Raw genomic sequence first — 107,288 nt, forward strand, 5'->3', positions numbered from 1 at the left:
CATTGCGGGTGCCGGCCGGTGCGAGCGCTCGTGTTGCTTGGCTATATGCGGCCCAATACGACCAAGATGACGACGATGACGACGATGAGCCCAAGCCCGCCGCTCGGCCCGTAACCCCACCCGCGGCTGTACGGCCAGGCCGGGAATGCGCCGATCAGCAGCAAGATGAGAATGACGAGCAAGATGGTGCCTAACATGTTGCCCTCCCTTTTCGTATGATTGAACGGGCGGCGCCAGCCGCTTCCGCCCAGAGCCGCAACATATATGCCGGGCAGGTTCTGAGGTGCGCGCGCCCTAGCCGCGGCGGGGGTTCGGCGTTCGTGCGCAGGGCATTGGCAGCGCCGGACGTTGGGCGACATTACAAACGCGATACGCCGAGACGACGTATCGCATCGTGCCGCCCCCTCCTACGGCCGCACCGCGCCGACCGCCATGGAGGGCGGCGCATGTGCAAATGCAAAGAGAGGTCAAGAGAGCCCCGCCGTTAATCGGCGAGTTCGAGATCCGCAATGACGGCCGCCAGAAAGCGAGCCGCTTCGCCGCCCGTGACGACGCGGTGATCGAACGTCAAGCTGAGCGGCAAGATCGCATGCACGGCCGGCTTTCCCTGGCACGCCACGACGGTATCGTGCACGCGCCCGGCGCCGAGTATGGCCACGGTGGGGGGCACGACGATGGGCGCCGCATATTTCCCTGCGATCATCCCGAAGTTGGACAGCGTGATCGTATTGCCGCGCATTTCCTCCGGCGGGATCTTGCGCGCCCTCACGTCCGCGCGCATCCGATCGAGGCCCGCGCGCAAGTCGGCCGCGTCGCGGTGCGCAACGTCGCGCAGCACGGGCACGAAGAGCCCGTCGGGCAGATCGACCGCAATGCCTACGTCGATTTTCGCCAGCACGCGCCGTCTCGCGCTGCGCCCGTCGAACCACGAATTGAGTCCGGGCTGCGCGCGACAGCCCGCCACGAGTGCGCGAATCAATCGCACCGTCACGTCGGCGCCGGGCCCCCAAGCATCGATGTCGGCATCGTCGATGACGGTGGCGGCCGCCACTTCGCTTTGCGCTTGCGCCATGTTTTGCGCCATCGCGCGCCGCACACCGCGCAGCGCCTCGGGCGGGCCCAGTTCGGCCAGCAGCTTCGCCGTTCGTTCGACGTCGCTCGAGGTCACGACCCCGTCCGGCCCGGTAGGCATGACCATCGTCACGTCGATGTCGAGCTTGCGGGCCAGCGCGCGCACGGCGGGCGTCGCCTTCACGGCCGTCGCGCCGACTCGCACGCCCGTGGGCGCGGCGAAGCTCGGCGCCGCTTCATGCACGACCTGTTCGCTCGTTTCCATCCGTCCGACGACGGTGCCGGTATCCGTCCGGCCCGCGTCCCCTTCGAACCCGACGAGCGCGGCGCCCAAATGGACGATGTCGCCTTTATTGCCGTACAGCTTCGCAATGCGTCCCGTCTGGGGCGACGGAATATCGACGATCGCCTTTGCCGTTTCGACCGATACGAGAGGTTGATCCGCGGTCACCGGATCGCCGGCCTTCACGTGCCATTCGACGATCTCCGCTTCTTGCAGGCCTTCGCCCAGATCGGGCAGCTTGAAGATGTTCATGTCGACGCCTCGAGCGTTTTTCTCACGGCGCTCACGATGCGCGTGACGCTCGGCATGTACTGTGCCTCCAGCCGGAACAGCGGGACGACGACGTCGTACCCCGTCACGCGCTCGATGGGCGCGAGCAGCGAATAAAGTCCACGCTCGGCGATCGCCGCCGCAATCTCCGCGCCGAGGCCGCAGGTGCGGGGCGCCTCGTGCACGATGACGCAACGGCCCGTCTTGGCGACGGAGGCCAAGATCGTGTCGATGTCGAGCGGCTTGAGCGTGGCCACGTCGATGACCTCGGCGGCGATACCGTCCGCGGCCAATTGATCGGCAGCCCTGAGCACTTCCTGAAGCATGGCGCCCCACGCGACGAGCGTGACGTCGCTGCCTTCACGCAACACGAAGCAGGTGTCGAGCGGCAGTGCCTCGCCGTTGTCCTCGACGCTTTGCTTGAACAAGCGATACAGGCGCGTCGGCTCGAGAAAGACCACCGGGTCAGGGTCGCGGATCGCCGCCAGCAGCAGTCCATAGGCGCGCGCGGGCGACGAAGGCATGACGACGCGCAGGCCCGGCATGTGCGCAAACAGCGCTTCGGGACTCTCCGAGTGGTGCTCGGGTGCATGAATGCCGGCACCGCACGGCGAGCGAATCACGAGCGGGCAACTGAGCCGGCCCCGCGTGCGATGCCGCAGGCGTGCCGCGTGGTTGAGCATTTGATCGACGATCGGATAGATGAAACCCGTGAACTGAATTTCGGCGATCGGATGAAGACCCATCGCCGCCATGCCGATCGCCGTTCCCGCGATCCCGGTTTCCGCGAGCGGCGTATCGAGCACGCGCTGCGCGCCGAAGCGCGCTTGCAAGCCCAGCGTCGCGCGAAACACACCGCCGTTCGCACCGATGTCTTCGCCTAGCAGCACGGCCGCCGGATCGTGCTCGAGCGCGTGCGCCAGCGCGAGATTGACGGCCTCGACGAGCGCGACGTCAGCCATGTCCGTGCTCCGTATCGTGGGCGTGATCGTCGTGGTTCGAGAAGTGCGTAGCGCTCTGCAATTGCTCGTTCATCGTCTGCGGAAGGGACGCATAGAGATGATCGAACATCGCGGAAACGTCGGGTTGCGGCACGGACAGGTAGGCCTGCACGGCCGCTTCGACTTTTCGTTGGCAGTCCCGGCCGAGATCGTCTTCTCGCGATTTGTCCCATATGCCGAGAGAAAGCAAGTATTTGCGTAGACGCACGATCGGTTCGGCAAGCCATGCCTGAGCGACGAGTTCGGGATCGCGATAGCGCGTCGCATCGTCGGCCGTCGTGTGATCGCCGAGGCGGTAGCTCAACGCTTCGATCAGCGTAGGGCCGTCGCCGCGCCGCGCCTTGGCCAGTGCGGCGAGCGCGGCCGCATGAACGGCTATGACGTCGTTGCCGTCGACCTGTTGCCCTTCGATCCCGGCCGCGATCGCTTTTTGCGCGAGCGTTTGCGCCGCCGTTTGGCGCGCGCGCGGCACTGAGATCGCCCACTGATTGTTGTTGACGACGATGACGAGCGGCGCCTGCCAGACCCCGGCCATGTTCATCGCTTCATAGAAGTCGCCTTTCGAGGTGCCGCCGTCACCGACGATCGCCACCGCCGCACGCGCTTCGCCGCGAAGGCGGAACGCGTAGGCGGCACCCGCGGCATGGCAAAGCTGCGTGCCGATCGGAACGCAATTCGGAAAATCATGCGGTGCCGCGCCGAAGCAACTGCCGCGCTCGTCGCCGCCCCAGTAGAGCAGGCTTTCCGTCATCGTGACGCCGCGCAGCAATTGCGCGGCGTGGTCGCGATAGGAGGGGAACAGGGCATCCTCGGGCCGCATGGCCGATGCGAGCCCCACACCGATCGCCTCTTGCCCGACCGAAGACGCAAAGGTGCCGAGCTTGCCCGTGCGCTGCAGTGCAACGGCCTTTGCATCGAACGCGCGCGTGAGCACCATCGCGCGATAGAACGCCGATAAGGTTTCCGCGTCTTCGGCGAAGGCGGGAAGCGGCTGTGTCGGTACGCCGTCAGCATCGAGAAATCGCGTGTACTCGATTCGAAAGCCGGCGACCGTCGTCATGATCGAATGTCCTGAATGAGCGCCGCCCAATCGGGCGCTATCTTTCTTCTCCCTCAAACGTTAGTACGTTTGCGACCGAAAACAAGACAGGGTCATCGCCATGCGCGGGCATCGATACGCACGCACGCGCGCACCGGCTGCTGTGCGCCCGGCATCATGCGTCGGCTGCCATGCCTTGCAAACGGGCGTTGCCGGCATCGCGCGCGGCGGCGCTCGTGGCGTAAGTTTCGTCCGATACGAGCGAGCGTTTGACTTCCCGAGCCGCGAAATCCACGAGCGTGAGGACCCATACGTAGCCGCCTTGATGCTCGGCGGTTTGAACGAACGCGGTGACATCGCCGTTGGCTGCTTCTTTCATCGCTTTCTCCCGACGAGGCCCGCGCGAGCGCGAACGACGCACGTGCGGCTAGGCGCGGCGCCCCGAGAATAAGTGGACGGCGGTCATTCCGCCGAGGAAAGCGCACGGCACGAAGGGCAGAGCGCCGGGCGCTCAATCGATTGTAGCCACGACGATGCAAAGCGCGAGCCGTTCTTTGAGGACCGGATCGAATGGAAGCGCGGCGGGGCTAGGCACGTTCGCACGCCTGCTACGGTGCGAGCAAATCCTACGCCTCGGGTGTCGATGAACTCGGAGGTACGCCGAGCAATTGCAGCGCCCCGCCGGCCACGGCCGCGAACACCGGGCCGGCGACGGCACCGCCGTAATAGGACCGGCTCGATGGGTCGTCGATCATCACGGCCACGATGAGGCGTGGTGCGTCGATGGGGGCGATGCCGACGAAGAGCGAGCGGTACTTGTTCTTCGCGTACCCCGTTCCGGCATGCTTCCAAGCGGTGCCTGTCTTGCCGCCCACGCGGTAGCCTTCGACACGGGCCGCGCCGCCCGTGCCGCCCGCGAGCGTGACGGCTTCCAGCATCGTGCGCAGCGCAGCCGCGCTCGATTCGGTCGTCACCCGTAGCGAGGCGGCATTGACCGGTGCCGCCGCGGCGGCATCGTCTTGCGCGATTAGCGCCACCGGCCGCAGCGTCCCGTCTCCGGCAAGCGCCGTGTAAGCTTGTGCGATCTGCAACAGCGACGTGGACAAGCCGTAGCCGTAGCCCATCGTCGCGTGCTCGACGGGGCGCCAGCGCTGCCACGGCCTCAGCTTTCCGGCGGCGACACCTGGAAACGGCAACGGCGGCGCAAGCCCGATGCCGTATTGGCGATAAGCCGTCCATAGCGTTTCCGGCGGCAGCGTCAAAGCGATTTTGGCGAGCGCGATGTTGCTCGACGTGGCGAGTGCCTGCGCCACGCTGACCGTGCCGTGGTTGGAGGTATCGTGGATCGTGTTCGGTCCGATTTTGTACCGGCCGGGCGCCGTCTCGATGAGCGTATCGGGATGGACTTTCCCGGCATCGAGTGCGGTGGCGATCGCGAGCGGCTTGATCGTCGAGCCCGGTTCGAACGTATCGACGACGGCGCGATTGCGCATCGTGCTTGCGGTGAGTCCGGCGCGAGCGTTCGGATCGAACGATGGCGCATTCGCCAGCGCAAGAATTTCGCCCGACGCCGCGTCGAGCACGACGACGCTGCCCGCCTGTGCGCGGTGGCGTTCGAGCGCCGCCTTCAGTTGGGCGAATGCGAGCTGTTGGATGCGCCGATCGATCGTGAGCCGCACGGTTTGTCCGTGATGCGCGGGCACGAGCGGGCGCAGATCCGAGACGATGCGTCCTAGCCGGTCGCGGATGACTTCGCGTTCGCCGGGTTCGCCGGTCAGCAATTGATCGGCTGCCAACTCGATCCCTTCTTGCCCAACGTCGTCTGCGTCGGTCAACCCGACGACATGCGCGGCCGATTCGCCTTCGGGATAGAAGCGCTTCGACGAAGGCACCTGGGTGATGCCTGCCAAGCCGAGATCGGCGATGCGTCCGGCAGCTTGCGCATCGACATGGCGTTTCAACAGGACATGACTGCGCCCCGAATCGAGCCGCTCGCGCAAGCGAGCGGGGGGCAGCGCGAGTGCGTTCGCCAGTTGTTCGATGGCTGAACGTTCCATCCGCTCGGGCTCGGCCCAGATCTCGTAGGTCGTCAGGCTCACCGCCAGCAAGGCACCGTGTCGATCGACGATGGGCCCGCGTTTGGCTTCGAGCGCCAGCATTTGCCTGTGCCGCTTTTCGCCCTGAGCGACGTGGAATTCGTGTTCGACGATTTGCACCCAGCCGGCGCGGGCAACCAATGCGGCGAACGCGAGCGTGATGACGGCCATGACGCACGATGACCGTTTCGGATGCCAGCGAGGGGCGATCAGATCGTCGTTCGCAAGCGAGCGAGACGAATACGGCGTGGTGCGTTTCCGGTTCGATGCGGGCATGGGGCGGCGCCGTGAGATGAAGCGCCAGAGGGCGCGGACGCCGTATTGTAATTAAATTGTAAGTTTGTCGAAACCCGCGCGATCGAATGCGGTGCCCGCAGCCGCTGCTGCGGGGCGTCTTCGCTGAAATGCGGGAGCGCGGCCGGCGCCGAGTACGGGCGTCGGCCGCGGCGGGTCGCACGAGTCATACGGCTCGTGCGCCTCCTATGCCGGCAGCGAGAATCCCGAGATCGCCTCGCGCAGCACGCCCGCCTGATCCTTCAGCGACTGCGCGGCCGCGGCCGCCTGCTCGACGAGCGCCGCGTTTTGCTGCGTCACTTTATCCATCTCGCCGACGGCGCGATTCACTTGCTCGATGCCCGCGCTCTGTTCGCGCGATGCGTGGCTGATTTCTTCGAGAATCTCATTGACGCGGCGCACCGATTGGACGATCTCACCCATCGTCGAACCGGCGTTCGAGACGAGGGCCGCGCCTTGGTCGACCGTATTCGTCGACGTTTCGATCAACGCTTTGATCTCCTTGGCCGCCGTGGCCGATCGTTGCGCCAGGCTGCGCACTTCCGAGGCGACGACGGCGAAGCCACGCCCTTGCTCGCCCGCGCGCGCCGCTTCCACCGCGGCATTGAGTGCCAGGATGTTGGTTTGGAAGGCGATGCCGTCGATGACGCCGATGATGTCGCCGATCTTTTGCGAGCTCGACGTGATCTCGTGCATCGTGCGCACGACGTCGTCCACGACGCTGCTGCCGCGCGTGGCGACGCCGGCTGCCTGCTCCGCGAGCTTCGCGGCTTGCGAGGCGCTTTCCGCATTCATCTTCACGTTCGTCGTCATTTCGTCCATGCTCGACGCCGTTTCGACGAGCGCGGCCGCCTGCTGCTCCGTGCGCTGCGACAGATCGGTATTGCCGGCCGCGATTTCGCTCGCACCGACGTTGATGTTCTCGGTGCCGGTGCGCACGCGCATGACGGCGTGCGCCAAGCCCGATTGCATCTGCGCGAGCACGGCCATGAGGCTCGAGTCGTCGCCATGCGTGACCGGAATGCGCGCGGTGAGATCGCCCTGGGCGATCCGGCGAGCCGTGTCGACTGCCACTTCGAGATCGCCGCCGAGCCCTCGGCGCACGCTGCGCAGCACGAGCACCATCGCCGCGGTCGCGACGATGCCGAGCGTGCCGATGATGATCACCCAGCGAATCAGATTCGAAATGAATGCCGCGTTGACGTCGTCCATGTACATGCCGGTGACGATGTCCCAATCCCACGGTGCGAACCGCAGGGCGTACGACAGCTTCGACACGGGGACTTCGCTGCCCGGCTTGGACCACAAGTAATGGACGAACCCGCCCTTGTCCTGCTGCGCTGCCTTGACGATGTCGAGGAACAGGTGATTGCCGGCCGGATCGGCAAAATTGGAGAGGTTCTTGCCGATGAGCTCAGGTTTGATCGGATGCATGAGCATGACGGCTTGCGAGTCGTTGATCGAGAAGTAGCCGTCTTTGCCGTAGCGCAGCACCGCAATGGCGGCCAGCGCTTGTTTCTTCGCGTCGTCCTCGCTCATCGCGTGTTGTTGCGACGCGTCGTAATAATGCTGGGCGACGCTGTTCGCTTGCTGCACGAGCGCTACGAGCTCGCCCTTACGATCGTCGATCATCGAAGTGCGGTTTTGCCAGACGCCGGCGATGCCGATCATGATGAGTCCAGCCCAGAGCACCGCGATCATCGAGCCAAGCTTTTTGTTGAGGGTCATTTTTCCCATTGCGTCGTCGCTCTCGAGAAGTCCTTCGGTCGGCGGCTTCGTATGACGAATGCTTTGGACAAAGCCGCATGTGACCGGTCTATCGACTCGTCGAATCGAGCGGCGCAGAGGGAGAAACCCTGATTGCGAATCGTTCGCCGCTGCACTGCCTGCCGTACATCGTTCATCGGCAGTCGTGCAATGAACCGCGAGGGAGGGCGCTTTATCGTTGCGATGGGTTCTTATCGGGCGGGCCTTCGGGACGTTGCGGTTCGTCGTTGTGATGGCCCGGTGCGGGCGGGATGACCGGCTCGCCCTCGGGATCGCGCGTGGGGTCGGCGACGGGGTCGGGAATCGGCGCGGTATGCATGCGAAAGTTCATGGTTTTGCGTATCCGTAACAAGTGGTGATCACATCGGAGACGGCGTCTAGACTCGTTACTTTTATACGCCATCCATGGGCGCGGCGGGCGCCATTTCTGCGCGCCGGCGAAGGCGGGGACGCGAGGCGCGGGGCGCAGGCGGCCGGCATCGGCCGTGCCGGGGGAAGAATCGAAAGGATCTCGGAGATCTACGGTTGACGATGGAGGTCCGCGTAGGTGTCCACATCGGCCAGCACCCCCGGATCGTCCACATCGATCGCGGTGACGTTGGCCGCTTCGAGTATGCGGCGCGCGCCGACGTCGCCATCTAGGGAAGACAGCGCTTCGCGGTGCATGGCGCCGAAGCCGACGGGATGGCCGCGCTGCCCGCGATAAACGGGCGCGACGATCGATGCGCCCGAATCGATGCGCCGTGCGATCTGCTCGATCGTCGCGGATGCGATCCACGGCATGTCGGCCAGTGCGATGATCCAACCTTCCGCCTCGTGCGTCGCGCGAATGCCGGCAGCCAAGCTCGCGCCCATGCCGCGCTCTGCGTCCGTGGAAAAGACGACGTCGCAGCCGGCGTCGTTCAGTGCGCGCGCCAGCGCCTCGGCGCCGGGGCGCACGACCGCGGTGACGTGCGGCAGGACCGCCAGCAACGCGCGTGCGGCGGCGCACGCGACCGGGGTGCCGTCGGGCAGCGGCGCCAAGAGCTTGTCTTGAACGCCCGTGGAATCGAAGCGTGTACCGCGTCCCGCCGCAAGCAGCAGCGCCGTGGTGGAAGAGGCGTAGGTCATGGCGGCAGCTTACACGACGGCCGGTTGCAGCAGCTTGTCGAGCGTGATGGGCAGGTCGCGCACCCGAACGCCGGTGGCATGATGGATGGCATTCGCGATCGCCGCGGGCACGCCCGTGATGCCGATTTCTCCGATGCCTCGCGCACCGAGTGCGTTGATGTAGGGATCGGGCACATCGAGCACGCTGACGTCGATCGTCCCGATGTCGGCGTTGACCGGTACGTGATATTCGGCCAGATTCGCGTTGACGAATCGGCCGTAGCGCGGATCGAGTTCGCTCGCTTCCTCGAGGGCCGCGCCCACACCCCAGACGATGCCGCCCATCAGTTGGCTTTTGCCGGTCTTCTCGTTGAGCAGCCGGCCCACATCGTAGACCGCGACGATGCGTGGGACGCGAATCGTCCCCAGCGCCGCATCGACGTGCACTTCGACGAACACGGCCCCGAACGAATGAAACGCGTATCGCTGCGCTTCGCTTCCGCGCTTGGCGGTGGCCTGCCCCTCGATCGGCCGGCCGCCGGCGCGGGCGATGATCGCTGCCGCGGGATCGCGGCGCGACGGATCGTGGCGCGCAACGACCCACCCGTCGGCAACGGTCGCGTCCGCCACCGCCATCCCGTGCAGCGGCGAGCCGGCATCCGCACAAGCCATTTCGATCAAGCGCGCACGCGCGGCACTCGCCGCTTCTCTGACCGCGGGCGCGACGCTCGCGACCGATTGCGATCCTCCGGAGACTGGTGCGTGCGGCAATGACGAATCGCCGAGCGCGAAGCTCACGCGCTCGAGCGGAAACCCGAGCGCATCGGCGGCGACTTGCGTCATGACGGTATAGGTGCCGGTGCCGAGGTCTTGCGTGCCCGATCCGACGACTGCGCTCCCGTCCGGCAAGATGCGAGCGAATGCGGCTGCCTCGCTTCGGTGAGCCGGGTACGTTGCGGTGGCCATGCCCATGCCGATCAGCGTAGAGCCGCTCAGCATCGATCGCGGCGCGTGCGTGCGCTTGGACCAGCCGAAGCGCTCGGCCCCGATTCGATAACATTCGCGCAGTTGCTTGCTCGACCAGGGCTTGCGCTCTTGCGGGTCGATCTCGGCATAATTCTTCAGCCTCAATGCGAGCGGGTCCATCTTCAATGTCGCGGCGAGTTCGTCCATCGCCGATTCGAGCGCGAACGAACCCGTCGTTTCGCCGGGGGCGCGCATGAAGGTCGGCGTGCCGACGTTCAACGGGACGAGCCGGTGCGTCGTTGCGAGATTCGGCACTTCGTAGAGCATGCGCGTCAAGACACCCGACGTTTCGGTCCAGTCTTCGAACGTCGACGTATTCGAATAGGTCTCGTGGCGCATCGCCGTGAGCGTGCCGTCCTGGCGCGCCGCCAGCACGAGATGCTGTTCGGTGTGGGGGCGGCCGCCGACGGAGCCGAACATCTGCGGCCGCGTCAAGGCGAGCCGAACGGGCCGGCCGACTTCCCGGGCGGCCATCGCGCAGAGCACGACGTGCGACCAGACCGAGCCCTTGCAACCGAAGCCGCCGCCGACGAACGGCGAGATGATGTGCACGTCGTCCTGCGGCATGCCTAGGAACGTCGCGACGGCCTTGCGGGCATTGCCTACGCCTTGGGTCGTGTCGTAGAGCGTCAGGCGAGGCCCTTCCCACGATGCCATGATCGCGTGAGGCTCCATCGGATTGTGATGCTCCATCGGCGTCGTATAGACAGCATCGATGCGTGCGCTTGCTTCGCGCAGGCCATGTTCGACGTTGCCGCGTTCCGTATCGGGCTTGCCGCCGATCATCGACGCCGGCGGATGGCCGTGCGTCTTCGCCGCGGCAAAATCGAGCGAGGCAGAGGCAGGCGCATACCCGACGCGCAACTGCGCGGCCGCATCGACCGCACGCTCGAGCGTATCGGCGACGACGACGGCGATGGGCTCGTTGTCGTATCGCACTTCATCGTCCTGCAGCAGCGAGAGCCGACGCTGTGCGGGCGGCGCGACTTCGGGGCGTCCGCCGTTCGGCAAGCGCGGCGCGTTGCGCGAGGTCATCACGAGCAGCACGCCTGGCATCGCATCGGCACGCGTCGTGTCGATCGAGGCGACACGCCCGCAAGCGATCGTGCTCGTGACGAGCACCGCATGCGCGAGCTGCGCGGCCGGAAATTCGGCGGCATAACGCGCGCCGCCGGTGACTTTGAGGACACCGTCCGTGCGATCGAGCGGTTGGCCGACTGTATTCATGCGGGCGCTCCCGTGACGCCGGCGCTTTCGCGTCCGGCGGCGACATTGACGCTGCGCACGATGGCGCGTTCGGCGAGCGTGACTTTGTAACGGTTGTCGCGCAACGGCCGAGCATCGTGCATCTGTGCCGCGGCGGCTTCATGCAATGCGGCGTCGCTGAGCGGCTGCCCGGCGAGCCTGTCTTCGGCAATGCTCGCGCGCCACGGCTTGTGCGCCACCCCGCCGAGCGCGATCCGTATGCCCTTGATCGTGTCCCCCTGCAACTCGAGCGCCGCGGCGACCGAGACGAGCGTGAACGCATAGCTCGCCCGGTCCCGCACCTTCAGGTAGCTCGTATGGGTGAACAGCGTCGAGGCGGGCAAATCGACCGAGGTGATGATCTCGCCGGGGTGCAATGTCGTATCGATATCGGGGCGATCGCCCGGCAGACGATGGAATTGCCCGATGGGGATGCCGCGGGCTCCGCCGGGTCCTCTCACTTGAACGGTGGCGTCGAGTGCGGCGAGGGCCACGCTCATGTCGGACGGGTTCACGGCGATGCAGGACTCGCTCGCGCCGAAGATGGCGTGCGTGCGATGGTAGCCGTCCAGCGCCGCGCATCCGCTGCCGGGCGCGCGTTTGTTGCAGGCCGAAAATGCCGTGTCGTAGAAGTACGGGCAACGGGTGCGCTGCATGAGGTTGCCGCCGACGGTCGCCATGTTGCGCAATTGCGCCGAGGCGCCGGCAACGAGCGCCTGCGTGAGCAGCGGATACCGCTCTCTGACGAGGGCATGATTGGCCGCGTCGCTGTTGCGCATCAGCGCGCCGATGCGAATGCCGCCGTCGGGCAGCGTCGTGACGGCATCGAGGCCGTCGTCGCTCAGATGCGTGATGTCGACGAGTTTGATCGGCCGCTCGATCCCGCCTTTCATTAAATCGAGCAGGTTCGTGCCGCCGCCGATGAACGCGACGCCGGGTTCGCGTGCCGCACGCAGCGCGCCCGCGATATCGGTTGCGCGTTCGTACGCGATTGCTTGCATGACTGCGCTCCTTTGGCTGTCAACCGCGTTCGTAGACGACGCGCACCGCCGCGACGATGTTCGGATAGGCGCCGCAGCGGCAGATATTGCCGCTCATCCGCTCGCGAATCTCATCCTGGGTCAGGTCCGGCGGCCGAGCGCGGACATCTTGCGTGACGGTGCTTGCGGTGCCCGCCTTGAATTCGTCGAGCAAGGCGGTGGCCGAACACAGCTGACCCGGCGTGCAGTAGCCGCATTGGAAAGCGTCGTGCTCGATGAACGCGCGCTGAATGGGGCTCAGCGTATCGTGCTGCGCCAGTCCTTCGACCGTCGTGACCGACTCTCCGTCGTGCATGACGGCCAGCGTCAAGCATGAATTGATCCGTCGGCCGCCCACGAGCACGGTGCATGCACCGCATTGCCCGCGATCGCAGCCCTTCTTCGTGCCGGTCAGGCCTGCATATTCGCGCAACGCATCGAGCAGCGTCACGCGCGGCTCCAACTGAAGGACGTGGGGGCGGCCGTTGATCGTGAGCCGCACGGGGCGAGCGGGCGGCGCCGGGCGCAAGGGCGGAAGCGAGGACGAGGGCTCGGTCATCGGGGATTCCTCGGCAGGCAAGGGCGGCGCCGCGCCGATCGTTGCAGCCGCGGCGGCGGATTGCAGAAAACGGCGCCGAGCGAGATTCGGCGCGTGCGGAACATCGTTGGGAGCGTCGGGCTTGGACATGACGATGAACGGAGCTCCGTAAAGGCGGCAGTCTGCGGGCGGCAGCCGGCGGCAATCGAATGCGATTCAATTCATCAAGAACCTGATCAAGAACCGCGCGAATGCAAACCGCATGGTGGCGAGCAAGTGCGATGCCTGCGCGGGCAGGCTCGCGTGTGACTCCGAACGGTGACATACGAGCGGGCGCGCGCCGCCGACCGTCGACTACGGAGTACGCGCGGGGGATGCATCGCGCGATGCATCGCGCGTCAGAGGAGTGTTATAGCAGGTCAGCGAAAATCTGCCGGCTGGAGCACCGGAATGGGGCGGGGCAAGGGCGGTCAATCGATGCCGTGGAACACCGCATCGTCCGGTCCGAGGTAGGCGGGCGGGCGCCACGCCGCATCGCGCATCGAATGCTGAACGAGGTGATCGACGCCCAGCAGCACGGCGAAGATGGCCATTCGAACGGGAATGCCGTTATCGGTTTGGCGGAAGATCGCAAGGCGCGGATCGTGATTGAGGTCGGTGCTCAGATCGTTCGCGCCGGGGCGGCTGTCGCGCGGAAGCGGATGCATGATGAGCGTATCGCGCCCGCAGGCGGCATCGACGAGCGCCTGGTTGATTTGGAAGTCGGGCGTGTAGCCTTCGAACGATTCGTCGGTGAAGCGCTCTTTTTGAATGCGCGTGGCGTAGACGACATCGGCGCCGCGCAGGCCGGCGGCGAGGTCGCTCGACTGTTCGACGACATGGCCGTTGCGCGAGATCTGATCGACGATGTATGCAGGCATCTCGAGCGTGGGCGGGCAAATCAGCGTGAATTTGATGCCGCGATACAGCGCGAGCAGTTTCACGAGCGAATGCACGGTGCGGCCGTATTTCAGATCGCCGACGAGCGCGATATGGGCGCCGTCGACGATCTTTCCGAGCCGCGAAAATTCGCGCTGAATCGTATAGAGATCGAGCAGCGCTTGGCTCGGATGCTCCCCGGGCCCGTCGCCGCCGTTGATGACGGGCAGATTCGTCGCGCGGGCGAATTCGGCCACGGAACCTTGCTCGGGATGCCGAACGACGAGCGCATCGACATAGCCGCTCATGACGCGGCTCGTATCGTAGATCGATTCGCCTTTGGCCATCGACGAGAACGTGAAGCCCGTCGTATCGCAGACCGATCCGCCGAGCCGGCAGAACGCCGCACCGAACGATACGCGCGTGCGCGTGCTGGCTTCGAAGAAAAGATTGCCGAGCACGGCGCCCTCGAGCACGCGCGAAATCTTCTGCCGCCGCGCGATCGGCTGCATGACGTCGGCCACGCGAAACAGCGCCTCCACCGATTCGCGCGAAAACTGATCGACCGACAGCAATTGCGCCTTCCCTTCGAACAGAATGCGGCTGGCTAGCGAAGAGGAATCTACGCGTTGCGTATATCCTTCGTCGCGCGCGCTGTTCACGACGATCTCGGAGACGAAGCGGCCGACGATTTCCGGCATCGAACGCGATTCTTGCGAATCGTCGGGCAAAAGCCAGGTGTCGAGCGCCCGGCGGCTCACGCCGATGCGGTTCGCGAACGCTTCGCGCGTCATGTTCATGTGGCGCATGGCGTCGCGCAGGAAGGCTTGCTGGGGGACGGTCATCGGCGGGCCTCGTCGTAAAATATGCGCGCTGCGTATAGTACGTCGCCGCGCCGGGAAGTCAAGGAATACTCGGAAAAAGTACCGGAAAAGTGTTGGCGAGACCTGTACTGACCCTGTACACTGCGCCGAATGGAAACGCGCCCCGTTTATCTTCCCTCGGTCATCGCTCTCTCGCGTCTGCACGGTCTGTGTAGCCGCGTAACTGCGCTCGCCGTTTCCAAAGCGAAAAAACAGCCGCACGTCTGACCGGTGCGCTGTGCCGTCGGACGCGACGGGACAGCATCAACACCGCTTCTTCTGGTTACTTCTGCCTTCCCGGCGCTTCCCTCGGATCTGATTCGGTCCTGTTTGAGGTGAAGCAATGTCGATTTTTTCCGGTATTTGGATTCCGCTCGTGACGCCGTTCCAGGCGGGCGCGGTCGATCATCGCGCGCTTGCCGCGCTCGTTGCCCGCTATCGCGGTGCCGGCGTGGCGGGATTCGCCGCGCTCGGCACGACGGGCGAGCCCGCGTCGCTGACGGATGACGAACAAGATGCGGTACTGGCAACGATCGTGCGAGCGGCGGAGGGGTTGCCGGTCATCGCGGGCGTCGCCGGCAATCAGGTCGCTGCCGTGCGCGAGCGCGTATTGCGGCTCGGCGAGCAGCCGATCGACGGCGTGATGATTACCGCGCCGTACTACATTCGGCCGCAGCAGTCCGGCATCGTCGATTATTTTTCGACGCTGGCGGATGCCAGCGCGAAGCCCATCGTCATCTACGACATTCCATACCGGACTGGCGTGCGGATCGAACTCGACACGCTGCTCACGCTCGCCGCTCATCCTCGCATACAGGCGATCAAGGATTGCGCGGGCTCGCCCGAAACGACGTTGGCGCTGATTCTCGACGGACGGCTTCAGGTGCTGACCGGCAACGACGATGCGATGTTCGCGTCGATGTGCATGGGCGGCGCGGGCGCGATCGCCGCGACGGCTCACTTGCGCACGGAGCGTTTCGTCGAGATGCACCGCGCATTGGCGCGCGGTGCGCTCGAGGAAGGCCGCGCAATCCATCACGAATTGGTGCCGCTGCTGCGGGCGTTGGTGTCCGAGCCGAATCCCGCGCCGGTGAAGGCTGCGCTGGCGATCGAAGGCCGCATCGCCAACGAGTTGCGTGCGCCGATGATGCGCGCGAGCGATGAGCTCACTCGCGAATTGGCGGCGTTGCTCGCAGCTTGAGCGAGGGGGCGGGCGAGGGTGGCGCATCGGCTCCGGTCGTCGGCGCGAAGCCTTCGTCCAGCCAGCCGGCGATGCCGCCGATCATGATTTTCACGGGACGCCCCCATTTCGCCCGGCGGATTGCGCCGCGCGTCGCGCCGTATCAGCGCCGCTCTGCGCCCGCCGCAACCGCCGCCAGCGCATGCGCGATCCTTTCGATCACGCTGTCCCAATCTCCGAGCGTCGGCTGCCGAAACAGCCGTGCGCTCGGATACCACGGCGTATCTTCTCGCTCGAGCATCCAGCGCCAGCAGGTATCGAGCCGGTTCAAGATCCAGACAGGCTTGTTCATCGCTCCGGCCAAATGCGCCGTGGACGTATCAACCGAAATCACGAGATCGAGATTGTCGACGAGCGCCGCCGTGTCGGCGAAATCGGTGAGTTCCTCGGTCCAGTCGATCACGTGCCGGCTTGCCTCATGATGCTCGCGCATCGCGGTCAACTGCCGAGCCGCCTTCTCGCCTTTTTGCAGACTGAAGCATTGCACGCCGGGCACTTGCATGATCGGCGCGAAGCGATCGACGCTGAGCGAGCGGCGCGCGTCGTTCTTTCTCAACTCGGGGACATGAGGGCGATGACCGCCGGCCCACACCAAGCCGACCTTGAGCGTGTGTCGAGGCACCGCCGACTCGATGCGGGCACGCCACCGCACCGAGGCTTGCGCATCGGCGAACAGATACGGCGTATCGGCGGGAATCGTCGATGCAACGGTGCGCAGCGCGAGCGGCAAGCTCAAAAGCGGGCAATGAAAATCGAACGCGGGCAGCGGCTCGCCGCTCGCAACGAGTTCGTCGACGCCTTCCAGTCCAGCAAGCAAGCGTTCGAGTTCGGGCTGGACTTCAAGCACGACGCGCGCGCCTCGCTTCGCGACGAGCGCTGCATACCGGCAGAACTGCAGCGTGTCGCCGAGACCTTGCTCGGCGTGAAGCAGAATCGTCTTCCCTTCGACCGGGGCATCGCCGAGCCACAGCGGTGCATCGAACCGGCGCTGGCTCGGCGCGATCCGCTTGCGGCGCCAGCGCCACTCGTATTCGGCGAAGCCGGCGGCGAGATCGCCCATTTGCAGCAGGCAGAGCGCTCGATTCCAGTGCGTCTCGGCCGAATCGGGCGACAGTGCCAGCGCGCGCTCGTAGCAGGCGAGCGCATCGGCATGCCGATTCTGATCGACGAACGTAAGGCCTAGATTGTTCCAGGCGTCCGCGAAGTCCGGCGATGCGGCCAACGCGCGTTCGTAGCTGGCCTGCGCATCGGCGGGACGATTGAGGTCGGACAGCGCGTTGGCGCGATTGCTCCACGCTTCGGCGTAATTTGGGCGCAAGGCAAGTGCACGATCGCAACTGGCGACGGCGTCCTCGGGCAGGCCGAGATCACGCAATGCGCAACTGCGGTTGCTCCACGCCTCGGGAAAGTCGGGCTTCGCGGCCAGCACTTTTTCGAAGCTGGCGAGCGCCTCGTCGGCCCGGTCCAAGCCCGCAAGCGCAACCCCGCGATTGTTCTGAGCATCGACGAAACCGCTCTTCAGCGCGAGCGCGCGGTTGGCCGCGGCGAGTGCCGCGTCGTGACGGCCGAGCGGATTGAGGGCGAACGCCAGGTTCGAATGCACGGGCGCTTGCCGAGCGTCGATCTCGAGCGCCCGCATGAGAAACGTGACGCCTTCCTCGTAGCGGCGCTGCTGCAGCGCCAACGCGCCCAGCAACTGCAGGGCGTCGAAGTGGCGCGGACGTAGCGCGAGAATCTCACGATAAGTCGTTTCCGCTTCGGCAAATGCGCCGTTTTGCTGAAGCTCGATGGCTTCGCGAAGCAGATTATCGATATGGCGCGGGTTGCCGGGCTTGCTCATGGGCCCCGATTATAGCGACCGGACGTCCGCTGTCGGCGTTCGTCCGAACGCGTCGGAAAGCAGATACTCGACGAACTTGCTTGCCGCTTCCTCGGGCGACGTCAATTGCCCCGAACGCTTCATTTCGGCGAAGCGCTCGCGCAACGGGAATCGCGTCTCGTCGACGGCGCGGATTTGCCCTTGCATTTCGGTATCCACGACGCCCGGCGCAACGCTTGCCACGCGCATGCCTCGTTCGGTATCGAGCGCGGCAGCACGCGCGTGGTGATCGAGTGCCGCTTTCGTCGCGCAGTAGATGTTCCATCCCGGGTACGGATTGCGCGCGGCGCCGCTCGAAACATGGGCGATGCGCCGATCGGCGATGCCGGACGTGGCGTTCGAAAACGCGCCGGCCAGCATCAGCGGGGCCGCGACGTTCAATGCGACGGCCGCTGCGACCTCGGCGGGCGGCTGCACCGCGCTCGGGCCCACGGGACCGAGCGTTCCCGCATTGTTGACGAGCAGCGCACGTTCGGCGCCGCGCAAGAATCGCGCGAGCGTATCGCCGGCCAGCCATTGCGCGAGCTTGCCGCTATTGGAGAGATCGAGCTCGACCTCTTCGAAGCGGCCTGCCGGTGCAGCGGCATCGACCGCCGCCGCTCGACGCGACCGCGAGACGCCGAGCACGTCGATGCCGCGGGCGCGCAGCGCATCGACGAGCGCGGCGCCGAGGCCGCGCGTGTGCCCCGTGACGATCGCCTTGGTGATGGGATGAGAGGTGGCGGCCATGTCAGCGTCGCAGCGAGCGTCAAGCGGTTTCGAGCGTCGGATAATCGACGTAACCCTCGGGGCCCGGGGCGTAATACGTTTCCGGGTTCGGTTTGTTCAGCGGTGCATCGAGCTTGAAGCGCGCCGGCAAATCGGGGTTCGCGATGAAGAGTTGCCCCCATGCGACGGCGTCGGCTTCGCTCGCGTCGAGCGTTTGCTGCGCCGTCTCCTTCGTGAATTTTTCGTTCGCGATGTAGACGCCGCCGAACGCTTGCTTCAGCGACGGCCCGAGGCGGTTCTCGCCCAGCGATTCGCGCGCGGCGATGAACGCGATGCGGCGCTTGCCTAGCTCGCGCGCCACGTAGCCGAACGTTTCGGCCGGGTTCGAATCGCCCATCGTGTGAGCATCGCCGCGCGGTGCAAGGTGAACGCCGACGCGTGCGGCGCCCCATACGGCGATGCACTCGTCGACGACTTCGAGCAAGAGGCGTGCGCGGTTCTGGAGCGAACCGCCGTATGCGTCGGTGCGCCGATTCGTGCTGTCTTGCAGGAATTGGTCGAGCAGATAACCGTTCGCACCGTGCACCTCGACACCGTCGAACCCGGCGGCCTTCGCGTTTTCCGCCCCTTTGCGGAAGGCGGCGACGACACCGCGGATTTCGTCGAGGTCGAGCGCGCGCGGCGTGACGAACGGCCGCTGCGGTCGCACGAGGCTCACATGGCCTCCCGGCGCGATCGGGCTCGGCGCGACAGGTAGTTCGCCGTTCAGGAAGATCGGATCCGAGACGCGCCCGACGTGCCACAACTGCAAGAAAATGCGGCCGCCCGCGGCATGCACGGCGTCGGTCACGATCTTCCATCCGGCCACTTGCTCATCGGACCAAATCCCGGGCGTGGCCGCATAACCTACCCCCTGCGGCGTCACGGACGTCGCTTCGCTGAGAATCAGCCCGGCCGATGCGCGATCGGCATAGTACTGGGCCATCAATGCGTTCGGCAGGCGCGCGTCGCCGGCACGTTGCCGTGTGAGGGGAGCCATGATGATGCGGTTGGGCAGTGTCAAATCACCGATGACGAGCGGGTCGAACAGAGTGGGCATGGCAAGTTTTCCTCATGTGCGCGGCACGCCAAGATGCGTGCCGCCGTCTATGCGAACGTGAATGGGTATCCAACGGACTGCGCGCGAACGCTCAGCGGCGCATATGCCCTAGAGTTCGGCGCGCAGCGATTCGAGAAACGCTTGAATGACGGGTTCGTTTCGCTTGAAAAAGCTCCACTGGCCGATCTTCTTCACCGTCACGAGCCCCGCGCTTTGCAGCGTGGCGAGGTGAGCCGACACCGTCGACTGCGACAAGCCGCAGCGCGCGTTGATCTGCCCGACGCATACGCCGCAATCGAGCGGCAGCTCCTGCTCGGCAAAGTAGGCACCGGGCTCCTTGAGCCACGCGAGAATCTCGCGCCGCACGGGATTGGCCAATGCCTTATGGATGGCGTCGATATCTATCGTCATTGCAAGCCGTTCGGACGATCGGCCTTCGCGCGGCATGCGTCGAAGCAAACATCGATCGTCGTTGGTAGAATCTTATATCGCTTTTTAGCGATGTACGTAGAAACCTCGTTGACTAAGGGGGCGATAGCGTCTCGCACGCGGTTGGCGAAAGACGAGTATGCTGCCCCGGTCATGCAACCGGTGCTCCCTGGCTTGTACTTGCCTGTACTTGCTCGTACGGCGGGAAGCGCTTTTTCGCGGAAAGTAGGGGACTCATAGATGGCAAACGGCACTTACACGGATACGCAACTTCTGATCGACGGCGAATGGTGCGACGCGGCCAGCGGCAAGACGATCGACGTCGTCAATCCCGCCACCGGCGAGGCGATCGGCAAGGTCGCGCACGCGGGCATCGCGGATCTCGACCGCGCGTTGGCCGCCGCGCAGCGCGGCTTCGAAACCTGGCGCAAGGTCAGCGCCTACGAGCGCGCGGCGACGATGCGCAAGGCGGCCGCGCTCGTGCGCGAGCGCGCCGCGACGATCGCGCAGTGGATGACGCAGGAGCAAGGCAAGCCCCTCGCGGAAGCCCGCGTGGAAGTGCTCTCCGCCGCGGACATCATCGAATGGTTTGCCGACGAAGGCCGGCGCGTCTACGGGCGGATCGTGCCGCCGCGCAATCTCGGCGCCCAGCAGATGGTCGTGCGCGAGCCGGTCGGCCCCGTCGCGGCGTTCACGCCGTGGAACTTCCCCGTCAACCAAGTCGTACGCAAGCTCAGCGCCGCGTTGGCGACAGGCTGCTCGTTCCTCGTGAAGGCGCCCGAGGAAACCCCCGCCTCGCCGGCCGCGTTGTTGCGCGCGTTCGCCGATGCCGGCGTGCCGGCGGGCGTGATCGGTCTCGTGTTCGGCAACCCAGCCGAAATCTCCTCTTACCTGATCGCCCACCCCGTGATCCGCAAGGTGACGTTCACGGGTTCGACGCCGGTCGGCAAGCAATTGGCCGCGCTCGCCGGCCAGCACATGAAGCGTGCGACGATGGAGCTGGGCGGCCACGCGCCGGTGATCGTGGCCGAGGATGCCGACGTCGAACTCGCGGTGAAGGCCGCCGGCGGTGCCAAATTCCGCAACGCGGGCCAGGTCTGCATTTCGCCCACGCGCTTCCTCGTTCACAACAGCATTCGCGATGCGTTCACGCGCGCGCTCGTCAAGCATGCTGAAGGACTGAAGGTGGGCAACGGCCTCGAAGAGGGCACCACGCTCGGCGCGCTCGCGAATCCGCGCCGGCTCGCGGCGATGGCGTCGGTCGTCGAAAACGCGCGTGCGACGGGTGCGCGCATCGAGACCGGCGGCGAGCGGGTCGGCTCACAAGGCAACTTCTTCGCGCCGACGGTGCTCTCCAACGTGCCGCTCGATGCCGACGTCTTCAACAACGAGCCGTTCGGGCCCGTTGCCGCGATTCGCGGGTTCGACTCGCTCGACGAGGCAATCACCGAGGCGAACCGGCTTCCCTACGGGCTCGCCGGTTACGCCTTCACGAAGTCGTTCGCGAACGTGCATTTGCTGACGCAGCGCCTCGAAGTCGGCATGCTCTGGATCAACCAGCCGGCCACGCCCTGGCCGGAGATGCCGTTCGGCGGGGTGAAGGATTCGGGCTATGGCTCCGAAGGCGGCCCCGAGGCGCTCGAGCCGTATCTCGTGTCGAAATCGGTGACGGTCGCCGCCGTCTGACGTTGCACCGCGGCGGTTCGGTGCCGATGGCGACGGCGTCCCGGGGCTTTCAGGGCGCCGCCGTCGTTGGTCGTGCAGAAAAACCGCGTCGCGGCGGATTGATTGAGCGCAATCCGCTATTTGTTTTATGAAGTCGTCATAAAATAGCCGGAATTCGCTCCGGATCAAGCGGCAAAATATCGTTTCCTGACTCAACAAGCGATATCGAGGTTGCCGTGATCTCCGCCGACTTGCTCATTGCCTTCATCGTGGCGCTCATCGTCGTCTATGCGATTCCCGGCCCCGACATGGCGTTGACCCTCCAAACGAGCATTGCCCAAGGCCCGCGCAGGGGGCTCACGGCGGCGGGCGGGCTGGCCGTATCGCGTGCGACGCACGTAACGCTCTCGGCTTGCGGCGTGGCCGCGCTGCTCAAGGCCGCGCCGTGGCTCTATGAGATCGTCCGCTACGGCGGCGCCGCCTACCTCGGCTATATCGCGATCCAGATTTTCCGCTCGCCCGTCTTCACGGTGCAGGCGGATGGCCGGGAAGCGGCTTCGGCCGGCGGGCGAGGGGCCTTGAGGCCCGTCTTCCTCAAAGGACTATTGACCAATCTGCTGAACCCCAAGGCGCTGCTGTTCTGCTCCGTTCTGCTGCCGCAGTTCATCCGGCCGGCCGCCGGCCCCGTGGCGCTTCAGGTCACGGAACTCGGCGTCGTCCTCGTGATCGTCGGGGCGTGCTTCGACGCGCTTTATGCACTGGGTGCGGCGCGCATCTCGACTATCCTGCGCAAGTATCCGCTCGCGCAAACGCTGCAGCGCTGGACTTTCTCCGCCGCGTTGATCGGCTTCGCGCTGCGTCTGTCGTTCGATTGAAAACGCGCAGCGCCGTCGGCAGCGAACCGGCGCCAAAGCCGAGGCAGCGGCGCTTGTGGCAGCTGCCGCCGTAACGTCTGATTCCCTTACGACATCTTGCCCAGGTAATCGAACTTGCCGAGTTCCACGCCGTTGTGACGCAAAATCGCATAGGCCGTCGTTACGTGGAAGAAGAAGTTCGGCAACGCGAAATGCAGTAGATAGACCTGTCCCACGAATTCGTGCTTGCCGCTGCGCACGGTGAGCGTCACCGTGCGCGATTCGCTGCCTTCGAGCTTGGCGGCATCGAACTCCTGCAGGTAAGCGATCGTCTTGTCGATGCGGGCGTACAGCTCGTCGAACGTCGTTTCGACGTCCTCATAGGGCGGCGGCTCCACGCCGGCCAGCCGTGCGATGCAAAACTTCGCCGCATCGGATGCGATCTGCACTTGCCGAGTGAGCGGGTGCATGTCGGGATAAAGCCGGCTGGACAGCAGAACCGACGGTTCGATGTTTTTCGTCAACGCATGATCGTGCGCCTTTTGCAGCACCGCGCGCAGGTTCGTGAGGCCGCGCGTGAAAACGGGCACGGAAGCATCGTAAGTAGACAGGGACATGTGCGGACTTCCTTCCATGTGTGGTATTTGACTTTTCCGACGGTTGATCGGAATGATGGGCTTGGCGCCGGGCCGAACGGCTCGCTTGCCGGCGCGGGCCATGATATGCCGATGCGGCGATGTTTGCTGGCGGGTGCACGCGCGGTGCGTCGCGCGCGTCGGCCGTCCTTGCCTTCTTGTCTTCTTGTTTCCTCGGTGCCTTGGCCGAGCGGCCGACGTTGCGTGGCGCCCCCCCGCGCGCCGCGGCCGATGCACTACACTTTGAACGTTGTCCGAGGAATGCACGGCATCCATGGCGTCGCTCGCCGGTGGCCGTCGCTGTTGCGACCGCGTCGCCGCAGCGAGCCGAAAGGAACTGCAAGGTTCGGGCGCGTGTCGGAGCTTTTCCGCATGTTCATTGTGTGAGGAGCGTCTTGATGACCCAAGCGAGACAGCAACTGGCGGGCAGTGAGCGCGTAGCCGTCAAGGATTCCAAGTGCCTCGGGCCGATCGACCCGAACGAAACGCTGCGTGTTGTCGTCACGTTGCGCCGGCGCGCCGAGCGCGAACTCGAGGATTTCACGGAGCGCGTCGCGCGGGGGCAGCAGGCCGAGCCGCTTTCCCGCGAAGCGTTCGCACAACGGTTCGGCGTCGCGCCGGAAGATTTCGCCAAACTCGAGGCGTTTGCGCGCGAGTACGAACTGCGCATCGAACGGCAAGATTCGAGCGCCGCCAAGGCTGTCTTGACCGGCACGGCTCGGCATCTGCAGGCGGCGTTCGGCGTCGAGCTTTCCCACTACGAACACCCCACGCTGGGCCGGTTTCGCGGGCGCACCGGAGCGATCACCATTCCGGCCGAGATCGCGGGCATCGTGACAGCCGTGCTCGGGCTAGACGATCGGCCGCAAGCGCGGACGCATTTCCGGCTACGCACGGGCAGCGGGGACGGTCCGATCTTCGCTCGCGCCGCGCCTGCCCAAGCATTCACGCCCGTGGAACTCGCTCGGCTGTACGATTTCCCGGCCGGAGACGGCAACGGCCAATGCATCGGCTTGATCGAGCTGGGCGGGGGCTATGCGCGATCGGATCTATCGGCTTACTTCCGCAGCTTGGGGGTGCCCGCGCCCCAGGTCGTCTCCGTTCCCGTCGACGGCGCCGGCAATGCCCCCTCGGGCGATCCGAGCGGCCCGGACGGTGAGGTGACGCTCGACGTCGAAATTGCCGGCGCGATCGCCCCGAAAGCGAAGATCGCCGTGTACTTCGCGCCGAACAGCGACGCCGGTTTCGTCGACGCCGTTTCGCACGCGCTGCACGATGCCGCGAATAAGCCCTCGGTCCTGTCGATCAGTTGGGGCGGCCCCGAAAACGCATGGACGGACCAGGCGATAGCGAGCTTCAACGATACCTTGCGCTCGGCGGTGGCACTCGGGGTGACGATCTGCGCGGCGGCGGGGGACAGCGGCTCGAGCGACGGCAGCGCGGATGGCGCCGACCACGTCGATTTCCCAGCCTCGAGCCCTTACGTGCTGGCATGCGGCGGCACGCGCGTCACCGCGGGCGGGAGCGGTGCGATTGCGAACGAGGTCGTCTGGAACGACGGCGCGGGCGGCGGCGCGACGGGCGGCGGCGTGAGTGCTCGATTCGCGCTGCCCGCTTGGCAGGAAGGGCTGGCGGCGGCGCGCGTCGACGGGCCGCCCGTTGCGCTGGCCAAGCGCGGCGTGCCGGACGTGGCCGCCGATGCCTCACCCACTTCCGGTTACGACGTGCTGATCGACGGGCAGTCGGTGCCTGTTGGCGGCACGAGCGCCGTGGCGCCGCTGTTTGCGGGCTTGATTGCCCGCATCAACGCGCTATCGGGCAAGCCGGCGGGATTCGTGAATCAGAAGCTCTACCAGGCACCGAGCGCGTTCAACGATGTTACATCGGGTGACAACGGCACCTACGCGGCTAGTGCGGGATGGGATGCCTGCACGGGGCTCGGCAGCCCCAACGGGCGCAGCGTTGCAGCGGCGCTGGGCGTTTCCGCGGCGGCAAGTGAATCGGCCGCGCCGAAGTCCGACGATCGTTCTCGCCGGCAGCTTCCGTAGTAAGGGGCCGGTGCTCGTAGGCCAAAGCGAGAGCGCGAACGACAACGAGAACGGCAATGGTTCGACGCCGGCATGCTTCGAGGCATGCCGGCGCTTTAGCAGCAGTTCGTCAACGCAGCCGTGCGCGTGCTCGAACGCGCCGGCCATAACTGATGGAGCGATTACGATGAATTCCGATACCGGCAGCCCGCAATCGTCTCACAATGCTCATGCGCCGTCGCCGGGCAGGGCTTCGATGCCGCACGTCTTCCTGAACCGGCACGGCGATCAGCCGTTTCACGATGACGTCGCCTACGGCAACGGGCTCGACGATTTCGTGACCGATACGAGCGAAGCCGCGGCCGTCACGCATCACACGACCACGATCGGCGGGCGGAAGATCGAATACACGGCAACGGCGGGCCATCTCGTGACGGTGGACGAATCGAGCTCCAAGCCGAATGCGAAGATCTTCTATGTCGCTTTCACCGAAGACAATCAAAAGGAAGAAGCGCGGCCCGTCACGTTCTTCTATAACGGCGGCCCCGGTTCATCTTCCGTCTTCGTGCTGCTCGGCTCGTTCGCGCCCAAGCGCATCAAGACGTCGATGCCGAGCTTCACGCCGCCGGCGCCTTATTCGCTCGAAGACAACCCGGACAGCTTGCTCGACAAGAGCGACCTCGTTTTCATCAATCCGGTCGGAACGGGGTACTCCGCCGCGGTCGCGCCGAATAGGAATCGCGATTTCTGGGGTGTCGATCAAGACGCCCGCTCGATCAAGCAATTCATCAAGCGCTTTCTGACGAAGAACGATCGCTGGAATTCGCCGAAGTATCTGTTCGGCGAATCGTACGGCACCGCGCGCAGCTGCGTGCTGGCGTACATGCTGCACGAAGACGGGATCGATCTGAACGGCGTGACGCTGCAGTCGTCGATCCTCGATTACACGCAAGCGGGCAATCCTGTCGGCGCGCTCCCCACGGCGGCTGCCGATGCCTGGTACCACAAGCGTCTCGGCGTCGCGCCGACGCCGACCGATCTGGGCGCGTTCGTCGAGGAGGTCGCGCAGTTCGCGCGTACCGACTACCTCGCCGCGCTGCGCAAGTTTCCGCAAACGGACGATGCCGTCGTCGAAAAGCTCTCGCAGTACACGGGCATCGACAAGACGACGCTGCTCGCTTGGAGTCTCGATATCGCCGGCTACGACAGCCGCGGCAATTCACTGTTCCTCACGACGCTGCTCAAGTCGAAAGGGGTCGCGCTCGGTGCCTATGACGGGCGCGTCACGGCGATCGACACGGGCATCGCCGGGCAGATCGACCCCAACTCGGGCGGCAACGATCCGACGATGACGGCTGTGACGGGCGTCTATACGACGATGTGGAACGAGTACCTCAATGAGCAACTGAAGTACACGTCGACTTCCTCGTTCACGGACTTGAACGATCAGGCCTTCCGGAACTGGGACTTCGGCCACGTCGATCCCACGGGGGCGCAGAAGGGCAAGGACGCGCAGGGGAACGTCATCCTGTACACGGCGGGCGACTTGGCGGCGGTCATGGCGCTCAACATCGATCTGAAGGTCTTGTCCGCCAATGGGTTCTATGATTTCGTGACGCCGTTCTATCAAACGGTGCTCGACTTGCAGCAGATGCCGTTGATCGAGCAATCGGTGCGCAACAATTTGTCGGCGCGCTTTTATCCGTCCGGTCACATGGTGTATCTCGATGGCGGATCGCGCACGGCACTGAAAGCCGATCTCGCGAAGATGTACGACACCGTCGGCAGCGATGCACCGGCGATGGCCCGTGTCCGAATGTTGCAGCAGCGGCATCGCGCGTAATGGATCGTGCATGGCCGATACCCCAATGCACACCGGCGACGAATCGAGCGTGACGTAGTACCGGCGCGCGGAAGCGGGGCAATCCGAGGCGGCAATGTCGAGAGGCATGCCGCCTTTTCATTTGCGCAATTGCTACGCAAACGGGGCGGCGGCGGTTCCATTTATCGCAAATTAAATGGAGCGAAGAGAAACGTCGATCAGGCACGAGTATTGCTTTTGCTGTGCCCGCCATACCTCAGGGTCATGGCAGCCTTGGCGCGCAATGCGCCGTCATTCATGCTGCGGCAACGAGCCGCGGCATGAGCGACGGAACTGCTGCGCCTGTGACAAACCGTTAGGAGGATCGAGTCCGTGGCGACGTATAAGGAATTGCTAGCAAGGAAACAAGAGCTTGACGCCGAGATCGAAGAGGCGCGCAGAGCCGAGGCGCAAGCCGCTTTGGCAACGGTACGCGAAACCGTCGCCGCATTCGGGTTCACGCCGGACGATATCTTCGGCACCCGTCGCAAAGCGCGCGCTGCTTCGAATGGCGCACCGCGTTTCCGTCACCCCGATACCGGTGAAACTTGGGGCGGGCGAGGGCCCCGGCCTCGGTGGTTGAAGGGCAAAGACCCGGAGCAGTTCCGGGTAAGCGAGTAGTGGTCCGCGGCTGATCCATCGCTCGACGGACGGTAAATTTGCGCCTCGTTTCTCGTAAGTTTTTCCGGCCAATGGTCGGCCGGCCATAAAACGTCAAGACATCGAGCCGGGCCGTCCCGTCTCATTCCATCATGCTCGTCAACGATGACGCTCGCCGGGTCAGGTTTCTCGCCGGCCATCCGCGCCGACATCGCACGAACATCATCAGTTGGCCTGCGCGAGCGTAATGCCGCGCACGGCCTCGATCGCGTGCCGATACGCGGCGTCGAAATGCACGGCGAACCGAGCAAAGCCGTCGCGCTCGTCTTTCGACGCCGCGGCTTCGATCTCCGCGCAAAGCTCGCCGAGCGGCAGCGCGCCGATCGAGCGCGAGGACGACTTCAACTTGTGCGCGATGGCCGCGGCTTCTTTCGCATGGCCCTGAGTCAGGTGCTCGCGCAGCGCGTCGGCGAGGGCGGCCGAGCATTCGGCATACTCGATGAGCAGCGCTTGAATGGTTTCCGTATCGTCCCCGACGATGCCCTTCAGCACGTTGACGTCGACGACCGATTCGACGGCGTTGCCTTCGGCATCGGCATTGTCGTCGTCTCGGCGCGCATGGCCGTCTTCGGCGAGCGGATTCGGTGCGGTCGGCTCGAGCGCTTGCGGCGTGCCGCCTCGCCGCGACGTGGTCCATTGCGCGAGCGCTTGTTCGAGCTGATCGAGCTTGAGCGGCTTCGTGAGGTAATCGTCGATGCCGAGCGACTTGGCGCGATTGGCTTCCCCGGTAATGGCATTGGCCGTCAGGGCGACGATCGGCACACGCGTGCGCGCTTCGTCCGCTTCTTCGGCGCGTATGGCTTGAGCCAGCTCGTAGCCGTCGCGCCGAGGCATGTGCAAATCGGTCAGCACGAGCGTGTAAGGTTTCGTGCGCCACATATCGAGCGCTTGCTCGCCGTCGACGGCCAGATCGGCCGCGTAGCCTAGCAGCCCCAATTGCCGCGAGATGACGCGCCGGTTGATCTCGTCGTCTTCCGCAACGAGCAGCGTGATGCCGTCGTCGGCGGGCGTTCGCGGCGCTTGCGCCGCCTCGTTGGGCGAGGCGGCGAGTGCCGCGGCGTCCGTGCAGCCTGCGGCGAGCGCGACGGCATCGACGAGAACGCGCCGGCGCAGCGCTTGCGCGCAGATCGAAACGGTGTTGCCGGTGCGCGTCATCATCGCGAGGCTGCGCGACGCCTCGATCAGCACGTCCCCGGTCACGGCAGCGCCGTCGCGTGCAGCAGCGCGAGCGAGCGCGTCCGCCGGCCAGCGGGCGTCGTGCACGAGCACGCGGCGGCCGTCAGCGTGCATCAGGGCTTGCTGAGCATCGTCGGCCGTGGCGGCAATCTCCACCGATGCGCCGGAGCGGCGCAGATAGTCGGCGATGTCGTCGCAACGCCAGTCGGGCGATGCGACCACTACGCACGCGAGCCCCGACAGGTCGGTCAGCTTACGCTGCTCGGCGCCTTCGACGGGATGAAGCGGCAACTCCACCGTGAACGTCGAGCCCGAGCCCGGCTCGCTTTTGACCGACATCTGCCCGCCCATCAGCCCGACGAGGCGGCGGCAAATCGCGAGCCCCAAGCCCGTGCCGCCGAAGCGCCGCGTGGTCGATGCCTCTGCCTGACTGAACGGCTGAAATAGTTTGGCGAGCGTTTCGGCGGTCATGCCGATACCGTTGTCGCTGATCTCGAAGCGAACCTGCGGCACCGGCTCCTCCACGAGCACGGCCCGCAGCGCGACATGCCCTTGAACGCCGCTGCGTCCCGACGAAAACTTGATTGCGTTGCCGACGAGGTTGTAGAGGATTTCGCGCAGGCGCGTATCGTCGAACATCGCGCTGGCCGGCAGCAGCGGCGATACATAGGTGCGCAGCGCGACGCCGCGCGCATCCGCGACGGTCGCGAGCGACGACGCGAGGCTGTCGACGACGTCTTCGATCGCCGTCGGCACGGAGTCGATCTGCAGCTTGCCCGCCTCGATTTTCGAAAAATCGAGGATATCGTCGATGATCTTCAGCAGCGCCGACGCACAATCGCGAATCGTGCAGACCATTTCCTTTTGATCGGGCGACAGTGACGAACGCGTCAACACCTCGGTCATGCCGATGACGCCGTTCATCGGCGTGCGAATCTCGTGGCTCATGGTGGCGAGGAACGCGCTTTTCGCGCGCGATCCCGCTTCCGCGTCCGAGCGTGCCTGCTCGAGCTGAGCGCCCTTGGCGATCTCTCGCTCGTGCGCGGCGGCGAGATTGCCGAGCAACGTCTTCGTGCGCCGTTCCGTGGCCACGATCAAGATCGTCAGCAAGATGGCGGCCCCTAGCAGCAAGAGGCTGCGCGTGCGCCAGGCGACGAGATATTCGCTCGTGGAATAGCCGACGGCCACCGCGAGCGGATAGTCGTTCATGGTGCGGTAGCTGATGATCGTGTCGCGGCCGTCGATGAACGAGGGCATCCGTAAATTGCCCGAACGGGCGTTCGCCAGCGCGCGCCGGAGCGGCGAGCCCGGCGGCAGCGTCGCGCCGACGGTTTGGTCGCGGCCCGAGCGCAGGGCGCGAATGATGTAGTCGTGCGTGCCGACCACCGCAACGACGCCGTTCTTGCCGATACGCAGGCCGTTGTAGAGTTCCGTGAAATACGAGGGGTCCACCGATACGACGACGACGCCGAGAAACCGGCCGTCGGCCGAACTGATGCGCTGCGAAAGTTGCAGCGACGTCTTGCCGCTGGCGCGGCCGACGACCGGGCGGCCGATCATGAGCTCCGTGCTCGGATTGTGGATATGGATCCGAAAGTGCTCGCGGTCGGACAAGTTGATCGGCGCGAAGCCCGGTATGGTGGACGCGCGCAAATAGCCTTGGGAATCGATGACGGCGACTTGGACGAATACGTCGAGCTTGAGCAGCCCCGAGGCCACGTAATAGGCGAGCGGAATCGATACGCCGTCGTTCTGCACTTGCCACGAGACGAGCGCGGCGACTTGCTCGGCTTCGCGCATGACGCGCACGGTGTGGGCGGACAGTGCGTCGGCGAGCGCCGTGGCGCCTGCGCGGGCGCTGCGCATCTCGGCGTTCGCGTCCCAGATCACCAATGCGCCGAGCGCGAACCAGACGGCCGCGATCAGCAGCAGCGTTTGCACTTTGACGTGCGCGAAGCGCCGGCGCAGCGACTTCGACGATGGGTCGATGGCCCGGGCGTGCGCGTGCGGGGTTTCCGAGGTGTCGAGAGGACCGTCCATGTCCGATGTTCCGTAACCGTGGAAGCGGGAATCAGGGAACGGGCATTGGCGCCCGAATGACGGTTATTACGGCGCCGGCGCGGAAAACTTCATACTGATTGATACGGGAGTGCGAGTTTCATCGTTGATATCGATCAAACGAAAGCGACTCCGATTCGCGCGGATATTGCTGGGCAATTAGGGACATGGCACCCTGATCCAGGGACATATGCCGAGGGACAGGAGCCTTGATCGTCAACCTGCCTCCGGTTTTGAACGCGCAGTTCAGGGCGGTGAGCCGGAACCCCGGCCTCAAGGCCGGTTGTGGACGGTTGCTGACGCGATGGGACGAGCTGGAATCCTCCCCATCACGATGCCCGGATGCTACCCGGATGCGCGGTGCGTCTCCGGGGCCGACCGGACTCAGGCATGCCCAGCCTGGAGCGTACCCATTGCTGTCGGATCGGGGGAATCCAGAACGATTTCGAGGCGATAGCCGTGACCGTAGACGGGTGCCAGCCGTACGCCGTTGTCTGGCCTCAGCTGCAATTTCGAGCGTACGCGCGACATGTGCGTATCGAGCGTTCGAGAAATGGCGCTCTGCGGCTGGCCCCAGAGCGTGCCGCCGATGTGCTCGCGCGAGAGCACGCGGCCGGCATGCTGGAACAACAGCAGGACGAGATCGAATTCGCGTCCCGTCAACTCGATCGACGCGTCGCCCAAGAAGCAGGTGCGGCTGACCGGATCGATGCGATAGCGGCCTACTTCGATGATCGATTGCGCACCGGGCCCCGAATCGGGGTACGCGCGACGGCTCAGCGCATCGATGCGAGCGAGCAGTTCGGTCGTGCGAATCGGCTTGATCATGTAGTCGTCGGCGCCGGCGGCCAGCGCCGTTACGACGTCTGCTTCGAGCGAGCGGCTCGTCATGAACAGGATCGGTACGCGCTCGCTCAAGTTGGCGCGCGCCCATATCGTGACCTGATGGCCGGTTACCCCCGGTAGGCTCCAGTCGAGCAGGATCAAGTCGAACCGATCCCGTTTCAAACGACGGATCAGCTGGCTGCCGTCGCGAAACAAGTCGCACTCGTGACCCGCCGAACGCAGTATTTCGCCGATGTGTTCGGCGAGCACTTCATCGTCTTCCAAATAGCCGATTTTCATTGCTTTCAGGTCTCGCACACTCGCGTCTCATATGCTGGGACACGTCGCGGTGATATGTCCGACAAGCACTTTTATTCGCTCGGATTGTACAGCGATTGCCCAAAGAATAGTCTGCGGCGCGTTCGTCGAAAAATAAGCCGTTGACATTTGTTTGCAATCGTTTCTCTGGTTGGCCGCAACCATCGTCCGGCTGCCGTCCGGCCGTTTTCCCGATACTTCCTGCCCGAAAGCCCAACGGGAAGCAGGCCTCGCGGCATCTTGCAATGCACGATCACGCGAAATTCGTTTAAGCTCCCGCTTCGGCATTGCCGAACCGGTTCGCGTAGCGAGTCCGGTGGCCGGAGACCTGGCCCCTTGCCGAGACGGCGCGCGACCGACCTCGCTATTGCGTCTGCCCGGATAAATAAATCATGCGGTCATAGATGTGAACGATGCATAACTCATATGCCGTCCCCACGGCGTCACCAGCGCGATTGCTTGGTTTCCGAGCAGCGCGGCGCCAAAAGCGGGAGCGCGGCCGTGCAAACGCCGTGTTCTCCGCCCTCGTCGCGGCCGTTGCCCTGTTCGGTGCTCCGTCCGCGGGCGCGCAAACGAAATTCGTTGCGCGCGCAACGGCCACCTACATCACGGTGGCAGGCGATACGCTCTACGAAGTCGCGCAGCGCTATTTGACCGACGCCGCGAGCTGGCGCGTGCTGGCCGTGCTCAATCACGTGAGCGCGCCACGCCGCTTGCCGCCGGGGACGGCGCTGCGCTTGCCGCTCGCCTTGCTGCGGCGCGATTCGATGCCGGTGAGCATCGTGGCATTGAGCGGGCTCGTGACCGCGCGTGCGCACGGCCGCTCGGCCGATGCCGGCGCGTCGCCCTCCGTGCCGCTGCTCCTCGGGCGCATTCTCGGCGAGGACGATACGGTCAGCACGGGTGCCGACGGCTTCGCCACGCTCGAGCTCGATGACGGTTCGTACGTCAGCATCGCGCCGAACAGCCGCGTCGTGTTGTCGATCCTGCGCAAGATGGCGCTCACGGGGATCGAAGATCACGTCATCGAATTGCAGCATGGGGAAGTCAGCAATGAAGTGACGCACGCGAAGCAGCAGGGCGATCGCTTCGAGGTGCGCACGCCGTCGATCGTCGCAGGGGTGAGAGGCACGCGCTTCCGTGTCAACGAACTGCCGTCGATGACGGCCGTCGAGGTCCTCGACGGCACCGTGGCAGTCGGTGCTTCCGCGAAAACGCGGAAAGACGACGGGAAAGACAAAGCCAATGCCAAAGCGGCCAAAGCGGCCGACGCGAGTTCGCCGTCGCAATTCGTCGGCGCGGGCCACGGCAGTGCGACGCCGAACGGCGGTGCCGTCGGCGTGCCCCAGGCGCTGTTGCCGCCGCCGCGGCTCGCCCATCCCGGTAAGGTGCAAGACGGCAAGCTCGTCCGGTTCGACCTGGAACCGGCGCCGGGTGCAGCCGGCTATCGCGTCCAGATCGCGCGCGACGCCGACCTGCTCGATCTGATCCGCGATGCGCGCGTAGAGTCGCCTAGCGCGACGTTCTCCGATGTGCCGGACGGCACGTATTTCGTGCGCGTTTCGTCGATCGACGCGAGCGGGCTCGAAGGGATTCCGCGCGTCTATGCATTCGAACGCCGCGCGAACGAACTGAGCGCGACGGCGGCAAGCGAGGGCCCGCACGAATACCGCTTCGCCTGGCGCATCTCCCGAACGGCTCCCGACACCCGCTTCCGGCTGGTGCTGTCGAGCCGCCAGGACCTTCGCGACCCGATCGTCGATGCGGTCGACCTGACCGAGCCCTCGCTCGTCGTCTCCGACTTGCCGGCTGGCGAATATCACTGGCGCGTGGTGTCCGAGCAATACGATCATGGCCGGTTCTACGAGACCGTCGGACCCGTGCGCACGTTCACGCTGGCGAAGTGATGAACCAGCCGATGAGCCCCGACGAGTTGCGCGCCGTGCGGCAGCGGGCGCGCCCAAGGTGGCGGCTCGCGCCGAGCGTCTGGCAGCGTTTCATATGGGAGTGGCTGGGCATCGGATGCTTCGGCGTGGCCGTGATCTTCTTTTGCGTCTTCCACGGCATCGCCACGAATTTCAACCGGCTCGTCTACGATCGGATGCTGACGCTGCGTTCGCAGCCGCTTGCGCCCGAAATCGCGGTCGTGCGCATCGACGACGACAGCGTGTCCGAGCTCGGGCGTTGGCCCTGGCCGCGCACGCTGCAGGCTCGCCTGATCGACGCCGTGGCGAAGGAAGGTGCCGCGGCGATCGTCTACGACGTCCTGCTGACGGAGCCGTCGGAGGGCGACGACGCGCTCGCGCAAGCGCTGCGCGCGGCACCTACCTACCTGCCGCTCTTCGTCGATTCGGGCGAGCGCCGGGACATCGTTCAGCCCGTGCCGCAATTGGCCGCCGCCGCCGCGGGCATCGGCCATATCGATGTCGAACCCGATTCGGACGGGATCGTGCGGGGCGTCGAGCTGCAAGAGCGCACGGACGACGCGAGCGTGCCCTATCTCGTCGTGCCTTTGTTCGACGACATTCGCAGCGGAAAAGTCGCGCTTGCCGACGGGCGATATCGCGCCGGCTCGCCGAGCGCTCCGCCTACGGCCGCATCGGCGCGCCCCTCGAGCGGCGCCGCCGCTTCGCGCGTGCTGATTCCGTTCTCCGGCCACGTGCCGGACGACGTGCAGATCTCGGCTCACGACTTGCTGAACGGTAAGATGCCGCCCGGCGCCTTGCGCGGAAAGGTGGTGTTCGTCGGACTGACCGCGTCGGGGCTGTTGACCCATTTGGCGACGCCGATCACCGGAACGTGGGGCCCGACGGCCGATATGCTGCTCCACGCGAACGCGCTCAGCGCGCTCTTGATGGGGCGGGAGATTCATCCCGTGCGCGGTTGGTGGCTGTTCGCCGCATCGTGCGCTCCGCTCGCGGCGCTGCTCGCGGGCCTGCTGTTCTTGTCGCCGTGGCGCACGTTGCTGCTCACGATGGGGCTCGGCATCTTTCCCCTGGTGCTGAGCGCGGTGTTGCTCGATGCCGCCAGCATCTGGCTGTCGCCGGTGCCGGCGGTGCTCGCCGTGGCGATCGTCTATCCGCTATGGAGCTGGCGCCGGCTCGAAATGACGATGTCGCGGCTGCAGGGCGAGTTGCAGCGGCTAGCGGACGACGGCGACGACTTGCAGATCATCCCGGCTCGCTCGCGCGAGGTCCGGGGCGATGCGCTCGAGCGGCACATTGCGCTCGTCGAGCAGGCGGCCGATCGAATGCAGGATATGAAGCGGTTCGTCTGGGATTGCCTGAACAGCCTGCCCGAGCCGATATTGGTTGCGGATAGGCAAGGCCTCGTCTGCGTCGCGAACAAGGCCGCGCACGGATGTTTCGCTCGCCTGAGCGCTCGAACGCCGGAAGGCCGGCGATTGACCGACGTGCTCGGGGACATGACGTTCATCAAGGCCATCGCGTCCGAGGATGCTTCCGAGGTACAGCTACGCTCGCGCTGGCCCGAAGTGCTCGATCCGACGGACCCGAACGGCGAGCGGATCCTCAAGCATGGAATCGAAGTGCGCGATCGCGCTGAACGCGATTACCTTCTGCGCTATGCACGCTGCCGCAACGCGCGCGGAGAAGCATCGGGATACTGGGTCGTCGGCCTCGCCGAGGTGACGGCGCTGCATGCCGCGGAGCAAGCCCGGGAGGATGCGCTGAGGCTGCTGTCGCACGACATGCGTTCGCCGCACGCGTCCGTGTTGGCGTTGATCGAAGAGGAGATGGCGGTGACGCGCTCCGACCGTCTGCGCACCCTGCTCGGACACATCGAGCGCTATACGCGGCGCGCACTGACGCTCGCCGACGACTTCGTGCAACTGACGCGCGCGGAGTCGCAGGCTTATGTCTTCGAGCCGATCAATCTCGCCGACGTCGTGCTCGATGCGAGCGACGAAATCTGGCCTCAGGCCAGAGCGAAGGGTATCTTCGTCGAGACGCATTTCGAGGGCGACACTCATTGGGTTCATGCTGATCGATCCCTGATGACGCGAGCAATGACGAACCTGCTCAACAATGCGGTCAAGTACAGTCCTAGCGAGACGGTGGTTCGCGTGTCGGTGGCGAGTGCCGAGAACGAACGGGTTCAATGCCGGATCGTCGATCAGGGCTACGGGATGACCGAAGACGCGCTGGCGCACCTGTTCGAGCGCTTTCGCCGTTTCAGGGCACCGGGGCAGCCGCACTCGCAAGGCGCCGGTCTCGGCATGGCGCTCGTGAAGACCGTCGTGACGCGCCATGAGGGCGACGTGGCGGTGACGAGCGAGCCGGGCCGCGGAACGACCGTGACGGTGTCGGTGCCGCGTTGGGATGGCGCGGCCTGAAGAAAACCCATTCCATTCATTTGATTTGACTTGACGAGCCTCCGAATGAAAACGACCTTGCTGCTTGCCGCTTTCGCGGCTGCATTGACAGGGTGCACGGGAATCCAAACGGCCGTGCGCACAAGTGCGGGACACGCGTTCGGCAGCGGGGTGCGCACGTATGCGCTGGCAAGCGATGCCGCCATCCCGGCGGCGCCGGGAGACGAGGACGCGCGGTACGCCGCGGCGGTCGAGCACCGCTTGGCCGCGCTCGGCTTCATGGCGGCGCCCGAGTTGGGCGCCCGGTATCGCGTCGTGCTGTCGCACGAGACGCGCCCCGCGTCCGTCGGCGTCGGCTATTCGCGGTGCGCCGACGGCTTCCCATGTGGTGCGCCCGTGTTGCCGCCCGGCTTCGAGTGGCCGGGCCGGGCATACGTGCATTCGCTGACGCTGCGGTTCTTCGATCGTGCGGACGGCCGCGAGGCGTACAAGGTCAGCGTGACGAAGCGCGATCGAGACCCCGGCGCGGTGCGCGACATCGACGCCCTCGTCGCGAGCGCATTGGCGCAACTGCCGTTTGGCGCCGAGGGCGCTCATCCAGGCCAAACCGATTGGAAAGTCACGCTGCGCCAGGCTGCGACCGATGCCGCCCCGAGCGTGGCGAGGGTCGCTCCGCTCGAGCCGTGACGCTCCCGCACCCGTGCTGCGGCGTGACTCGTGTTGAACGCCGTTCTTCCGTAGAATGCGCGATGCGCGCCCCGCGTGCGCCTGCGGTTGCCGTGCCGTGACGACATACCGGGTCGATCGCAACGAAGGCAGTGCAAGGAGACAAAAATGAATACGACAATGAGCAATACCGTGGCCGTCGGCGATCCTCCTGAAGCCGCACGTCGAGTCACCGGCTGGTACGCAGCGCTTTTGCGCGCGATGTTCGCGTTGCTTCCGGCTTACCTGATCGCATATCTGTACTACTTCCAAGATCCGCATCTACTGTTCGAAAGCCACGGATTTCACGAGATCGCCATCGCGGCTGCCACGCTCGAAGGCCTGTTCGTCAGCTACGTGACCTGGCAGTGCTATCGCCTGTCGGGCGAACCGATCTTGCGCTGGATGACGCTCGGCTTCATCGGCTTCGTACTGATCTACATGCTGCACGGGGCGTTCACGCCGCTCGCGCATCATCACATGTGGCTCTTTTTACTGTACGGGCCGGCCTCGCGGTTGGCGATGTCGGTCTTGCTTTTCATCGGGCTGCTGGCCTACGCCTCGGGGGCCGATTCGGTCGAGCGGCGCACCGACCGTTGGCTCTGGGGAATGTGGTTCGTCGGGTTTGCCGCGATCGATCTGCTCGTTGCCGTGCTCGCGAATTCGTCGATTCCCGGGCTGTTGGCCGCGCGCTCGCTCGAAACCGGTGCGATGCTGATTTCGCTGCTGAACGTCGCATGCCTGGTTGCGCGCCGAATCCGCTCGCCGCTGATGCAGATCTTCGGGATATCGGTCATGGCGTTCGCGCTGTCGTCGCTCGCGTTCCTGCTCGGCAAGCCGTGGAATCACATGTGGTGGCTGGCTCACGCGATCTTCGCGGGCGGCTTCTTCCTGCTCAGCTATGGCATCGTGCAAGCGTTCCATACGACACGCTCGTTTTCCACGATCTATAGCCAGGAAGAATTGATGGCGCAGTTGCGGCAGGAAATGGCTCGCACCGAAAGCGCGCTGCAAGACTTGCAGCGCAGCAATCAAAAGCTCGAATCGCTGGCTGCCGCCGATCCGCTGACGGGCGCGTCGAACCGGCGCACGTTCGTCGAGCGCCTAGAGGCCGAAGTCGGCGCGGCCAAGCGAGGCGGCTCACCGTTCTCGCTGCTGGCCATCGACGTCGACAATTTGCAACGCGTCAACGAGCGATTCAGCGAGCAGACGGGCGACCGCATTTTGCACGACGTCGCCCAGGTGTGCATGGAGGCCATGCGTCCTTATCACGGCCTGGCCCGCGTCGACGGCGGCGAGTTCATGGCCGTGCTGCCCGGCGTGGCGCTCGATGCCGCGCTGATGATCGGCGAGCGTATCCGGGCATCGATTCAGTCGCTGCAGTTCGAGGGCGGCCAGGAGCGCGTCACGGTCACGGCCAGCGTCGGCATCGCCCAATACGGGGCCGACGGCGCGACGGCCGACGCCGTCATGCGCGCGGCCGGAGAGCGCTTGCGCAGAGCGAAGACGCACGGACGCAATTGCGTCATCGCCGTCTGATGCCGTCGCCGATCGCATCGGTGTCGTTGGCTCCGCACTCGCCGTGACGCCGGTTCGGGCAGGCGTGCGGCGTTGCGGTTCGGCTCGAGGATTCGGGGGCGCTTAAGGCTGCGTTAAGCCGTGCCGTGACATGCTCGGCACGCTTGAACCACCTTCTTGCTGAACGAGCGAATCATGCGCCTCCTGTTGGTCGAAGACGATCGAATGATCGCGGAGCCCGTGCTCGACACGATGCGTCGGGCGGGCTACGCGATCGATTGGGCCCAGGACGGCCGCGCCGCGGAGCTCTCGCTCGGCAACGACGTCTACGACTTGGTATTGCTCGATCTAGGCTTGCCGAAGAAGGACGGCATGGCGGTGCTGCGCGCCTATCGAGACTCGGGCGGGGCAGCGCCCGTCATCATCCTGACCGCGCGCGATGCGGTCGACGAGCGCGTGCGCGGTCTCGACACCGGTGCCGACGACTACCTGGTCAAGCCGTTCGATCTCGACGAGTTGGCGGCGCGCGTGCGCGCTTTGCTGCGCCGCCGCACGGGGCAGAAGCAACCGGTGTACACGCATGGCGAGCTCGCACTCGATCCCGCGGCGCACGAGGTGACGAAAAACGGCGCACTGGTGGCGCTCGTGCCGCGGGAGTTCACGCTGCTGCGCGCGCTGATCGAATCCCCCACACGCGTGCATACGAAGGCGGAGCTCGAGGAAAAGCTGTACGGGTGGGGCGAGGAGATCGGCAGCAACGCCGTCGAAGTGCACGTACACAGCTTGCGGCGCAAGCTCGGTGCCGAGCAGATCGTCACCGTGCGCGGCGTCGGCTATCGATTGAGGCGCGTGGAATGAGGTCGATTCGGCGTTGGCTGCTCGGCTGGCTGATTTTCGGTTTTGCCGCGGCGTCGAGCATTGCGGGCTACGCGATCTTTCGGACGGCGCACGAGGAAGCGAGCGAATTGTTCGATTACGAACTGCACGCCGTTGCGATGTCGTTGCCGCCGAACTTGGCGGCAACGGGCGCATTGGCGCAAGGGCCGGCCATGCACGATCTATCCGACGATCGGATCGCGATCGAAGTGTGGGACGGCCAGGGGCGGCGGGTCTATCGTTCGGAGCAGGCTCCGGATATAGAACGGCTGGCCGAGGGCTTTCGAACGATCGAGCGTGGGGAAAAGCACTGGCGCGTGTTCGGCCTGCGCGAACCCGGGCGCTTCGTCCAGGTCGCCCAGCCCGTATCGGTGCGAGAGTCGCTCGCACTGCGCTTGGCGTTTCGCACGCTATGGCCGCTCGGGGTTCTATTGCCGCTGGCCGTGGGGCTCGTGCTGATCGTCGTCACGCGCGCGCTCGCCCCGATCCGCGCATTGTCGCGCGGTCTCTCCACGCGTTCGCTCGATGCGCTGCAGCCGGTGCGCCTAGCGGGCCCCGTGCCGGTCGAGATTCTGCCGCTCGTCGAAGCGTTGAACGACTTGCTCGCGCGGCTCAATGCCGCCTCCAGCGCTCAGCGGACGTTCGTGGCCGATGCGGCTCACGAACTGCGCTCGCCGTTGACCGCATTGAAGCTCCAGTTGCAAGCCGCCGAGCGTGACGGCACGCTCCGGGGCGAAGGGGTGACGCTATCGCGCATTGAACAGCGGCTCGATCGCATCATTCGCCTCGTGCAGCAGTTGCTTGCGCTCGCGCGAGAGGACGCGGCGCCCGTCGGCTCGGATTTGGCATCCGTCCCGTTGCGCCGGATCGCGGAACAAGCCGTCAGCGATTTTTCGCTGCAGGCGGAAGAAAAATCGATCGATCTCGGCCTGGAGGTCGCGCAGCCGGCCGGCGAAAGCGACGCCTTCGAGGTGTTGGGCGAGCCGCATGCGTTGTCGGTACTCCTGAACAATTTGCTCGACAACGCGATCAAGCACACGCCGAACGGCGGCCGCGTCGATGTCGTGCTGCGCCGCGACCGGAAAAGCGTGTCCGTCCAGGTGAGAGATACGGGCGCCGGCATCCCCGAAGAAGAGCTCGCGCGCGTGTGCGATCGGTTCTATCGCGGCACGGAGACACAAGGGGAGGGCAGCGGCCTCGGGCTGGCCATCGCCACGCGCGTGGCGAGGCGCCATCGTGCCGAAGTGACGTTGACCAACAATGACGACGGACACGGGCTCACGGTAACGGTGGCGCCCTTCCGCCCCGCGAGCGCTGAGAGCGTCCGCGTTCAGTACCGGTGATCGCGGTCCCGGCCGCGATCGTTCGTCCTCAGGCGCAGAGCTTCGCGCTCGCTAGACGATTCAAGCTGACCCCTTGCTCGGCGGCTTGTATCACCAGGGCACGGTGGGCTTGGGGAGGAATTCGAACCTTGAACTCGCCGCTATACGAGCGATCGGCAATCGGCTCCGGCACCTTTTCGCCGCTCGCCACCATCTCTCGCACGACGTCGACGACGAGCCGCCGAATACCGGACAGCGCGCCCTCGGGCGTTGCATCCAGCCACGAGAGCGAAGGGAATTCCGCGCAGAGGCCGACGTGCTCCCCGTCCTCGGGGGACCACGTTACACGATACGTGAAGTGGTCTTTGATCATTGCTTGCGCTCCTTCAGTCTTTCAATCGCCTCGAGAACCTGCCGAACTTGATACGGTTTGGCCTTGCCTCGATCGTTCTGTATGTTCACGCGGGGATCCCCTTGCCATGGGGTCTTGAAGACGGCGTGACTAGAGCCCGACCGCCGCGCTTGCCCAAAATACGCCTCGCAAACTTTGTATAAATCACTGAACCGCACATTCGCTGGTTCACACCGCATCTGCGCGATGACCTTTCGTTCGGCCGGCATTCGGTCAGAATGGTGCCAATAGTGACACCATATGTCAAGAGTTGAAAACCCCTTGAGCATGCCTTCGGGCGCAGACAATCGATGCGTGCGCGCGGGTTTTCGGACCGTTTTACAACGCGGCGATCAGCGCCTGCGAGAACGCGGGCCTGGCCGATGAAGCGCTCGGGAACAAGTGCATCGACTCATCGAAGAAGCGATCGTGGGACGGCACGGGGATGATGCGGTGAAGCGCGCCGTCCTGGCTGAGTTGGATCGCCACGGGCCGGCAAGCCATGCCGTGTCCGTCCGCGATCCCGGCGTGTTGATGCCCGTATCGGCCCGTTCCGCGGGGAGCCAGGGGAACGTGCCGCATCGCACGGGCGTCGTGGCCTAGGGCGAGGTCATTTTACTTCCGCCCCGCGAGTACCCGCGTTCAATACCGGTGATCGCGGTCCCGGCCGTGATCTTCGTGAGCGCGATCGGCGTGAAAGTCACGGTCGTGGTGCGGATCATGGAAATGAGGGTGGCGGCGCATCCACTCGTCGTGCTCCCAATAGCGATGGCCGTCCCAGTAACGATCTCCGTGCCAGCCTAGCGAAATGCTGACGTCCACCGGCATCAAGCGCGCCTGCGCGTAATCCGGGTGCATCGGGGCGGGTGCGTACTGCGCGAACGCGCTGCTTGCCCCGAGCAACGCGGTGCCGGCAGCGAGGGCGATGAGGATCGAACGAAGTTTGTTGTTGGCGAATTTCATGAGGGTTCTCCTGCTCGAATGCAATGCGGCATCGGCATGAATCGAATTGCAATCCTTGTCGCTTCCGTAAGGCCCACGTTAGCAGCCCCCTTTTTTAATTGTCGTGAGCACTTGTAACCAAAAAATAGTCTTGCGTCTGATGAAAAAATCGCGCTGAGCAGCGTGGTTTCGCGCGAAGCCCCGCGCTTCATCGCATACCGCCGCCAAGCTCGGTTGGCGCATACTCTTGGGTACGAGTGCGGGCCAATGCGGTTCGCCCATTCAGACACGGAGCGTGAAAACGATGGATGTGGTGCGTAGCATGAAGATCTTCATTGCGGTGGCGGAAGCAGGAAGCTTCACGGCCGCTGCATTGGAGCTCGATGCGACGACCGGATATGTTTCGCGGATGGTGTCGGAGCTCGAGTCGCGTCTGCGCACGCGGCTACTCAATCGCACGACGCGCCGCATCGCGCTGACGCAAGCGGGCGAGCGTTATCTCAATCGGTGCCGCGATATCCTCGCGTCGATCGAGGCGGCCGAAAGCGAGGCGTCGCAGGCCCATGCGACGCCTTCGGGCACGTTGCGCGTGCATGCAATGGCGAGCATCGGCCAGAACTACGTCGTGCCCGCCGCCGCCGCGTATCAGCGGCTCTATCCCGACGTCGCCGTCGATCTGACGCTGTCGCAGGACGTGCCCGACTTGCTCGAGGACGGCTACGACGTCGTGCTGCGCGTGTCGCCCGGCCGGTTGCCCGATTCCAACTACATTTCCCACGCGCTCGGGACGGTCCGCGGCATCTTGTGCGCCGCGCCGGCGTATCTCGCGGCGCACGGCACACCGGTTACGGTCGAAGACCTTGAACGGCACGCGCGTCTGCAGGTGGCCTTGTCGGTGTTCCCCTCCGATCGTTGGCGGCTGATCGGCCCGGACGGGGAACGCGACGTGCCGTTGCCCGTGCATCGATTCAAGGTGAACGTGCCCGACGCGATGGCGGTCGCGCTGCATGAGGGAATGGGAATCGGTGCGTTGCCCACGCTGGCGGCACGCGCCTCGCTGCGCGCCGGAACGCTCGTCAGAGTATTGCCGCAGTACCACCTGCAAGCGCTCGACATCTATGCGATCTACGCGTCGCGAGAATACGTCGACGCCAAAATCCGAACGTGGGTGCAATGCGTGCGGGCTTCGATCGCCGAAGCATTGGCTGAAGACGCCCGGCTCGCGGGCGTCTACGCCGAGCGGCGCACGATGCAAAGCGATGCCGCGGCGACGAGCGAAATGCCGGCTGCGAGCAGGGGTTGATCGAACGAATGCGTTCGTGCAATGAGCCGATCCGACAATAGCGGCCCGAGGATTTGCCCGAGCCCGTAGGCCGCCGTCAACGCCGCCATGAGGTTGAACTTCACGGCATGTGCGACGCGTTTCGCGGCGGGCATGACGATCGTGACTGTCCCGACGAACGTACCGCCGACGAGCACCGCGCTGGCGAAGAACGCGAGCGGCGTACGGCCGATGGCCGGCAAGACCACGCCGATCGCTTGCGCGACCAAGTTGGCGACGATCGCCGCGCGGCTGCCGAGGCGCTCGTGCAAGGCGTGCCATGCGAAGCAAGAGGGCACGGCGGCCACCCCGAACGCGGCCCACACCTGGAGTGCATCGATCCGCGGCAACGACGCTTTGATGAGCAGCGGCAGATACGTGGCCGTGACGATGTAGCCGAAGCCCGCCAAGCAGTAGATCGCGACGAGCAGCCACGGCGCGATGGCCGATCCGTGGGGCTGCCCCTGCTGCACGTCGGGCGAGGGTGCCTCGCGGCGCGCCGGGCGCTGCGCGAGCTTCGGCCACGCGAGTGCCGATAAGCCGGCCGAAACGACGCCCAGCAACAGCCAGAGCGAGGACGAGCCGAGTCCGCCAGCCTTGCCGAACGCAATCAATTCCGCCGAGATCGCGATCCCTGCGCCGACGCCCGCGAAGAGGATCGGTGCGCCGTGGTGATGGCCCATCGCATGAAGCAGCCATACGGATGCCGCGACGAGCGCGATGGCGCTCATGATGCCGGCGACGAACCGCGTCGCTAGGAGCATCGATACGCTCGGATGAAAGGCTAGGGCGGCAAGGCAGATGGCCGTCCCCGCCATCGCGATGCGGCTGGCCGCGGCTGCGTGCCGTTCGCCGACGCGGCTCATCGCGAGCGCGCCGAGCAAATAGCCCGCATAGTTGGCGGAGGCGGCGAGCGAACCGACGGAGACGGTCATGACCGCCTCCTTCACCATGACCGGATACATCCCCGTGAAGGAGAATCGCCCGAAACCCATGCCGACGGCGAGAATCACGGCGCCAGCCAACGATTCGAGTACCGGGGCGCGGCGAGTGCGTACGAAGGGGGTGTCCATTTTCATTGCACCGAACGTGCGAACCGTTCGATATCCGTTGGAGATGAAGATGGACAGATCGTCGCCGCAAGCGTGCGTGCGCACAATCGCCGGCCGGTCAACAGACCTTTTACCAGGATCGGCTGCAATTCCTGGGTTTTTCTTTCCGGAGATACCGGTACTCGTGCCACGTGAGTGCGATTATGACGATGTCAAGTGTCGTGATAAGCAGCAACGGGACCGAATGTGTGAACGCGTAGCGGTAGACCTGGTAGGCGATGAACAGGCCAAAGACAATGATCGAGGCCGGGAAATACCAGAGTCGCTCGCGCAATAGGCCGATGATGAGCCACAGCTTGACTACCCCGTGCCCCAGCAGATAGATTGCCGCGAACTTCTGGGTGTGGACGGAAAGATGTTGCACGGTATGAAGGAGAAAGTTGGCCACTAGGTCGTGTGGATCTTCGGCGAACTCGTCCCTCGTGACCCAGAACACTAGCGTTAGGAAAAGCTGCTGCGGAGCAAACCAGGTGGCCGCTCCCGCTGCGATTTCTGAAACCGCAAAAATCGCCTTGCACCATAGGCTCAGTTCGAAAAACAGATGGACCTTTTTCTCGTCGAAAAACGTCTTCAGGGCGATCAAGAGGCACTCTCCACTTCATTTGCACGGCTGATAGCCGCGCTTCCTGTGGGCGCCCGTGGCATGCCCATATGAGTCGGGTTGGCGGAGTATCGCTGGCTGCCCCGTCACGGGCTGCCTCCCGCTTCACCCTGTGCCGACGGCCCGGATGCAGCAAGTTCGTCACGCCCGAAGCGCCCGTAACGTAGCGCCAGGGTTGGCAGCACGATCAGGTTCAGGGCGGTCGATGTGAGCAGGCCGCCGAGAATGACGATCGCCATCGGCCCCTCGATCTCGTTGCCCGGCGCACCGCTCGTCACGGCGAGCGGCAGCAAGGCGAGCGCGGTGACGAGCGCCGTCATCAGGATCGGCACCAGCCGTTCCGATGCGCCGCGCACCGCCGTATCCATGTCCCACGCGAGCCGGTCGACACGCACGAGGTGCTCGTAGTGGCTGATCAGCATGATCGAATTGCGCAACGATATTCCGAGCAGCGTGACGAAGCCCACCATGCTGCCGAGCGACAGGTTCGCCCCGGTTAGCACCACGCTCAATACTCCGCCCACGAGCGCGAAGGGCAGATTGATCATGACCAGCAGCACGCCGCGACGGCTCTTCATTGCGAGGAACAGCAACAGCGCGATACCGACCAGCGCAATTCCGCCGTACGCGATCAGGTCGCGTTGCGACTGCGCGCGCGCTTCGCTTTCACCACTGAATACAGCATAGGTGCCAGGCGGCATCCTGATCTCACGATTCATACGCGCCTGTGCTTCGCGCACAAAATCGCTGACCGGCCGGTTGCCCAGGTTGACCGATACCGTCTGCACACGCTGCCCGCCGTCGTGCGTGATCTGGTAGCGTCCCGCGACCTGACGGACCGTCGCGAGTGAGCCCAGCGGCACTGCTAAGCCGCCAGCATTGCGAATCATGAGGTCGCCGATGGCATCGATAGTCTGACGCTGGGCCGGATCGAGCACGACGGCGACGTCATAGCTGCGACTGCCCTCGTAGATCTGCGATACCGTCACGCCGGCGTAGGCGGCCTGGATTGCGTCGAGCACCTCGACTGGACGAAAGCCCCAGCGGCTCAGCGCGTCGGGATTCAGCCTCACGTCCAGTTCGGGAATGCCGGGCGGCGAATCCACCCGGACACTGGCAACGCCACGGATCGTGCCGATCGACTGGGCGATCTGCTGCGCCGCGCGATCGATGACGTCCAGATCGTTGCCGAACACTTTCACGACCACCGGGGCCGTGGTGCCCGAAATGGTTTCGTCGATGCGCTCCTCGAGAAAGGTGTTGACCGAGGTGGAGAGGCCCGGAAAGCGTGCCAGCGCCTGGCGGATCCGGTAGAGCGCCCAGCTCTGGCCGGATGCACCCATCGGCTCGAGATCGACTTCGAACTCGGAGAGCTGCACGCCGGTCGGATCCACTACGCCGTTGGCGCGACCGGCACGCTGCGCCACGAGCCGTACGCCCGGTACCTGCATCAGTGCCTTTGACACCTGCGTACCAATGCGTATCGATTCGGCAAGCGAAGTACCCGGTGCGAGCCCCATGTGAACGGTGTAATGACCTTCGCGCAGTTGCGGAATGAAGCTCCCGCTCATGAAAGGCAGCGCTGCGAGCGCGGCGGCGCACATCACCGCGACGATTACCATGACTACCTTCACATGCTGCTCTACCTTCGTCAGTAGCGCGATGTAACATGTCTTGATGCGCCCGATCATGCGTGGTTCCAACTCGGGCAAGGGACCCTTCGCCAGCAGTGCGAGCGCCATCGCGGGAGTAAGCGTCAGGGCGACACCCAGCGATGCGAGCACGGCGAGAATGTAGGCGATGCCGAGCGGCGCAAAGAGCCGTCCGCCGATACCTGTGAGCGTGAGCACCGGCAGGAAGATCAGCATCACGATGAAGGTGGCGAACACGACGGCGCTGCGCACTTCGAGCGATGCGCGCAGTACGACGCGAAATGCCGGAAGCGGCTGAGCCAGCGTCCGATTCTCGCGTAAGCGGCGGTAGATGTTCTCCACGTCGATGATGGCGTCGTCGACCACTTCGCCCAGCGCGATCGCAAGCCCGCCCAGGGTCATGGTGTTCAGGCTCACTCCGAACGACGTAAGCACGATGATCGCGACCAGCAGCGACAGCGGAATCGCGACTGTGGAGATCACTGCGGTGCGCACGTTGAGCAGGAACAGAAACAGCACGACGATGACCAGCGCGGCGCCGACGATGAGTGCAGTGCGCAGGTGAGCGACAGAGGCCTCGATGAAGTTGGCAGGTCGGAAGACGCCGGTGTTCACGTCCACACCTTGCCGGACGAGCGCGGGCTCGAGTCCGGCGAGAGTCTTTTCGATGTCGTGCGTCACTGCCATCGTGTTGGTCCCATACTGTGCTTCCATCACGACCATCACGCCGGGCTTGCCCATGATCGATGCTGCACCAACGGGCGGTGCGCTGCCCCATGTCACGTTGGCGACGTCACCTAAGCGAACCGCCGCGCCGTTGCTCGAACGCAGTACGACGCAGGCGAGTTTTTGCGGTGTCGTGATCTGACCATCGGCGTTGATGGCAATGCGCTGGTTGCCGTTCTCGATGAACCCGGCGCCGCGCACGCCTGTGGCCTGGCGTGCCGCCACAATCACGTCGGGGATCGACAGGCCGTGGCGGATCAGCTTCGCGGGGTCTACCTGGATCTGCATCTGGCGCGTCTCACCGCCGAACACGATCACGTCGGCCACGCCATGGGTACCGAGCAACTGCGGTTTGACGGTCCATTGGGCGATGTCGTAGAGGTCCGCGAGCGAGCGCGTCTTCGATGTGAGGCCAATGGTGCGCACGACGCTCGTCGTCGTGGTGAGCGGCAGGAGTTGAGGCGCCGCGACACCCGCCGGCAGCGCGCCCGCGAGAGCACTGATGCGTTCCGTGACGAGTTGCCGGACCTGCATCACGTTGGCATGTTCGTCGAAGACGAGCGTGACCGAGGAGAGGCCCTGCATGGACCGGGAGCGAATCGACTGCAGGCCGGTCATGCCGCCGAGGGCATTCTCAACCGGCTGGGTGACGAGGGTCTCCACCTGCTCGCTGGTCATGCCAGGCGCGGCCGTCTGCACGATGCTCATCGGCGGCGCGAATTCGGGAAAGACATCGAGCTTAGCGCGCGTCAGCGTAAAGAGCCCGTAGCCGGTGGCCACGACGGCCAGCGAAAAAATGACGCCGCGAAAGCGCAGCGAAAAACGGATGATCGCGTTAAGCATGGGACGTGAGGGCGCGTTGTTCTGGGCAGGTCATGCACGGGTCAGTCATCGCACTCGGGCGGGTCCTTGCATGCCGTGGCGATACCCCGAGGCTTGATCTCTTCGGAGAGCAGCAGCTGCGCCCCTTGCGTCACGATCTGGTCGCCCGCCTGAAAGCCCGAGCTCACCATGAAGCCGTGCTCGCCCTCGTTGCCAGCAGGTACGTAGCGACGCGTAAAGCGTTCCGGTGCCGTACGCACATAAGCCCACGTCTGGCCTCCGTACCACACCACCGCCCGCCGCGGGATCATGAGGGCGGACACGGCCTGGCTCGACGTCGGCACACGCGCGCTAGTGCGTAGATTGGCTGGCAGCGCGGCAGAGGTGACGTAAAGCCAGGGGTTGCCTTGGACGCCGGGATCGGCGAGGGGCGAAGCGGAAAGCCGTTGAGCCGGTACGGCGCGCCCGTCGGGCGTATCGACGGCGATGCGCTCAGGAGGCGCTGTGCCAAAGCTTGACGGCAACGTGACACGCAACACGACAGCCTGGCCCGACTGGAGGCGCTGGAACAGCTTAGAGGCTGGTGCCACGGCGGCATGCGCGAGCCCGTCGCCGAACAGCTGCCGCACTGCGCCATCAAGGCCGGCCAGTGTGACTCGGGCGGATTGCAGCTTTGCGTCGTCACTCAGCATCGCTGACCGTGCAGCCTGCAGAGTCTTCAGCGAGATGTTGCGGTCGTCGGCGTATAGTGCGCGGCTGCCCTCGTACTGTGTGCGTGAACTAGCCGCCTGTGCGGTGAGCGTGTCGACGTCCGCGCGCGCGCTGGCGAGCCGGTTGCGCAGATCGAAGAGCGGCTGCAGGTCGATCACCGTGGCATCGGCGTTGATGCCGGGCTGGGTCGTGACAGTGGCAAGCGGCGCAACCTCGATGTGGCTGGCGCGTTGCGCCTCGGCGCTCACGACTACGACCGTTTCGCCGTTGACCGTTTGCACTGCGGGCGCTGGGGACGACTGCGCATCGGCGGTTGTCGAGGTACTGGAGTCGTGGACGGCCTGATAGATGTACCAGCCCGCGCCCGAGGCGACGGCCAGCGAAATGGCGGAGAGAAGAATCAGTCGGAGTTTCATCGTGTTGTCTCTTCACTGAGAGTACTGTTCACTGCCTCATGACCCAGGGGCTGCTGCATCGCATCTTCGAGCGCGCCGGCGGCCTCCTGGACGGCTACCTCGGCGTTCAGGCGGGCCGTCTCGCTGGTCTGATAGTCGGCTTTCGCCTGCGTGAAGGTGAGGCGGTCGGTATTGCCGCTGGAGAAAGCGGCAGCCTGGCTGTCGAGTTGCCGACGTGCACTTGCCAGATGCGCATCGGATAGCTGCAGCGCCTCGAGGCTCGACTGGTAACGCGCGAGCGCGTGCGCGAGATCGCCGAGGATCCTGTCCTGCAGCGCGCCGGTACGCACGGCCACTTCCTTGCGTTTGGCCTCTGCTTCCTTGATGCCGCCCTGGTTCTGGTCGAAGATCGGCAACGTGATGCCGGCGAGTCCGAAACCGATTTTGTTGGTGCCCGTGTCGTAGGTGTAGCCGGGGCCGAGGTGAATGTCCGGATACTGCTTCGCAACTTCGAGCTGAAGCGCCGATTCGGCCGCGGCGTAATCGGCGAGCGAGGCGAGCAGATCGGCGCGATGGAAGATGGCTGCGCGCTGCGCATTGGCAGCGGGCGGCGCAGGCGGAACCGTGCCGAAGGCGGCGAGGTCGAGCGTTACGCCGTCGAGCGCGGTGATCGGCACGCCGATCGCAGCGGCCAGTTGCGCGCGCGCATCCTGTTCGGCGCTTCGTGCGGCGGCCAGATCGCTCTGGGCTTGGGTGTCGGCCAGGACAGCGGCATCGACGTCGGGCTGCGAATACTGGCCGACGGCGAGCCGGTGCCGGCTCATCACGGCGATCTGCCGTTCAGCTTCGGCCCTCGCGGACAGGGAGGTTATGCGTTCATCGGCAGCATAAACGGCGAGCATGGCAGCCCGGACCTGTGCGCGAACCGTCCACGCTGCGTTGATGATGTTCAGCCGGGCAGCTTCCGACAGGTGAGTCGCCTGATCGACGCGATAGCCGCGCTTGTGCGCGGTCTCGATCGGGATATCGAGCGAAGGCCCCCAGGTGAAGCGCGCGCCGGGCCCCGGGTTAGGATTGTTGTACTGGAACGGTAACTGCAGGACCGGATTGGGAATCGCGCTTGCAACGTCGATACCGGCCTTGGCCGTTCCCCATTGGGCACGCACCACGTCGAGCGCGGGGTTGTAGTAGAAGGCCGCGAGGGTAAGCATTTCGCGGCTCCAGACAGCAGGTGGCCACGGTGTGACATCGTGACCGGTCTCGCGCGCCACGTAGGCGTGCAGCGCCTCGCTCGCCAGCGAGCGCCGTTCGAATTGCTGGGCAAGCGGGGCGGGAGCGATTGGCCTGGGATGGTAAGTCGTGCAACCGGCTATCCCGGTAAACGCGATCAAGACCGTAATCGATAACGCGCGGCGCATACAGGCATCCCATCGGACGTTGTGCCGCCCACCAGGGCAGCCTCCGGGAGGATGCTATGCCACCGGTCGTGAAGTTTTCGTCAAGAACGCGTTAGGTCGCGTGAGGCGATTCAGGTCAGGCTTGTTGTCGGCAGCCGCAGCGAGACACAAGTGCCAACACCTGGCTCGCTGTCGATCCGTATCGACCATCCATAGCGATCGCAGATCTTCTTGACGATCGACAGGCCAATGCCGCCCCGCGACGTCGGGGTCCGTGGCGATCCCGCCTGATAGAACCGGTCGAACACGCGGGGGAGCGCATGTGCGGGAATACCCAGGCCCGTGTCTTCGACGTGCAGGCAACCATCGGTGTAGCGGAAGGCAAGAAGTCCGCGCTCAGTATGCCGCACCGCGTTGTCGATGAGGTTGGACAGCACGATGGCAAGCGCGGAGCGGTTTGCCATGACACGAAGTTGGCGGTCGACGTCGATGACGGTGTCCAGTCCCTTTTTTGCGAGTCGTTCGGAGAAAGGGAGCAGCGCGGTTTCGATCATCCTGGCGATGGTCAACGGTTCGATATCGCGGGCCGAATCCTCCCTCGCGAGCATCAGGAGCGCGCTGGCGAGGTCGCGCATGTCGTCGGCTGCCCGTTCGATCTGCTGCAGACGTGCCCGCGACTTGCCGATGATTGTCGCGTCCTGTTCAAGCAACTCGCAGCTTGTCTTGATGGTCGTAAGTGGCGTGCGCAGTTCGTGGCTGATATTGCCCGTAAACTCCTTCTCGCGCGCGATCATGTCGGCCATACGCTGGTGGTAATCGTTGAAGGCCTCCACGAGCCCGACGAGTTCCGTCTCGTCGTACCTCCCGGGCTGAATCGGTGCCGACTCACCGAGGCGTAGCTCCTTCACCTGCCGCGCCAGGCCCGCCACCTGCCGCACCAGCAGACCGGACAGGCCGAACGATAGCCAGATTGTGAGCAATGCGAAGACACCAGTGCCTGCCATGACGGCATTGATGACTTCCTTGAAGTGCTTTTCGTAGACGCTGAAGTTGTAAACGCGGTACAGTCGTGCCGCGCCGAGTGACGCGATGGCAACGTGAATCTCCCGTTCACCGACGATGATTTCGTGTATGCCGACAGGCAGATTTGTGATTATTTCTGGCAGCGCAACGGTCCGACTATCGGCGCCCGAAACATAGCCGTTCATTCGAACGTCGAAGGGTGGCAGCAGGGACGGATTGGCTTCGTAACTCTTGAGAACGCTCGTCATGTCGTCGTGGATGAGCGCCGCGATCAATCTCTCCTCCTGAGCCTCGGCGAGTGTTCTCACGCCCAGAGCCTGTGCGACCAGCAACGCGATGGTCAGCACTGAGAAGAAAAGCGCGACCTTGAAACGAAGGCTATTTCGCATCTTGGTCGGGTTCAACGAGCCGGTAGCCGACGCCATGGACTGTCTCGATCACGTCGAGCTCCTCCGGCCCGCACAGTGCGCGACGTAACGTATAGACGTGCGCTCGCAGTGTATCGCTGTCGGGCAGTTCCTCACCCCAGACTTCGGCTTCAAGCTCGGCGCGAGTGAACATGCGCGCGGGCGACTGCATCAGGATGCGCAGCAATCGAAGGCATTTAGGGGGAAGTTTGATCAGCCGACCGGCGCGCTCGACGCTCATTGTCGATAGATCCAGCCGCACGTCAGCGAACCGGAGATCCATGGTGGCCACCTGCCCGCGATAGCGCTTGATCAGCGCGCCGAGCCGTGCACCGACTTCCTTGAGGGAGAACGGTTTGACGAGATAATCATCGGCGCCGTGCAGGAAGCCCTCCAGCTTGTCTTCAAGCGCATCTCTTGCGGTCAGCATCAGGACTGGTGTGTCTCGGCCCGCCTCTTCCCGCAGCCGGCGGCAGAGTGTGAGTCCGTCCATCCCAGGCAGCGACAGATCGAGCAGGATCGCGTCCCACGAGTCCTCCTGCGCCATCCGCAGGCCTGCGTTGCCGTTGGGCGCGATGTCGACCTCATAACCGTTGCTTTCAAGATAGTCATAGAGGTTCGCTGCGATCGCGGAATCGTCTTCGATAATAAGAATCTTCATGGACCTGCGGTCATCCCGCATCGACTGGAAGAGAGCTTGATCCTACAGCAGAAAGCGCGTGCTCGAATTGGGAAAGCCGGGGAGACGACGAGCATCTCTACTGTCGTGGAGCAGCGCTGGGGCGCCCGGAGTGTGCGGTTCTGCCGCAACTCGATCCGAGCATCGATTTCGCTTCCGGATCAGCGACTTGAAGTTCGTCCAGCGAGAATTTTACGAATCCCGGCCGTCGCTCTTTACCGATCGGCGCTTTCTTCGTGCCGCCTGTACTGCGCCGCGAGCTTGTCTTGCTGATTCGGCGGCACGGGATCGTAGTGGCTCAATTCGATGCTGTAATTGCCGTCGCCGCCGGCCATGGCGTTCAGGCGCGATTGATATTCGGCCAATTCAGACAGCGGCACTTTGGCCGCGACGGCCACCATGCGGCTGCCGAGCGCGCGCGAGCCTTGCACTTGGGCTCGCCGCGACGAGAGATCGCCGATGATGTCGCCCATTGCGGATTCGGGCGCCGTCACTTCGAGCGCGACGATCGGTTCGAGCAAGATCGGCTGCGCCTTCAGAACGGCATCGATGAACGCCTTGCGTCCCGCTGCGACGAACGCCACCTCCTTCGAATCGACGGGGTGGTGCTTGCCGTCATAGACGGTCACGCGCAGATCCTGCATCGGAAAGCTGGCGAGCGGGCCGCTTTCCATGACTTGAAGAATGCCCTTTTCGACGGCCGGCATGAATTGCCCCGGGATGGCGCCGCCTTTGACGGCATCGACGAACTCGTAGCCGGCTCCGCGCGGCAACGGTTCGACGCGCAGCATGACTTCACCGAATTGCCCGGCACCGCCCGTTTGCTTCTTGTGCCGGTAATGCCCCTCGGCTGCGGCGCCGATCGTCTCCCGATATGCGATCTTCGGCGGCCGCGTGACCACGGCGAGCTTGTATTGCTCGGTCAGCCGCTCGAGCATGTGCCGAAGATGCAGTTCACCGAGCCCGCGGACGACCGTTTCGTTCGTCCCAGTCGGGTGCTCGATGCGCAAGCAGGGATCCTCGGCCGCCAGCTTCTGAAGGATCTCCCATAGACGCTGTTCGTTGCCGCGGCGCTCAGGCTCGATGGCGAGCGCATAGATCGGGTTCGGAAATTCGAGCGGAGCTAGATGGATGTTCCCGTCCTCGGGGGCATCGTGCAGCACGGCGTCATAGCCGATCTCATCCACCTTCGCCGTCGCGCAGATGTCGCCTGGGCCCGCCTTGACGACGTCGATGTGATCCTTGCCTTGCAGGCGCATCAAGTGCGCCACGCGAAAGGGTTGGCGCGCATTGCCGATATAGAGCTGGCCGTCGCGCCGCACGGTGCCCTGATGGATGCGGAACACGGCCATCTTGCCGATATAGGGATCGACGACGATCTTGAACACATGGGCGAGAACGTGCTTGTCGGCATCGGGCTGCGCGCGCACCGTCTCTCTGCGGCCGTCGGTATCGCGGTAGAAGAGGGGCGGGTTGCCTTCGAGGGGATTGGGCAATAGGCGGACGAAGACGTCGAGTAGCGCTTCGATGCCCGCGCCCGTGGCGGCGGACGTGAAACAGATGGGGATCAAATGTCCTTCGCGCAGCGCTTGTTCGAACGGCTCATGCAACTGCTCGGGCTTGACCGCTTGCCCCTGCTCCAAATACAACTCCATCAAGTCGGCGTCCAACTCGATGACCTGGTCGATCAATGCATCGTGTGCCGACGCTACGGAGAGGAAATCCGACTCGCCGGCGGGATTGAAGAAGCAATCGACGACGCTCCGCGCTTGCTGCGCGGGCAGGTTGATCGGCAAGCACGTTTTGCCGAACGCTTCCTGAATGTCTTCGACGAGCGCGGGCAAGTCGACTTTTTCCCCGTCGATCCCATTGACGACGAGAATCGTGCACAGCTTGCGCGCCTTGGCCCATGCCACCATCCGGCGCGTGGTCATTTCGATGCCGGTGCGCGCGTTCACGACGATGGCGATCGTCTCGACGGCGGATAACGCACTGAGCGAAAGCCCGGAGAAGTCGGGGTAGCCGGGGGTATCGACGAGATAGACGCGCGTATCGCGGTAATCGAGGTGGGCGGCGGCCGAGTTCAGCGAATGCCGGTACTTGCGCTCGAGCGGGTCGAAATCGCAGACGGTCGTGCCTCGTTCGACACTGCCGGCGGCGTGAATGGCGCCGCTTGCGCAGAGCAGCGCCTCGATCAGCGACGTCTTGCCGCAACCGGCGTGGCCGGCCAACGCGATGGTACGAATGGCTTCGGGTGGGTAGTCCACGGCCCCTCCGTCCGGCGATGACGATGGGGGCATTATTGGCGAAAAAGACGCCTCCCGCCACTGGGCAATGCGCTCGCGCGCGGGCTCGAATACACCTCCCCATGCCGTCGGTAGGTCGGCCCGTTCGGGTAGCCGAGCAAAGCCGAATGTGACACCCATCGAACGCAGGGCACCGGGCAAAGTAGGACGTGAAACCGCCAAACTCGACGGGTTTCAGTATTTTGCCCGTTTGCGATAAATGAAACTCGTGCAATGGATCGATCGACGTTCGAGTCGAAATTAAATACATAACAATTGTCAAAACCGTAATTGTTTTCGAGGGGAGCGACGTCGCAACGTGATTTTTTTGCATCGGTCAGCGCGTCTGCTGGTGCAAAGCTACGTAAAACCTAGGGGCAGGCGCAATATGTGGAAGAGTATCGGGAAAACGTTCGACCTCTCATTGATTAAACACGGTACAAATTCCGTGCTCGGTCTTGACACGGAAAGCATCCCTTACTAAATTCGGTTCAACGCTGGTCCTTATAATTTCATACTCGAATTCATACCGTTCTTGGGGGCACGAATGGAGCGCACTCGTAACGTTTTGGCGGTTGTCCCAACAAAAGTAAAAAGGGGATGAGCGCCGAAATGGTCATGCTTTTCGTCGGTCGCGAGAATTGCCGACGAAACGGGCAGCCAAACAGGCAGCCGCATGCTGCGCTTGCTTGCCCGTCCTGGATCTGACCGATTTCAGCTTCTATCTGGCTTGTCCTGCTCGGTCTTGCCGATCGGATCGGCGGGGGGGGGGCTTGTGAATCGAGTTCGTGGAAGCGAGAGACACTGATCTGTCTACCATCCGGTCAATTAGCAATGATGTCGTCGACGGACTGCGCTGTTGGCATGCTTTGGTTGTACGTTACGGTGGTTTTTACACATGCGGGTAGCTAGTAAAACGCGAGGGCTTAAAAATGAACAAAGTACGGTATGGAGATATGGTCGTCGTGGAGAGTTGCGACGGCGACGAGCAATTATTCCTAGGTGTCGTCCCGCGGATGAAGGGGCGACGTCATCCACTCCAGTTATCGACCGAAGTGGCCGAAGCCGGCAAGCATCCCGGTTGCGACTCTCAATGGCGCGTATTGCCCTTGATCGGCTCGAAGAAAAAGTGGGGGGAGCCGGTTGGTTTCGGCGATCGCGTTCGCATGCAGATGCTCGACTGCAGAGACCAATCTCGAATGCTCGCCGTCAGTCATCTGGACAATCGGTCGATCATGGCCGAGCGGCGGCCGCCGAGCGCGGAGTCGTGCACTTGGTGGCTGACGTATTCGAGCGAAGTCGCGCTCGGACGCGACGGTCGCATGGTGCCGACCGGCGATTTCGCGCCGCATCTGGAATACGGGGCAGCCAATTACGTTTCGCTCGTCAACCGCGCGGGGTATCTGGCTGCCGTCGATGATCCGTACCGGATCTTGCGCAAGCGTACGGCCGTATTCGACGACCTGCCCGAAAGGGGCATGGCGGCGTGGTGGCGGATTCACCGCTCGACGTCCGAGCTCGTTTCCGTTGCCAGGCGCGAGTCGCAAGTAACGATGGCGCGCGAGCCCCGGGCGCCGATGTTGTCAGCGGCATAGGTGAACCGGCGGGTGCGGGCGGGCGTAGGCACCGAACGCCATCGATGGGGATCCGGCAGGAACGCCGAGACGCGACGCGACATCTATCGACGTGAAGCCCGCGCCTCGGCCAGCGACAAGCAGCCGGCACCGGGTCCTTTTCGACGACTTGCCGGAGAACGCTCATGAGAACGGTTTTTCATTGTATTGCCGCGGCAGTGCTTACAGCGCTGTCGGTCGGCGTTCACGCTCAGCAACAAGCGACGCCGAACGACGCGCAGATCGCCGCGATCGTCGTGACCGCCAATCAGGTCGATATCGACGCCGGCAAGTTGGCGGCCGGCCGTACGCACACGAGCGACGTCAAGCAATTTGCGAAGCTGATGATTCAAGACCATAGCAGCGTCAATCGGGCCGCGGCCGCGCTTGCCCATAAGCTCGATCTGACGCCCGAGCAGAACGACACCAGCCGCGCCTTGCAGCAAGGCGGCGACGAAAACCTAGCCCATTTGAAGACTTTGACAGGCGCGCAATTCGATAAGGCCTATGTCGATCATGAGGTCGCATATCATGAAGCCGTGTTGGATGCCGTCGACAAAACGCTGATTCCGTCCGCACAGAACCCGGATCTGAAGGCGCTGCTCGTCAAAGCTCGCCCCACGTTCGTGGCTCATCTCGAACATGCGCGCCACCTTCAGAGCGAATTGAGCCATCATGGAAGCTAAGCGCAACGGCATGGCATGGGCGGCACGCCGGCCGATGTCGATGCTGGCTGCGGCGGGAGTCGCCGCGTTTGCTTTCGGCGCGCCCCCTGCACATGCGGCAAGGCGAATCATCGTGATCGAGAACATGCGGTTCGCGCCGGCGACCCTCACGGTCAAGCAGGGGGACGAGGTGACGTGGGACAACGAGGATCTCGTCGCGCATACGGCTACGGCCAAGGGCGCGTTCGATTCTCATGCGATCGCGCCGGGGGGATCGTGGACGTACGTCGCGCGCGCACCGGGCCGCTATGCCTACGGCTGCTCGCTGCATCCTTCGATGAAGGCAACCCTCATCGTGGAGAAAAAGCCATGACCGCTCCGCTTCTCGACAGCGCCGCCGCCGGGGCCGACGGTCGTGCGCTCCCCGAGGACGACGGCGCCCTGGCCCGACTGATCGCCTCGGGCGATCGCGCCGCGTTCGTGCGGATGATGCGCCGTTACAACCGGCGTCTTTATCGGCTCGCGCGAGCAACGTTGCGCGACGATGCCGAGGCGGAGGATGCATTGCAAGATGCCTACCTGGCCGCGTTTCGTTCGATCGGCGGATACCGTGGAGAGGCGGCGCTTGCGACGTGGCTGTCGCGGCTCGTGCTCAACGAATGCTTCGCGCGGCAGCGTCGCCAGGCGCGGCGTGACAATATCGCCCCGATGTTCAGCATTTCCGAGCGCAATGAAGCGGAGCAGGACATGATCGACACGAGGCGCGGCGCATCACCCGACGAGGCGGCGATGCGCAGCGAAATTCGCGCACTCCTCGAGCGTAGGCTCGACGCTTTGCCGGAGGCGTTTCGCCTCGTCTTCGTGCTGCGCTGCGTGGAGGAGCTCAGCGTCGAGGAAACGGCGCATTGCCTCGGGATTGCCGAGGCGACGGTGCGCTCCCGTCATTTTCGCGCGCGCAGCCTGCTGCGCGAGTCGCTAGCTCAGGACATCGATCTGGCCGAGCGCGACGTGTTCTCGTTCGGCAACGAGCATTGCGATCGACTCGTGGCCGGCGTGCTTGGCCGGATCGACGACGGTGGCTGATCCTTATTTCCACAACTCGGGATGTCCGCCCAGATCGCCGCAGACGTCGACGGCGATCTCGCGCAGCTTGTCCTGGGGCAAATCGCCGGACAGCGCGTAGGCCGTTCGCTCGCTGGCCCAGTAGAACGTTCGGCGGTCGCCTCGGCGCAAGAGGCGCAGGGCAGACTCGCGCTGGGCCGCCGCACTCACGTACAGCGCGAGCCGATGGCCGTCCGAGCCCTGATACATGAATTGCGCGGCAGGGCCCGGCAATAGCCGGCCCCCGAGGAAAGCGTAGCCGTATTCCTCGAGCGACGGCACGGCAAGCGGGCGATCGAGACGCTTCGAGAGCCAGTCGACGAGCATTCTCTCGTTCGTCGCCGCAACTTCCACCACATGAGTTCGTTCAGGTGCATAGGCTGCATAAGCGAGATCGGCTTGCCGAGCGAATGCCGCTGTCGGCGGGGAGAGCGGGGTACCGAGCGGCGGGGCGGCGCCGGCGAGCCACGCGAGCGCCGCACCGGCCGCCAGCGAACCGAGCGCCAATGCGGCTTGACGCCACCATGGCGGCCGTATGCGCAGGACGACGAATGGGCCGCTCGTTTGCGCGGCGGGGTCGGCAAATAGGGCACGCAGGGCTGCCCGTTGCGCGCGATAGTGCTCAACGATGCCGGCGGCGCATGCGTCCGATGCCAGCCGCTCGGCCACGTACTGCCGTTCGGCTTCGGGCAACTCGCCGTCGACGAATGCGGAAAGCCGGTCAAGCTCCGGTTCGGTGAAGCCCTGCGCGGGCGCGTGGTCTCGATCGTCGTTCATTTTCTGTTCGTTACCGCATGCAAAGTCGGCGTGCGCTGCGGTGAACACTCCGCCAACATCAGACGCATCTGCTCGCGTGCGCGCGAAACACGCGACATGACGGTGCCGAGCGGCACGCCGAGGACCGACGATGCCTCCTGATAACTGAGTTCCTCGACGCAGACGAGCAGCAGCACTTCGCGCTGCTCCAACGGCAAGCGGTACAGCATGCGCTGCACGTCGCGCAAGACGAGCGAATCCACTTGCCCGGCCGGCGCTTCCAGCGATTGCCACGGCCCGTGTTCGTCGTCGAGCGTGATTTCGCGGTGGGCACGCAGTTGGTCGAGATAGATATGGCGCAGGATCGTCAGAAGCCAGGCGCGCAAGTTACTGTCGGGACGGAATGCGCGCACGTGGGTCAGCGCACGTTCGGCCGTGTCCTGCACCAAGTCGTCGGCCCACGCGGGATCGCGCGTGAGCGCGCGGGCATAGCGCCGCAACTGCGGAAGCCATGCAACCACGTCCGCTTCGAAACTCACGTGTCGCCACCGTGCTCAGTAGCCGCCCGATCCCCCGCTCGTTCCGCTGCTGCCGCTCGCACCGGCATTGTCCATATTGTTGTTCGAATGGTCGGACGAATACATGCCGCCCGCTGACGTGCAGCCGGCACACACTACGAGCAAAAGCGCGGCAACTAGGGCTGAAAGCATGCGCATCGAGTTCATCGCGTTTCTCCTTTCCATGGGCGAAGGACATGAATGAAAACGCTCGGCGACCGTGATTTATTCCCGGTCGTTTGAAGAACAAGCATAACCCTCCTCATCAGGCACGGCGTCGAGTTCGGCCAGCCAAGCATCGGCCGTCGAATCGCTCGGTGCTCGATAATCGCCTCGTGGCGAGAGCGAACCGCCCGATCCTACTTTCGGGCCATTCGGCAAGCAGCTGCGCTTGAATTGCTGCCCGCCGAAGAATCGCTTCAAGAAAAAGCCGAGCCAATGTTTGATCGCGCCGATGTCGTAGCTGTTGCGCTTTTCCTCGGGTAGATCGGGCCAAGTGCCGAGCGCGGCGTCATGCCATGCCGACCACGCAAGAAACGCAACTTTCGAGGGTCGGTAGCCGAAGCGCAGCACGTAATAGAGGTTGAAATCCTGCAGCTCGTAGGGGCCGACGGTGTCCTCGGTTCGTTGCACCTCCTCGGCCTCGCCACCCGGAATCAACTCGGGGCTGATCTCGGTATCGAGCACGTCGAGCAAGACCGCGCTTGCTCGATCACTGAGCGTGCCCCATTGCGCGCTGCGCCGTATCAAGTATTGAATCAGCGTCTTCGGCACGCTTGCGTTGACGCCATAGTGCGACATTTGATCGCCGACGCCATAGGTGCACCAGCCGAGCGCCAATTCGCTGAGATCGCCGGTACCGACGACGAGCGCCTGATATTGATTCGCCATTCTGAACAGATGGCTCGTTCGCTCGCCGGCTTGCACGTTTTCGAATGTGACGTCGTGGATCGGCTCGCCGTTCGCATAGGGATGTCCGATATCGTCGAGCATGCGCAAGCAACTCGGGCGGATATCGATTTCTCGTGTGTCGCACCCGAGTGCAGCGGTGAGCCGGCGCGCTTGGTCGAGCGTCCGCTCGCTCGTGCCGAAGCCGGGCAGGATGCAGGCGATGACCGCCGTGCTCGGCAGTTGCAGTGCTGCCACGGCTCGCATGCAGACGAGCAGCGCTTGTGTCGAATCGAGCCCGCCCGACACGCCGATCACGAGCCGGGCCGTCTTGGCGGCACGCATCCGCGTGACGAGCCCCTGCACTTGGATCTCGTAGACCTCGCGGCAACGCTCGTCGCGGCTCGCGGGGTTCGAAGGAACATAGGGAAAGCGTTCGTAGGTGCGCTCGAGAGGAAGGCGAATGGCGCACGGCAACACAGCCGGCACCGCGATCGTGCGAAAGCGTGCGCATTGAGCACGATGCGCCTCGGCCGTATCGCCGAACGTCGTTTGGCGCATGCGCTCGCAGACGAGCCTATCCAGATCGACGTCGGCCACGATGCATTGCGGCGCGTCGAGAAAGCGCCGCGTCTCGGCTAGTGCGTTGCCGTTCTCGTACACGACGCCGTGGCCGTCCCACGCCAGGTCCGTCGTCGATTCGCCATAGCCGGCCGCGCTGTATGCGTAGGCCGCAAGGCAGCGAGCCGATTGGTTGCCTACGAGTTCCCGGCGAAAGTCGGCCTTACCGACGGTGACGTTCGACGCCGACAGATTCAGCAGTACCGTGGCACCGGCCAATGCCGCGAACGACGATGGGGGGACGGGCACCCAGAGGTCTTCGCAGATCTCGACATGGAACGTCAGCATCGGCTGCTGCTCGAAACGAAATAGCAACGCATTGCCGCAGGGCACGTCGGTTTGCCCGAGCAAGGCGATCGATTCGCGCATCAGCCGGGCGCCGGGCGCGAACTGACGCGGCTCGTAAAACTCCCGATAATTCGGCAGGTAGGTTTTCGGCACCACGCCAAGTATCCGCCCGCGATGGATGACGGCTGCGCAATTGAACAGCAGGGCGTCGATCTCGAGCGGCAAGCCGACGACGCAAACCGATTCGACATCGCGAGAAGCGGCGACCACCTCGCCGAGCGCACTGAGGCACGCGCTCTGCAACGCCCGTTGATGGAAGAGATCGTCGCAGGCATAGGAGGACAATCCCAGTTCGGGAAAGACGGTCAACGCGGCGTGCCGCGAATCGGCTTCGTGCAGCAGTGCGATCGTTTCCTTGGCGTTCGACTCTGGATCGGCGACATGCGTGCGCGGAATGGCCACGGCCACGCGGGCGAAGTTGTGACGGTACAAGTTGAAGAAATTCCGTGCATCGGTCATCACAGTCATCCTCGTTCGGCGTCCCGGATCACGTAGGGTAACCCTATCGTTGGGCGAAAACGTCGTCGTGCGGCAAGAAACGGGCCCCGATAACGTCGAACGTCGATGAACGGCGGCACTTCGGCAGTATGGCAAGATGCCTGCGCGATGATCGCTCCGCCATGCATCGAGGAACCCTTACTCAATGAATTCGAACGCTCGACACGCCGCCAGGCCCGTCATTCCACGAACGGTCTGGGCCTTGGGTTTCGTCAGCCTGTTCATGGACCTCTCGTCCGAACTGATCCATGCGCTCCTTCCGATCTTCCTCGTGACGTCCATGGGGATGAGCGTGACGGCATTAGGGATGCTGGAAGGGGCGGCGGAAGCGACTGCGATGATCGTGAAGATTTTCTCGGGGTCGTTGAGCGACTGGCTCGGGCGTCGCAAGATCCTTTTGCTGCTGGGATATGGGCTCGCGGCGTTCACGAAGCCGCTTTTCCCCCTTGCGGCTTCGCCTGCGATGGTGGTGGCGGCACGGCTGCTCGATCGAGTCGGCAAGGGAATCCGGGGCGCGCCGCGCGATGCGCTGGTTGCCGACGTCGCACCGCCGGAAATCCGCGGCGCCTGCTTTGGACTGAGGCAATCGCTCGACACGGTCGGCGCGTTTGCCGGCCCGCTGCTCGCGATCGTGCTGATGCTTGCGTTCGCCGATCACATTCGGATCGTGCTCTGGTTCGCCGTGGCGCCCGCATTTGCCGCGATCGCGCTGATCTTGTTCGGCATTCGCGAGCCCGAGCACGCCCAGGCGGAGCACCGCTTCCGCTCGCCGTTGCATTGGCGCGCGCTACGCGAGTTTTCGCTTCGCTATTGGTTCGTCGTCGCAATCGGTGCGACGTTCACGCTGGCTCGGTTCAGCGAGGCGTTTCTCGTGCTGCGCGCCCAGCAGACGGGGTTGGACGCGGCGTGGATCCCGTCCGTGATGGTCGTGATGAGTCTCGTGTATTCACTCTCGGCCTATCCGGTCGGCATTCTCTCCGATCGACTCGATCAGCGCCTCTTGCTCGCCTGCGGGTTGGCGCTGCTGGCTATCGCGGACGTCGTACTGGGCAGCAGCACGTCAACGGTCGTGGTGCTTTCCGGCGTGGCCATATGGGGGCTGCACATGGGGTTCACGCAAGGTATCCTCGCCGCGATGGTGGCCGAAACCGCGCCGGCGTCGTTGCGCGGCACCGCATTCGGCGTGTTCAACTTGGCATGCGGCGTCTGCATGCTCCTTGCGAGCGCGATCGCGGGATGGCTGTGGGACCGCCACGGCGCGCCGGCTACCTTCTTCATGGGCGCGGTGCTTGCCGTCGTGCCGCTGATCATGTGCGCGCTGAGTCCCCGCTCCGGCGGCCCCGGCGCCGCCCGGGCGAAAAAAAAGGCCGAACAATGAAGCTCGGCCAAGTCGTCGGTCAGACAGGACCGCGGAGACACATCGCATCAGCAAAGAGGCAGGGCGGCCGGGCGGGGAGCCGCCCGGAACGCCGCTGAATTCGAATAATCGTTCGCCGGAACGCTCGCGTCCTTCGGCGAGCCTTTCCTTCAACGTGCGCGCGCGCCGCGCGAACGCCGGATGTGATCGAAGAAGACGGCCAGCAGCAGAATGCCGCCGCGAATCAGGTACTGGTAGAACGTCGGCACGTTCAGCAGGCTCATCGCATCTTGCACCGAGCCCATGATCAGCACGCCCACGAGCACACCCGAGATCGTGGCTACGCCGCCCGTGAGCGACACGCCGCCCAGCACGCAAGCCGAAATCACGCCGAGTTCGAGGCCGACCGACGTCTTCGGGTCGCCGAGGCTCATCCGCGATGCGAGCATGACACCCGCGAAGCCCGTCACGAGGCCTTGCAGCACGAATACGAGAATCTTGATCCGCACCACGGGCAGGCCCGCGAGCAAAGCCGCTTCGCCGTTGCCGCCGACGGCCAGCACGTTCTTGCCGAACACTGTCTTGCGCAAGATGAAGCCGAAGACGATGAAGCCGACGATGTTGCTCCAGATCGGGTAAGAGATGCCGAGGAACGAGCCGCCGCCGAGGTCGAAGAAGCGTTCCTCCGAAATCATGACCGCATCGCCGTTGGACACGATGAAGGCGAGGCCGCGCACGACTTCCATCATTGCAAGCGTTACGATCAGCGAGTTGATGCGATAGCGTGCGACCAGCACGCCGTTGACGAGCCCCACGGCGCCGCCCGCGATGATCCCTCCCGTTACGCCGAGCACGACGCTGTGCGTGGCCGTGATGAGCGTCGACGCCACGACGCCCGACAGCGCCACGATCGACGCCACCGATAGATCCACCTCGCCGAGCGCCAGCACGAACATCATCGTCACGGCGATCGAGCCGATCAGCGTGACCGACAACAGCAGGCCCTGCATGTTGCGGCTCGTCAGGAAGTCGGGCACGGTGAAGCACAGCACGACGAACAAGATCGCGAACACCATGACGATGCCGGACTTGTTGAGCAGGCGCCACGTTTTGGCCGCGTAGGCCGCCGGTCCGCTCGGAGCGGCTAAGGTTTGAGGTTGTTGCATAGTTTCGTCTCTTTCGTTGCCGTGCGCGCTTGCTGCGCACGCGGCCAAACAATCAGAACAATCAGAACAATCGGTACTGATCGGTAATCAAGCTCATTGAGGCAGCGCGAGCTTGATCAACTGATCGGGGCTCGCCTCGGCCTTGGGAAGATCGCCCACCATGCGGCCTTCCTTCATGACGATGATGCGATCAGATACGCCGATGACCTCGGCCAAATCGCTCGACACCATCAGCACCGTCCGGCCCGCTTCGGCCAGACCGTACAGGAGCTCGTAGATCTGCGCCCGTGCGCCGACGTCGATGCCGCGCGTCGGTTCGTCCATGACGAATACGTCGATCTTCTCCGCGAGCCAACGCGCCAAGATGACCTTTTGCTGGTTGCCGCCCGAAAGCGTGCCGATCGCCGTGTCGGCATTGCGCGTTTTGATCGACAGCTTCTCGATGTATTCGTCGGTGAGATCGCGCTCGCGTCGCTCGTTGAGCAGCCAACTCGCAAAGCTCGAATGGCGCCGCGCGCTGATGTTCAGGTTGTCGGATACGGACGCGATGGCCACGATCCCTTCTTGCTTGCGGTCTTCGGGGCACAAGGCGATGCCGGCGCGCACTGCGGCGCGCGGCGTCGAAAATCGCATGCGGCGGCCGTCGAGCTCGATGTCGCCTTGGCTCGGCCGGACCGCGCCGCAAACGAGCTTCATCAGCTCCGAGCGGCCTGCGCCGACGAGGCCGAAGAAGCCGAGGATTTCGCCCTTGCGCGCGCTGAAGGAAATCGGTTCGCTCAGGCCCGGGCCGAGCAGGCCCTTCGCTTCGATGCGCACGTCGCCGACCGGACGCGCCCGGTAGCCGTAAACGTCGCGGATCGAACGGCCGACCATCGAGCTGATCAAGCGGTCGCGTTCGAGGCCGTCGACGGTCTCGAACGTTTCGATCGAATGCCCGTCGCGGAACACCGTCACGCGGTCGCACAACTCGTAGACCTCGTCCATCCGGTGCGTGACGTAGACGATTGCGCGGCCTTCTTGACGCAAACCGTTGATGATCTTGAACAACTGCTTCGTTTCGCGAGCCGAAAGGGAGCTCGTCGGCTCGTCGAAGGCGATCACGCGCGCATCGCGCATCAACGCCTTGCCGATCTCGATCATTTGGCGCTGCCCGATCGAGAGATTCTTCACTTGCTCGCGCGGATCGATGCGTTCGCCGAGCCGGGCCAGCGTTTCGCTGGCCCGCGCGATCAGATCGCGCTCGCTGAGCACGCCGAGGCGGCTCGGCAATTGGCCGAGCATGAGGTTCTCGGCCACGGTCAACTCGGGAACGAGATGCAGTTCCTGATAGATGATGGCGATGCCGGCTTCGATCGCAGCCTTCGTCCCGGAGAAATGCTGCTCGATGCCGCCAAGCTTCAACGTGCCCGACTGCGGCACGTTGACGCCGGACAGCACCTTCAGCAGCGTCGATTTCCCGGCACCGTTCTCGCCCATCAGGCCGTGCACCTCGCCGCCGCGCACTGCGAACGACACACGATCGAGCGCGAGCACGCCGGGAAAACTGACGGTGATGCCGTCCAGCTGCAGGTAAGGCGAGGCCGTCTCCGGCTGCGCTACCGCTACGATGGTATCGTTCGCGTCATGCATGACGTTTAAATCCCCAGTTCCTTACGCACGGCGAGCCAGTTGTCGCGCGTCATCAGCTTGCCCGTCGTTTGCGTGTCGGCCGGCGGCTGCTTGCCCGCCTTGATCCAATCGACGAGATTCTGGGCGCTGTCCTTGCCATGATTCGTCGAGCTGACGGCGATCGTGCCGTAAAAACCCGTCGGCTCCTTCTTCTGGAACTCGGCAAACGCTTCGCCGGCGCCGTTGATGCCCACGCCGATGACGTCGGACGACGGAATGTGCAGCTGCTCCGTCGCACGCACGCCGCCGAGCACCGATTCCTCGTTCAGCGCGAAGATCACCCACTTCTTGATGTTCGGGTGCTTCGACAGCACGGGCGATGCGGCGACGAAACCACCTTCGTCGTCGGTCGTCTTTTGCGGCGCGTCGAAGATGTTGTCCTTCTTGAAGCCGTTCTTCAGCAGCGTTTCCGTAGCGCCGTCGGTGCGCAGCTTAGCCGTCGGCAGTTCATAGTCGGAGATGCGGATCGCGCCCACTTCTTCCGGCTTCCAGCCGCGGCGCTTCATTTCGTCGGAGATCGCCTGGCCCACCTGGTTGCCGATCTTGAAGGCGGACATGCCGAGGTGGGGAACGTCGGCGAGCGGCTTCCCGGCCGAATCGACGAGTTGATCGTCGACGGTCACGAACTTCATGCCGTACTTCTTGGCGCGCGCTTGAATTGCCGGTCCGAGACGAACGTCCGGGGCGCAAATGACGAAGCCCTTGGCACCCTGCGCGCCGAGGTTGTCGATGGCGCTCAGGACGCGCTCGCCGTCGGGCGTGCCGATGTTGACGACGGAAAACCCTTCAGCCTTCCCGAGCGCCGTGGCGGCCTTCTGCTCGTTGATGAACCAGGCCTGCTCGGGCATCTTCACGAGAAAGCCGATTTTCAAGGGCTCGTCCGCGTGAACGCCAACCGAGGCCGCGAGGGGCGCGGCGATAATCGCGGCCAAGGCGGCGCGCAACGTGAAGCGGCGAAGCTTGCTGGTCATACTAGTCTCCTTCTTGTCGGTCTCCGTAGACCGTGTTGTGAAGCTCGAAACTAAACAAGTAGCTTATTAGGACTACTAATCAGTAAACGATGTGCCCCAGGGTGGGGCGAATAGACGACGGGCAGGGTTGCCCGAGCCGGCACCGGAATGCCGGTTCGAACCGCTGCCACGCCGGGATTACCTCATTCGACGAACGCCTCGACGATCTCGCGTTTGCCGAGCAGGAACGCGTCGGCGACGAGGCTAAGCGGCCGCGCATCGACATCGTTCTCGCCGCGCAAAATCAGGTCATGCCAGCGGCTATAGAGCGATGGGTACTCGTGCACGAAACCCAGTGCGACGTCGCGGTCATCGATCTGCAACCGATTGCCGCCCTGTGAAAGCAGCAACGTGCCGTCGGCCGTGCGCACTTCGATTTCCCACAGCTCTTGCGGACCATGGCGCCAGTCGAACTCGACGCGCATCGGCACGCCGGCCGTGTCGGTCAATTCGAGATCGGCCGCGATGGGCATTTGCTTGTTCGAAGGAATGAGCAGCGTCGACGAAACGAGGGCGACTTCGCGCGGCAGGATCTGCGTGACGATCGAAAGGGCATTGATGCCCGGATCGAACACGCCGAGGCCGCCGGGTTCCCAGATCCATGCTTGGCCCGGGTGCCAACGGCGAACGTCTTCCTTCCAGCGCACGTGCACGTGGCGGATGTCCTGCATGGCGAGCCAAGTGCGTGCGGCCTCGACGCCGAGCGCATGCCGCGAGTGCCAGGTCGTGAAGATCGTCTTTTCCACGCGCTGAGCGAGCTGGTCCAACGCGCGGACTTCGCTCAGGCAGGCACCCGGCGGTTTCTCGAGCATGACGTGCTTGCCCGCGGCGAGCGCGGCGCGTGCCTGCTGAAAGCGCGGAATCGGCGGCGCGCACAACGAAACGGCCTCGATGCTCGGCTCGGCCTCGAGCAAGGCCTCGAGCGTCGGATAATTGCGCACGCCGTCGACCGTTGCGTTGCGGCTTGCGCAGGCGACGAGGTCGAAGCGCGGATCGGCCGAAATGGCCGGCAGATGCTGGTCTCGGGCGATCTTGCCGATACCGATGAGCGCGATCGAAATCTTCTTCATCTGAACCTCACAGGCCCCAGCGCAGCGCGAGCGGATTCGCTTCGCGCGCGAGTTCGAGCAGTTCGGCACGCGTGGCCGGTGCGAGCGGTTCGAGCGGACGGCGAACGGCATCGCTCTTGATGACGCCGCCTTCCATCATGACCGTCTTCGCTGCCCGCAATCCGCATTGCCGGCTTTCATAGTTGATCAACGGAAGGATGCGCGCGTAGCCCGCCCGCGCTTCGTCGCGCCGGCCCGCGCGGTGATCGTCGAACACCGTGCGGATCAGATCGGGCAGCAAGGCGCTCGACATCGTGCCGGTCGCGCCGGCATCGAGATCGGGCAGCAGCGTGATCGCTTCCTCGCCGTCGAAGGGACCCTCGATCGCATCGCCGCCGGCCGCGATGAGCGCGCGCAGCTTGGCGGCCGCTTGCGGCACTTCGATCTTGAAGTAGCGCACGAGCGGCAATTCACGCGCGATGCGAGTGAGGAACGGCACCGTCAACGTCACGCCCGAGAGCGGCGCGTCTTGAATCATGACGGGGACGTTTGCCGAAGCCGCCACCTGCGCAAAGAAATCGAACATCGCGTTTTCGTCGACACGCAGCGCTGCCCCGTGATACGGGGGCATCACCATGATGATGCTCGCGCCGGCTTGCGCTGCGCGCTTCGCGCGGTCCGCCGCGATCTGCGTGCTGAAGTGGCTGCACGTCACCATGACGGGCACGCGGCCGGCCACGTGCGTCAGGCACAGATCGATGAGCACGTCGCGCTCGGCGTCCGTCAGCAGGAACTGCTCCGAGTAGTTCGCGAGGATGCAGATGCCGTCCACGCGCTGGTCGATCATGCAGTCGAGCACGCGGCGCTGGCCGTCGAGGTCGAGGTCGCCCGTTTCCGTGAACGGCGTCGGTGCGACGGGGAAGACGCCCGAGAAGGGGCGGGTCGATGCGGTCACTATTCGTACTCCTGATAAAAACTATCCAAGCATGCGGGGCCGGCGCATCAAGCGTGCGCGCAACCCGAGAGGGGCCGTGCCGTCGGCTTCGCTGCCGACGCTCGGTTTCTTGGCCTCGCGCACTGCGGCGCTGCCGAGCCCCGAGCCGTTCGACTTGCGGCGCGCCGCTTGCCGCTCGATCACGCGCTGCAGCAGGCAGAACACGCACAGCAGCGCGCCGATCACGATGCGCGTCCACCACGAACTGAGCGTGCCGTCGAACGTGATCAGCGTTTGGATCGTGCCGAGCACGCCCACGCCGAACACCGATCCGATGATGTAGCCCACGCCGCCCGTGAGCAGGGTTCCGCCGATGACGCTGGCCGCGATCGCGTCGAGCTCCATGCCCTGTCCCTGCAGGCCGTAGCCCGACAGCACATAGAGCGTGAATACGAGCCCGCCCAAGGCCGAGCACAGGCCGCCCAGCGCGTAGACGCCGATCTTCGTGCGGGCCACGGGCAGCCCCATCAGCAGCGCCGACTTTTCGTTGCCGCCGAGCGCGTAGACGTTGCGGCCGAAGCGCGTGAAGTGCGCGACATAAATGGCGATCGCGAGGGCGACGAGTGCAATGAGCGCCCCCGCGTTCAACTGCCCGCTGCCGATCTGCAGGTTGTAGCCGGCCACCGCGTGAAACGTGGGTTCGGTGATCGTGATCGACTCCGTCGTGACGAGAAAGCATGCGCCGCGTGCGAGGAACATGCCGGCCAGCGTCACGATGAACGGCTGCAGGCGCAGATAGTGAATGAGCGCACCCTGGGCCGCGCCGAAAGCGGCACCGATAAGCAGCACGACGGGCACCACTGCATAGATCGGCCAGTGCCAGTGCTCCGCACAAACGGCGCAGACGATCGTCGTGAAAGCCACGACGGCCCCCACCGAAAGGTCGATGCCGCCGGACAGGATCACGAACGTCGTGCCGATCGCGACGATCAGCAGGAACGAATTGTCGACGAGCAGACCGAACAGGACTTGCAGCGAGCCGAAGCCCGTATACATGAACGAGCCGAAGCCGAACAGCGCCGCGAACAGCGTGATCGTGACGGCGATCGGCAGCGTGCGCGGGTCGAGAAGACGACGAATGAACGCGCTCATTGCACCTCCGGCCGGGCACGAGTGGATGAAGTGGACAACCGTGCGGCCAGTTGCGCCAGCAACTCGCGAGCACGCGCCGATTGAATGACGCTGACGACGATCACGACGAACGCTTTCACCACGAGCGTGGCTTCCGGCGGCACGCCGATCGAGTAAGTCGTATACGTGAGCGTCTGAATGATGAGCGCACCGAGCACGGTGCCGGCAAGCGAGAACCGCCCGCCCATCAGCGACGTCCCACCGAGGGTTACCGCGAGGATCGCGTCGAGCTCGAGCAGCAGGCCGGCGTTGTTGCCGTCGGCGCTGCGCACGTTCGAGCTCGTCAAGATGCCGGCGATGGCTGCGGACAAGCCGCAAAACACATAGACGCCGAACATGATCGCGGTCGAGCGCAGCCCGACGAGGCGAGCAGCGACGGGATTGACGCCGATCGAGCGCACGAGCAGCCCGAGCGCCGTGCGATTGACGAGCAGCCACGTCGCAATGAATACGACGACGGCGATCCAGACCGCGCAGGGCACCATCGCCAAGAAACCGTCGCCGAGACGCAGATAACCACGCGCGCTGATCGGGATGATCTGGCCGCCCGTCAGCAACTGAGCGACGCCGCGCCCGGCCACCATGAGAATCAACGTGGCGATGATCGGCTGCATGCCGATGAGCGCCGCGAGCAGACCGTTCCAAGCACCCGCCAGCAAGCCGACGCCGAGCGCCGCGGCGAGAGCGAGGCCCACGTGCGTCGGATCGGCTGCCAAGATGATGGCGGCGGCCGCGCCCGCGATGGCGACGACGGTGCCGACCGAGATGTCGATGCCGCGCGTCGCGATCACGAGCGTCATCCCGAGCGAGACGACGACGAGCGGGGCTGCGCGGTTCAGAATGTCGATCGGCGCGCCGAAGAAGTGGCCCTCGAGCACCGTGATTGCGAGGAAGTCGTGGCGGTGCACGACGTCGAGCGTGAACAGCAGCACGAGCGTGACGACGGGCCACAGCAGCGGGTGGCGCGCGATGGCCTGCAGTGGGCGGGCGCTCATGCTTGGCCTCCGGCGATGAGTTGATAGACGGCGTGCTCATCGAGCGCGTCGCCCGAGAGTTCGGCCACCTTGCGGCGATCGCGCAATACCGCGATACGGTCGCTGATGCGCAGCACTTCAGGAATCTCCGAGGAAATCAGCAAGATGCCGAGGCCTTTCTCGCACAGCTTGCGCACGTAATCCATGATTTCGAACTTCGCGGCGACGTCGATGCCGCGCGTCGGTTCATCGAGAATCAGCATCTTCGGGTCGATCGCGAGCCAGCGCGCGAGCAGCGCTTTTTGCTGATTGCCGCCCGACAGCAGCTCGATCGGCTGTTCGATGTCGCGCGCGCGGATGCCGAGCGCCTTCACGTAATGCTCGGCGATGCGCCGCTCGCGGGCACGGCCGAGCGGGCGCCACCAGCCGCGCCGCGCCTGCAGCGCGAGAACGATGTTTTCGCGCACCGACAGCGCGCCGACGATTCCTTCTTTCTTGCGGTCTTCGGGGCAATAGGCGATTCCGTGCCGCACGGCATGCCGCGGCGAGCCGAGCTTGATCGGCTTGCCATCGGCCGTGATCGTGCCGGTATCCGCGCGATCTGCGCCGAACAGAAGGCGTGCCGTCTCCGTCCGCCCCGAGCCGAGCAGGCCGGCCAGACCGACGATGCGGCCGGGCTCGAGCGTCAGGTCGATCGGCTGCACGGCACCGCGGCGGCCGACGCCGCGCATGTCGAAGCCCGACGTGGCGGCCGATTCCACCGCCGCAGCGGCCTGTCCTTTTGACGTGGAACGCTCGCCGGCAACCGGTACGTTGCCGACCATCTTGTGAACGAGCTCGTCGACGGGCAAGTCCTTTGCCAGGTATTCGCCCTCGCGTTCGCCGTTGCGCATCACGGTGATGCGATCGGAGATCGCATAGGTCTGCTCGAGAAAGTGCGTGACGAACAGAGTCGCCATGCCCGACGCTTTCAAATTGCGGACGACCTCGAACAATTTCGCGACTTCGGAATCGTCGAGGCTCGACGTCGGCTCATCGAGGATCAGTACCCGCGCCTCGACGCTGACCGCCCGCGCGATCGCCACCATTTGCTGCACGGCGATCGGATATGTGTCGAGCGATTGCGTGACGTCGAGCGAAAGATTCAGTTGATCGAGCGCCTTGCGGGCGCCCGCGTTGATGGCCTTCCAATCGATCGCCCCGCGGCGCCGTGGCTGGCGCCCCGCGAAAATGTTCTCGGCGACCGAAAGGTTGGGGCAGAGGTTGACTTCTTGATAGAGCGTGCGAATGCCGGCCGCCTCGGCTTCGAGCGGCGCGGCGAAGCGCACGGACCGGCCGTCGATGCGGATGTCGCCCGCATCGTGTGCATGCACGCCGGTCAACACGTTGATCAGTGTCGATTTGCCAGCGCCATTCTGGCCCATCAACGTATGCACTTCGCCGGCATACAGACGAAAATCGACGTTCTTGAGCGCTTGCACGCCCGGGAACGACTTCGTCAAGCCGAGCGTTTCGAGTACGAGGGGGCCAGTCATGGGCTATCGCTCGCTTAGCAGATGTCGGTGTTGGAATCTAATCAGTACTTACGCGTCGGCAGGATCTTCGCCGCCACGTTTTCCGGGAACACCGTTTCCTGCGTCACGATGCGCTTGGGCAACTGCTTGCCGGCCACGAGGTCCTTGACCGCGCTCATCAACTGCGGCCCGAGCAGCGGGCTGCATTCGACGTCGACATTGATCTTGCCCGCGATCATCGCTTGGAAGCCGCCCTTCGTCGCATCGAACGAAACGACCTTGGGGTCCGTGCCCGGCTTCATGCCGGCTTCTTCCATCGCTTGAATCGCGCCGAGCGCCATGTCGTCGTTGTGCGCATAGACGACATTGATCTGCTTGCCGTACGTCTTCGCGAACGCTTCCATCACTTGCTTGCCGCCTGCGAGCGTGAAGTCGCCGCTTTGCGAAGCGATGATCTTGAACTTCGGATCGTTCTTGATGATTTCCATCAGGCCGGCATGGCGATCGTTCGCCGGTGCCGAGCCCACCGTGCCCTGCAGTTCGGCGATGTTGATGGGGCCGGGATTGTTCTTGTATTCCTCTTCGAGCCAGCGGCCTGCGCGGCGGCCTTCTTCGAGGAAGTCCGAACCGATCATCGTGACGTACAGCGACTTGTCCTTCACGTCGATGTTGCGGTCCGTCAGGATCACGGGAATGCCGGCCTTCTTGGCTTCCGTCAGCACCGGCTCCCAGCCCGATTCGACGACGGGCGAGAAGGCGATCACGTCCACCTTCTGTGCGATGTAGGAACGGATCGCGCGGATCTGATTCTCTTGCTTTTGCTGCGCGTCGGAGAACTTCAGATTGATGCCGGCGTCTTTGGCCGCCTCCTTGACCGAAACCGTGTTAGCCGTGCGCCATGCGCTTTCCGCGCCGACCTGTGCGAAACCGAGGGTGATTTTCTTATCGCTTGCGTGGCTGTCCACGACGAGCGACATGGCGAGCGCCGCTCCCAGCAATGCGTTCATCGCCAACCGTACCGTACGTCCCATGCTTGTCTCCGTTTGTCTTTGATGCGTGCTTGGTTTTGCTACTTAGAACGAACTTCCCTACCTCTGCTTCCCGGGCGCCGAACACCCCTGTTGCCGTTTTGATAGGCGCGCCGTTTTCTAAATAGCCATACTATAGGCACCGCGTTGTCCCGAAGCGATTAGCGTTTTCCCCAGCTTCGCCGTTCAAATAGTCATGCTATTTCTATCTGGAATCTGGCAAGAAGCGGCCGGAAAGGCGTAAGATTGTGCCAACATCTGGGAAATCGGCGCGACCGCCGGGGCGGCAAAAGTCACCCCGCACGGTTCGGCGCCCCCGATGGCGGCGACTTCAATCGTTTTACTATATCTGCCTAATACAGGCATCGAGCAATGACAGACAAACCCCGCAAGCTCCGCTCCGCCCAATGGTTCGGCACGGCCGACAAAAACGGCTTCATGTACCGGAGCTGGATGAAGAACCAGGGCATCCCCGATCACGAGTTCCAGGGCAAGCCGATCATCGGCATCTGCAATACATGGTCGGAACTCACGCCGTGCAACGCGCACTTTCGCAAGCTGGCCGAACACGTCAAGCGCGGCGTGTTCGAGGCAGGCGGGTTCCCCGTGGAGTTTCCCGTGTTCTCGAACGGGGAATCGAATCTGCGCCCGACCGCGATGTTCACGCGCAACTTGGCCGCCATGGACGTCGAGGAGTCGATTCGCGGCAATCCGATCGATGCGGTCGTCCTGTTGGCCGGATGCGACAAGACCACGCCGGCGCTGCTGATGGGCGCCGCCAGCTGCGACGTGCCGGCGATCCTCGTCAGCGGCGGCCCGATGCTCAACGGCAAGCACGAAGGGCGCGACATCGGCTCGGGCACCGTCGTTTGGAAGTTGAGCGAACAGGTGAAGGCCGGTCATATCACGCTGCACCAATTCATGGCGGCCGAAGCCGGGATGTCGCGCTCCGCCGGTACCTGCAATACGATGGGCACGGCTTCGACGATGGCGTGCATGGCCGAGGCGCTCGGCGTGACGCTACCGCACAATGCCGCCATTCCGGCCGTCGATTCGCGCCGCTACGTGCTGGCGCATTTGTCGGGCATGCGTATCGTCGAAATGGCGCTGCAGGATCTGCGGCTCTCGAAGCTGCTCACGCGAGAAGCATTCGAGAATGCGATTCGGGCGAATGCGGCGATCGGCGGCTCGACCAACGCCGCGATTCACTTGAAGGCGATCGCGGGGCGCATCGGCGTGCCGCTCGAGCTCGACGATTGGACGCGCATCGGTCGCGGGACGCCCACGCTCGTCGATCTGCAGCCGTCGGGACGCTTCCTCATGGAGGAGTTCTATTACGCGGGCGGCTTGCCGGCCGTATTGCGCCGCCTCGGCGAAGCGGGATTGCTGCCGCACCCCGATGCATTGACGGCCAACGGCCACTCGTTGTGGGAAAACTGCCAGGAAGCGCCGCTTTATAACGACGAAGTCATTCGTCCGCTCGACAAGCCGCTCGTGCCCGACGGCGGCCTATGCGTGCTGCGCGGCAACCTCGCGCCGCGCGGCGCGGTGCTCAAGCCGTCCGCGGCCACGGCATCGCTGCTCAAGCATCGCGGCCGCGCAGTCGTGTTCGAAAACTTCGACGACTACAAGGCACGCATCGCCGATCCCGATCTCGACGTCACGGCCGATTCGATTCTCGTGATGAAGAACTGCGGGCCGAAGGGCTATCCCGGGATGGCGGAAGTCGGCAACATGGGCTTGCCGCCGAAGCTGCTCGCGCAGGGCGTGACCGATATGGTCCGCATTTCCGATGCGCGCATGAGCGGGACGGCATACGGAACGGTCGTTCTGCACGTCGCGCCCGAGGCACGGGCAGGCGGCCCGCTGGCCGTGGTGCGCAACGGCGATTGGATCGAGCTCGATTGCGAAGCAGGACGCTTGCATCTGGACATCGGCGAGGACGAGCTGGCTCAGCGCTTGGCGGTGTGGAGCGAGACGAATGCGCAGCGCAGTCCCGCGGATCTGAGCGGCTATCGCAATCTTTATGTCGACCACGTGCTGCAGGCCGACGAGGGATGCGACTTCGATTTCCTGGTGGGGTGCCGCGGGGCCGAGGTGCCGCCGCATTCACATTGATGGGGCGATAGACCGGGTAGACCCGGTAGGCCCGCGGATCGCCGCGGGCCTCGCCGAAGCTTCGAACGGCTAGCGTTCCGCGCGCGCGCCGATGACGAGGATCGTCTCGGCATCGGCTTTTGCATTTTCCAGTTGCACGAGGCTTGCTTGTCTCGCCCCGAGCGGATCGCGATGCTCGATCGCGGTCAGAATCGCTTTGTGCCGCGGAAGCGACAACGCATGCGTATCGGGGTGGCGGCTCGTCAGCTTGATCGACTCGCTCAAGGCCATCGACATCATGTTGCCGATGAAGGCGAGCATGTCGTTGTGCGTCGCGGCCATCACGCCGCGGTGAAACTCGAGATCGGGTTCGAGCAGTGCATCGGACGTTTGCGCATTTTCCATTTGCTCATAGGAGCGGCGAATGCGTGCGACGTCCTCTTCCGTCGCGTTCGTGGCGGCCAGTGCCGCCGCTGCGGGCTCGATGATGCGGCGAACCGTCAGCAAAGACCGGAAGAATTCGCCCTCGGGCGTGACGCTGATCGTCCAAAACAGCACGTCGGGATCGAGCATGTGCCACTCTTCGCGAGGACGCACGACACTGCCGACGCGCGGCTTCGATACGACGAGCCCTTTCGCGACGAGCACGCGTGTCGCCTCGCGCAATACGGGGCGGCTTACGCCATAGGATTCGCAAAGCGTGGGCTCGGGCGGCAGGCGGTCGCCGGGTGCGAACTTGCCGCTGACGATCTCGATGCCGAGTTCCTGCACGATCCGTGCGTGCATGCTCTTGCGGTTCTTGAGATGTCGATAGTCCATAGCGTGGGGGTCATGTCAGCCTCGCACCGACGCGGGCTGCGCGAAGTATTCGCGAGCATAGCACAGGGCATGCATCGCTTACGACAGGAACTAACCCTTGTTTCCTCAGTGTTTTGCGCGTGCATGCGAGGTCGAATCAAAGCCCGGGGAAAGCCCGGAGCGAAAGCCCGCAGCGGGGTGCGGCCGCGTTCGATCATAGGCGGTTGCGTATGCGCAGGGGTGATTGCTTGGCAGTCCTATCGTTCGCCCAACTGCAATCTAGTACCGGCTCCATGCGTGCGCCGCACGCCTTGCGACGAACGGGTGGGGCGTCGGCATACAATATCTGCTCGCACGCGATGGAAACGATAGCGATGCAAGTGGCTCGACGCACGGGCCTTGCATACGACGACGCGCACCGATCTCGCGAAAGGAGACACCGCATGGCCAATGCATTCCGCTTCCAAACGGTCCCGACGCTCGTCGTGGAGTTCGGCGCCGCGCGGCGTCTCGGCGCGTTGTTGCGCGAACGCTATCCGGCGCTTGCGCGGCTGTGCCTCGTTACCGATGGCTTCCTTCATCGCAGCGGGTTGCTCGCGTCGGCGCTTGCCGATTTGGCGGCGAGTGGATGGACCGTGACGGTGCTGGACAACGTCGTGGCCGATCCGCCCGAGCAAGTGGTGCTCGACGCCGTCGCACGCGCTCGCGATGCGCAGGCGCAAATCGTCGTGGGTCTCGGTGGCGGATCGTCGATGGACGTCGCTAAGCTGCTCGCCGTCTTGCTCGCGTCGCGGCAGACGCTCGGCGAGATGTACGGCGTCAATCGCGTCGAAGGCGAACGCTTGCCGCTCGTGCAAATGCCGACCACGGCCGGTACCGGCTCGGAGGTGACGGCCGTATCGATCGTGACGGTCGGCGAGGCGACGAAGATGGGCGTCGTGGCGCCGCAACTGATCGCCGATCTGGCGATTCTCGATGCCGAATTGACGTTGGGGCTGCCGCCCGCCGCAACGGCCGCGACGGGCATCGATGCCATGGTGCATGCGATCGAGGCCTATACGTCGGCTCGTTTGAAGAATCCGATCTCCGACATGCTCGCCGTGCGGGCGCTTCAATTGCTGTCGAAGCATCTGTTGACGGCTTGCCGTGACGGACAGGACCGCGCCGCGCGCGAAGCGATGCTGCTCGGCGCAACGTTGGCGGGGCAAGCTTTTGCCAACGCGCCCGTTGCGGCCGTGCATGCGCTGGCTTACCCGATCGGCGGCATCTACCACGTGCCCCATGGCTTATCGAATGCGCTCGTGCTGCCGCATGTGCTGAAATTCAATGCCGAAGCGGCCGCGCCGCTGTATGCCGAGTTGACTGCGGCGATGCTGCCGTCCGAGACGGGCAACGCCGAGGCCAAGACGCGCGCTTTCATCGCGCACGTCGAATGGTTGATTGCCGAAACGGGAATTCCCTCGACACTGCGTGAGGTCGGCATCGAACGCGACGGGCTCGAGCGGATGGCGAAAGATGCCATGCTGCGGCAACGGCTGCTCGTCAACAATCCGCGGCCCGTAACCGAAGCGGATGCATTGGCCATTTATACGGCGGCGTTTTAGGCCGTAGCCATGCGGCTTGCGGGCGCTGCTCGGGATTGCAGCACTGGCACGCGTGCTTGCCGTGTGCTTCCTTCAGTCGACGATATTGCGAACCCAGTCCGCGAAGCTGTCACTCTCGAATTCATAGACATCGCGCGGGCTCTTCGCTGCAACCGTCTTCTCCGCGAGCCGGCTCAACGCCTTTTGAACGTGGGTCGGCTGCAGGTCTTCGATCCCCACGCGCTTGCGAATCTTGATCAGCGTCGCTTTCGCAAAGGGCTTCATCGAAGGGTCATCCGCGAACATCCGCACGAGTACGCGCTCGATTGCATCGAGCGAATTCCACGTCCCTTCATGATTCTCGGTACGGGCCAGCTTCTCCTGCTGCATCGCAATGGCTTCGGGAAACGTCAGCGCGGGGCTCATCATCAAGGCTAGCACCGTCTCCATCAACGGTTCGGGGCGCCGCCCGAAGAGCTCGAACGCCTGGCACGCCGCTGCCGCGTCGAGCTTGCGCTTCGTCGATTCCCTGAAGCGCCGCGCGATGTAGTCCACGAAGTCGTCGCCGAGCAGCGGGAAGTCCTGCACCACGCTCGCGGCCGAGTAGAGCGGCGCGTTGGCATTCGTGAAGACATGGCCGAGCTTCGTGCGCGAAGAGCCGGTAAACAACATGCGAAGCCGGCGCTGATGCTTCGTGAGCGTCGTGCGTAGCGCACGCGCCATTTCCTCGCCTTCCTTGCTGCGGCCGAGCGATTGCGCCTCATCGATCAGAAAGAGCACGGGCCGGCGCTTCGTCAGCTCGGCCACGAGGGCATCGATCAAAAGCGCCGTATCCCCGAGTTCTCGCTTCGGGTCGGTGCCGAGCTCGATATGGCCCTCGAGGGTGGCGCCGGCGAACTCGGCCTTACCTTTCAGCCCTTTGACGGGACTGTGCAGCCGCGCGACGACTTTTTCGAACAGCGAGTGCGGTTCCAACGCTTCTTCGAGCGCTCGCGCAAGGGCGGCGCCCGGAGTCTGTCGCGTTTGCCAAAGGTCGGCGTATACGACGGTATAGCCCGCGTTTTCGGCGAGCGGTTTCAGGTCGCGCAAGAGGAACGCCGTCTTACCGGTGCGCCGCGGGGCGAAAATCGTCGTCGACATGACGAGCCCCGCATTCAGGGTGGCGAGGTAGGCGCTCGCGAGGTCCGGCCGAGGGAAGTGCCACAGGTCCGTCAATTCCATCGCGTTATCCAAAATTATCCAATGCTGGGATAATTATACCGGACGAGTATAATTTTGGATAACGCTGCACGGCGGGTCGAAGCTGCGGGTGGAGGTCATGGCAGAATGCCGGCAGCCACGGGGGAAGGCACGTCGGCGTGCGAAACGAACGGCTCGACGTTGCTCATCGTGGGCAAGCGACGCACCACGGCCAGCAGCGCCTGCCGCTGCTGCGGTGAGCGAGCCGTGGAAAAATATTCGAGGCGGCCTCGCGGGTTCGTCTTTGCCGCGGCATCCGCGGCGCCTTCCCGCTCGATCAACAACGTCTCGACGCGTCGCGCGATGGCCGAGCCGGTTTCGATCAAAGCGAAGCGATCGGCGAACAAGCGCCGGATCGTGGCATACAGCAAGGCGAAATGCGTCGACCCGAGAATGACGGTGTCCGCGCCGGCCTGCGCCATCGGCGTCAGATAGCGCAGCAGCAAATCGTCGACGACCGTGCCGTTCAGATTGCCTCGCTCGATTTGCTCGACGAGCCCATGTCCTGCTTGGCAGACGAAACGGCAGCGTGCTTCGTGCTCGGCGATCAGCGCTTTGAGCCGCTCGCTGCGCAACGTGGCCGCCGTTGCCAGCACGCCCACGACGCCGCTCGCGGTGGAAAGCGCGGCCGGCTTGATGCCGGGCTCGACGCCGACGACAGGCACCGTCAGCGTGGCGCGTAAATGTCCGATGGCGTGCGTGGTCGCCGTGTTGCAAGCGACGACGATCATTTTCGCGCCGCGCTCGACGAGCCAATCGGCAATGGCTTTGCTGCGTTCGCGGATGAACGCGTCCGTTTTTTCGCCGTAGGGGGCGTATTCCGAGTCGGCGATGTACACGATCGATTGGTCCGGCAGCCGCTCCCGCATGGAGGCGAGAACGGAGAGGCCGCCAAGCCCGGAGTCGAAGACGCCGATCGGCGCATCGGGATTCGTCATGTTGAATTCAAGTGGGGGCGTTCGGAGCAGGGGCGTGCGCCGCGGGGACGCAACAGCCCGAAATGATACACAGAAGGCGCGAGCTTCGTGCGAGGGCGAGGGCGCGTCGGACTGCGCGTGACGCTGCAAGCGGCCGGCATGAGCGGTATATTCCTGACGTTTCGCCCAAGCGACATCAAGCGACATCAATGGAGCCCCGGCATCATGACGGACGATCGGATCGAAGCCCCCGACCCTACCGCGGTTCGCGTCGCGCTTTGGCGCGCCATGCATCTCCAAGTCGATGCGCAGCCGCACGTTCTCGAAGACGACGTCGGATTGAAGCTCGTCGCGCCCGACGAAAATTGGCGTGAGCGGCCCGACATGCATCCCGAGGGCACGCGCGGCTACCGCGCTTCGATCGTCGCGCGCGCCCGCTATGTCGATGACTTGGCGATCGAAGAAGCCGACCGCGGCGTGACCCAATACGTGTTGCTCGGCGGCGGCCTCGATACGTTTGCCCAGCGCAGGCCGGATGTCGCGTCCCGTCTAACGATCTTCGAAGTCGATCAGCCGGCCGCGCAGCGCTGGAAGCGCCGGCGCCTGACCGAGCTCGGCTACGGCGTGCCGTCGTCGCTGCGGCTCGTGCCGGTCGACTTCGAAGCAGGCGAGTCGTGGTGGGACGAGCTTGAAGCGAACGGGTTCGACGCCGGCCGGCCCGCATTCGTGTCGTCGACGGGGGTGTCGATGTATCTGACGCACGAGGCCATCATGGCGATGCTCCGGCGTATCGCGGGGCTGCCTGCGGGATCGACGTTCGCCATGACGTTCCTGTTGCCGCTCGAATTGCTGCCGCCGGACGAGCGGCCGCGGCACGAGGCCGTCTATGAACGCGCACGCGCGGCAGGCACGCCGTTCATCAGCTTCTTTAGGCCCGAGGAGATCGTCGCATTCGCGCGCGAAGCCGGATTCGCCGAGGCTCGGTACGTATCCACCGACGATCTGACGCAGCGTTACTTCACGGGCCGCACCGATGGCCTGCGGCCGGCCGTCGGCGAGGCGTTTCTCGTTGCGAGGACGTAGCGGGAAGCGCCGCCGGCACCCGCCCTCGATCCTGTCGAGCCGCGACTGCGATGCCGCGGTTGCGGCAACGTGCCTACACATCTTCGTAGTCTCCCCCTCATTGCGGCAACGCCTCGTAGTACCACCTGCCATTTCACCGGATCGTCGCCTTGCCGACTACTGAACGTCGCTACGGCGACGTGCGCGTCGCATGCAAACATAAGCATTTACATGGCGCGGCAGCGGCAGCGCGATCGCGTCATTGCCGAACGATCCATTCGATCCATTCGAACGTGGGAGGCACGACGCGATGCTCGTCGACATGGGCGGATCCTCCGAGCCGCCACCGCCACCTCCGCCCACCGCGAAGGACGTCGCCGCTGCTACGACGAACCTTCAGGCTAAGCTAGGCAACACGAGCCAGGCCAACGAGGCGGCATACGAAGCGCAACTGCAAGCGGCCATCAAGGCGATCGAAGACGCGAATGCGCAGGCGAACCGCCAGGCCCTCGCCGAGGCGGCCATTTTGCTGCAGCAGCGGCGCGACGCTCAACTCAAACAAGCCAATGCCGCCGGCGTCAACTCGCTCACGGAAGCCGCCAGCCAGGTCGGGCTCACGCATCAGTTCGACGGCGCGACATTGGCCGCTGCATCGAAGGCGCTCAGCGACAGCTCCCTCGCGACGGACGCGTCGAGCAAGAGCAACCCCGTATCGCTGGCATCCGCGCTAGCCGAAATCAGCGCCGACCAGAAGTCGGGGATGACGCTGAAGGAAGCGGTGAATGCCGCGCGCGTGGCGTTTGGCGGAGGTGCGCAAAACGAAGTCGTGCTGAACGAAGCGGTCATCGTCGCGACCGGCACGCCGCTCGCGGGCAATGCCTCCGGAAAGGGCGGCGCAACCGCGCTCAAGACGAGCGCGCAAACGGTGGCCGATCAGCACTTGTTCACGAGCGATACCGGACAGGCCGCGCTGAAGGCGTTGACCGTCGACGTCAAAGCCACGCCGCAACTCACGGGCGATGCGCACAGTGCTGAGCGTGCTTACGCAGCCTGGCAAAAGGACAAATCCAATCACGCCTCCCCCACGCAGCTTGCGCAGGACGAAGCGGCCTATCACAAGGCGCTCTCGGACGAATACGACGCTGCCGCAGGCGAGACCAACGGTGACTGGCGCAGCAACGTCACGCAAATCGATCGCGGTTGGCAGGCTCGGCAAACGGTGCTCGATCTGAACACGGCCGCGGGGCTGCCGAGCAAGCCGACTCGCGCCGATTTGATGACATCGCTGAGCGCCGCGCAGATCCTCGACGACGTGCAGACAGCACGCGGCTCCGGCGATGCCGCGGGCAACCTCGAGGCGGCTCAGGCTTTGACGCAAAGCCTACGAGGCATATCGAGCGACGATCCGCTCTACAAGGAAGTGATGGGCGATGCGCGCACGCAGGCGCTGCAAACGGCGGCGCTGCATGACATCGTCAGCGCGCACGGCGGCAACGCCAACGACACGCTCGTTGCCGTGAGTCGCGCACTCGCGGGCTACCGAAATACCGTGCTGTACCAGGGAGCGAACGGACCCGGTCTGGCCGATGCAGTCTTGCATGATCCCGGCGTGACACAGACGATGGATGCGGTACAGGCGCCCGATAAACTGCCGGACATGGCGAGGCTGCTGCAGCAAGTCTCGAGCGGCTCGCCGCAGCTCGCGCAGGCGCTCTATACGCAGCGATTGGCGCAGCCCCTGAAGGCGCTCATCGCACAGGGCGACGGCATGGCATCGCTGACGGGACAGGACACGTTCTACGGGCCCGCCGCCCAAGCCGTTCAGGCGCTCGACCCACAGTCCGCGGCGGGTCAAGACCTCTTGCAGACGCTGAATGCCGAACTCGGGCAACTCGCGAAGCTGCCGAGAACGACGCTATCCGGGCCGTCGACACGCTTTGCCGGGCCGTCGTCGCAGCCATTCGACTCGTTGTCGCTCACGACGACCGACGGCACGCCGATGGGCGTCTACCAGACGCTACTGAACCAAGACGCCAAGAACGCGCCGCTCGCTCATCTGCTCCAAACCGGCACCGGCCTCACGCCCACAGGTGCCGCGCCCGGATCCGCGCCCCAGGATGCGGCGCAGTTGTCGACTGCGATGTCGGCGCTCAGCGACGCGAGCACCAAAAACAAATCGCCGGCCGATATCCTTGCCGCCGCGAAGAAAGCGCAGCCGCTCGTCAGCGACACGACGTGGGCGCAGGCAATGATCTTGCGCGGCGCCGTGACGGACGGCCGGAAGTGGGAGTCGGACAATGCGGCGGCCATCAAGGCCGGCAATGCACCCCAGCCGGGCGACATGATCAGCCAAGCGTCCGGCGAGCTCGGCGGCCAGCAGCTCTTCGATGCGAATGCGATCGCCACCGCCACGGCCGCGCTGCAAGGCGGCACCGTCTATGCGGTGCCGGGCGCTGCCGCGCCGAAGGGGAGCACTCAAGTCGATCCGCTCTCCGAGTTGAAGCAATACGAGTCGATGGGGATATCGCTGCCGGCCGCTGTCGTCATGGTCCGGCAAGAGATGGGCGGCTCGGCCGCAAACGAGCAGACCCTCATGCAGGCGGTCGCGACCATCGCGGGCGAACCGTACGCCGGCGATCCGACGCAAGCCGATCCGATCGCCGCCGGATTGAGCGCGCTTCAGAAAAGCGCGCCGAATCTTTTCTCGAAAGACGAGCAGAGCACGCTCGACGCGGTCGCCAAGTCGATGGAACAAAATCCGACCGTCGATCAGAAGGCATTGGATGCCGCCATCGCGAAGGCGCAGCAAGATCAGCAAAACCTCGATAAGGCGAACCAGCGCGTCAAGCAGAATCCGAACGACGCTTCGGCGAAACAGGCTGCCGCGGCCGCGCAGTCCGCGTATCAAGCTGATCTCACGGCCGCGCTCAACCTTGCGGGGGGACATAAGAGCGACGACAGCGGTTGGCAAGCGCAGACGGCGAACGTCGATAGCCTTTGGAAGGCTCAATTCACGGTCGCCGAGCAGATGCTCGCGCCGCAGATACAGGCCGCACAGGGAACGGCTAAGGATTCGCAAGAGAACAAGGCGCTCGAGGCCGCGTTCGGCAATTTGCAGACGTCGCTACAGGCGGTGCAGATCGTTCAGCAAACGCTAGACGAACAGAAATCGAAAGCGGACGGCGGTGCCGGCGGCGGCAACGCAGCCGCGGCGCAGTTGCTGACGACCGAGATCGGCGGGCTACAGCCGGGCGACCCGCTCTACGATCAGGTGATGAACAGCGACGCGATCACGGCGCTCCAAAAATCGATCGAGCAGGACGTCGTCGGCTCGGTGCCGCTCGCCTGCACGTCGAACGACGACACGACCAAGGAACTCGTCGCGCTGGGCAATCGCTTGTCGGTCTATCAAGGCACGGTCTTTTATCAGGGGCTACTCAAGGATACGGTAGGCTCCGCCCAAACGCAGACGCTGTTCGACAGTGTCGCGATGCAGGTCGATTCGAAGTCGAAACCGCTCGATCGGCTGAAAGCGTTGGCGAGTGCCACGCAAGGCGTCAACGTCGATCTTGCGGCCGCGCTCAATCGCGCCAAGTTCGGCGGCAACGACAAGAGCAAGCCGGGCGGCGACGTGCTGCAGTGGCTCCAGCAAGACGGCACGACCTCGTCGCTGAAATCGGTCGCGCAGATCTACGCCAATCTCGGCTCGAACCAGAATCCGGATTTGACGCCCATGCGTCAATGGCTCGAGCAGGCGATGACGAAATCGGCGGGCGACGGCGGCATTGCCGATTTGCACTCGACGGCGGCAGGCGGCCGTTTCGGCTGGGAAACCGGCAAGTCGAACGTCACGCTGGTTTATGGGCTCGATTCGCTGAAGTCGCAGACGGACAAGTCCCAAATGCAGTTGTTCCAGGACATCCTCGACGATCACGGCGTGTCTTCGGCGGTCACCAAGGAAATCACGAAGGAAACCGGATACCAGGCGAGCGGGAGCACGCCGGCTGCGCAATCGGCCGACGCGAACGGCAATCTCGACGGCTTGTCCGCCGTGGACGGCATGCACGGCGTGACGAGCTTCAACGCCGCGGTCGATGCGATCGGGCAAATGGAAGGGCTCACGCCTACGCACGTCGCTCAGTCGCTCGACGACGTGCGCGCCGACGAACTCGGCACGCGTTCGCTCTACGACCCGAATGCGAAGGTGTACACGTCGGACGGGAAATCGACGACCGTCGGCGACATGGCGCGGCAGTTGATGTCGGGCGAGGGCGTATCGCAGATCAGCGCATTCGATCCGCTCATGCTGACCTCGCTCGCGTTGAGCTACCAGGGAAAGAACGGCTCGACCTGGCAAGGCGCGCTGCTCGAAGGGGTCGGACAAGACGGCAACTACGTCGACGTCGGGCCGGCCGATACGAAGGCGCGACATGGGCTCAGCGATTGGTACAAGCATACGGGCTTTGCCAAGGGGCAAGTTCAGGTGCAGCCGCACTGGGTGCTGGGCGCCGATGGTCAGCAGTTGATGGGCGATGCCTATCTCGACACGCATCGCACCGGCGTTTATCACTGGTACGACTGGGACAATATCCAAGCCGGCTTGATGGTGGCGGCCGCGATCATCACCGTGGCTGCCATGCCGGAGGCTGCGCCGCTTTGGCTCGAGGGGTTGTCGCTCGTGCTCGACGGCTACTTCGCGGTGTCGAGCGGCATCCAGGCACAGCAAGCGTTCGCGCACCACGATGCCAAGCAGGGTTGGATGGACGTTGCCTTCGCCGCCGCCGGTGTATTCGGGGGCGTACTGTCGGGCGCGAAGATGGTGAGCCGCCTCGGCGTAGCATCCAGCCGCTTCGCCGCGGCCTCGGGGCTCGCCAAGCTCGCCGAGCAAGGCAAGGACGTCAAAGCCTACAAGAACGCCTCACTCGCCCCCTGGCTCGACGATTCCAGGATCGGTCAGTGGGCGATGCCCAAGCTCGCATCGGGCGTGCGGCTGACCAATCGTATTCAAGGACCGCTGCGCCTCGTCGATGCCAACGGCCAGCGCATCTTCAACACCATGGGGCTCGCGCATCGCGCGCTCAGCTTCACCTCGATGGGCGTGGGCCTTTTCCAGATGGGGGATCAAGGCATCACGCTGATGCGCGAGGGCGACAAGGCGACGAGCGAGGACTGGCTGCAGTTCTTCACGGGCATGACCGCCATGGCCGTCGGCACGGCCGGTGCCCGTGTGCATGCTGCGCGTTCCAATACGGAAGCGAACGGCGGTGCCGCGACGCAGAGCGAATCCACGCCACAGTCGAAATCGCCATTGCCATCCGAGCAAGAGCAACCGCCCGTCGTGCTCACGGCCGCCAACCTGAAAGAACCTGCATCGAGTGAGGCGGGGAACGGCACATCGCCCGGCCGCAAGGAGCGGGCAGCCGTCGCGCTTGCGACGTTCAAGCTCGCGCTGGCGCACAAGGCGGCGCGTTCCGCGGCGGCTGCGGTGGGCAACCGCGTCGCCAATGCCGCGTCGCCAACGGGTGGCCAGCAAGAGGGGAGCGGCAAAGGCGGCGGTAACGGCGGCACCCCGAGTTCGGCGAGCGGAGAAGATCCGATTTGGATTGGGCCTGCGCAGGTGGACGATGCGCTGGGCATTGCGCGGGTGCATGGCGAAACGATGGACGCGCTCGCCGCGCAGGACCCCAACTCGCCGGACGGCACAGGCTATCCGCAGCAATGGATCGACGCTCGCAAGCGGATATTGCAGTCGCCGTCGAACGTCGCGCTGAAGCGCAACAAGGTGGCGGCCGGGCTCGGCGATAACGATCAACTGCACCTCGTCGCGAAATCGCCGGACGGCGAAGTCATCGCGTATTGCTCAGCGAATACCGCTGCCGGCGCGAAGACGATCGATGCACTTTACGTCTCTCCTCGCCACGGCGGTTCCGGCGTGGGCAGCAAGCTCGTGCAAAGCGTGATCGAATGGGCGGGGCCCGACACGCCGATCGAATCATGGATCACGCCGATGGAAGGGGCGACGCCCTTCTATGAGAGCCAAGGCTTCGTCGCCGTCCCCGGCTCGAAGCGCGAATTGACCGTTAGCGGCAAACCCGTCGAACGCGTTCTGATGCGCCGGCCCGTGCGCGGCGCAGCGCCCGCGGCCGCTCCGAGCTCGGCGGAGAGCCTCGATGCGCTGCTGGACCGACTGTTGGAGGCAGGCGCCACCCCGAATCAAGTGTATGGCTTCTATGCGAAAGGAAGCGCACCGGCGCGCGCGCCGCTCACGGCCGGCCAGAGCCACGATTACGTGCAAAAGATCCGTGCGCTGACGGAAAACCGTCCCGAGGACTCGACCGCACTGGAGCAAAAAACGGGGGCGCCGTTGGCCGAGTACTTGGTTGCCGATCCAGGCGGCGGCAGAACGTTCTATCACTTCCTGCCGCCCGATGCGATCAGCCCGCTCGATCATGAGGTCGAGGAACGCATCTACGTCAACGCGGTTCCCGAGCACGCCCCCGACGTGATGACGTTTCTCGTCAAGCACGTACTGGACGATCATCAGTCGTACCCAGGCATTCACAGCGTGAAAGCGAGTTCGCCCTCGGGAGCCCATGCTCGCGTGGACAACGTCGTCATTTACGTCAAGGACAGCGCGGCGGCCAATCGCGTCGTCGATGCGCTGAGCGCCTACGCGCAAGCCTATCCGGAACACTTCGATCCCGCGGTGCCGCCCATGACGCAGGGCGTGCTGCCGGGCGTCTCGGTGGCTGCGGAAGTCACGCCGGAAATGGGCAACGTCAGCTTCGGCGAGGTACGTTCGGGAGCGATCGGAAAGGCCCTCGAAGCAATGGGCAACGAGCAGCAAAACAAGAACAACAAGGGCGAGCCGTTCGATCCGGCCGTCTTCTTGCGCGAAAGAACGCGCGTTGAGCTGGCGCTCGCCGGCGTGAACCCGGACGACCCGTCGCGCAACCTGCCGCCGGGCGCATCGGCGAGCAGCGCGAACGCGCCCGCGCAGAAATCGTCCGCGCCTCCACCCCCGCCGCCGCAACAACCGCCCGTCAATCCATCGGGCGGTGCGCCGCTTCCGCCGCGCTCCGACGGCCTATCGATCACGGACGCGCGCGGCAATCAGGAAATCGTCTACGAGCACGCGAAGCCGGGCGGCCACTGGGTGGGCGAGATCGTGCGAGACAAAGAGGGCAAGTTCGGGTGCAAAGGCGGTCTCGTCCTGCTCAAGCAACTTTGGGGACGCGACGAGCCGCCCGATCTGAGCGAGGCCCGCGCGCGCAACGCTTGCACCACCAGTCTCCTCATGCGCAAGATCTATGGGGAGGGCAGTGCCGTCCCCGTACACCTCGTACATTGGGACCTCGACGGCCAGCGCTATTTCGGCGTGGCGATGCCCTACCTCGACATGGACGTCTTCGACAAAGGCTCCTATCGAACGCTGACGGACCCTGCACAGGGGCAAGCAACGGGCCTGCATGCGACGGCAGCCGGGCACATCGCGTTGAACAACACGGCGGTGGGCGGCCACGCACACACCGATAAGGGGCCGAGACTCGGCAACGTCGGCCTCAGCAATGGCCCTAAAGGTGTGCGCGCGGCAACGTTCCTCGATCTCGACACGACCATGAGAGTCGACGAGAACGGCCACGCCAGGCCTTTCGAGCCGCTCAGCGCATCGGATGTTCCCGTCGCGCTCGACGCTTTGCAGACATCGGATGACTCGGCCCCGCTGTACGAGCACATGACGCTTCACGAGTACTTGTCCGGTGTCGACTACTTGCGCGAGTACATGGCCTATCACGGCCTCGGCAGCGACATCCGCGCCATCGTCGAGGAGCATGGCGCCGGCACGCCGGCTGAACGAGCACGCGACGCCGATACGATCATCGCCAACATCGAGGCTCAGTTCGCGTTCCGAGAGAATACGCTCGGGGCTTACGAGGGTACGGGCAGCCAGCCGCTTGCCCCGGCCACGCTTCCGGAAGGCTTTGCACTCTTGCCCATGCAGGAGATCGGCAAACGGCTGCGCAATCCCTTGTTGAACGGCACCACCACCAAGGGGCACAGACATTGGCTTCATCTGTCGAATTTCGTCGAGCTCGGCGTGCATCGGCTGCGCCGGCGTTTCTTGAACGAGGAGCACGTGTGGCCCCAGCCGAATCCGAAGCTCGACAGCCTTCGGCCGCCCGCGCAGCCTAAGCTGCCACCCAGCGGCAAGCCCATCGATCCGAACAACGATACGCGGTTTTTCCCAAGCGCCATGGCCGATCAAGGCCTCGCTTTCACGCAAGCGAAGGGCATCCCCAAGCACGGGCTCAGCGACTATCTGGACCCCGCCGAGCAGCTCTTTGCCGATCAAGTCGCGCTATGGGACCCGCAAGCCGGCTCGGCGTCGTCGCAGCCGGGGGCGACGAGCGGCCCGCTTCGCACGGTTCGAAAAAAAGCAGGCTCAGCGCTCACGGACGCCGTGCGCACCTTCAAGGACGAGAACAAAGAGCGTCTTTACCTGTATGCGCAAGGCGGCGGTGGGTTACCGCTCGGCTACTACGAACGCAGCGAGGACGGCGCCGCGTTGACTTGGTACAGCGCCTCGCATCGCACTCGCGCGCAAAAGGTTCGGGCAGGGGCAAGAGCCACGGGCACGCTCGCATTTACCGGCGCGGTCGGCCTGGGCGCCCGCGTATTCGGCGTCGTGGACCATGTCCGCACGCTGGGCCCGATACTCTCGACCAGCCGCTCGGCGCTGGGCACCTTGAAGGTCGCGAACGAAAGCCGGCAGCAGGCGTTCAACGAGGTCAAGCACGGACGACTCGAGCAGGCAACCGAGCTCATCAATCGGCGCTACCGGCTCGCGCAGGGAGCACTCGAATCGCTCGGCGTGCCCAAGCACATACGCGATCGGGTCCAGGCCCATACCGAGACGTTGCTCGGCGTGCTGCAGCAGATCGAGAGCGAGGCGTGGCCGCATAGTAATAGCAGCCAAACGCTCAACGATGCGATGTACAACTACGACGCGATGATCAAGCACGAGACCGGCTACAAGATGAGCGAGCTGGAAGCGATGAACCCCGGGCGGTTCCGCGGTCGCGCCATGCGCCGCGCGATCATCACGACGTTCGGCGGAAGCGGCGCCGGGTATGAAAAAAAGGTCGAGACGCTCCCGAGCTTGAGCGGCGTGGAAGCGGTCGCGAATCTCGTCGGTGCGTCGGCGTCCGCCACCGACGGTGCCATCTCGCTGGCCACCGCGACGACGGGCAGCCGGCCGAATGCGGTCAGCGCGTTCTCGACCAAGGCTTCGAAAGTGCTTGCACCAGCCGCGACGTACGGCTTTGCAGCCGGGTATGGGATCGATGCGATCGGCGCGTTCGGCGCGCATACGCCTTTCGTCATGATCGGCGATGTCTTGGCCGCCACCATGAGCGTGGCGGCGAGACGCTATTCGCTGTTCATGCAACGCGCCGACGACAAGATTTTCGTTTATGAATCCGATGCGCCCATTCCCAAAGAGGAAAATCTCATCGGATACGCGACCTATACGGGCGACGGCCGATTGAACTGGTACGAACGCAATGGCACGCAAGGTTTCGAGCAGGCGCAAAACGTGAGCCCGAAAGAACTCGACTTTGCGCTCACGCAGGATCGGAGCCTCGATGCGTCGAAGCTGCGCTACGTCGTCGCGCGCAAATCACCGGCGGAAATGAACGACGACGCGCTCGCGAAGATCCCGGCTGCGAAATCGCCGACCCAGAGCGCCAAGCGAAAGCCGATACGCCTGGACAACATGGTGGCCGTCAGCAACCGTGTGAGAAGCCACGGCGACAACCGGCGGGCGGCGTCCTGGGCCGTGTGGGCAGCCGGTGCCTCGTTGCTGGCGACGGCGCTTTCGACGGCGGCTTCGACGTTCTTCGGTGCCTCGTCGTCGAAACCGTCTTCCAACGTTGCGCCGCCCGGCGACGACAAGAAGAAAAAGACGGCGCCGCCGGGCAGCGGAACGGGCTCGACGCCACCGGGCGGCGCACCCACGAAGCCGAAGCCGACTTCGCCAACGGGTCAACCTTGGCGCGTCGTCATCGTCAAGAAAGGCGACACGCTCTGGGGCATCGCCACCGACAACCACGACACGATCGAGCAAATCGAACCGCTGAACCCCGAGTTCGACTGGGCGCTGCTCGACAGCAGTCCGTTCACGGAGCCGCCGCCGGGGGCCGGGCGAAATCCGAATCTCATCTTCCCTGGAGATCGAGTGAAAGTGACGCAGCCATGAGAAGCCGATCCGCCGGCGGCCGATCAGGGCCGTCGGCACGCTGCATGCGCGTCGTCGCTAATCGAGGGTCGGCCGGGATTCCGACCGCCCTGAATCCAGGACTCGGTGTCGAGCCATCCCATTGACTTGCCGACATCTAGCGACTCAGGATAAGTCAGTGCACATATGGTGGCTGTCTCCGGTTGGGCGATGCCCCAGGCGAAGGCAAACAAGAGATCCGGAACTTTCGCGTATTTGCGATCGATTGAGAACGAGCGCTGCATCGCAGTTTTGATCTGAATCGGCACGGCAGCGAACCTGCCGATCTGCTCATCGAGGTCGACGTATGCGATCAGATCGACACCGCGATCGCGAACGGGGGTAGCCACCCCAACGGCGCTTCTCAGGAGGTCGTTTATCAGCCGATTCCGACCGAAGATTTCCGTCAGTTGCGTATCTGCCATGCTGGGCATGCCCACGACCAGCAGTGACTTCGCGCGCCATCTGCGCCAATGGCTCACAGACGCTTCTCACAAGCTCGACGCCGAATTGCCGCGCAAGCGCGAACACGTTGTGATCGACCGACACGGCGAGCCGATCTTGCGCAATCACGCGGCACTTCGGGCCGTTATCCGGGAGCGATCCGCAGATTCGTAAGGCCGCCGAGCGCTACTTGCTGACCATTTTCGCGATGGGCTGCAATCTCGGCCCGACCCAGGCGGCTCGCCCTGACGCAGCAACATTTAAAAGACTCTTGGCAGATTAACGGATACGCGTCGCAGTATATCCACGTTGACCTACGCTTGCGCCGAAACCCATATCGGCACTCCTACATATCACATTGTGACATATTGTCGATATCTTGACGTGGCTCAACGTACCCCTGATTCCGTCAGGGTAAATTGAGAACGTCCTGTTCCTGCAACTTCGAAGAATGCCGTGAGTTTCTCAGATCAACGATGTCGGCGGCGACATGGATACAGTAGCCTGCATCGCGCGGGCCTGTTTGTCAGGAGGCTGAGTTCGCCAGTTGCGCGCCCACTCGAAGCACATGCAGGAAAAACCCGGCGGCAATAAGAGTGAAAGAGCAACCTGGCTGGCTGATGAAGGAGAGAGTTAGAATGGACATGGACTCGGTAACTCAGGATTCGTGGAAGGGGCGGACAATCCGCATTCACACCTTTCCCGTTCGCCGGATCGCCACCCGCGACTCGGTGCCCGACAGTTACGTTGCAGCTATTCGGATTGAAAGAAAAGGTGACGTGCTGGCCGATTGGCATCTCCCATTCTTCGGTGAACGTTGGTTGTCCGAGGGCGAGGCCCGACGGGACGCAGTGGAGTATGCCGTTAAGCTCATCGATATCGGGGTGCTGGACGAGCCGCGGGCGTTACGCGAGCGTGACGCGATCGCGCCGCTTGGCGGCGACATGGAGCCGTCGCTCACGGTGTAAAGCTCTGCCGAACTCCTCGACTTCGAAATGAACACGCGGACAGTGGATGTTTCGGGTGCCGCGCCTGGCTGGCCTGGCATTGCACCCACTTGGACCTCGAGCGCGAAGGATCTCGTGACGACCGCGCTGGGTCGTAGCCGTGTCTGGGCGTCCATCGGCCATGGCATTCTCAATGAGGTCTACTGGCCATCGGCCGGTGAGCCTCAGGTACGTGATCTGGGTTTCATCGTCGCCGGTCCGAACGGCTGGCACGAACTGAAGCGCATCGGGCAGTACCGGCTCTTGCTCCCGAGTCCTTTCATTCCTCTGCCGCAAATCGTGCACGAAGGTGATGGGTATCGCCTTGAGCTCAATGTGTCGCCGGACCCGATTCGTGACGTGATGCTCGTCGCGTTCCAGCTCACTGGAAACGACGTCAAGCTCTATGCCCTGCTTGCGCCTCATCTGGGCGGCAGCGGTCTCAATAATAATGCTCACGCGGCAGAGGGGCTGGTGGCTTGGAAAGACGCCTGCGCGCTTCATCTTACCGCCGACTGCGGCTTCTCGAGGGCGAGCGCCGGGTACGTCGGGTATTCCGACGGCTGGCAAGACTTCTACCGTCACGGGCGCATGGACTGGATCTACCAGGAGGCGCTCGACGGAAACGTTGCCCTGATGGGGGAACTAGGCGCCTCTACGGGGGTGCTAGCGCTCAGCTTTGCCGAGACGCCGGAAGGCGCCCGCACGCTCGCGCGATCGAGCCTTTCCGAGGGCTTCGATTCCGCGCAGCGTTCCTGTGCGGCGGCTTGGCAAGCGTGGGCCACCGAAATAGTCATTCCGGAAGCGCCGCAGCCGGTTCGACATGAGGCATGTCTTTCCGCGATGGTACTGAAAGCCCATGAGGGGCGGACATATCCAGGCGCCCTGATCGCCAGCCTGAGCATTCCATGGGGCAATTCGAGCGACAGCACGGGCGGGTATCACCTGGTATGGACCCGCGACGCCGTTGAAGCCGCCTTCGCACTACTCGCGATAGGCTGCGTCGACGACACCCGACGCACGCTTGGCTACCTGATTGCGACGCAGCGAGAGGACGGGAGCTGGGGTCAGAACAGCTATCCGGATGGACGGCCGTTCTGGACCGGTGTACAGCTCGATGAAGTGGGCTTTCCGGTGCTGCTTGCAGCCAAGCTCGCCGAAGCGGATGCGATGGATCGTTTGCCACGGGCAGCCGAGATGATTGCGCGCGCCGTCGGTTATCTTGCGCGCAATGGTCCCGGCAGCCCGCAGGACCGCTGGGAAGAAAACGCCGGTATTTCGCCGTTCACACTTGGTATCGAGATCGCAGCCCTGGTCTGCGGGGCTGAATATTTACCTGCCGCAGAGAGCACCTATGTCCTCTCACTTGCCGACTATTGGAATGAACGGCTTGAAGATTGGACTTACGCCGAGAACGGGATGTTCTCCCAAGCCTTCGGCATTGATGGCTATTACGTTCGAATTGCTCCGCCGCTACGCAAGGGTGGATTGCGCGGACGAATCGACATTAAAAATCGTGAGGGAGAGAGTACGCCTGCCGTCGCACTCATCGGAATGGAATGCCTCTATCTGGCTCGTCTCGGATTGCGGGATGCACGCGATCGATGTATCCAGAACACGGTAAAAGTCATCGACAGCTTGCTAGGTGTCCACACACCGCACGGCATAGCTTATCGGCGCTATAACGGCGATGGTTACGGCGAACACGAGGACGGTGCCCCGTTCGACGGCACAGGCGTTGGACGTTTGTGGCCCCTGTTGACGGGCGAACGGGCACATCTCGATTTGATGCTGGGAATCGATCCCTTGCCCTATCTAGAGATGATGACATGCATGACCGGAGCCGGTGGCCTCATTCCTGAACAGGTGTGGGATGCCGATCCGGTACCAGAGTGGGGCCTCGAGCCCGGGAAGCCGACCGGCAGCGCCATGCCGCTCGTATGGGCACATGCCGAATTTCTCAAGTTGCTGATTGCACGGCATCAAGGGCGCCCGATTGAACTGCTTTCGAGCGTTGAACGGCGCTACCACGCCCGGCGGCCCGAAGCGGCGACCTGGCATTGGAGGCAGGCGCAGCCGTTCGATGCGCTGCCCGCAGGCCGAGCGTTGCTCATCGAGAACGCGGAGCCCTTCCGGCTGCACTATGGGTTCGATGGATGGCGCGAGGTGACCGATAGGGCTTCGGAGAGAGGGGCATTTTCGCTGCACAGCGTCCGCTTCGATAGCGCCGACGTTGCCGGTCACTCGACCGTTGATTTCACTTTCTATTTCCCTGAGTCACAACGCTGGGCCGGCACTGACTATCACGTCCTTTTGGGAGAAACCAACACGGGAGTGTCGCGATCATGAAACACGCAATCGACATTCAACGGTCTATGAATCAGGGGGCGCAACGAATTTGATATGTCGTCGATCGGCGCTTTGTCCGGGATACGATTGGGCGGCGATGGAGAGACGCGGTTCGAGGTAGGGAACAACATACGCTGGGCGATCCGTTCCACAGAGGAGGAACATCGTGAGTGAAACGAGAACCTTTGAGATTTTCCGCTACGATCCAGACCGGGATCCCAAGCCGTACATGCAAATGTACGAGATAGAGGTATCCCCGAATGACCGGATGTTGCTCGACGTACTTGTCCGACTCAAGACACAGGACGAGACGCTAAGCTTTCGGCGTTCGTGTCGCGAAGGCGTGTGCGGCTCAGATGCGATGAACATCAACCGCAATCGAGCCCACCCTCAGCAAACGATCTATGACTGCGTTTTCGCGGGGGCGACAGCGTCCGCCGCGTTCGTCGTGACTGTCCAGGGCTCCGGATGGACGGCAGGAGGATCGCTTGCCGGGAAGCTCTCTGCCCCAGCCTCGTCGATCAGGGCTTCGAGGTGATCTGCGCACTGACTGGCTGCGCACTCAATTTCATCAGCAATTTGCATGATAGTCCTCAATAATGGTTTCGGCCAAGTTTAAGCCCGAGGCATTAAGCCTGAGGTGTCTTTCAACGTGCGACGGCGTCGCCTTGCAAAATCGGACGACGAGACTTTCGCCTAACGACGTCACGTGAGGTCTGCCGGGGCACGCGTGACACCTGCAGATTACCGCTCAACAACGGTTGCAGGTCTGGCCACTCGGCGCTGACCTCCCCGGGCGTATGCGCGATGAGAATGAGCGTTGCAATCTCGTGTGGTGACAACATTGGGAAATTCGAGGTGCAAGTGGACAGCGCATCGCTTGCTGATACGGCGTGGCTTGCTGGTTGTCCTTGCCCACCCTGCTGCTCTTCAGCGTGGATGAGTCTCCGAAACGCAGTGCCTTCGACTTCGTAGGAAGTTTCCATCACTGTCCTCGCCGACTTTCTGACAAGCGAGTCTCGGGCGCGTAACTCGTGTGCCTGCCGGCGCCCTGTTGAATTCGGAAGGGAGAAATGCAAACGTCTGTCGCCAGCCTCTGCACCCCTTCAATATCCAGAATCCGGAGATCCTTGCCGTGCACGTCTATCAGCCGGCGCCCCTGCAATTTCGACAGCATCCGGCTGACCGTCTCGAGCTTCAGCCCGAGATAGCTGCCAATTTCCTCGCGCGTCATCTTCAGCGTGAACACCGCAGCTGAGTAGCCGCGTGCCTGCCAGCGCTGCGATAGGTCGGTGAGAAAGGTGGCCACCCGCGCTTCCGCCGTCGTGGTGCCGAGCAGCATCATGAGGGCGGACTCGCGCACGATCTCGGCACCCAGCATCTGGTGTACATGGTGCTGGATCGGCTTCACTTCCCGGCACAGCATCTCGAGCAGTTCGAACGGCATCACACACACGGAACTGTCTTCCAGCGCGATCGCCTCGCAGCTGTGTCTGCCGCTGGCAATGCCATCGATGCCAAGCGTGTCGCCAACGATGCCGAAACCCGTGATCTGCTCGTGCCCCTCGCGATGCATGACCACGGTCTTGAACGAACCCGCGCGGACTGCATAGATGCTTCCGAAGGTGTCTCCCGGGCGATACAAGGCATGCCCACGGTTCACGGTACGGACGCACTGCACAGCATCGTTGAGCCGCTCGTGGGCCAAGGTGTCCATGGCGCTGCCGGTGCAAGGTTCTGCCATCGCACACGTCTTGCAGCCGATGTCTGCCGTCCACCTCCGTTGTTCGCCCGGCCGTGCGAGCAGTTCATGATGGGCGACGGAAGTGGGGCGTCTCTGGGGTACGGTTGGGGTCAGCATGCTTTCCTCTGTCCATGAATATCCAGGTGGGCGGATGCATGGACCTATGCGGGCATTTCAATCCACGGCCTTCACCGTGAAGTCGATCGCGATGTTGCCCGGCTCACGAGCGACGTATCCGATGTCCACGCGCGGCCCGTAGTGATGCTCAACCTGCGCCAGGAGGGGCAGCGGGTCGTGGTCGTTGACAAAGCGCATCACCTCGCCTGGCTCCAGCGCATCAAGCGCGCCGAAAATGGCCGCGTGGCGGAAACGTCTCGCAATACCGCGCGCATCGAAGACGTATTGCTGGGAAAGAATGGGAAGGACGTCTGCTGGATTTCGCATGGATGTTTCTCCTGAAAGGCGGCCGATCGTGGCCGTCACTGCGGCGTGATGGTGCGTCGGGCCACCATGGCCGCGCTTAGTCTGGCCAGTTGCTGTCGATCAAGGCACGCTTCAGCAAAGGGAAAGATCTGACTCTCTTCGAGCGCAATGTGAGCGCGGTAAGCGCCGACAAAGTCAGCTACCCAATGCCGTTCGAGCAGCCTTGTTTTCCCGTCGGCGACGTTGGCGAGCACGGCGCGCAATTGCACCCATGTGGCCTCCAGGGATCGATGCTCGTCGAGCAAGGATGCTATCCGTCCGCCCACCGGCGAGCACTGGCGTTGACTGATCTCAATGAGCATAGGGAAGAGATCCTGTTCCTCGTCAGCATGGTGATGCGGGCCCGCCACGTCGAAATAGCGCATGATGTTTCTGGCTGCCTGCTGCGCCTGCGTATCCGGGCCATGCAAAGGCAGATGCGCCGCGAGCTTCTCGAGCGTGGCGCACTGCGCGGCAATGCGCTCATGGCACGCCCTGAGCATTTCGATCGGTTCGTCGAAAGAGGGCGCGGGCTTGATCAAAAAGTTGTCGGACTTCATTTTGCGCTCACATCGTTTCGCTTCAGCCAGCCTTGCCGTCGGCTCGCGGACGTACCAGGTAGGGCCAGTATTGGCGCGCGTACAGCGCGAACGCCACGCACCAGCACAGGCCGGCAGTGTCGATCCACCCTGCGCTCCAACTGTTCGCGAGTAACGGGCCGAAAACGCGCAGGATGGCGGCGGCGATCACGAGGCAGTAACAGGCAATCTCAGTTGACCCGGCGACGAGCCTTCTGCCGGTATGGCCGAGCGCAGTGCGCGTGATCATTGCGATGATCGCTCCTCCGAGCACACCGACGGTGAGGGCATGCAGCGCGATGGAATGCGGCACCAGTCCGACCGCGCTCAGCGCCAGCAGGGCGAAGCCAAGTGGAACCCAGGCGTAGGCCGCGTGAAGAATGGTGAGAATCGGCCGGCGGCCGACCTGCCACGAGCGCCATCCCGCGAGCCGCACGCCATGGATCACTGCCGTGGCGCCTGCCGCGCTGCCGACAAGCCACGCGCTCGCGCCCAGCGCGTCGAACGCAAACGCCAGCAGCGGCAACGGCACGGCCAGCGCTTCGATCGCCCACCAGCGCCTGCACGCATAGCCGGGTACCGCATTAGCCGTGAACATCGGCGTGACGCGACCCGCGATGATCGTGACGAGCGTCACCAGCAGTCCAACGGCGGCGTCGGCAGAGCGCAATGCCAGATCGGCTCGTCCCTGCAACACCCATACGTGAAACAGGACGTTCAGAAGGCCAAGCATGCCGAGCACGACGGGCACAAAGATATTGTGTCGGTTGCGCGCCGGGATGAGCACGCGTAGCAAGACGATCATCAGGACCGGCAGAAACGCCGAATCCACGATCGCGGCCAGCGGCTCTGGGCCGAACCATATCGCGATGCGCCCAGCCAGCCACAAAAGCCATAATAGGGCCAGCGGTGCGCCGGATGGTGTTTCGAGCGATGTCCAGGCCCGCACCGCCGTCAGCAGGAAACCGGCAACGATGGCCGCGGCAAACCCGAAGATCATCTCGTGCGCATGCCACGGGATACCGTTGAGCGACGTCATCCGGCCTGCCGGTGCAATGCCATGCAGCGCGCCAAGCCAGACCAGCATGGCGAGTACGCCGAACACCGCGCCCCCGAGATAAAACGGCCGGAAGCCGAGTCTCAGGACGGACAGATCCGACGCCGGAGACACGAAAAAAGGACGGTGCGGGAGATGCATTTTCATTGCCTGACTCCAGCGCGGCGGCTCGTACCACCACGCGGGCGCGACACGGACACGGCATCCGGCACCAACTCGCGGCGCTCGGCTATGCCCAGGACAGTCGCCGCCACCGTAGGCGCTGCAATGGCCTCTCGCAGCGTCATGGTGTCGAGCTCGTGGAGAAATGCGTCGACCGCCCGGTACAGCCTGCGCCTGAGGTTGCAGGCCGGAAAAATCGCGCAGTCGTGCGCGACGGTCATATCGTGGCAACGCACGACGGAAAAATCTTTCTCGGCGACACGCACGATTTCCCCTACCGAAATCTGCTCGGGCGCGCGTGCCAAGCTGGCGCCGCCGGCCCGGCCGCGCGTCGTCTCGATAAAGCCGGCGCGACTGAGCTCGTGGATGATTTTCGTCAGGTGATTGCGCGAAATCCCGTAGGCTCCCGCGATTTCGTCGATCGTCGCAACGCCGCCGTCCGGGTACTTCAGTGCCAGATACATCATCACCCGAAGCGTGTAATCGGTGTAGACGGTGAGGTGCATAGTGGCTCCATCCTTGAAGCGGCACGGTGCGTCCGAGCGCGGAGCGTCCAGCTTCGGCGCCCATTTAACATGCATTAAAAATACATCATTTATGCCAAGTTCGCAACGATGCGGATCGATTGGCTTGACGGACCATGGTTGAGTGCCTGAACGATCTTCAGCGTGCTTGCACCCCGCCTCAGAGCGCCGACGGTGTCTGCGTCATTGCGCGGCGCGACCAATTGACCCAGATCGGATTCGCATGCGCGCCGCTGTGCTAAAACATGTATTGCTGATGCTTCTTATGCGCCAGGCAAATACACCCGATGAAGTACTGCCCGTGACGCAAGAAGTCGCACCGGTCGACGTAGCGCGGGTTTGGGAGCCGCCGTGGTCCCCAGCCATGATGAGCGACGCAGCTGAGAGGTGCTCCGTTGGCCAGTGCATGGAGGTCTCTTGCGCATCTCACGGTGTTCTTCTGTTTCATTCTGGAGTACGAACATGTCCGCTCCCACAATCCCTGCCGCCGTGATCGTCGTCGACATCGGCACCGTTGATCCGCGCGATCGTCATTCAATGGTTTTCAAGACGTTTGCAAGACTGGCCCCCGGCCAGGCGCTCGAACTCGTATCGGACCGCAATCCTGAGCCGTTGCTCGAGGAGTTTGTTGCCGAACTGCCGGACGAGTTCTGGTGGCAGGGCGAAAAGGGTCCCCTCGACCTGTGGCACGTACTCATTGGCAAACCGGCGACGGCACTCGATTGACTGTAATGACCGTGCGTACCACAACCGGTCAGAATCATGGTCGGTTGGGCGCAGCTTAACGCTGTTTATGATCATGGCTTTGCTTATGCACGCAGCTTGGGGGGTCACGACACGACAGCTCTCTGGCAGGGTGGCAAGCGCGGCAAGGTCGCGTTGCCACCGCTTGCCCGGACAGCCACTCGACCAGTATCTCGTACAGCGCGGCCTGCCGGTCACGCCCTCGCGCTGGAATCCGGCGACGCCGCTTGTCGCAAGCATCGAGGAGGACGGCGCAGGCATCGAAACCACGCGGCTCTGGCGCGTGCTGAGGCGGTTCTTTGTGCTGGTGGCCGACGCGATCCAGGACGAGCGGCCTGGGACGGCCGAGAAACTGCGCCGCGCGAGTCCGCATTGGATGCGGCACACGCACGCGTCACACGCGCTGGCGCGAGGTACTGAGCTGATCATGGTGCGCGACAATCTGCGCCATTCGTCGATCTCGACGACGTCAACCTATCTGCACAGCGACGAAGTGCAGCGAGCCCGACAGTTCGATCAGGCGCTTGCCGCACGCGATCTCAAGCGGTAGCTTTTTTGGCGAAAATTTTACGAATCCCGGCCGACCCTCTAATCGGTGCCGGCCACGGGTAGGTCGTCGTAGCCCTTGATTCGATACACGACGAACGAGGCGGCCCACGCGAAGATGAAGACGCCGATGATGACGAACCCGAGATTACTGAAGTTATCGGTCAGCATCCCGATGGCATTCCAGAACGCGCCTTGCAGCTTGAACCGATCGGCAAGCAATCCGAGCGTTTCGATGCCGCCGATCAATACCGCCACGACGACCGAAACCAGCGTGATCGTGAGGTTGTAATAGAGCTTGCGGATCGGGCGAACGAATGCCCAGTCATAGGCGCCCAACATCAAGATGCCGTCCGTCGTATCGACGAGCGACATGCCGGCCGCGAACAGGACCGGAAAGACGAGCACGACGCCGATCGACACGCCCTGCGATGCTTGGCTGGCCGAGAGGCCGAGCAGGCTCACTTCGGTGGCCGTATCGAATCCGAGGCCGAACAAGAATCCGAGTGGGAACATCCAAACCGGCTTCGAAACGAAACGAAACATCGGCCGGAACAGCCTCGATAGCAGCCCACGGTTGTTCAAGAGCAGATCGAGATCGTCATCGCTGTAGGGCAGGCCGTGCCGCACACGTTCGAACGCTTTCCATACGCCGCGCAAGATGACGATGTTCATGGCGGCGATCAGGAACAGAAAGAGCGCGGAGGCGCTCGTGGAAATGATGCCGCCGAATTGCTTCCATCCCTCGACTCGGTGTTCCAGCGCGGCCGCCATGACGGCGACGGCAGCCGCTACGAGGAGCACCACGGCGGAGTGCCCCAGCGCGAAGAAGAATCCGACGGTGACGGGCCGTTGCCCATCGTGCATCAGCTTGCGCGTGACATTGTCGATCGCGGCGATGTGATCGGCATCGACGGCATGCCTCAGGCCGAAGCCATAGGCGAGCAGGCCGGTGCCGAGCAACAGCGGATTGCCGCGAAAGGCGATGAACGCCCAAATCCATGCGCCGACGTTGAATACCGCAAGCGCGCCGTAGATGGAGACGACGCGCCGGCGCAAGCCGCCGCGAACGGGCCTCGTTTGCAAAACAATGGACATATGAGAATCCTGAGGTCGGGCTGTCCTTGCAGCGGGCGACGATGCAACGCATGTCGCTTGCGCTTCGGGACACCCCGCCCGGTGCGGCTGCTTGGACCTCGGGCGATGGCAGGTCTCCTGGCTCGCGGGTCACCGCCCGATACCGACCTTCCCGGTGATCCAGTGGTCGTTGCTGGCATGGGCTCGCCGCTTACAGTTGCGGGGGCAGCCGCAGACTCGAAGCATCCACGCTTCTACTGCGTTCCCTTTTGATCCCGTTGAAGGGAACCATCGGTGCCAGAGTAAGCCATGCTTTCCCAGAGCACGTCAAGCCGCACGTGCTGCGCAACGACGTCGGCCAGCGTTTCGATCGAGGCGAGCCTGCGCGCGTCGTGATCGATGCGCTGCGCATCGGTCACGCCTGCCCATCGAAGCAGCGCCTCGCACGCTTGTGGTTCATCGAACAACCCGTGCAGGTAGGTGGCCAGAATCTGCCCATCTTCCGATATCGCACCATCGGCCCGGCTGTCGTTACCGCTTCCCAGATGCAGGGCGGGGCGCGAAAGGGCCGCGCCTTCGGTGATGCCCATGTGTATTTCGTAGCCGCGCACCGGCGCGCCGTCGCCGAGCAAAAGCGTGCCTGCGGCATTGACGAGCTGCTTGTGCGGCTCGAGCGTCGTCACGACGTCGAGCAAGCCTAGGCCGTCGGTACGCGCGACGTTGCTTTCGATGCCGAGCGGGTCCCGCAATTCCCGGCCCAGCATCTGCAGGCCGCCGCAAATTCCGATCACCTTGCCGCCGTAACGCAGATGCCGGCGCAGATAAGGTTCCCACCCGTGTTGGCGCAGCGCGTGGAGGTCCCGCTGCACGCTCTTGCTGCCGGGCAAGACGACGAGATCGGCCGCGGGGATCGGGTCACCCATCCGCACGTAGCGAAAATCGACTTGCGGATGCGCGCGCAGCGGATCGAAGTCGGTGTGGTTGCTGATCCGCGGCAACGCGGGGACGATCACGCGCAGGAGGTTCTCCCTGTCCGCCTGCGGCCGGTCCTGGCTTGGCTTCGGCAAGGCGTCCTCCGCATCGAGCCACAGGCCCGGAATGAACGGCACGACGCCGAGCACGGGCTTGCCCGTTTGCGCTTGTATCCATTCGATGCCGGGGGCGAGCAGCGAGACGTCGCCGCGGAACTTGTTGATGACGACGCCTTTCACGAGCGCCCGCTCATGCTCGGGGAGGCACGCCAGCGTCCCGAGAATCTGCGCGAACACACCGCCGCGATCGATGTCCGCCACGAGCACGACCGGGCAATCGACGGCTGTCGCAAACCCCATGTTCGCGATGTCGCCTTCGCGCAGATTGATTTCGGCGGGACTCCCCGCGCCTTCGACGAGCACGAGGTCGGCCTTCGCACGCAGCCGCGCGAACGATTCGAGCACCGCCTGCCGGGCGATGGGCTTGTACTGGTGGTAGGCGCGTGCATCGAGGTTCCCTCTCGAGCGTCCCTGTACGATGACTTGAGCGCCGATTTCGCTGTTGGGCTTGAGCAAAACCGGATTCATGTCGACTTCCGGCGCAATGCCGGCAGCCAGCGCTTGCCAGGCTTGCGCGCGGCCGATCTCGCCGCCGTCGACGGTCACGGCGCTATTGAGCGACATGTTTTGCGGCTTGAACGGTGCGACCCGCAGGCCCCTGCGCGCGGCGATTCGGCACAGCGCTCCGACGAGGGTGCTCTTGCCCGAGTCGGAGCTCGTGCCTTGGATCATCAACATGCCTGACATGTAATTGGTCCCGAACAGCGAAGAAATGATGGGCGCCCTCTGCACAGGGGACGCTATTATGTCACCCGCAAATCGGCGGATAGGCGGGCAAGTTTAGTCGATCGCCCGCAAAGACCGCCGCTGGACTGCCTTCGAAAACATCGAATGATAGGATTTTCCGCCCCGATCACGCTCGCGTTGTGCCTCGCCGGTGTCGCCCTGGACGCGATATGGGGCGAGCCGTCGCGTGCCCATCCGCTCGTCGGCTTCGGCAAGGTGGCCGCGCGCATCGAACGGATCTTGAACCCCGACAGGCATGCGGCGCATCGGTCCGCGGACGGCGAGTACGTGGCGGCGCCTGAGTCGAGGCCATGGCACGCGCGTATCGCGGGCGTGATGGGCTGGAGCGTCGCGGTGCTGCCGCCGGTCGCGCTGCTGGCCGTGCTGACGCATCTGTTGCCGCCGGCGCTGTCGTGGGCGATGCAGGTCATCGCGCTCTGGTTCGCGCTCGGCGCGCGCAGCCTCGTCGATCACATCGCGCCGGTGGAACGCGCGCTCGGTGCCGGCGACCTGGCGCTGGCACGTACCTTGACCTCGCGCGTCGTCACGCGCGATCTTTCCGACGCAAACGAGCAGGCGGTGGCGAAGGCCGCGATCGAATCGGCGCTCGAGAACGGCAACGACGCCATCTTCGGCGCACTGTTTTGGTTCGTCGTGGCGGGCGGGACGGGCGCGCTGGCCTTTCGCCTCGTCAACACGCTCGATGCGATGTGGGGCTATCGAACGCCGCGCATGCGCTACTTCGGCTGGGCTGCCGCTCGCCTCGACGACGCGGCGAACTATATTCCCGCGCGCTTGACCGCGCTGACCTACGCCCTATGCGGCAACGCCCGGAACGCGCTCGCATGCTGGCGAACGCAAGCATCGGCATGGGAGAGTCCCAATGCGGGGCCCGTGATGGCGAGCGGCGCGGGTAGTCTCAACGTGGCTTGCGGCGGCGCGGCTCGGTATCACGGGATGCTCGAGCCGCGGCCTGTGCTCGGATGCGGACCGGCACCGCGAGCCGACGATATCGGCCGAGCGTTGGCGCTCGTGAAACGCTCCATCGCAGCGTGGCTTGCGGCGATCGCGCTGCTGGCGGCCGCCTCGATCCTTCTCTAGACGCTTATGTTCAATCTTGACGACCCGGCCAACGTGCCGCACGGCGGCAATCTCGGGGAAGCGGCCGAGCGGTATGGGATCCCTCGCGAACACTGGATCGACCTCTCGACCGGCATCAATCCGCACGGGTATCCCATTCCGCCGATCGATCCGCAAGCCTGGATTCGATTGCCCGACGATCACGACGATCTCGAGGCGATCGCCGCCGCGCATTACGGTGCGGCGCACGCGCTGGCGGTCGCGGGAACGCAGGCCGCCATCCGCATGTTGCCGGCTGTTTTGCCGCAGGGGCGGATAGGCGTTGGCCTGTTGACCTATGGCGAATATGCACCGGCCTTCGAGCGGGCCGGGTTTCCTGTCGACCGCTTCGTGACGCCGCAGTTTGCCGACGCCGGCCACGCCGCTGCGTTCGTGCTGCAGCCGGCGCATGCGCTCCCTGTGGGGTTGAAGCATCTGGTGCTCGTCAACCCGAACAATCCCGGCACCGAGCGCTTCACACCGGAGCAGGTGCTGCGATGGCATGAGGAATTGGCGGCTCGCGGCGGAACGCTCATCGTCGACGAGGCGTTCGTCGAGGCGATGCCGGAGCTCAGTGTGTCGAACTTCGCGAATCGCGAAGGGTTGATCGTTCTGCGCTCGATCGGAAAGTTCTATGGGTTGGCCGGCGCGCGCGCGGGGTTCGTCCTCGCGGGGCCTCGCGTCGATCGAGCGATGCGCCGTTTGCGCGGTCCGTGGAGCCTATCGGGGCCTGCGCGGGTCGTCGTTCGCGCCGCGCTGCTCGACCTCGACTGGCAGGCCCGAACGCGGGCGAGCCTCATCGCTTCGGGCACGCGGCTTTCCGATCTGCTTGCGCGATTTCATTCGACGGTACGGCATACGCCGTTATTTTCCTGGGTACGCGACGAGCGAGCGCACCGATGGCAGGAGGGCCTTGCACGCCACGGCATTTGGGTGCGGCGGTTCGATGTGATACAGGGCATCAGGCTGGGTCTTCCCGCGGACGAAACGGGATGGTCCAGGCTCGATGCGGCATTGGGGGCAGTGACGATGGAAATGGAGAGGGAGAGGGGACGTTGATGGAGAGCGAGATGGAAAACGTTGAGGTCATCAACCGCAAGGAAGCCCTCGAGCAAGCGATCGCGTCGGCTCGCGCGCAGCGGCCGGTCGGTTCCCCATGTATCGATGTTTGCAAGCTCAGCACGAGCAGCGGCTATTGCGAAGGATGCCTGCGCAACCGGGACGAAATCAAAGCGTGGAAATCGATGAGCGACCCCGATCGATTGGCGCTGCTCGATCGCCTGGCTGAGAGGGCAGGCGGCGGGGCGTAAACAAGCAAGTAGACATGCAGACATGCATCGGCGCCGTGAGCGCCGGTGCGGCAAGTGAAGAAAGCGCCTGCCGCCTTGCTCGAGCTAGGGCTAGGGTCAGCGCTACGGTTAGCGTTGGACCTAGAGCTAGAACGGTGTACCCCGGAACAACGCGGCCGTCAGCACGGGATTGGACGGCCAATAGCCGTGCAGGTAAGTCGCCGTGATCGCCCCCGAGCGAAATACCGGCTCGCCGGCAGCTTGCGTTTGCTGCCGGATCGCGTGCCGTTCCGCGCGCATGCCGGTCGT

General features: G+C 64.2%; 82 protein-coding genes, 5 pseudogenes and 1 riboswitch. Of the genes and pseudogenes, 31 read left to right on the top strand and 56 right to left on the bottom strand.

The genetic code is table 11. The features are described from left to right. Positions 1-41 precede the first annotated feature (41 nt). From ACTHNZ_RS13640 to ACTHNZ_RS13700, 13 genes are all read right to left on the bottom strand, one after another. Positions 42-197 carry a DUF3309 family protein gene (locus ACTHNZ_RS13640; RefSeq protein ID WP_440543031.1) on the bottom strand — a complete coding sequence of 52 codons (156 nt, stop codon included), beginning with the start codon at positions 195-197 and terminating at the stop codon, positions 42-44. A 287-nt stretch (positions 198-484) separates the two neighbouring features. Continuing rightward, positions 485-1,606: a dihydrolipoamide acetyltransferase family protein gene (locus tag ACTHNZ_RS13645; protein ID WP_440543032.1), complete on the bottom strand. Its 1,122-nt coding sequence runs from the start codon at positions 1,604-1,606 to the stop codon at positions 485-487. Then, a complete protein-coding gene (locus ACTHNZ_RS13650; protein WP_440543033.1) occupies positions 1,603-2,586 on the bottom strand; it encodes an alpha-ketoacid dehydrogenase subunit beta in 984 nt (327 codons plus the stop codon). The genes ACTHNZ_RS13645 and ACTHNZ_RS13650 overlap by 4 nt, the downstream gene beginning before the upstream one ends. Then, complete coding sequence (gene pdhA / locus ACTHNZ_RS13655; RefSeq protein WP_440543034.1) at positions 2,579-3,685, bottom strand: pyruvate dehydrogenase (acetyl-transferring) E1 component subunit alpha; 1,107 nt, start codon at positions 3,683-3,685, stop codon at positions 2,579-2,581. The genes ACTHNZ_RS13650 and pdhA overlap by 8 nt, the downstream gene beginning before the upstream one ends. Positions 3,686-3,839: 154 nt before the next feature. Continuing rightward, entirely contained in the window at positions 3,840-4,043 is a 204-nt protein-coding gene (locus ACTHNZ_RS13660) for a hypothetical protein (RefSeq protein WP_440543035.1), read from the bottom strand. Between the two features lie 247 nt (positions 4,044-4,290). Then, complete coding sequence (locus ACTHNZ_RS13665) at positions 4,291-6,036, bottom strand: peptidoglycan D,D-transpeptidase FtsI family protein (RefSeq protein WP_440543036.1); 1,746 nt, start codon at positions 6,034-6,036, stop codon at positions 4,291-4,293. 204 nt (positions 6,037-6,240) lie between these two features. Continuing rightward, positions 6,241-7,782 carry a methyl-accepting chemotaxis protein gene (locus ACTHNZ_RS13670; RefSeq protein WP_440543037.1) on the bottom strand — a complete coding sequence of 514 codons (1,542 nt, stop codon included), beginning with the start codon at positions 7,780-7,782 and terminating at the stop codon, positions 6,241-6,243. A gap of 211 nt (positions 7,783-7,993) precedes the next feature. Further along, positions 7,994-8,152, bottom strand: a complete 159-nt coding sequence (locus ACTHNZ_RS13675) for a hypothetical protein (protein WP_440543038.1) — start codon at positions 8,150-8,152, stop codon at positions 7,994-7,996. A 188-nt stretch (positions 8,153-8,340) separates the two neighbouring features. Beyond that, the gene (locus ACTHNZ_RS13680; protein ID WP_440543039.1) at positions 8,341-8,931 is read right to left on the bottom strand and encodes a nucleotidyltransferase family protein; all 591 of its coding nucleotides are present in this window, start codon (positions 8,929-8,931) and stop codon (positions 8,341-8,343) included. Positions 8,932-8,940: 9 nt separating this feature from the next. Continuing rightward, positions 8,941-11,163, bottom strand: a complete 2,223-nt coding sequence (locus ACTHNZ_RS13685) for a xanthine dehydrogenase family protein molybdopterin-binding subunit (RefSeq protein ID WP_440543040.1) — start codon at positions 11,161-11,163, stop codon at positions 8,941-8,943. Beyond that, entirely contained in the window at positions 11,160-12,182 is a 1,023-nt protein-coding gene (locus ACTHNZ_RS13690; RefSeq protein WP_440543041.1) for an FAD binding domain-containing protein, read from the bottom strand. Before ACTHNZ_RS13690 ends, ACTHNZ_RS13685 begins: the two co-directional genes overlap by 4 nt. 19 nt (positions 12,183-12,201) lie before the next feature. Beyond that, positions 12,202-12,888 (bottom strand): 2Fe-2S iron-sulfur cluster-binding protein, encoded by a 687-nt coding sequence (locus tag ACTHNZ_RS13695; protein WP_440543042.1) that lies wholly within the window; start codon positions 12,886-12,888, stop codon positions 12,202-12,204. Positions 12,889-13,208: 320 nt separating this feature from the next. After that, positions 13,209-14,501 (bottom strand): aspartate carbamoyltransferase, encoded by a 1,293-nt coding sequence (locus tag ACTHNZ_RS13700; protein WP_440543043.1) that lies wholly within the window; start codon positions 14,499-14,501, stop codon positions 13,209-13,211. 361 nt (positions 14,502-14,862) lie between these two features. Here ACTHNZ_RS13700 and dapA point away from each other — a divergent pair, with 361 nt between their 5' ends. Further along, complete coding sequence (gene dapA, locus ACTHNZ_RS13705; protein ID WP_440543044.1) at positions 14,863-15,720, top strand: 4-hydroxy-tetrahydrodipicolinate synthase; 858 nt, start codon at positions 14,863-14,865, stop codon at positions 15,718-15,720. 142 nt (positions 15,721-15,862) lie between these two features. Here dapA and ACTHNZ_RS13710 read toward each other — a convergent pair whose 3' ends face one another. The 4 genes from ACTHNZ_RS13710 to ACTHNZ_RS13725 all read right to left on the bottom strand — a co-directional run bounded on the left by ACTHNZ_RS13710 (position 15,863) and on the right by ACTHNZ_RS13725 (position 19,856). After that, a complete protein-coding gene (locus ACTHNZ_RS13710; protein WP_440543045.1) occupies positions 15,863-17,599 on the bottom strand; it encodes a tetratricopeptide repeat protein in 1,737 nt (578 codons plus the stop codon). A 9-nt stretch (positions 17,600-17,608) separates the two neighbouring features. Beyond that, positions 17,609-18,367, bottom strand: a complete 759-nt coding sequence (locus ACTHNZ_RS13715) for an SDR family oxidoreductase (protein ID WP_440543046.1) — start codon at positions 18,365-18,367, stop codon at positions 17,609-17,611. Between the two features lie 19 nt (positions 18,368-18,386). Then, positions 18,387-19,445, bottom strand: a complete 1,059-nt coding sequence (locus ACTHNZ_RS13720) for an alkene reductase (RefSeq protein ID WP_440543047.1) — start codon at positions 19,443-19,445, stop codon at positions 18,387-18,389. 108 nt (positions 19,446-19,553) lie between these two features. Continuing rightward, positions 19,554-19,856 carry an ArsR/SmtB family transcription factor gene (locus tag ACTHNZ_RS13725; protein ID WP_440543048.1) on the bottom strand — a complete coding sequence of 101 codons (303 nt, stop codon included), beginning with the start codon at positions 19,854-19,856 and terminating at the stop codon, positions 19,554-19,556. 258 nt (positions 19,857-20,114) lie between these two features. Here ACTHNZ_RS13725 and ACTHNZ_RS13730 point away from each other — a divergent pair, with 258 nt between their 5' ends. Beyond that, positions 20,115-21,560 (top strand): NAD-dependent succinate-semialdehyde dehydrogenase, encoded by a 1,446-nt coding sequence (locus ACTHNZ_RS13730; RefSeq protein WP_440543049.1) that lies wholly within the window; start codon positions 20,115-20,117, stop codon positions 21,558-21,560. Between the two features lie 215 nt (positions 21,561-21,775). Further along, a complete protein-coding gene (locus ACTHNZ_RS13735) occupies positions 21,776-22,414 on the top strand; it encodes a LysE family translocator (RefSeq protein ID WP_440543050.1) in 639 nt (212 codons plus the stop codon). An 86-nt stretch (positions 22,415-22,500) separates the two neighbouring features. On the opposite strand, the gene ACTHNZ_RS13740 is transcribed toward ACTHNZ_RS13735, so the two are convergent. Next, complete coding sequence (locus ACTHNZ_RS13740; RefSeq protein ID WP_440543051.1) at positions 22,501-23,010, bottom strand: DUF1993 domain-containing protein; 510 nt, start codon at positions 23,008-23,010, stop codon at positions 22,501-22,503. Positions 23,011-23,426: 416 nt separating this feature from the next. Between ACTHNZ_RS13740 and ACTHNZ_RS13745 the strand changes: the two genes are divergently transcribed. The 3 genes from ACTHNZ_RS13745 to ACTHNZ_RS13755 all read left to right on the top strand — a co-directional run bounded on the left by ACTHNZ_RS13745 (position 23,427) and on the right by ACTHNZ_RS13755 (position 27,537). Further along, positions 23,427-25,076 carry a S53 family peptidase gene (locus ACTHNZ_RS13745; protein ID WP_440543052.1) on the top strand — a complete coding sequence of 550 codons (1,650 nt, stop codon included), beginning with the start codon at positions 23,427-23,429 and terminating at the stop codon, positions 25,074-25,076. Positions 25,077-25,242: 166 nt separating this feature from the next. Beyond that, positions 25,243-26,898: a S10 family peptidase gene (locus tag ACTHNZ_RS13750; RefSeq protein ID WP_440543053.1), complete on the top strand. Its 1,656-nt coding sequence runs from the start codon at positions 25,243-25,245 to the stop codon at positions 26,896-26,898. Between the two features lie 351 nt (positions 26,899-27,249). Further along, entirely contained in the window at positions 27,250-27,537 is a 288-nt protein-coding gene (locus ACTHNZ_RS13755; protein ID WP_440543054.1) for an H-NS histone family protein, read from the top strand. 204 nt (positions 27,538-27,741) lie between these two features. Here ACTHNZ_RS13755 and ACTHNZ_RS13760 read toward each other — a convergent pair whose 3' ends face one another. Further along, complete coding sequence (locus ACTHNZ_RS13760) at positions 27,742-30,792, bottom strand: ATP-binding protein (protein WP_440543055.1); 3,051 nt, start codon at positions 30,790-30,792, stop codon at positions 27,742-27,744. Positions 30,793-31,194: 402 nt separating this feature from the next. After that, complete coding sequence (locus ACTHNZ_RS13765; protein ID WP_440543056.1) at positions 31,195-31,935, bottom strand: response regulator transcription factor; 741 nt, start codon at positions 31,933-31,935, stop codon at positions 31,195-31,197. Positions 31,936-32,465: 530 nt separating this feature from the next. Between ACTHNZ_RS13765 and ACTHNZ_RS13770 the strand changes: the two genes are divergently transcribed. The 6 genes from ACTHNZ_RS13770 (at position 32,466) to ACTHNZ_RS13795 (ending at position 40,728) form a co-directional block, all read left to right on the top strand. After that, positions 32,466-33,860 carry a FecR domain-containing protein gene (locus tag ACTHNZ_RS13770; RefSeq protein WP_440543057.1) on the top strand — a complete coding sequence of 465 codons (1,395 nt, stop codon included), beginning with the start codon at positions 32,466-32,468 and terminating at the stop codon, positions 33,858-33,860. Next, on the top strand, positions 33,860-36,307 hold the full coding sequence (locus ACTHNZ_RS13775; protein WP_440543058.1) for a CHASE2 domain-containing protein: 2,448 nt from the start codon (positions 33,860-33,862) through the stop codon (positions 36,305-36,307). Before ACTHNZ_RS13770 ends, ACTHNZ_RS13775 begins: the two co-directional genes overlap by 1 nt. Positions 36,308-36,352: 45 nt before the next feature. Then, complete coding sequence (locus ACTHNZ_RS13780; protein WP_440543059.1) at positions 36,353-36,973, top strand: DUF4136 domain-containing protein; 621 nt, start codon at positions 36,353-36,355, stop codon at positions 36,971-36,973. Positions 36,974-37,132: 159 nt separating this feature from the next. Next, positions 37,133-38,530 (top strand): GGDEF domain-containing protein, encoded by a 1,398-nt coding sequence (locus ACTHNZ_RS13785; protein WP_440543109.1) that lies wholly within the window; start codon positions 37,133-37,135, stop codon positions 38,528-38,530. A 174-nt stretch (positions 38,531-38,704) separates the two neighbouring features. Beyond that, positions 38,705-39,367 carry a response regulator gene (locus tag ACTHNZ_RS13790; RefSeq protein ID WP_440543060.1) on the top strand — a complete coding sequence of 221 codons (663 nt, stop codon included), beginning with the start codon at positions 38,705-38,707 and terminating at the stop codon, positions 39,365-39,367. After that, positions 39,364-40,728 (top strand): ATP-binding protein, encoded by a 1,365-nt coding sequence (locus ACTHNZ_RS13795; RefSeq protein ID WP_440543061.1) that lies wholly within the window; start codon positions 39,364-39,366, stop codon positions 40,726-40,728. Before ACTHNZ_RS13790 ends, ACTHNZ_RS13795 begins: the two co-directional genes overlap by 4 nt. Before the next feature lie 28 nt (positions 40,729-40,756). On the opposite strand, the gene ACTHNZ_RS13800 is transcribed toward ACTHNZ_RS13795, so the two are convergent. The 3 genes from ACTHNZ_RS13800 to ACTHNZ_RS13810 form a co-directional block, all read right to left on the bottom strand. Then, positions 40,757-41,080, bottom strand: coding sequence for a type II toxin-antitoxin system HicB family antitoxin (locus ACTHNZ_RS13800; RefSeq protein ID WP_440543062.1), 324 nt, complete (start codon positions 41,078-41,080; stop codon positions 40,757-40,759). Between the two features lie 357 nt (positions 41,081-41,437). After that, the gene (locus ACTHNZ_RS13805; protein ID WP_440543063.1) at positions 41,438-41,602 is read right to left on the bottom strand and encodes a hypothetical protein; all 165 of its coding nucleotides are present in this window, start codon (positions 41,600-41,602) and stop codon (positions 41,438-41,440) included. Between the two features lie 138 nt (positions 41,603-41,740). After that, positions 41,741-42,061 carry a hypothetical protein gene (locus ACTHNZ_RS13810; protein ID WP_440543064.1) on the bottom strand — a complete coding sequence of 107 codons (321 nt, stop codon included), beginning with the start codon at positions 42,059-42,061 and terminating at the stop codon, positions 41,741-41,743. 283 nt (positions 42,062-42,344) lie between these two features. Here ACTHNZ_RS13810 and ACTHNZ_RS13815 point away from each other — a divergent pair, with 283 nt between their 5' ends. Then, positions 42,345-43,343, top strand: coding sequence for a LysR substrate-binding domain-containing protein (locus ACTHNZ_RS13815; RefSeq protein ID WP_440543065.1), 999 nt, complete (start codon positions 42,345-42,347; stop codon positions 43,341-43,343). Here the strand turns inward: ACTHNZ_RS13815 and ACTHNZ_RS13820 are convergent. From ACTHNZ_RS13820 to fusA, 8 genes are all read right to left on the bottom strand, one after another. Next, a complete protein-coding gene (locus ACTHNZ_RS13820; protein WP_440543066.1) occupies positions 43,271-44,434 on the bottom strand; it encodes a YbfB/YjiJ family MFS transporter in 1,164 nt (387 codons plus the stop codon). The two genes, ACTHNZ_RS13815 and ACTHNZ_RS13820, sit on opposite strands and share 73 nt — an antisense overlap. Positions 44,435-44,543: 109 nt before the next feature. Further along, entirely contained in the window at positions 44,544-45,056 is a 513-nt protein-coding gene (locus ACTHNZ_RS13825) for a DUF2127 domain-containing protein (RefSeq protein WP_440543067.1), read from the bottom strand. A 104-nt stretch (positions 45,057-45,160) separates the two neighbouring features. Next, entirely contained in the window at positions 45,161-48,295 is a 3,135-nt protein-coding gene (locus ACTHNZ_RS13830) for an efflux RND transporter permease subunit (protein WP_440543068.1), read from the bottom strand. A 41-nt stretch (positions 48,296-48,336) separates the two neighbouring features. Then, on the bottom strand, positions 48,337-49,401 hold the full coding sequence (locus ACTHNZ_RS13835; RefSeq protein ID WP_440543069.1) for an efflux RND transporter periplasmic adaptor subunit: 1,065 nt from the start codon (positions 49,399-49,401) through the stop codon (positions 48,337-48,339). After that, the gene (locus ACTHNZ_RS13840; RefSeq protein WP_440543070.1) at positions 49,398-50,798 is read right to left on the bottom strand and encodes a TolC family protein; all 1,401 of its coding nucleotides are present in this window, start codon (positions 50,796-50,798) and stop codon (positions 49,398-49,400) included. Before ACTHNZ_RS13840 ends, ACTHNZ_RS13835 begins: the two co-directional genes overlap by 4 nt. Before the next feature lie 110 nt (positions 50,799-50,908). After that, positions 50,909-52,189, bottom strand: a complete 1,281-nt coding sequence (locus tag ACTHNZ_RS13845; protein WP_440543110.1) for a sensor histidine kinase — start codon at positions 52,187-52,189, stop codon at positions 50,909-50,911. Beyond that, positions 52,179-52,868 (bottom strand): response regulator transcription factor, encoded by a 690-nt coding sequence (locus tag ACTHNZ_RS13850; RefSeq protein WP_440543071.1) that lies wholly within the window; start codon positions 52,866-52,868, stop codon positions 52,179-52,181. The genes ACTHNZ_RS13845 and ACTHNZ_RS13850 overlap by 11 nt, the downstream gene beginning before the upstream one ends. Positions 52,869-53,101: 233 nt before the next feature. Beyond that, a complete protein-coding gene (fusA, locus tag ACTHNZ_RS13855) occupies positions 53,102-55,153 on the bottom strand; it encodes an elongation factor G (protein WP_440543072.1) in 2,052 nt (683 codons plus the stop codon). Positions 55,154-56,103: 950 nt separating this feature from the next. Here fusA and ACTHNZ_RS13860 point away from each other — a divergent pair. The 4 genes from ACTHNZ_RS13860 (at position 56,104) to ACTHNZ_RS13875 (ending at position 58,532) form a co-directional block, all read left to right on the top strand. Then, the gene (locus tag ACTHNZ_RS13860; protein WP_440543073.1) at positions 56,104-56,766 is read left to right on the top strand and encodes a hypothetical protein; all 663 of its coding nucleotides are present in this window, start codon (positions 56,104-56,106) and stop codon (positions 56,764-56,766) included. A gap of 164 nt (positions 56,767-56,930) precedes the next feature. Continuing rightward, on the top strand, positions 56,931-57,470 hold the full coding sequence (locus ACTHNZ_RS13865) for a DUF4142 domain-containing protein (RefSeq protein ID WP_440543074.1): 540 nt from the start codon (positions 56,931-56,933) through the stop codon (positions 57,468-57,470). A 10-nt stretch (positions 57,471-57,480) separates the two neighbouring features. Beyond that, positions 57,481-57,822 (top strand): cupredoxin domain-containing protein, encoded by a 342-nt coding sequence (locus tag ACTHNZ_RS13870; RefSeq protein WP_440543111.1) that lies wholly within the window; start codon positions 57,481-57,483, stop codon positions 57,820-57,822. Beyond that, positions 57,819-58,532 carry an RNA polymerase sigma factor gene (locus ACTHNZ_RS13875; protein ID WP_440543075.1) on the top strand — a complete coding sequence of 238 codons (714 nt, stop codon included), beginning with the start codon at positions 57,819-57,821 and terminating at the stop codon, positions 58,530-58,532. The genes ACTHNZ_RS13870 and ACTHNZ_RS13875 overlap by 4 nt, the downstream gene beginning before the upstream one ends. A 3-nt stretch (positions 58,533-58,535) precedes the next feature. On the opposite strand, the gene ACTHNZ_RS13880 is transcribed toward ACTHNZ_RS13875, so the two are convergent. The 4 genes from ACTHNZ_RS13880 to ACTHNZ_RS13895 are packed head-to-tail and all read right to left on the bottom strand — an operon-like array spanning position 58,536 to position 62,179. Beyond that, positions 58,536-59,327, bottom strand: coding sequence for an anti-sigma factor family protein (locus ACTHNZ_RS13880; RefSeq protein WP_440543076.1), 792 nt, complete (start codon positions 59,325-59,327; stop codon positions 58,536-58,538). Further along, positions 59,324-59,845: a sigma-70 family RNA polymerase sigma factor gene (locus tag ACTHNZ_RS13885; RefSeq protein ID WP_440543077.1), complete on the bottom strand. Its 522-nt coding sequence runs from the start codon at positions 59,843-59,845 to the stop codon at positions 59,324-59,326. The genes ACTHNZ_RS13880 and ACTHNZ_RS13885 overlap by 4 nt, the downstream gene beginning before the upstream one ends. Before the next feature lie 15 nt (positions 59,846-59,860). Continuing rightward, positions 59,861-60,031, bottom strand: a complete 171-nt coding sequence (locus ACTHNZ_RS13890; protein ID WP_440543078.1) for a hypothetical protein — start codon at positions 60,029-60,031, stop codon at positions 59,861-59,863. A gap of 57 nt (positions 60,032-60,088) precedes the next feature. Beyond that, entirely contained in the window at positions 60,089-62,179 is a 2,091-nt protein-coding gene (locus ACTHNZ_RS13895) for an NAD(+) synthase (protein ID WP_440543079.1), read from the bottom strand. A 184-nt stretch (positions 62,180-62,363) separates the two neighbouring features. Between ACTHNZ_RS13895 and ACTHNZ_RS13900 the strand changes: the two genes are divergently transcribed. Continuing rightward, a complete protein-coding gene (locus ACTHNZ_RS13900) occupies positions 62,364-63,596 on the top strand; it encodes an MFS transporter (RefSeq protein WP_440543080.1) in 1,233 nt (410 codons plus the stop codon). Positions 63,597-63,745: 149 nt separating this feature from the next. Here the strand turns inward: ACTHNZ_RS13900 and araH are convergent, their stop codons facing one another. From araH to ACTHNZ_RS13945, 9 genes are all read right to left on the bottom strand, one after another. Next, positions 63,746-64,741 (bottom strand): L-arabinose ABC transporter permease AraH, encoded by a 996-nt coding sequence (gene araH, locus ACTHNZ_RS13905; protein ID WP_440543081.1) that lies wholly within the window; start codon positions 64,739-64,741, stop codon positions 63,746-63,748. 93 nt (positions 64,742-64,834) lie between these two features. Then, a complete protein-coding gene (gene araG, locus ACTHNZ_RS13910) occupies positions 64,835-66,370 on the bottom strand; it encodes an L-arabinose ABC transporter ATP-binding protein AraG (RefSeq protein WP_440543082.1) in 1,536 nt (511 codons plus the stop codon). A gap of 5 nt (positions 66,371-66,375) precedes the next feature. Then, positions 66,376-67,380 carry an arabinose ABC transporter substrate-binding protein gene (locus ACTHNZ_RS13915; protein ID WP_440543083.1) on the bottom strand — a complete coding sequence of 335 codons (1,005 nt, stop codon included), beginning with the start codon at positions 67,378-67,380 and terminating at the stop codon, positions 66,376-66,378. Between the two features lie 182 nt (positions 67,381-67,562). Then, entirely contained in the window at positions 67,563-68,489 is a 927-nt protein-coding gene (locus tag ACTHNZ_RS13920; protein WP_440543084.1) for a Gfo/Idh/MocA family protein, read from the bottom strand. 7 nt (positions 68,490-68,496) lie between these two features. Continuing rightward, positions 68,497-69,423, bottom strand: coding sequence for a dihydrodipicolinate synthase family protein (locus tag ACTHNZ_RS13925; protein WP_440543085.1), 927 nt, complete (start codon positions 69,421-69,423; stop codon positions 68,497-68,499). A gap of 21 nt (positions 69,424-69,444) precedes the next feature. Next, positions 69,445-70,554, bottom strand: coding sequence for a galactofuranose ABC transporter, permease protein YjfF (gene yjfF / locus ACTHNZ_RS13930; protein WP_440543086.1), 1,110 nt, complete (start codon positions 70,552-70,554; stop codon positions 69,445-69,447). Beyond that, a complete protein-coding gene (locus ACTHNZ_RS13935; RefSeq protein ID WP_440543087.1) occupies positions 70,551-71,588 on the bottom strand; it encodes an ABC transporter permease in 1,038 nt (345 codons plus the stop codon). The genes yjfF and ACTHNZ_RS13935 overlap by 4 nt, the downstream gene beginning before the upstream one ends. Beyond that, entirely contained in the window at positions 71,585-73,102 is a 1,518-nt protein-coding gene (locus ACTHNZ_RS13940; protein ID WP_440543088.1) for a sugar ABC transporter ATP-binding protein, read from the bottom strand. Before ACTHNZ_RS13940 ends, ACTHNZ_RS13935 begins: the two co-directional genes overlap by 4 nt. Positions 73,103-73,143: 41 nt before the next feature. After that, the gene (locus ACTHNZ_RS13945; protein WP_440543089.1) at positions 73,144-74,112 is read right to left on the bottom strand and encodes an ABC transporter substrate-binding protein; all 969 of its coding nucleotides are present in this window, start codon (positions 74,110-74,112) and stop codon (positions 73,144-73,146) included. A 369-nt stretch (positions 74,113-74,481) separates the two neighbouring features. On the opposite strand from ACTHNZ_RS13945, the gene ACTHNZ_RS13950 reads away from it, so the two are divergent. After that, complete coding sequence (locus ACTHNZ_RS13950) at positions 74,482-76,227, top strand: IlvD/Edd family dehydratase (RefSeq protein ID WP_440543090.1); 1,746 nt, start codon at positions 74,482-74,484, stop codon at positions 76,225-76,227. 69 nt (positions 76,228-76,296) lie between these two features. On the opposite strand, the gene ACTHNZ_RS13955 is transcribed toward ACTHNZ_RS13950, so the two are convergent. After that, complete coding sequence (locus tag ACTHNZ_RS13955; protein ID WP_440543091.1) at positions 76,297-77,025, bottom strand: FadR/GntR family transcriptional regulator; 729 nt, start codon at positions 77,023-77,025, stop codon at positions 76,297-76,299. Positions 77,026-77,447: 422 nt separating this feature from the next. On the opposite strand from ACTHNZ_RS13955, the gene ACTHNZ_RS13960 reads away from it, so the two are divergent. Next, positions 77,448-78,608 carry an iron-containing alcohol dehydrogenase gene (locus tag ACTHNZ_RS13960; protein WP_440543092.1) on the top strand — a complete coding sequence of 387 codons (1,161 nt, stop codon included), beginning with the start codon at positions 77,448-77,450 and terminating at the stop codon, positions 78,606-78,608. Positions 78,609-78,680: 72 nt separating this feature from the next. Here the strand turns inward: ACTHNZ_RS13960 and ACTHNZ_RS13965 are convergent, their stop codons facing one another. Together ACTHNZ_RS13965 and murI are read right to left on the bottom strand one after the other, a co-directional pair. Continuing rightward, complete coding sequence (locus tag ACTHNZ_RS13965; RefSeq protein ID WP_440543093.1) at positions 78,681-79,808, bottom strand: AAA family ATPase; 1,128 nt, start codon at positions 79,806-79,808, stop codon at positions 78,681-78,683. A gap of 95 nt (positions 79,809-79,903) precedes the next feature. Further along, positions 79,904-80,764, bottom strand: coding sequence for a glutamate racemase (gene murI, locus ACTHNZ_RS13970; protein ID WP_440543094.1), 861 nt, complete (start codon positions 80,762-80,764; stop codon positions 79,904-79,906). A gap of 204 nt (positions 80,765-80,968) precedes the next feature. On the opposite strand from murI, the gene ACTHNZ_RS13975 reads away from it, so the two are divergent. Together ACTHNZ_RS13975 and ACTHNZ_RS13980 are read left to right on the top strand one after the other, a co-directional pair. Further along, positions 80,969-81,826 (top strand): class I SAM-dependent methyltransferase, encoded by an 858-nt coding sequence (locus tag ACTHNZ_RS13975; protein WP_440543112.1) that lies wholly within the window; start codon positions 80,969-80,971, stop codon positions 81,824-81,826. Between the two features lie 289 nt (positions 81,827-82,115). After that, positions 82,116-92,063 carry a GNAT family N-acetyltransferase gene (locus tag ACTHNZ_RS13980; protein WP_440543095.1) on the top strand — a complete coding sequence of 3,316 codons (9,948 nt, stop codon included), beginning with the start codon at positions 82,116-82,118 and terminating at the stop codon, positions 92,061-92,063. Between the two features lie 23 nt (positions 92,064-92,086). On the opposite strand, the gene ACTHNZ_RS13985 is transcribed toward ACTHNZ_RS13980, so the two are convergent. Beyond that, entirely contained in the window at positions 92,087-92,506 is a 420-nt protein-coding gene (locus tag ACTHNZ_RS13985; protein WP_440543096.1) for a hypothetical protein, read from the bottom strand. Between the two features lie 149 nt (positions 92,507-92,655). On the opposite strand from ACTHNZ_RS13985, the pseudogene ACTHNZ_RS13990 reads away from it, so the two are divergent. The 4 genes and pseudogenes from ACTHNZ_RS13990 to ACTHNZ_RS14005 form a co-directional block, all read left to right on the top strand. Further along, positions 92,656-92,769: pseudogene (locus tag ACTHNZ_RS13990) on the top strand (Tn3 family transposase); the annotation flags it as partial. 394 nt (positions 92,770-93,163) lie between these two features. After that, positions 93,164-93,493: a hypothetical protein gene (locus ACTHNZ_RS13995; protein WP_440543097.1), complete on the top strand. Its 330-nt coding sequence runs from the start codon at positions 93,164-93,166 to the stop codon at positions 93,491-93,493. Between the two features lie 27 nt (positions 93,494-93,520). Beyond that, entirely contained in the window at positions 93,521-95,860 is a 2,340-nt protein-coding gene (locus ACTHNZ_RS14000) for a glycoside hydrolase family 15 protein (protein WP_440543098.1), read from the top strand. A 166-nt stretch (positions 95,861-96,026) separates the two neighbouring features. Next, positions 96,027-96,233: pseudogene (locus ACTHNZ_RS14005) on the top strand (2Fe-2S iron-sulfur cluster-binding protein); the annotation flags it as partial. Between the two features lie 612 nt (positions 96,234-96,845). Here the strand turns inward: ACTHNZ_RS14005 and ACTHNZ_RS14010 are convergent. From ACTHNZ_RS14010 to ACTHNZ_RS14030, 5 genes are read right to left on the bottom strand one after another with little or no spacing between them, the layout of a single operon-like run. Continuing rightward, on the bottom strand, positions 96,846-97,721 hold the full coding sequence (locus ACTHNZ_RS14010; protein ID WP_440543099.1) for a helix-turn-helix domain-containing protein: 876 nt from the start codon (positions 97,719-97,721) through the stop codon (positions 96,846-96,848). Positions 97,722-97,778: 57 nt separating this feature from the next. After that, positions 97,779-98,048, bottom strand: coding sequence for a DUF2249 domain-containing protein (locus ACTHNZ_RS14015; protein WP_440543100.1), 270 nt, complete (start codon positions 98,046-98,048; stop codon positions 97,779-97,781). A 35-nt stretch (positions 98,049-98,083) separates the two neighbouring features. Next, positions 98,084-98,626 carry a hemerythrin domain-containing protein gene (locus ACTHNZ_RS14020; RefSeq protein WP_440543101.1) on the bottom strand — a complete coding sequence of 181 codons (543 nt, stop codon included), beginning with the start codon at positions 98,624-98,626 and terminating at the stop codon, positions 98,084-98,086. Between the two features lie 22 nt (positions 98,627-98,648). Further along, positions 98,649-99,848: an NnrS family protein gene (locus tag ACTHNZ_RS14025; protein ID WP_440543102.1), complete on the bottom strand. Its 1,200-nt coding sequence runs from the start codon at positions 99,846-99,848 to the stop codon at positions 98,649-98,651. After that, positions 99,845-100,369: an RrF2 family transcriptional regulator gene (locus ACTHNZ_RS14030; RefSeq protein WP_440543103.1), complete on the bottom strand. Its 525-nt coding sequence runs from the start codon at positions 100,367-100,369 to the stop codon at positions 99,845-99,847. The genes ACTHNZ_RS14025 and ACTHNZ_RS14030 overlap by 4 nt, the downstream gene beginning before the upstream one ends. Before the next feature lie 480 nt (positions 100,370-100,849). Here ACTHNZ_RS14030 and ACTHNZ_RS14035 point away from each other — a divergent pair, with 480 nt between their 5' ends. Continuing rightward, on the top strand, positions 100,850-101,113 hold the full coding sequence (locus ACTHNZ_RS14035; RefSeq protein ID WP_440543104.1) for a DUF2249 domain-containing protein: 264 nt from the start codon (positions 100,850-100,852) through the stop codon (positions 101,111-101,113). Positions 101,114-101,239: 126 nt separating this feature from the next. Next, positions 101,240-101,681 (top strand): annotated as a pseudogene (locus ACTHNZ_RS14040) (tyrosine-type recombinase/integrase); the annotation flags it as partial. Positions 101,682-101,719: 38 nt separating this feature from the next. On the opposite strand, the gene ACTHNZ_RS14045 reads toward ACTHNZ_RS14040, so the two are convergent. After that, positions 101,720-102,775 (bottom strand): HoxN/HupN/NixA family nickel/cobalt transporter, encoded by a 1,056-nt coding sequence (locus tag ACTHNZ_RS14045; protein WP_440543105.1) that lies wholly within the window; start codon positions 102,773-102,775, stop codon positions 101,720-101,722. Positions 102,776-102,865: 90 nt separating this feature from the next. After that, positions 102,866-103,062, bottom strand: a riboswitch (cobalamin riboswitch). 9 nt (positions 103,063-103,071) lie between these two features. Beyond that, a pseudogene (locus tag ACTHNZ_RS14050) lies at positions 103,072-104,532 on the bottom strand (cobyric acid synthase); the annotation flags it as partial. 144 nt (positions 104,533-104,676) lie between these two features. Between ACTHNZ_RS14050 and ACTHNZ_RS14055 the strand changes: the two are divergent. Genes ACTHNZ_RS14055 through ACTHNZ_RS14065 form a run of 3 tightly spaced genes read left to right on the top strand, consistent with a single transcriptional unit; the run spans position 104,677 to position 107,000 of the window. Next, complete coding sequence (locus ACTHNZ_RS14055) at positions 104,677-105,672, top strand: CobD/CbiB family cobalamin biosynthesis protein (RefSeq protein WP_440543106.1); 996 nt, start codon at positions 104,677-104,679, stop codon at positions 105,670-105,672. Positions 105,673-105,678: 6 nt separating this feature from the next. Beyond that, complete coding sequence (gene cobD / locus ACTHNZ_RS14060) at positions 105,679-106,749, top strand: threonine-phosphate decarboxylase CobD (protein ID WP_440543107.1); 1,071 nt, start codon at positions 105,679-105,681, stop codon at positions 106,747-106,749. An 11-nt stretch (positions 106,750-106,760) separates the two neighbouring features. After that, positions 106,761-107,000, top strand: a complete 240-nt coding sequence (locus ACTHNZ_RS14065; protein ID WP_440543108.1) for a DUF1289 domain-containing protein — start codon at positions 106,761-106,763, stop codon at positions 106,998-107,000. 126 nt (positions 107,001-107,126) lie between these two features. Here ACTHNZ_RS14065 and ACTHNZ_RS14070 read toward each other — a convergent pair. Continuing rightward, positions 107,127-107,288 (bottom strand): annotated as a pseudogene (locus ACTHNZ_RS14070) (cobyrinate a,c-diamide synthase); the annotation flags it as partial.

The organism is Trinickia sp. (assembly GCF_051953955.1).
Lineage (GTDB): Bacteria > Pseudomonadota > Gammaproteobacteria > Burkholderiales > Burkholderiaceae > Trinickia.

Coding starts and splice junctions, on each gene's coding strand:
- ACTHNZ_RS13640 (WP_440543031.1), bottom strand. CDS start 197: ATGTTAGGCACCATCTTGCTCGTCATTCTCATCTTGCTGCTGATCGGC.
- ACTHNZ_RS13645 (WP_440543032.1), bottom strand. CDS start 1,606: ATGAACATCTTCAAGCTGCCCGATCTGGGCGAAGGCCTGCAAGAAGCG.
- ACTHNZ_RS13650 (WP_440543033.1), bottom strand. CDS start 2,586: ATGGCTGACGTCGCGCTCGTCGAGGCCGTCAATCTCGCGCTGGCGCAC.
- pdhA (WP_440543034.1), bottom strand. CDS start 3,685: ATGACGACGGTCGCCGGCTTTCGAATCGAGTACACGCGATTTCTCGAT.
- ACTHNZ_RS13660 (WP_440543035.1), bottom strand. CDS start 4,043: ATGAAAGAAGCAGCCAACGGCGATGTCACCGCGTTCGTTCAAACCGCC.
- ACTHNZ_RS13665 (WP_440543036.1), bottom strand. CDS start 6,036: ATGCCCGCATCGAACCGGAAACGCACCACGCCGTATTCGTCTCGCTCG.
- ACTHNZ_RS13670 (WP_440543037.1), bottom strand. CDS start 7,782: ATGACCCTCAACAAAAAGCTTGGCTCGATGATCGCGGTGCTCTGGGCT.
- ACTHNZ_RS13675 (WP_440543038.1), bottom strand. CDS start 8,152: ATGAACTTTCGCATGCATACCGCGCCGATTCCCGACCCCGTCGCCGAC.
- ACTHNZ_RS13680 (WP_440543039.1), bottom strand. CDS start 8,931: ATGACCTACGCCTCTTCCACCACGGCGCTGCTGCTTGCGGCGGGACGC.
- ACTHNZ_RS13685 (WP_440543040.1), bottom strand. CDS start 11,163: ATGAATACAGTCGGCCAACCGCTCGATCGCACGGACGGTGTCCTCAAA.
- ACTHNZ_RS13690 (WP_440543041.1), bottom strand. CDS start 12,182: ATGCAAGCAATCGCGTACGAACGCGCAACCGATATCGCGGGCGCGCTG.
- ACTHNZ_RS13695 (WP_440543042.1), bottom strand. CDS start 12,888: ATGTCCAAGCCCGACGCTCCCAACGATGTTCCGCACGCGCCGAATCTC.
- ACTHNZ_RS13700 (WP_440543043.1), bottom strand. CDS start 14,501: ATGACCGTCCCCCAGCAAGCCTTCCTGCGCGACGCCATGCGCCACATG.
- dapA (WP_440543044.1), top strand. CDS start 14,863: ATGTCGATTTTTTCCGGTATTTGGATTCCGCTCGTGACGCCGTTCCAG.
- ACTHNZ_RS13710 (WP_440543045.1), bottom strand. CDS start 17,599: ATGAGCAAGCCCGGCAACCCGCGCCATATCGATAATCTGCTTCGCGAA.
- ACTHNZ_RS13715 (WP_440543046.1), bottom strand. CDS start 18,367: ATGGCCGCCACCTCTCATCCCATCACCAAGGCGATCGTCACGGGGCAC.
- ACTHNZ_RS13720 (WP_440543047.1), bottom strand. CDS start 19,445: ATGCCCACTCTGTTCGACCCGCTCGTCATCGGTGATTTGACACTGCCC.
- ACTHNZ_RS13725 (WP_440543048.1), bottom strand. CDS start 19,856: ATGACGATAGATATCGACGCCATCCATAAGGCATTGGCCAATCCCGTG.
- ACTHNZ_RS13730 (WP_440543049.1), top strand. CDS start 20,115: ATGGCAAACGGCACTTACACGGATACGCAACTTCTGATCGACGGCGAA.
- ACTHNZ_RS13740 (WP_440543051.1), bottom strand. CDS start 23,010: ATGTCCCTGTCTACTTACGATGCTTCCGTGCCCGTTTTCACGCGCGGC.
- ACTHNZ_RS13745 (WP_440543052.1), top strand. CDS start 23,427: ATGACCCAAGCGAGACAGCAACTGGCGGGCAGTGAGCGCGTAGCCGTC.
- ACTHNZ_RS13750 (WP_440543053.1), top strand. CDS start 25,243: ATGAATTCCGATACCGGCAGCCCGCAATCGTCTCACAATGCTCATGCG.
- ACTHNZ_RS13760 (WP_440543055.1), bottom strand. CDS start 30,792: ATGGACGGTCCTCTCGACACCTCGGAAACCCCGCACGCGCACGCCCGG.
- ACTHNZ_RS13765 (WP_440543056.1), bottom strand. CDS start 31,935: ATGAAAATCGGCTATTTGGAAGACGATGAAGTGCTCGCCGAACACATC.
- ACTHNZ_RS13775 (WP_440543058.1), top strand. CDS start 33,860: ATGAACCAGCCGATGAGCCCCGACGAGTTGCGCGCCGTGCGGCAGCGG.
- ACTHNZ_RS13780 (WP_440543059.1), top strand. CDS start 36,353: ATGAAAACGACCTTGCTGCTTGCCGCTTTCGCGGCTGCATTGACAGGG.
- ACTHNZ_RS13785 (WP_440543109.1), top strand. CDS start 37,133: ATGAGCAATACCGTGGCCGTCGGCGATCCTCCTGAAGCCGCACGTCGA.
- ACTHNZ_RS13790 (WP_440543060.1), top strand. CDS start 38,705: ATGCGCCTCCTGTTGGTCGAAGACGATCGAATGATCGCGGAGCCCGTG.
- ACTHNZ_RS13795 (WP_440543061.1), top strand. CDS start 39,364: ATGAGGTCGATTCGGCGTTGGCTGCTCGGCTGGCTGATTTTCGGTTTT.
- ACTHNZ_RS13800 (WP_440543062.1), bottom strand. CDS start 41,080: ATGATCAAAGACCACTTCACGTATCGTGTAACGTGGTCCCCCGAGGAC.
- ACTHNZ_RS13805 (WP_440543063.1), bottom strand. CDS start 41,602: ATGGCTTGCCGGCCCGTGGCGATCCAACTCAGCCAGGACGGCGCGCTT.
- ACTHNZ_RS13810 (WP_440543064.1), bottom strand. CDS start 42,061: ATGAAATTCGCCAACAACAAACTTCGTTCGATCCTCATCGCCCTCGCT.
- ACTHNZ_RS13815 (WP_440543065.1), top strand. CDS start 42,345: ATGGATGTGGTGCGTAGCATGAAGATCTTCATTGCGGTGGCGGAAGCA.
- ACTHNZ_RS13820 (WP_440543066.1), bottom strand. CDS start 44,434: ATGGACACCCCCTTCGTACGCACTCGCCGCGCCCCGGTACTCGAATCG.
- ACTHNZ_RS13830 (WP_440543068.1), bottom strand. CDS start 48,295: ATGCTTAACGCGATCATCCGTTTTTCGCTGCGCTTTCGCGGCGTCATT.
- ACTHNZ_RS13835 (WP_440543069.1), bottom strand. CDS start 49,401: ATGAAACTCCGACTGATTCTTCTCTCCGCCATTTCGCTGGCCGTCGCC.
- ACTHNZ_RS13840 (WP_440543070.1), bottom strand. CDS start 50,798: ATGCGCCGCGCGTTATCGATTACGGTCTTGATCGCGTTTACCGGGATA.
- ACTHNZ_RS13845 (WP_440543110.1), bottom strand. CDS start 52,189: ATGCGAAATAGCCTTCGTTTCAAGGTCGCGCTTTTCTTCTCAGTGCTG.
- ACTHNZ_RS13850 (WP_440543071.1), bottom strand. CDS start 52,868: ATGAAGATTCTTATTATCGAAGACGATTCCGCGATCGCAGCGAACCTC.
- ACTHNZ_RS13860 (WP_440543073.1), top strand. CDS start 56,104: ATGAACAAAGTACGGTATGGAGATATGGTCGTCGTGGAGAGTTGCGAC.
- ACTHNZ_RS13865 (WP_440543074.1), top strand. CDS start 56,931: ATGAGAACGGTTTTTCATTGTATTGCCGCGGCAGTGCTTACAGCGCTG.
- ACTHNZ_RS13870 (WP_440543111.1), top strand. CDS start 57,481: ATGGCATGGGCGGCACGCCGGCCGATGTCGATGCTGGCTGCGGCGGGA.
- ACTHNZ_RS13875 (WP_440543075.1), top strand. CDS start 57,819: ATGACCGCTCCGCTTCTCGACAGCGCCGCCGCCGGGGCCGACGGTCGT.
- ACTHNZ_RS13880 (WP_440543076.1), bottom strand. CDS start 59,327: ATGAACGACGATCGAGACCACGCGCCCGCGCAGGGCTTCACCGAACCG.
- ACTHNZ_RS13890 (WP_440543078.1), bottom strand. CDS start 60,031: ATGAACTCGATGCGCATGCTTTCAGCCCTAGTTGCCGCGCTTTTGCTC.
- ACTHNZ_RS13895 (WP_440543079.1), bottom strand. CDS start 62,179: ATGACCGATGCACGGAATTTCTTCAACTTGTACCGTCACAACTTCGCC.
- ACTHNZ_RS13900 (WP_440543080.1), top strand. CDS start 62,364: ATGAATTCGAACGCTCGACACGCCGCCAGGCCCGTCATTCCACGAACG.
- araH (WP_440543081.1), bottom strand. CDS start 64,741: ATGCAACAACCTCAAACCTTAGCCGCTCCGAGCGGACCGGCGGCCTAC.
- araG (WP_440543082.1), bottom strand. CDS start 66,370: ATGCATGACGCGAACGATACCATCGTAGCGGTAGCGCAGCCGGAGACG.
- ACTHNZ_RS13915 (WP_440543083.1), bottom strand. CDS start 67,380: ATGACCAGCAAGCTTCGCCGCTTCACGTTGCGCGCCGCCTTGGCCGCG.
- ACTHNZ_RS13920 (WP_440543084.1), bottom strand. CDS start 68,489: ATGAAGAAGATTTCGATCGCGCTCATCGGTATCGGCAAGATCGCCCGA.
- yjfF (WP_440543086.1), bottom strand. CDS start 70,554: ATGAGCGCGTTCATTCGTCGTCTTCTCGACCCGCGCACGCTGCCGATC.
- ACTHNZ_RS13935 (WP_440543087.1), bottom strand. CDS start 71,588: ATGAGCGCCCGCCCACTGCAGGCCATCGCGCGCCACCCGCTGCTGTGG.
- ACTHNZ_RS13940 (WP_440543088.1), bottom strand. CDS start 73,102: ATGACTGGCCCCCTCGTACTCGAAACGCTCGGCTTGACGAAGTCGTTC.
- ACTHNZ_RS13945 (WP_440543089.1), bottom strand. CDS start 74,112: ATGGGACGTACGGTACGGTTGGCGATGAACGCATTGCTGGGAGCGGCG.
- ACTHNZ_RS13950 (WP_440543090.1), top strand. CDS start 74,482: ATGACAGACAAACCCCGCAAGCTCCGCTCCGCCCAATGGTTCGGCACG.
- ACTHNZ_RS13955 (WP_440543091.1), bottom strand. CDS start 77,025: ATGGACTATCGACATCTCAAGAACCGCAAGAGCATGCACGCACGGATC.
- ACTHNZ_RS13960 (WP_440543092.1), top strand. CDS start 77,448: ATGGCCAATGCATTCCGCTTCCAAACGGTCCCGACGCTCGTCGTGGAG.
- ACTHNZ_RS13965 (WP_440543093.1), bottom strand. CDS start 79,808: ATGGAATTGACGGACCTGTGGCACTTCCCTCGGCCGGACCTCGCGAGC.
- murI (WP_440543094.1), bottom strand. CDS start 80,764: ATGACGAATCCCGATGCGCCGATCGGCGTCTTCGACTCCGGGCTTGGC.
- ACTHNZ_RS13975 (WP_440543112.1), top strand. CDS start 80,969: ATGACGGACGATCGGATCGAAGCCCCCGACCCTACCGCGGTTCGCGTC.
- ACTHNZ_RS13980 (WP_440543095.1), top strand. CDS start 82,116: ATGCTCGTCGACATGGGCGGATCCTCCGAGCCGCCACCGCCACCTCCG.
- ACTHNZ_RS13985 (WP_440543096.1), bottom strand. CDS start 92,506: ATGGCAGATACGCAACTGACGGAAATCTTCGGTCGGAATCGGCTGATA.
- ACTHNZ_RS13995 (WP_440543097.1), top strand. CDS start 93,164: ATGGACATGGACTCGGTAACTCAGGATTCGTGGAAGGGGCGGACAATC.
- ACTHNZ_RS14000 (WP_440543098.1), top strand. CDS start 93,521: ATGAACACGCGGACAGTGGATGTTTCGGGTGCCGCGCCTGGCTGGCCT.
- ACTHNZ_RS14010 (WP_440543099.1), bottom strand. CDS start 97,721: ATGCTGACCCCAACCGTACCCCAGAGACGCCCCACTTCCGTCGCCCAT.
- ACTHNZ_RS14015 (WP_440543100.1), bottom strand. CDS start 98,048: ATGCGAAATCCAGCAGACGTCCTTCCCATTCTTTCCCAGCAATACGTC.
- ACTHNZ_RS14020 (WP_440543101.1), bottom strand. CDS start 98,626: ATGAAGTCCGACAACTTTTTGATCAAGCCCGCGCCCTCTTTCGACGAA.
- ACTHNZ_RS14025 (WP_440543102.1), bottom strand. CDS start 99,848: ATGAAAATGCATCTCCCGCACCGTCCTTTTTTCGTGTCTCCGGCGTCG.
- ACTHNZ_RS14030 (WP_440543103.1), bottom strand. CDS start 100,369: ATGCACCTCACCGTCTACACCGATTACACGCTTCGGGTGATGATGTAT.
- ACTHNZ_RS14035 (WP_440543104.1), top strand. CDS start 100,850: ATGTCCGCTCCCACAATCCCTGCCGCCGTGATCGTCGTCGACATCGGC.
- ACTHNZ_RS14045 (WP_440543105.1), bottom strand. CDS start 102,775: ATGTCCATTGTTTTGCAAACGAGGCCCGTTCGCGGCGGCTTGCGCCGG.
- ACTHNZ_RS14055 (WP_440543106.1), top strand. CDS start 104,677: ATGATAGGATTTTCCGCCCCGATCACGCTCGCGTTGTGCCTCGCCGGT.
- cobD (WP_440543107.1), top strand. CDS start 105,679: ATGTTCAATCTTGACGACCCGGCCAACGTGCCGCACGGCGGCAATCTC.
- ACTHNZ_RS14065 (WP_440543108.1), top strand. CDS start 106,761: ATGGAAAACGTTGAGGTCATCAACCGCAAGGAAGCCCTCGAGCAAGCG.